General features: G+C 71.2%; 80 protein-coding genes (1 of these 80 only partly in view). 24 read left to right on the top strand and 56 right to left on the bottom strand.

Annotation, left to right across the window (positions count from 1 at the left end; translation table 11 throughout):
• From ACWGH0_RS08765 to ACWGH0_RS08775, 3 genes are all read right to left on the bottom strand, one after another.
• Positions 1–1,124: the 5' portion of a LolA family protein gene (locus ACWGH0_RS08765; protein ID WP_453403440.1), read on the bottom strand. Its footprint begins 133 nt before the window's first position; the window shows 1,124 of its 1,257 coding nt (coding positions 1–1,124); its start codon is at positions 1,122–1,124; the stop codon falls past the left edge of the window.
• A gap of 243 nt (positions 1,125–1,367) precedes the next feature.
• Positions 1,368–2,378 carry a CHRD domain-containing protein gene (locus tag ACWGH0_RS08770; RefSeq protein WP_453403441.1) on the bottom strand — a complete coding sequence of 337 codons (1,011 nt, stop codon included), beginning with the start codon at positions 2,376–2,378 and terminating at the stop codon, positions 1,368–1,370.
• A 116-nt stretch (positions 2,379–2,494) separates the two neighbouring features.
• A complete protein-coding gene (locus tag ACWGH0_RS08775; protein ID WP_453403442.1) occupies positions 2,495–3,505 on the bottom strand; it encodes a polyprenyl synthetase family protein in 1,011 nt (336 codons plus the stop codon).
• A gap of 856 nt (positions 3,506–4,361) precedes the next feature.
• On the opposite strand from ACWGH0_RS08775, the gene fahA reads away from it, so the two are divergent.
• Complete coding sequence (fahA, locus tag ACWGH0_RS08780) at positions 4,362–5,591, top strand: fumarylacetoacetase (RefSeq protein ID WP_453403443.1); 1,230 nt, start codon at positions 4,362–4,364, stop codon at positions 5,589–5,591.
• Between the two features lie 103 nt (positions 5,592–5,694).
• Positions 5,695–6,303 carry a Uma2 family endonuclease gene (locus ACWGH0_RS08785; protein WP_453403444.1) on the top strand — a complete coding sequence of 203 codons (609 nt, stop codon included), beginning with the start codon at positions 5,695–5,697 and terminating at the stop codon, positions 6,301–6,303.
• A gap of 51 nt (positions 6,304–6,354) precedes the next feature.
• On the opposite strand, the gene recQ is transcribed toward ACWGH0_RS08785, so the two are convergent.
• The 15 genes from recQ to ACWGH0_RS08860 form a co-directional block, all read right to left on the bottom strand.
• Positions 6,355–8,427 (bottom strand): DNA helicase RecQ, encoded by a 2,073-nt coding sequence (gene recQ / locus ACWGH0_RS08790; RefSeq protein WP_453403445.1) that lies wholly within the window; start codon positions 8,425–8,427, stop codon positions 6,355–6,357.
• 141 nt (positions 8,428–8,568) lie between these two features.
• Entirely contained in the window at positions 8,569–10,224 is a 1,656-nt protein-coding gene (nuoN, locus tag ACWGH0_RS08795; protein WP_453403446.1) for an NADH-quinone oxidoreductase subunit NuoN, read from the bottom strand.
• On the bottom strand, positions 10,221–11,798 hold the full coding sequence (locus ACWGH0_RS08800) for an NADH-quinone oxidoreductase subunit M (RefSeq protein WP_453403447.1): 1,578 nt from the start codon (positions 11,796–11,798) through the stop codon (positions 10,221–10,223). The genes nuoN and ACWGH0_RS08800 overlap by 4 nt, the downstream gene beginning before the upstream one ends.
• A 5-nt stretch (positions 11,799–11,803) precedes the next feature.
• Positions 11,804–13,744, bottom strand: coding sequence for an NADH-quinone oxidoreductase subunit L (gene nuoL / locus ACWGH0_RS08805; RefSeq protein ID WP_453403448.1), 1,941 nt, complete (start codon positions 13,742–13,744; stop codon positions 11,804–11,806).
• 15 nt (positions 13,745–13,759) lie between these two features.
• Positions 13,760–14,059: an NADH-quinone oxidoreductase subunit NuoK gene (nuoK, locus tag ACWGH0_RS08810; protein WP_069927518.1), complete on the bottom strand. Its 300-nt coding sequence runs from the start codon at positions 14,057–14,059 to the stop codon at positions 13,760–13,762.
• The gene (locus ACWGH0_RS08815; protein WP_453403449.1) at positions 14,056–14,937 is read right to left on the bottom strand and encodes an NADH-quinone oxidoreductase subunit J; all 882 of its coding nucleotides are present in this window, start codon (positions 14,935–14,937) and stop codon (positions 14,056–14,058) included. Before ACWGH0_RS08815 ends, nuoK begins: the two co-directional genes overlap by 4 nt.
• The gene (gene nuoI / locus ACWGH0_RS08820) at positions 14,934–15,584 is read right to left on the bottom strand and encodes an NADH-quinone oxidoreductase subunit NuoI (RefSeq protein ID WP_453403450.1); all 651 of its coding nucleotides are present in this window, start codon (positions 15,582–15,584) and stop codon (positions 14,934–14,936) included. The genes ACWGH0_RS08815 and nuoI overlap by 4 nt, the downstream gene beginning before the upstream one ends.
• The gene (gene nuoH / locus ACWGH0_RS08825) at positions 15,577–16,929 is read right to left on the bottom strand and encodes an NADH-quinone oxidoreductase subunit NuoH (protein WP_453403514.1); all 1,353 of its coding nucleotides are present in this window, start codon (positions 16,927–16,929) and stop codon (positions 15,577–15,579) included. Before nuoH ends, nuoI begins: the two co-directional genes overlap by 8 nt.
• Positions 16,930–16,934: 5 nt before the next feature.
• Positions 16,935–19,439: an NADH-quinone oxidoreductase subunit G gene (locus ACWGH0_RS08830; RefSeq protein ID WP_453403451.1), complete on the bottom strand. Its 2,505-nt coding sequence runs from the start codon at positions 19,437–19,439 to the stop codon at positions 16,935–16,937.
• The gene (gene nuoF / locus ACWGH0_RS08835; protein ID WP_453403452.1) at positions 19,436–20,797 is read right to left on the bottom strand and encodes an NADH-quinone oxidoreductase subunit NuoF; all 1,362 of its coding nucleotides are present in this window, start codon (positions 20,795–20,797) and stop codon (positions 19,436–19,438) included. Before nuoF ends, ACWGH0_RS08830 begins: the two co-directional genes overlap by 4 nt.
• Positions 20,794–21,615, bottom strand: a complete 822-nt coding sequence (gene nuoE / locus ACWGH0_RS08840) for an NADH-quinone oxidoreductase subunit NuoE (protein ID WP_453403453.1) — start codon at positions 21,613–21,615, stop codon at positions 20,794–20,796. The genes nuoF and nuoE overlap by 4 nt, the downstream gene beginning before the upstream one ends.
• 35 nt (positions 21,616–21,650) lie before the next feature.
• Entirely contained in the window at positions 21,651–22,976 is a 1,326-nt protein-coding gene (locus ACWGH0_RS08845) for an NADH-quinone oxidoreductase subunit D (protein WP_453403454.1), read from the bottom strand.
• Positions 22,973–23,707 carry an NADH-quinone oxidoreductase subunit C gene (locus ACWGH0_RS08850; RefSeq protein ID WP_453403455.1) on the bottom strand — a complete coding sequence of 245 codons (735 nt, stop codon included), beginning with the start codon at positions 23,705–23,707 and terminating at the stop codon, positions 22,973–22,975. Before ACWGH0_RS08850 ends, ACWGH0_RS08845 begins: the two co-directional genes overlap by 4 nt.
• Positions 23,704–24,258 carry a NuoB/complex I 20 kDa subunit family protein gene (locus ACWGH0_RS08855; RefSeq protein ID WP_069927526.1) on the bottom strand — a complete coding sequence of 185 codons (555 nt, stop codon included), beginning with the start codon at positions 24,256–24,258 and terminating at the stop codon, positions 23,704–23,706. The genes ACWGH0_RS08850 and ACWGH0_RS08855 overlap by 4 nt, the downstream gene beginning before the upstream one ends.
• An 18-nt stretch (positions 24,259–24,276) precedes the next feature.
• Positions 24,277–24,636 carry an NADH-quinone oxidoreductase subunit A gene (locus tag ACWGH0_RS08860; protein WP_003967084.1) on the bottom strand — a complete coding sequence of 120 codons (360 nt, stop codon included), beginning with the start codon at positions 24,634–24,636 and terminating at the stop codon, positions 24,277–24,279.
• A 712-nt stretch (positions 24,637–25,348) separates the two neighbouring features.
• Between ACWGH0_RS08860 and ACWGH0_RS08865 the strand changes: the two genes are divergently transcribed.
• On the top strand, positions 25,349–26,188 hold the full coding sequence (locus ACWGH0_RS08865) for a C40 family peptidase (RefSeq protein ID WP_453403456.1): 840 nt from the start codon (positions 25,349–25,351) through the stop codon (positions 26,186–26,188).
• Positions 26,189–26,423: 235 nt separating this feature from the next.
• Positions 26,424–27,800, top strand: coding sequence for a serine hydrolase domain-containing protein (locus ACWGH0_RS08870; protein WP_453403457.1), 1,377 nt, complete (start codon positions 26,424–26,426; stop codon positions 27,798–27,800).
• A 3-nt stretch (positions 27,801–27,803) separates the two neighbouring features.
• Here the strand turns inward: ACWGH0_RS08870 and ACWGH0_RS08875 are convergent, their stop codons facing one another.
• Positions 27,804–28,676, bottom strand: coding sequence for a hypothetical protein (locus ACWGH0_RS08875; RefSeq protein ID WP_453403458.1), 873 nt, complete (start codon positions 28,674–28,676; stop codon positions 27,804–27,806).
• A gap of 343 nt (positions 28,677–29,019) precedes the next feature.
• Between ACWGH0_RS08875 and ACWGH0_RS08880 the strand changes: the two genes are divergently transcribed.
• Complete coding sequence (locus ACWGH0_RS08880; protein ID WP_453403459.1) at positions 29,020–29,862, top strand: helix-turn-helix domain-containing protein; 843 nt, start codon at positions 29,020–29,022, stop codon at positions 29,860–29,862.
• Positions 29,859–30,074: a DUF397 domain-containing protein gene (locus tag ACWGH0_RS08885; protein WP_453403460.1), complete on the top strand. Its 216-nt coding sequence runs from the start codon at positions 29,859–29,861 to the stop codon at positions 30,072–30,074. Before ACWGH0_RS08880 ends, ACWGH0_RS08885 begins: the two co-directional genes overlap by 4 nt.
• Position 30,075: 1 nt before the next feature.
• Here the strand turns inward: ACWGH0_RS08885 and ACWGH0_RS08890 are convergent, their stop codons facing one another.
• The 9 genes from ACWGH0_RS08890 to ACWGH0_RS08930 all read right to left on the bottom strand — a co-directional run bounded on the left by ACWGH0_RS08890 (position 30,076) and on the right by ACWGH0_RS08930 (position 38,692).
• Positions 30,076–31,359, bottom strand: a complete 1,284-nt coding sequence (locus ACWGH0_RS08890) for a geranylgeranyl reductase family protein (protein ID WP_453403461.1) — start codon at positions 31,357–31,359, stop codon at positions 30,076–30,078.
• 145 nt (positions 31,360–31,504) lie between these two features.
• Positions 31,505–32,461, bottom strand: coding sequence for a zinc ribbon domain-containing protein (locus tag ACWGH0_RS08895; RefSeq protein ID WP_453403462.1), 957 nt, complete (start codon positions 32,459–32,461; stop codon positions 31,505–31,507).
• Between the two features lie 85 nt (positions 32,462–32,546).
• Positions 32,547–33,458 carry a glutaminase gene (locus tag ACWGH0_RS08900; protein WP_453403463.1) on the bottom strand — a complete coding sequence of 304 codons (912 nt, stop codon included), beginning with the start codon at positions 33,456–33,458 and terminating at the stop codon, positions 32,547–32,549.
• 4 nt (positions 33,459–33,462) lie between these two features.
• Positions 33,463–34,158, bottom strand: a complete 696-nt coding sequence (locus tag ACWGH0_RS08905; protein ID WP_453403464.1) for a demethylmenaquinone methyltransferase — start codon at positions 34,156–34,158, stop codon at positions 33,463–33,465.
• Between the two features lie 82 nt (positions 34,159–34,240).
• Positions 34,241–34,831 carry a hypothetical protein gene (locus ACWGH0_RS08910; protein ID WP_453403465.1) on the bottom strand — a complete coding sequence of 197 codons (591 nt, stop codon included), beginning with the start codon at positions 34,829–34,831 and terminating at the stop codon, positions 34,241–34,243.
• 7 nt (positions 34,832–34,838) lie between these two features.
• Positions 34,839–36,035, bottom strand: a complete 1,197-nt coding sequence (mqnC, locus tag ACWGH0_RS08915; protein WP_453403466.1) for a cyclic dehypoxanthinyl futalosine synthase — start codon at positions 36,033–36,035, stop codon at positions 34,839–34,841.
• 167 nt (positions 36,036–36,202) lie between these two features.
• Positions 36,203–36,520 carry a hypothetical protein gene (locus tag ACWGH0_RS08920; protein WP_453403467.1) on the bottom strand — a complete coding sequence of 106 codons (318 nt, stop codon included), beginning with the start codon at positions 36,518–36,520 and terminating at the stop codon, positions 36,203–36,205.
• Positions 36,521–36,641: 121 nt separating this feature from the next.
• Positions 36,642–37,631: a CDP-alcohol phosphatidyltransferase family protein gene (locus ACWGH0_RS08925; RefSeq protein WP_453403468.1), complete on the bottom strand. Its 990-nt coding sequence runs from the start codon at positions 37,629–37,631 to the stop codon at positions 36,642–36,644.
• A 197-nt stretch (positions 37,632–37,828) separates the two neighbouring features.
• Positions 37,829–38,692 (bottom strand): menaquinone biosynthetic enzyme MqnA/MqnD family protein, encoded by an 864-nt coding sequence (locus tag ACWGH0_RS08930; RefSeq protein WP_453403469.1) that lies wholly within the window; start codon positions 38,690–38,692, stop codon positions 37,829–37,831.
• A 296-nt stretch (positions 38,693–38,988) separates the two neighbouring features.
• On the opposite strand from ACWGH0_RS08930, the gene ACWGH0_RS08935 reads away from it, so the two are divergent.
• Positions 38,989–39,192, top strand: a complete 204-nt coding sequence (locus tag ACWGH0_RS08935; RefSeq protein WP_003984261.1) for a cold-shock protein — start codon at positions 38,989–38,991, stop codon at positions 39,190–39,192.
• Here the strand turns inward: ACWGH0_RS08935 and ACWGH0_RS08940 are convergent.
• Positions 39,189–41,060 carry an AMP-dependent synthetase/ligase gene (locus tag ACWGH0_RS08940; protein WP_453403470.1) on the bottom strand — a complete coding sequence of 624 codons (1,872 nt, stop codon included), beginning with the start codon at positions 41,058–41,060 and terminating at the stop codon, positions 39,189–39,191. The two genes, ACWGH0_RS08935 and ACWGH0_RS08940, sit on opposite strands and share 4 nt — an antisense overlap.
• Positions 41,061–41,155: 95 nt before the next feature.
• Here ACWGH0_RS08940 and ACWGH0_RS08945 point away from each other — a divergent pair, with 95 nt between their 5' ends.
• On the top strand, positions 41,156–42,202 hold the full coding sequence (locus tag ACWGH0_RS08945; RefSeq protein ID WP_453403471.1) for an AraC family transcriptional regulator: 1,047 nt from the start codon (positions 41,156–41,158) through the stop codon (positions 42,200–42,202).
• A gap of 201 nt (positions 42,203–42,403) precedes the next feature.
• A complete protein-coding gene (locus ACWGH0_RS08950; protein WP_453403472.1) occupies positions 42,404–43,576 on the top strand; it encodes a lipase family protein in 1,173 nt (390 codons plus the stop codon).
• 51 nt (positions 43,577–43,627) lie between these two features.
• Here the strand turns inward: ACWGH0_RS08950 and ACWGH0_RS08955 are convergent, their stop codons facing one another.
• Entirely contained in the window at positions 43,628–45,544 is a 1,917-nt protein-coding gene (locus ACWGH0_RS08955; protein WP_453403473.1) for an AMP-dependent synthetase/ligase, read from the bottom strand.
• A 71-nt stretch (positions 45,545–45,615) separates the two neighbouring features.
• On the opposite strand from ACWGH0_RS08955, the gene ACWGH0_RS08960 reads away from it, so the two are divergent.
• Positions 45,616–46,467 carry a MaoC family dehydratase gene (locus ACWGH0_RS08960; protein WP_453403474.1) on the top strand — a complete coding sequence of 284 codons (852 nt, stop codon included), beginning with the start codon at positions 45,616–45,618 and terminating at the stop codon, positions 46,465–46,467.
• Here the strand turns inward: ACWGH0_RS08960 and ACWGH0_RS08965 are convergent.
• The 8 genes from ACWGH0_RS08965 to ACWGH0_RS09000 all read right to left on the bottom strand — a co-directional run bounded on the left by ACWGH0_RS08965 (position 46,453) and on the right by ACWGH0_RS09000 (position 53,187).
• Positions 46,453–47,082 (bottom strand): TetR/AcrR family transcriptional regulator, encoded by a 630-nt coding sequence (locus tag ACWGH0_RS08965; RefSeq protein WP_453403515.1) that lies wholly within the window; start codon positions 47,080–47,082, stop codon positions 46,453–46,455. The genes ACWGH0_RS08960 and ACWGH0_RS08965 overlap by 15 nt on opposite strands.
• Positions 47,083–47,250: 168 nt before the next feature.
• On the bottom strand, positions 47,251–48,624 hold the full coding sequence (locus tag ACWGH0_RS08970) for a dicarboxylate/amino acid:cation symporter (RefSeq protein ID WP_453403475.1): 1,374 nt from the start codon (positions 48,622–48,624) through the stop codon (positions 47,251–47,253).
• A gap of 394 nt (positions 48,625–49,018) precedes the next feature.
• Positions 49,019–49,273 (bottom strand): DUF4229 domain-containing protein, encoded by a 255-nt coding sequence (locus ACWGH0_RS08975; RefSeq protein WP_453403516.1) that lies wholly within the window; start codon positions 49,271–49,273, stop codon positions 49,019–49,021.
• Between the two features lie 148 nt (positions 49,274–49,421).
• Positions 49,422–49,946, bottom strand: coding sequence for an N-acetyltransferase family protein (locus ACWGH0_RS08980; RefSeq protein WP_453403476.1), 525 nt, complete (start codon positions 49,944–49,946; stop codon positions 49,422–49,424).
• Between the two features lie 19 nt (positions 49,947–49,965).
• The gene (locus ACWGH0_RS08985; RefSeq protein ID WP_453403477.1) at positions 49,966–50,631 is read right to left on the bottom strand and encodes a UdgX family uracil-DNA binding protein; all 666 of its coding nucleotides are present in this window, start codon (positions 50,629–50,631) and stop codon (positions 49,966–49,968) included.
• A 75-nt stretch (positions 50,632–50,706) separates the two neighbouring features.
• Positions 50,707–51,870, bottom strand: a complete 1,164-nt coding sequence (mqnE, locus tag ACWGH0_RS08990; protein WP_214908279.1) for an aminofutalosine synthase MqnE — start codon at positions 51,868–51,870, stop codon at positions 50,707–50,709.
• A gap of 52 nt (positions 51,871–51,922) precedes the next feature.
• Complete coding sequence (locus ACWGH0_RS08995) at positions 51,923–52,378, bottom strand: Lrp/AsnC family transcriptional regulator (protein WP_453403478.1); 456 nt, start codon at positions 52,376–52,378, stop codon at positions 51,923–51,925.
• Between the two features lie 95 nt (positions 52,379–52,473).
• Positions 52,474–53,187, bottom strand: a complete 714-nt coding sequence (locus tag ACWGH0_RS09000) for a UbiX family flavin prenyltransferase (protein ID WP_453403479.1) — start codon at positions 53,185–53,187, stop codon at positions 52,474–52,476.
• Between the two features lie 101 nt (positions 53,188–53,288).
• Between ACWGH0_RS09000 and ACWGH0_RS09005 the strand changes: the two genes are divergently transcribed.
• Positions 53,289–53,879 carry a rhomboid family intramembrane serine protease gene (locus ACWGH0_RS09005; protein ID WP_453403480.1) on the top strand — a complete coding sequence of 197 codons (591 nt, stop codon included), beginning with the start codon at positions 53,289–53,291 and terminating at the stop codon, positions 53,877–53,879.
• Here ACWGH0_RS09005 and mqnP read toward each other — a convergent pair.
• Both mqnP and ACWGH0_RS09015 read right to left on the bottom strand, forming a co-directional pair.
• The gene (gene mqnP, locus ACWGH0_RS09010; RefSeq protein ID WP_453403481.1) at positions 53,869–54,771 is read right to left on the bottom strand and encodes a menaquinone biosynthesis prenyltransferase MqnP; all 903 of its coding nucleotides are present in this window, start codon (positions 54,769–54,771) and stop codon (positions 53,869–53,871) included. The two genes, ACWGH0_RS09005 and mqnP, sit on opposite strands and share 11 nt — an antisense overlap.
• Complete coding sequence (locus ACWGH0_RS09015) at positions 54,768–56,225, bottom strand: menaquinone biosynthesis decarboxylase (RefSeq protein ID WP_453403482.1); 1,458 nt, start codon at positions 56,223–56,225, stop codon at positions 54,768–54,770. The genes mqnP and ACWGH0_RS09015 overlap by 4 nt, the downstream gene beginning before the upstream one ends.
• Positions 56,226–56,314: 89 nt before the next feature.
• Between ACWGH0_RS09015 and ACWGH0_RS09020 the strand changes: the two genes are divergently transcribed.
• The 3 genes from ACWGH0_RS09020 to ACWGH0_RS09030 all read left to right on the top strand — a co-directional run bounded on the left by ACWGH0_RS09020 (position 56,315) and on the right by ACWGH0_RS09030 (position 60,390).
• Positions 56,315–56,737: a PLD nuclease N-terminal domain-containing protein gene (locus ACWGH0_RS09020; RefSeq protein WP_453403483.1), complete on the top strand. Its 423-nt coding sequence runs from the start codon at positions 56,315–56,317 to the stop codon at positions 56,735–56,737.
• 114 nt (positions 56,738–56,851) lie between these two features.
• The gene (locus ACWGH0_RS09025; protein WP_453403484.1) at positions 56,852–58,861 is read left to right on the top strand and encodes a hypothetical protein; all 2,010 of its coding nucleotides are present in this window, start codon (positions 56,852–56,854) and stop codon (positions 58,859–58,861) included.
• Positions 58,858–60,390 (top strand): ABC transporter substrate-binding protein, encoded by a 1,533-nt coding sequence (locus tag ACWGH0_RS09030; protein ID WP_453403485.1) that lies wholly within the window; start codon positions 58,858–58,860, stop codon positions 60,388–60,390. Before ACWGH0_RS09025 ends, ACWGH0_RS09030 begins: the two co-directional genes overlap by 4 nt.
• On the opposite strand, the gene ACWGH0_RS09035 is transcribed toward ACWGH0_RS09030, so the two are convergent.
• The 8 genes from ACWGH0_RS09035 to hemL form a co-directional block, all read right to left on the bottom strand.
• On the bottom strand, positions 60,360–60,887 hold the full coding sequence (locus ACWGH0_RS09035; RefSeq protein ID WP_453403486.1) for an SRPBCC domain-containing protein: 528 nt from the start codon (positions 60,885–60,887) through the stop codon (positions 60,360–60,362). The two genes, ACWGH0_RS09030 and ACWGH0_RS09035, sit on opposite strands and share 31 nt — an antisense overlap.
• A gap of 48 nt (positions 60,888–60,935) precedes the next feature.
• The gene (ccsB, locus tag ACWGH0_RS09040; protein ID WP_453403487.1) at positions 60,936–62,015 is read right to left on the bottom strand and encodes a c-type cytochrome biogenesis protein CcsB; all 1,080 of its coding nucleotides are present in this window, start codon (positions 62,013–62,015) and stop codon (positions 60,936–60,938) included.
• Positions 62,012–63,751 carry a cytochrome c biogenesis protein ResB gene (resB, locus tag ACWGH0_RS09045; RefSeq protein WP_453403488.1) on the bottom strand — a complete coding sequence of 580 codons (1,740 nt, stop codon included), beginning with the start codon at positions 63,749–63,751 and terminating at the stop codon, positions 62,012–62,014. Before resB ends, ccsB begins: the two co-directional genes overlap by 4 nt.
• A 5-nt stretch (positions 63,752–63,756) precedes the next feature.
• Positions 63,757–64,524: a cytochrome c biogenesis CcdA family protein gene (locus ACWGH0_RS09050; protein ID WP_453403489.1), complete on the bottom strand. Its 768-nt coding sequence runs from the start codon at positions 64,522–64,524 to the stop codon at positions 63,757–63,759.
• Between the two features lie 4 nt (positions 64,525–64,528).
• The gene (locus ACWGH0_RS09055) at positions 64,529–65,152 is read right to left on the bottom strand and encodes a TlpA family protein disulfide reductase (RefSeq protein WP_453403490.1); all 624 of its coding nucleotides are present in this window, start codon (positions 65,150–65,152) and stop codon (positions 64,529–64,531) included.
• A gap of 67 nt (positions 65,153–65,219) precedes the next feature.
• On the bottom strand, positions 65,220–66,449 hold the full coding sequence (locus ACWGH0_RS09060; RefSeq protein WP_453403491.1) for a hypothetical protein: 1,230 nt from the start codon (positions 66,447–66,449) through the stop codon (positions 65,220–65,222).
• Positions 66,450–66,589: 140 nt separating this feature from the next.
• Complete coding sequence (locus ACWGH0_RS09065; RefSeq protein WP_453403492.1) at positions 66,590–67,264, bottom strand: histidine phosphatase family protein; 675 nt, start codon at positions 67,262–67,264, stop codon at positions 66,590–66,592.
• Positions 67,261–68,577 carry a glutamate-1-semialdehyde 2,1-aminomutase gene (gene hemL / locus ACWGH0_RS09070; protein ID WP_453403493.1) on the bottom strand — a complete coding sequence of 439 codons (1,317 nt, stop codon included), beginning with the start codon at positions 68,575–68,577 and terminating at the stop codon, positions 67,261–67,263. Before hemL ends, ACWGH0_RS09065 begins: the two co-directional genes overlap by 4 nt.
• A gap of 116 nt (positions 68,578–68,693) precedes the next feature.
• Here hemL and ACWGH0_RS09075 point away from each other — a divergent pair, with 116 nt between their 5' ends.
• The 3 genes from ACWGH0_RS09075 (at position 68,694) to ACWGH0_RS09085 (ending at position 70,661) form a co-directional block, all read left to right on the top strand.
• Positions 68,694–69,299, top strand: a complete 606-nt coding sequence (locus ACWGH0_RS09075; protein WP_453403494.1) for a hypothetical protein — start codon at positions 68,694–68,696, stop codon at positions 69,297–69,299.
• Positions 69,300–69,505: 206 nt separating this feature from the next.
• A complete protein-coding gene (locus ACWGH0_RS09080; RefSeq protein ID WP_453403495.1) occupies positions 69,506–69,793 on the top strand; it encodes a hypothetical protein in 288 nt (95 codons plus the stop codon).
• A 118-nt stretch (positions 69,794–69,911) separates the two neighbouring features.
• A complete protein-coding gene (locus ACWGH0_RS09085) occupies positions 69,912–70,661 on the top strand; it encodes a Mut7-C RNAse domain-containing protein (protein ID WP_453403496.1) in 750 nt (249 codons plus the stop codon).
• Positions 70,662–70,676: 15 nt separating this feature from the next.
• On the opposite strand, the gene ACWGH0_RS09090 is transcribed toward ACWGH0_RS09085, so the two are convergent.
• The gene (locus ACWGH0_RS09090) at positions 70,677–71,279 is read right to left on the bottom strand and encodes a TetR/AcrR family transcriptional regulator (protein ID WP_453403497.1); all 603 of its coding nucleotides are present in this window, start codon (positions 71,277–71,279) and stop codon (positions 70,677–70,679) included.
• Between the two features lie 121 nt (positions 71,280–71,400).
• Between ACWGH0_RS09090 and ACWGH0_RS09095 the strand changes: the two genes are divergently transcribed.
• Positions 71,401–71,751 (top strand): YnfA family protein, encoded by a 351-nt coding sequence (locus ACWGH0_RS09095; protein ID WP_453403498.1) that lies wholly within the window; start codon positions 71,401–71,403, stop codon positions 71,749–71,751.
• 9 nt (positions 71,752–71,760) lie between these two features.
• A complete protein-coding gene (locus ACWGH0_RS09100) occupies positions 71,761–72,516 on the top strand; it encodes an SDR family NAD(P)-dependent oxidoreductase (protein WP_453403499.1) in 756 nt (251 codons plus the stop codon).
• Between the two features lie 88 nt (positions 72,517–72,604).
• Here the strand turns inward: ACWGH0_RS09100 and ACWGH0_RS09105 are convergent, their stop codons facing one another.
• The 4 genes from ACWGH0_RS09105 to ACWGH0_RS09120 form a co-directional block, all read right to left on the bottom strand.
• On the bottom strand, positions 72,605–73,279 hold the full coding sequence (locus ACWGH0_RS09105; protein ID WP_453403500.1) for a DUF3618 domain-containing protein: 675 nt from the start codon (positions 73,277–73,279) through the stop codon (positions 72,605–72,607).
• A complete protein-coding gene (locus ACWGH0_RS09110) occupies positions 73,255–73,668 on the bottom strand; it encodes a phage holin family protein (RefSeq protein WP_453403501.1) in 414 nt (137 codons plus the stop codon). The genes ACWGH0_RS09105 and ACWGH0_RS09110 overlap by 25 nt, the downstream gene beginning before the upstream one ends.
• Positions 73,669–73,671: 3 nt before the next feature.
• Positions 73,672–74,361 (bottom strand): hypothetical protein, encoded by a 690-nt coding sequence (locus ACWGH0_RS09115; protein ID WP_453403502.1) that lies wholly within the window; start codon positions 74,359–74,361, stop codon positions 73,672–73,674.
• 283 nt (positions 74,362–74,644) lie between these two features.
• Complete coding sequence (locus tag ACWGH0_RS09120; RefSeq protein WP_453403503.1) at positions 74,645–75,838, bottom strand: RtcB family protein; 1,194 nt, start codon at positions 75,836–75,838, stop codon at positions 74,645–74,647.
• A gap of 161 nt (positions 75,839–75,999) precedes the next feature.
• Here ACWGH0_RS09120 and ACWGH0_RS09125 point away from each other — a divergent pair, with 161 nt between their 5' ends.
• The 3 genes from ACWGH0_RS09125 to ACWGH0_RS09135 all read left to right on the top strand — a co-directional run bounded on the left by ACWGH0_RS09125 (position 76,000) and on the right by ACWGH0_RS09135 (position 79,150).
• Complete coding sequence (locus ACWGH0_RS09125; RefSeq protein ID WP_453403504.1) at positions 76,000–76,878, top strand: DUF3558 domain-containing protein; 879 nt, start codon at positions 76,000–76,002, stop codon at positions 76,876–76,878.
• Positions 76,879–76,948: 70 nt separating this feature from the next.
• Positions 76,949–77,659, top strand: a complete 711-nt coding sequence (locus ACWGH0_RS09130) for a DUF3558 family protein (RefSeq protein WP_453403505.1) — start codon at positions 76,949–76,951, stop codon at positions 77,657–77,659.
• 171 nt (positions 77,660–77,830) lie between these two features.
• A complete protein-coding gene (locus ACWGH0_RS09135; protein ID WP_453403506.1) occupies positions 77,831–79,150 on the top strand; it encodes a DUF2637 domain-containing protein in 1,320 nt (439 codons plus the stop codon).
• Positions 79,151–79,583: 433 nt separating this feature from the next.
• On the opposite strand, the gene lysS is transcribed toward ACWGH0_RS09135, so the two are convergent.
• The gene (gene lysS, locus ACWGH0_RS09140) at positions 79,584–81,350 is read right to left on the bottom strand and encodes a lysine--tRNA ligase (protein WP_453403507.1); all 1,767 of its coding nucleotides are present in this window, start codon (positions 81,348–81,350) and stop codon (positions 79,584–79,586) included.
• Between the two features lie 210 nt (positions 81,351–81,560).
• Between lysS and argS the strand changes: the two genes are divergently transcribed.
• A complete protein-coding gene (gene argS, locus ACWGH0_RS09145; RefSeq protein WP_453403508.1) occupies positions 81,561–83,330 on the top strand; it encodes an arginine--tRNA ligase in 1,770 nt (589 codons plus the stop codon).
• A gap of 85 nt (positions 83,331–83,415) precedes the next feature.
• Here the strand turns inward: argS and ACWGH0_RS09150 are convergent, their stop codons facing one another.
• Positions 83,416–83,688: a DUF1876 domain-containing protein gene (locus tag ACWGH0_RS09150; protein WP_138898600.1), complete on the bottom strand. Its 273-nt coding sequence runs from the start codon at positions 83,686–83,688 to the stop codon at positions 83,416–83,418.
• Positions 83,689–83,904: 216 nt separating this feature from the next.
• On the opposite strand from ACWGH0_RS09150, the gene ACWGH0_RS09155 reads away from it, so the two are divergent.
• Positions 83,905–84,582: an NAD(P)-dependent oxidoreductase gene (locus tag ACWGH0_RS09155; RefSeq protein ID WP_453403509.1), complete on the top strand. Its 678-nt coding sequence runs from the start codon at positions 83,905–83,907 to the stop codon at positions 84,580–84,582.
• Between the two features lie 712 nt (positions 84,583–85,294).
• Here the strand turns inward: ACWGH0_RS09155 and ACWGH0_RS09160 are convergent.
• Positions 85,295–85,948 (bottom strand): LysE family translocator, encoded by a 654-nt coding sequence (locus ACWGH0_RS09160; protein ID WP_453403510.1) that lies wholly within the window; start codon positions 85,946–85,948, stop codon positions 85,295–85,297.
• Positions 85,949–86,466 lie beyond the last annotated feature (518 nt).

Raw genomic sequence — 86,466 nt, forward strand, 5'->3', positions numbered from 1 at the left:
ACCTTGTCGCCGAGCGCGTCGAGGAACTCCTCGGCCTCCGGCGGCACCTCGCCCTTGCCGGGCGCCTTGAAGTCCTTCTCACCGCCGGGCGAGGAGATCTCGGCGACCGTGGTCCAGCCCTCGCCGATGACGTTGAGCCCCTCGAAGTCCTCCGGGCCCCCTTCGCCCTTGAGGTCCTTCTCGAAGTCCTTGCCGAAGTCCTTCTCGTGGCCCGCGGCCTCGTCGGCCTCGGTCACCTTCGCGCCCTTGGGCGGGCTGAAGTCGAAGGTGTCCGCGGCCGGCTTCGCGAAGTCGACCTTGGTGAAGCCCGCGTCGATCGCGGCCTTGCCGCCGCCGCTCGGCTGGAGCGTGAACTTGAGGGGCACTCCGTTCTCGGCGTCGACCGCGATCCGCACCGCCCCGATCGTCGAACCGGACTGCTTCGGCTTGATCAGGAGCTGGTACGCGTCCCGGCCGGCGACCTGCGCCGTGCCGTCGACCGTCACCGACGTGGTCTTGTCCGCGGCCTTCAGCGCCTCCTCGGCGAGCCCCTTGGGGGTCGTCGGAACGCCCTCGGGGAGCTTCTCGTGCCTGCCGGAGCCGTCCGACCCCTTGCCCGGGTCCTTGGCGCCGGCGGGCGCCTCGGCGTGGAACGCCTCGTTCGAGGCACTGTCGTACGCCCACACCTCACCGGCGTTGTGGATCAGGCTGTACTCCGCGGCCTCGTCCAGGACGGAAACCCGCTGCTTGTCGGGACCGTCGGCCGCCACCCTCAGGGTGTGCGTACCGGAGGCGAGTTCCATCAGCTTGGCCTGCGGGTCGGCCGACGAGCCCTCGCCGTCGCCCCCGCCCTTGGGCGCCAGGCTGTCCGCGAAGCCGCCGAGCGACGGGATGCCCAGGTCGGTGCTGATCTTCACGGTGCCGGAGAGCTGCTGTGTGTCCGAGGCCGCGATCTTCTCTATCAGCTGCTGTGCGGTGATCTCGGGCAGGTCCGGGTCGCCGGAATCGGCGAGCGCCGGGACGAGCCCGAAGGTCGCCGCCGCCACCCCCGCCACCGCGACCGGGACGATGTAGCGCGCGGCCTTGCGGCGTCCCGCGGTGAAGTCCCTGCCCTCGGTGGTCTGTGCGCTGTCGTTCGGTGCCATGTGTGCCCTACCTCCGTGGTCGGCGGCCGTCGTCCAGTTGCACTCGTCCACCCCGCGCCGCCATTCTCACCCGAATCGGTGGTGAGTGGTGCTTCTCATCTGACCAAAACAACGGCCCCGAAGCGTCAGACCCCGGGCTCGATCCATGTACTGCTCGGGGATGACATCGGGCGCCGGCGTCTCCCCCGCCAGAGAGCGATCACGACGGTTGCCCCTTGCATCCATTTCGCGCCGGGTCGGCGCTCAGCGCGGCAGGAACACGTAGTCCGCCTGATAGGGAACCGCCGCCCGCGCACCCGTCTCGCAGTCGCCGGCCGGCGCCGTGCCGCCGACCGTGTTCAGCCGCAGGATCTCGGCGGTCCGCGCCAGCAGCCCGTGCTTCGCACCGGCCTGCTCGGCCCGCAGGACGAGTTCCGGGATGTTGCCGTCGCCGTTCGGGGTCCTGCTGACGACCGAGCCGGTGACCGCGCTGCCGTCGGGCGCGATCCACTGCGGCGTACCGGAGTTCGGCCGTACGAAGGAGTGGGCGATGCCTCCGGCGAGTACGGCCCGTACGTCCCGCTGCCGGAACGCGCGCCGGCCGTCCGGCCCCTCCTCGCATCCGTAGATCTGCTCGCCCTTGAGCACCGGGGCCGAGAAGGCGCGGAGCGCGCGGCCGGTGTCGAAGCCGCCGGCGACCGCGTGGAACTGGCCGCGCACCGCGCCGCCGGGGAATTCGGCGGTGTGCAGGTTGGCGTAGAAACCCGTGGGGGCGGTCTCGAACGCGGTGAGCAGCGCGGCGTCCGCGACCTTGACGGCACCGGTCGCGGTCCGCCACTCACCGTGGCGGGCGGCTTCGGCCCGGCCCTGCCCCACGCCCCGGCCCTCGCGCACGCCGAGCTGCTCGGTGAGGTCGATCTTCATGCCGCCGTTGACGCCCCTGGCGCCCTGGTGGATGTGCAGCGCGGTGGGTCTGCCGGTGCCGCGCCACTTCACGGCGAACGACACCGTGCCGCCCTTGATCTTGACGAACTCCAGCGCGACGCCGTCCTTGTCACCGGCGGCGGGGCCACCGGTGACCGGCACCTCGTTGGCGCCGTTCAGGGCGGCCACGAAGTACGACGCTCCGCTCTCCGCGCCGCCCCGCGCGGACGGCCCCGCGCCGCCGGCGGCGGCGGGGCTCGCGGCGAGCGCGAGGCCCGCCACCGCGACCGCGACGGTGCTGATGAGGACGCCGCGACGACCGCCGGCCGTCGCCGTACCCGTTCCGTTCATGACCGGATCTCCCCGTGCCAGTGCCGCCGCCCGTGCGCCGGCTTCACTGCATGGATACGGAGAGAATCCGGTCGCGGACTCACAGCGACCGTGTGACGCGCGTCACACGGCGTGCGCTATCCGGCGCGGTGCACGACGGCGTCGCACAGCTCCTCGAGAGCCGCCTTCGCGTAGCACTCGGGAAGCGGCGCGAGCACGGCCCTGGCGTCCTCGGCGTACCGGATGGTGTCGCGCCGCGCCTGCTCGAGGGCCGGGTGGGCGCGCAGCCGCCGCAGCACCTCGGTGAGCCTGGCGTCGTCCGACAGGTCGCCGTCCAGCAGCTCGCACAGCTCCACGTCCTCGGGACGCCCGTGCTCGGCCGCCTGCGCGCGCAGCAGCAGGACCGGAAGCGTGGGGATGCCCTCGCGCAGGTCCGTGCCGGGCGTCTTGCCTGACTCGTGGCTGTCGCTGGCGATGTCGAGTACGTCGTCGGCCAGCTGGAAGGCGGTGCCGAGGCGCTCGCCGTACTGGGTGAGGATGTCGACGACGCGCTCGTCGGCGCCGGCCATTATGGCGCCGAAGCGCCCCGAGACGGCGATCAGCGAACCCGTCTTGCCCGCGATGACGTCCAGGTAGTGCCCGACGGGGTCCTGGCCCTCGCGCGGTCCGGCCGTCTCCAGGATCTGGCCGGTGACCAGGCGCTCGAACGCGTCGGCCTGGATCCGTACGGCCTCGGGACCGAGGTCCGCCAGGATGCGCGAAGCGCGGGCGAAGAGGAAGTCGCCGGTCAGGACCGCGACCGAGTTGCCCCAGCGGGCGTTGGCGCTGGGCACCCCGCGGCGTACGTCCGCCTCATCCATCACGTCGTCGTGGTACAGCGTCGCCAGATGCGTCAGCTCGACGACGACGGCGGAGGGCACGATGCCCGGCGCGTGGGGGTCACCGAACTGCGCGGCCAGCATGACCAGCAGCGGCCGGAACCGCTTGCCCCCGGCCCGTACCAGGTGCTGGGCGGCCTCCGTGATGAAGGAAACCTCGCTCTTGGTAGCGTCGAGCAGTCCTTCCTCGACAGCTGCCAATCCGGTCTGGACATCGGTCTCAAGAGCCTGGTCCCGCACGCTCAGTCCGAACGGCCCGACGACGGTCACGAGGGTCACTCCTGTCTGCTGACGATCACACGGATTGTCGATGTGTCGCTGTCTTCACTCAAGTCAGCCTATCCGGTCGCCTTTCGATCACAGTGAGCGCCTTCCCGTCGCCCGGAGCACAGTCCGATGGGCACCGGTATCTTCCGCTCTCACCTGATACGCACGGGAGTGGGCGCATTGCCGCGCGCCCGTGTCCGAGCCGCCTTCGCGCCCCCGGCGGAGCCGCCCGGCCGCGCGTCCGCCGCCCGCTCCGGACCTTCCCCCACCCCAACCCCGACCGAGCCCGTACGGACACGCCCTCGGGACGGGGGGGCTGCGCGGCGGGGGCGGGGGGGCGGCCGGGCGCGTACGGACATGCCCTCGGGACGCCTCGCCGCCTGGGGGGCTCGGTGTGCCGCACTGCGGCGCGTCGCGCGTGGCGCGCAGGCGCGCTTCGGCCGTGAGTGCCGCCACCTCGGCGGACGTGCCGGGCGGCCACCGGCGAGGGCACGCCGTACGTTCCGCACAGCTCGCACGGTCCTGCCGTGCCGCCGCGGCCGGGGGGCCGGGAGAGGACCGGCGCGCGCGTCCTGGCGCCGGCGACCGGCACCGCCGCCTCTTTGTCCGTGGGCACCGGAACGGCCGGCCGGCGGCTCCGGAGGCCGAGCCCGGAGCCGAGCCGGAGGCCGGTCCGGCAGCAGCTCCCGGCGATCCGCTCGGGCTCCTCCGCACCGATGGCCGACCGGACGACGCCGAGCCGGAATTCCCCACTCCAGCAAGGCCCTTTCGGACATTGCACACTCTTCAGGCACTGCCGTCCCAGGCGACTCCCACGTAACGTGTTGTCCTCCACGACCTGGAAAGCGAGGCAGCACCGATGCCCGAGCACAGCCCGCTCGACCTGGCCGAAGGCGACCTCTTCGGCCCGCACAACCTCCCCTACGGCGTCTTCTCCACCGCGGACGAGCCCGAGCGCCGCCGGGTCGGTGTGCGGATCGGCGGCCATGTGCTGGACGCGGGGGCGGCGGCGCTCACCCTGGGCTCCCCGTACGCCGCGCTGCTCGCCCAGCCGACGCTCAACCCGCTGCTCGCCGCGGGACGTACCGCCTGGCGGGACGTGCGCCGGGCCCTCACCGCGTGGGTCACGAGCCCCGCGCACCGGGCCGACATCGAGCCGCTGCTGCACCCGGTCGCCGAGGTCACGCTGCACCTGCCCTACGACGTCGCCGACTACGTCGACTTCTACGCGAGCGAGCACCACGCCACGAACGTCGGCAGGATCTTCCGCCCCGACGGTGACGCGCTGACCCCCAACTGGAAGCACCTGCCGATCGGTTACCACGGCCGGGCCGGCACGGTCGTCGTGTCCGGTACGGACGTGGTGCGCCCCAGCGGCCAGCGCAAGGCGCCGACGGACCCGGCGCCGGTCTTCGGCCCCTCGGTCAAGCTGGACATCGAGGCGGAGGTCGGCTTCGTGGTCGGCACCCCGTCCACGCACGGCACGCCGGTCCCCCTCGCGGACTTCCGGGAGCACGTCTTCGGCCTGTTCCTCCTCAACGACTGGTCGGCGCGGGACATCCAGGCATGGGAGTACGTGCCGCTCGGGCCCTTCCTCGGCAAGTCCTTCGCCACCTCCGTCTCGGCCTGGGTGACCCCGCTGGAAGCGCTGGAAGCGGCCCATACGGCTCCGCCGGCCCGCGACTTCCCCCTTCTCCCCTACCTCGACGACAGCGACGAGGAGGAGCCGGGCGGTTACGACGTCCGCATCGAGGTGAAGATCAACGGGGAGGTGGTCTCCGCTCCCCCGTTCTCCACGATGTACTGGACCGCCGCGCAGCAGCTCGCCCAGATGACGGTGAACGGTGCCTCGCTGCGGACGGGCGACCTCTACGGTTCGGGCACGGTCAGCGGCCCCGAGGTGAATCAGCGGGGTTCGCTCCTCGAACTCACCTGGAACGGGCGGGACCCCATCGAACTCGCCACGGGCAAGCGCACGTTCCTGGAGGACGGCGACGAGGTGACGATGACGGCGTGGGCGCCGGGCCCGCACGGGACGAGGGTCGGCCTGGGCGAGGTCACTGGGCGGATCGTTCCGGCATCGGAGTGACGGATTGAGCGAGCCTCCCCCGTACACACGAACGGGGGAGCCGCTCGCGAGCACCCGCCGTACGCTGGACGGACCCGCCAGACTCCGTCCCGTGGGAGCACTGATGAGCGTCGTACCCGAGGACCCGGAGCCCACGTGGCCGGTCCCGCCCCCGGGCGGCTGGACCGCCGACGACCCGGACCGGCTTCCGAATCTGCCTCCGCACACGGAGCTGATCGACGGGAGCCTCGTCTTCGGGAGTCCACAGACCCTCTTTCACTCGCGGGCGGTCGACTTCTTCAACTGGCAACTTCAGTCCGTCGCCCCGCCGGAGCTGGAGGTGGTGCGCGAGTTCACCATCGACATCGACCGCTACAACCGGCCCGAGCCCGACGTGATCGTCGTGAACGGGGACGTCGTCGAGGACCCGGAGCAGACCCGGTTCCCCGCCGGGTCGGTGCGGCTGGCGATCGAGGTCGTCTCCCCCGAGTCCAGGTCGCGGGACCGTGAGACCAAACCGGTGAAGTACGCGCGCGCCAGGATCCCGCACTTCTGGCGGGTCGAGAACAACGGCGGCCACGCCGTCGTCTACGTCTTCGAGCTGAAGCCGAGCACCGGGGCCTACACGAGCACCGGGATCTTCCACGACCGCATGAAGGTGTCGGTCCCGTTCGCCGTCGATCTCGACCTCAGCCGCATCACCCCTCGCCGGAAGGCCGGCGGCCGGCAGTAGGACGGGCTGGGCCCGCCGGGCCCAGCTCCTCCCCGCCACCGGCGCCCACCGCTACTCGGGGGGCTCCGTGTCCCACTCGGGCTCCGCGTCCCAGTCCCAGTCCGCCGCCCCGCCGTCCGCACCCGCCGGCGCCGAGGCCGCCGCTCCTGCCGGGGCCGCCGGCCCGGCCGGCCCTTCGGAAGCCGCCCCGGCCACGGGACCCGCCGGGGCCACCCGCGCCGCCCCGGCCTCCGCGTCCCCCGCCGCCGCTCCGCCCAGCGACGCCAGGACCCCCAGCACACCCTCGCCGTACGTGGCCAGCTTCTTCTCGCCGAGGCCCGCGACTCCTCCCAGCTCGGCCACCGAACCCGGCCGCACCGTCGCGATCTCCCGCAGCGTCGCGTCGTGGAAGATCACGTACGCCGGTACGCCCAGCTCCCGCGCCTGCTCCGCCCGCCACGCGCGCAGCGCCTCGAAGACCGGCAGCGCCTCCGCCGGCAGGTCCGCGTTGGCGGCGGCCGCCTTCGCCTTGCGCTCGCCCTTCGCGGCCCGGGCGGCCGGCACCGGCTTCGCCTCCTTGCGCAAGCGCACCTCCCGCTCCCGGCCGAGTACGGACGCGCTGGCGTCGGTCATGACCAGCGTGCCGTACTCCCCCTCGACCGCCAGCAGGCCCTGCGCCAGCAACTGTCGCACCACTCCCCGCCATTCGACCTCGGTCAGCTCCTCGCCGATGCCGAAGACCGACAGCTGGTCGTGGTCGAACTGGATCACCTTGGCGGTCCTGCGGCCAAGCAGGATGTCGATGATCTGGCCCGCCCCGAACTTCTGCCTCCGCTCCCGCTGCAACCGCACCACCGTCGAGAGCACCTTCTGCGCCGGCACCGTGCCGTCCCACGTCTCGGGCGGGGTCAGGCAGGTGTCGCAGTTGCCGCAGGACGGCGCGGCGGGGTCCTGCCCGAAGTAGGCCAGGAGCTGCGCCCGCCGGCACTGCGCGGTCTCGCAGAGCGCCAGCATCGCGTCCAGGTGCGACGCCGCGCGCCGCCGGAACGCCTCGTCGCCCTCCCCGCCCTGGATCATCTTGCGCTGCTGCACCACGTCCTGGAGGCCGTACGCCATCCACGCCGTCGACGGCAGCCCGTCACGGCCGGCGCGGCCCGTCTCCTGGTAGTAGCCCTCGACCGACTTCGGCAGGTCGAGGTGCGCGACGAACCGCACGTCCGGCTTGTCGATCCCCATGCCGAACGCGATGGTCGCGACGACGACCAGGCCCTCCTCGCGCAGGAACCGGGACTGGTGCGCCGCGCGCGTCCCCGCGTCGAGCCCCGCGTGGTACGGCACCGCGTCGATGCCGTTGCGGCACAGGAACTCCGCCGTCTTGTCGACCGAGTTGCGCGAAAGGCAGTAGACGATGCCCGCGTCCCCCGCGTGCTCCTCACGCAGGAACGACAGCAACTGCTTCTTCGGGTCCGACTTGCCGACGATGCGGTACTGGATGTTGGGGCGGTCGAAGCTGGCCACGAAGTGCCGTGCCTCGGGCATCCCCAGCCGCTGCGTGATCTCCCGGTGCGTGGCGTGGGTCGCCGTCGCCGTGAGCGCGATCCTCGGCACCTCGGGCCACCGCTCGCCCAGCACCGACAGGCTCAGGTAGTCCGGCCGGAAGTCGTGGCCCCACTGGGCCACGCAGTGCGCCTCGTCGATGGCGAAGACGGAGATCTTGGCCCGGGACAACAGGTCCAGCGTCGCGTCCAGCCGCAGTCGCTCGGGCGCCAGGTAGAGCAGGTCCAGCTCCCCGGCCAGGAACTCCGCCTCCATCGCGCGCCGCTCGCCGAAGTCCTGCGTGGAGTTGATGAACCCGGCCCGCACGCCGAGCGCCCGCAGCGCGTCGACCTGGTCCTGCATCAGCGCGATGAGGGGCGAGATCACGATGCCCGTACCGGGCCTGACCAGCGCCGGAATCTGGTAGCAGAGCGACTTTCCGCCGCCGGTCGGCATCAGCACGACGGCGTCCCCGCCGGCCACGACGTGCTCGATGACCGCGGCCTGCTCGCCGCGGAACGCGTCGTACCCGAAGACCCGGTGCAGCGTCTGAAGGGCGTCGCTCCGCGTCACCTCACCGGCCTCGACCATGCCACCTGTCCCGTCCATCGCTCTGTCCCCCGTACGTACCGTGCCCGGCTCCCCACGATAGGGGCACCCACTGACACCACCGCCCAAAAGCTGCCGCCCGGCACCCCTTCGAGGAGGGGCGCCGGGCGGCGATCATGCCCGTACGGGCCGTGGCGGGCCTCAGCGGACGAAGACTCCCGCCTGGCCGGCCAGGTCGAGGAAGTACTGGGGCGCGACACCGAGCACCAGCGTCACCGCGACGCCCACCCCGATCGCCGTCGTCGTCAGCGCCGAGGGCACGGCGACCGTCGGGCCGTCCGCCTTCGGCTCGCTGAAGAACATCAGGACGATCACCCGGATGTAGAAGAACGCGGCGATCGCGGAGGAGATCACACCGACCACGACCAGCGCCCCGGCGCCGCCCTCGGCCGCCGCCTTGAACACCGCGAACTTGCCGGCGAAGCCGGACGTCAGCGGAATCCCGGCGAAGGCCAGCAGGAACACCGCGAAGACCGCGGCCACCAGCGGCGAGCGCCGCCCCAGCCCCGCCCACTTCGACAGGTGCGTCGCCTCGCCGCCCGCGTCCCGCACCAGCGTGACCACCGCGAACGCGCCGATCGTCACGAAGGAGTACGCCAGCAGGTAGAAGAGGACGGAGGAGATGCCCTCGGGCCTGGTGGCGATCACACCGGCCAGGATGAACCCGGCGTGCGCGATCGACGAGTACGCCAGGAGCCGCTTGATGTCGGTCTGGGTGATCGCGACGATCGCGCCGCCCAGCATGGTGACGATCGCGACGGCCCACATCACCGGCCGCCAGTCCCAGCGCAGGCCCGGCAGCACGACGTAGAGCAGCCGCAGCATGGCGCCGAAGGCGGCGACCTTGGTCGCGGCGGCCATGAACCCGGTGACCGGTGTGGGAGCGCCCTGGTAGACGTCCGGGGTCCACATGTGGAAGGGGACCGCGCCGACCTTGAAGAGCAGCCCCGTCAGGATCATCGCCCCGCCGATCAGCAGCAGGGCGTCGTTGCCCATGGTGTCGGCGAGCGCCGGGTCGATCTGCTTGACCGTCCCGTCGACGACGCTCGCGATCCGGGCGTACGACACCGAGCCCGCGTACCCGTACATCAGCGCGATGCCGAAGAGCAGGAACGCCGACGAGAAGGCTCCCAGCAGGAAGTACTTCACCGCCGCCTCCTGCGACATCAGCCGCTTGCGGCGGGCGACGGCGCACAGCAGGTACAGCGGGAGGGAGAAGACCTCCAGCGCCACGAACAGCGTCAGCAGGTCGTTGGCCGCCGGGAACACGAGCATTCCGGCGACCGCGAACATCATGAGCGGGAACACCTCGGTGGTGGTGAACCCGGCCTTGACCGCCGCCTTCTCACTGTCGCTGCCCGGCACGGACGCGGCCTGCGCGGCGAACGAGTCGACGCGGCTGCCGTGCGCGTCCGGGTCGAGCCTGCGTTCGGCGAAGGTGAAGACGGCGACCAGCGACGCCAGCAGGATCGTGCCCTGGAGGAAGAGCGCCGGGCCGTCGACCGCGATGGCGCCCTCCGCCGCGATCTGGGCCTTCGTGGTGCCGTACCCGCCGGCCGCGAGCGCGACGACGGCCGCGAAGGCGGCGGCGACGGCCACGACCGACAGGAAGAGCTGTGCGTAGTACCGCGCCCTGCGCGGCACGAACGCCTCGACGAGTACGCCAAGAACGGCCGCGCCCACGACGATGAGCGTCGGCGACAGCTGCGCGTACTCGATGTGCGGGGCCGTGAAACCGCCCTCGGCGCCGGGCGCCGCGACCGTCGTCCACAGGCTGTGGACATCTGATGCGCTCACTTGGCCGCCTCCGCCTCAATCTCGGGGGTGGGGTCCGTCTTCCGGACGTCGTTCATGGTGTGCTGCACGGCCGGGTTCACGATGTCCGTCAACGGCTTGGGGAAGACGCCGAGGAGCAGCAGCAGCGCGATCAGCGGGGCGACGACCACCAGCTCACGGGCCTTGAGGTCGGGCATGGCCCGCACCTCGGCCCTGACCGGTCCGGTCATCGTCCGCTGGTACAGGACCAGCGTGTAGAGCGCGGCGAGGACGATGCCGAGGGTGGCGACGATCCCGGCCGCCGGGTACGCCGCGAACGCGCCGACCAGGACCAGGAACTCGCTGACGAACGGCGCCAGCCCCGGCAGCGACAGCGTCGCCAGGCTGCCGACCAGGAACGTCCCGGCCAGCACCGGGGCGACCTTCTGCACACCGCCGTAGTCCGCGATGAGCCGCGACCCGCGCCGGGTGATGAGGAAGCCGGCCACCAGCATGAGCGCGGCGGTCGAGATGCCGTGGTTGACCATGTAGAGCGTCGCGCCCGACTGGCCCTGGCTCGTCATCGCGAAGATGCCGAGGACGATGAAGCCGAAGTGCGAGATCGACGCGTACGCGATCAGGCGCTTGATGTCGCGCTGGCCGACCGCGAGCAGCGCGCCGTAGATGATGCTGACCAGCGCCAGCACGATGATCACGGGCGTGGCCCACTTGCTGGCCTCCGGGAAGAGCTGGAGGCAGAAGCGCAGCATCGCGAAGGTGCCGACCTTGTCGACGACCGCCGTGATCAGCACGGCGACCGGGGCGGTCGCCTCGCCCATGGCGTTGGGCAGCCAGGTGTGCAGCGGCCACAGCGGCGCCTTCACGGCGAAGGCGAAGAAGAAGCCCAGGAACAGCAGCCGCTCCGTGTTGGTCGCCATCTCCAGGTCGCCGCTCGCGCGCGCCTCGACGATCTCCTGGAGCGAGAAGCTGCCGGCGACGACGTAGAGGCCGACGACGGCGGCAAGCATGATCAGCCCGCCGGCCAGGTTGTAGAGGAGGAACTTGACGGCGGCGTACGAACGCTGGGTGGCCGCCGCCCCGTCGGTGCCCGCGTGCGCCCGGTCCCCGAAGCCGCCGATGAGGAAGTACATCGGGATGAGCATGGCTTCGAAGAAGATGTAGAAGAGGAAGACGTCGGTGGCCTCGAAGGAGAGGACCACCATCGCCTCGACCATCAGGATCAGCGCGAAGAAGCCCTGGGTGGGACGCCAGCGCGAGCTCTTGGTCTCCAGGGGGTCGGCGTCGTGCCAGCCCGCCAGGATGATGAAGGGAATGAGCAGCGCCGTTAGCGCGATCAGCGCGACGGCGATGCCGTCCACGCCCAGCTCGTACCTGACTCCGAAGTCGGGGATCCAGGCGTGCGATTCGGTGAGCTGGTAGCGGTCGCCGCCCGGCTCGAAGCGGACGACCACGAGGGCCGCCAGGACGAGCGTCGCCAGCGAGACGAGCAGCGCCAGCCACTTGGCGGCCGTGCGGCGTCCGGCGGGCACGGCGGCGGTCAGGACCGCGCCGACCGCCGGGAGTGCCGCCGTGACCGTCAGAAGGGGAAAGGACATCGTGATCAGACCGCCCTCATCAGCAGGGTCACGGCGATGAGGATCGCCGTACCGCCGAACATCGAGACCGCGTACGAGCGGGCGTAGCCGTTCTGGAGCTTGCGCAGCCGGCCGGAGAGCCCGCCGACCGAGGCCGCCGTTCCGTTGACCACTCCGTCGACCAGGGTGTGGTCGACGTACACCAGCGAGCGGGTGAGGTGCTCGCCGCCGCGGACCAGTACGACGTGGTTGAAGTCGTCCTGGAGCAGGTCGCGCCGGGCGGCGCGGGTCAGCAGGGAGCCGCGCGGGGCGACGACCGGCACGGGACCCCGGCCGTACTGGAGGTACGCGACGGCGACGCCGGCCAGCAGGACGGCGACCGTCAGGCCGGTGATGACCGGAACGCTGATCGGCGGGTGCGGGTGCTCGAACTTCGTCACCGGCTCCAGCCAGTTCACGAACCGGTCGCCGATGCTGAAGAACCCGCCCGCGAAGACCGACCCGAAGGCGAGCACGATCATGGGGATCGTCATCGACTTCGGAGACTCGTGCGGGTGCGGCATCTCACCGGGCGTCACGCCGGCGCCGGGCTCGACGTCGGCCGCCTTGTCCGGGTCGGGGGCGGGCTGCCACCGCTTCTCGCCGAAGAACGTCAGGATCATCACGCGCGTCATGTAGTACGCCGTGATGCCCGCGCCCAGGAGCGTGACCGTGCCGAGGATCCAGCCCTGCGCGCCGCCCGAGGCGAAGGCCGCCTCGATGATCTTGTCCTTGGAGAAGAAGCCGGACAGGCCCGGGAAGCCGATGATCGCGAGATAGCCGAGGCCGAACGTCACGAAGGTCACCGGCATGTACGTCCGCAGGCCGCCGTACTTCCTCATGTCGACCTCGTCGTTCATGCCGTGCATGACCGATCCGGCGCCGAGGAAGAGACCGGCCTTGAAGAAGCCGTGGGTCACCAGGTGCATGATCGCGAAGGCGTAGCCGACGGGGCCGAGCCCCGCCGCGAGGATCATGTAGCCGATCTGCGACATCGTGGAGCCGGCCAGCGCCTTCTTGATGTCGTCCTTCGCGCAACCGACGATCGCACCGAAGAGGAGCGTGACCGCGCCGACCGTCACGACGGCGGTCTGCGCGTCGGGGGCGGCGTCGAAGATCGCACCGGACCGGGTGATGAGGTAGACGCCGGCCGTCACCATGGTGGCAGCGTGGATGAGGGCCGAGACCGGGGTCGGGCCCTCCATCGCGTCGCCGAGCCAGGACTGGAGCGGCACCTGGGCCGACTTGCCGCAGGCGGCCAGCAGCAGCATCAGACCGATGGCCGTCGCCGTGCCCTCGGTCGCGTCCCCGGCCGCCCCGAGGACCGGCCCGAAGGCGAAGGTCCCGAAGGTCGTGAACATCAGCATGATGGCGATGGACAGCCCGATGTCACCGACGCGGTTGACGATGAACGCCTTCTTGGCCGCCGTCGCCGCGCTCGGCTTGTGCTGCCAGAAGCCGATGAGCAGGTACGACGCCAGGCCGACGCCCTCCCACCCGAAGTACAGCAGCAGGTAGTTGTCGGCGAGGACCAGCAGGAGCATCGCCGCGAGGAAGAGGTTCAGGTAGCCGAAGAAGCGGCGACGCCGTTCGTCGTGCTCCATGTAGCCGATCGAATAGAGATGGATCAGCGTGCCGACCCCGGTGATCAGCAGCACGAACGTCATCGACAACTGGTCGAGCTGGAACGCGATGTCCCCCTGGAAGCCCTCCACGGGGACCCAGCTGTAGAGGTGCTGGCGCATGGTCCGCGCATCCGCGTCGTACCCGAGCATCGCGCCGAACAGCACCAGGCCGAGTACGAACGAGGCCGCCGCGAGCAGCGTGCCGATCCAGTGGCCGGCACGGTCGAGCCGCCGCCCGCCGCACAGCAGGACCGCCGCTCCGAGCAAAGGCGCCGCTACGAGCAGCGCAATCAAGTTCTCCACGATTCTTGCGACCCCTTACAGCTTCATCAGGCTGGCGTCGTCGACCGAGGCCGAGTGGCGGGACCGGAACAGCGACACGATGATCGCGAGACCCACCACCACCTCGGCGGCGGCGACCACCATCGTGAAGAACGCGATGATCTGGCCGTCGAGATTGCCGTGCATGCGGGAGAAGGCGACGAACGCGAGGTTGCAGGCGTTGAGCATCAGCTCGACGCACATGAAGACGACGATCGCGTTCCGCCGGATCAGGACACCCGCCGCACCGATGGTGAACAACAGCGCGGCGAGGTAGAGGTAGTTGACCGGATTCACTGGGAGACCTCCGATTCGTCCTGGTCACGACCGGCCCCACGGCTCGCCTCGCGGTCGGCCCCGGGACTCGCCCCGGGGTCCGCCCCGCGGCCGAGCCGCTCCTCGGCGCGCTGCTCCAGCGCCTTGAGGTCCGCCATCGCCTCCCGCGACACGTCGCGGACCTGACCGCGCCCGCGCAGGGTCCTGTTGACCGTGAGCTCGGAGGGCGTGCCGTCCGGCAGCAGGCCGGCGATGTCCACCGCGTTGTGCCGGGCGTACACGCCGGGTGCGGGCAGGGGCGGCAGGTGCTTGCCGCGTACGCGTTCCTGGGACAGCTCCCGCTGCGTCTTCGCCCGCTCGGTGCGCTCCCGGTGCGTGAGCACCATCGCGCCGACGGTCGCCGTGATGAGCAGGGCGCCGGTGAGCTCGAAGGCGAAGACGTACTTGGTGAAGATGAGCTCGGCGAGGCCCTCGACGTTGCCCCCGGCGGCGGCGTTGGCCCGGCCGAGTCCGTTGAAGGTGCTCAGCGATGCCTGCCCGATGCCGGCGATCAGCAGGATGCCGAAGCCGAGACCGCAGCCGGCGGCGAGCCAGCGCTGGCCCTTGAGCGTCTCCTTCAGGGAGTCGGCGGCCGTGACGCCGACCAGCATGACGACGAAGAGGAACAGCATCATGATCGCGCCGGTGTAGACGACGATCTGGACGACGCCGAGGAAGTACGCGCCGTTGGCGAGGTAGAAGACGGCCAGGACGATCATGGTCCCGGCCAGGCACAGCGCGCTGTGCACCGCCTTCTTCATCAGGACGGTGCACAGGGCGCCGACGACGGCGACCGTGCCGAGCACCCAGAACTGCACGGCCTCGCCCGTCGAAGTGGCGGAGGCGGCGAAAGCGTTCATCCCCCGACCACCTTCTCCGTCGTGGGCTCGCCCTCGCCGAAGGTCGACGCGGCCTCCTGGGGCCGCTCGCCGTTGCTCAGCGCCACCTGCCGCTGCGTGCCCGGCGCGGCCTCGGTGACCAGGCCCCGGTAGTAGTCCTGCTCGTCCATGCCGGGGAAGACCGAGTGCGGCGCCTCGACCATGCCCTCCTCCAGGCCGGCGAGCAGTTGCTCCTTGGTGTAGATGAGCGACTCACGGCTGCTGTCGGCCAGTTCGAACTCGTTGGTCATCGTCAGCGCGCGGGTGGGGCACGCCTCGATGCACAGACCGCACAGGATGCAGCGGGCGTAGTTGATCTGGTAGACGCGGCCGTAGCGCTCGCCCGGGGAGTAACGCTCCTCCTCGGTGTTCTCCGCGCCCTCCACGTAGATCGCGTCGGCCGGACAGGCCCAGGCGCACAGCTCGCACCCGACGCACTTCTCCAGCCCGTCCGGGTGGCGGTTGAGCTGGTGCCGGCCGTGGAAGCGCGGCGCCGTCGTCTTCTGCTGCTCCGGGTACTGCTCGGTCAGCCGCTTCTTGAACATGGCCTTGAAGGTCACGCCGAAGCCGGCCACCGGATTCTGCCAGGGCGTCCGGGGGGCTTCCCCCGGATTCGAGGTGTCAGGCATCGTCGGCCTCCTTACCGTCACTCATAGTGTCCGGCCCACCACTGACAATGAGCTCGCGCTCGTGGCGCGGCCGCCTGCGGGGCACCGGTGGCAACTCCTGCCCGGGCAGCGGAGGCACCGGGAATCCGCCCGCCATCGGGTCGAACGCGGGGGGTTCCGCCCCGTCCTTCGCGGCCTGCTGCCGCTCCTTCTTGTCGCGGAAGACGTCCGCGACGAAGGACAGGAGCAGGACCGCGACGATCGCCCCGGCGACGTACAGCACGATGTTCTGGAATTCCATGTTCTCGTTGCGCATCGCGCGCACCGTGGCGACCAGCATCAGCCAGACCACCGAGACCGGGATCAGGACCTTCCAGCCCAGCTTCATCAGCTGGTCGTAGCGCACGCGGGGAAGCGTGCCGCGCAGCCAGATGAAGAAGAAGAGGAGCAGCTGGACCTTGACGACGAACCAGAGCATCGGCCACCAGCCGTGGTTCGCGCCCTCCCAGAACGTGCTGACCGGGTACGGGGCCCGCCAGCCGCCCAGGAAGAGGGTGACCGAGACCGCCGAGACGGTGACCATGTTGACGTACTCCGCCAGCATGAACAGCGCGAACTTGATCGACGAGTACTCGGTGTTGAAGCCGCCGACCAGGTCGCCCTCGGACTCCGGCATGTCGAACGGGGCGCGGTTCGTCTCGCCCACCATCGTGACGACGTAGATGATGAAGGACACCGGCAGCAGGACGATGAACCAGCGGTCGTGCTGCGCCTCCACGATCGCCGAGGTCGACATCGACCCGGAGTAGAGGAACACCGAGGCGAAGGCCGCGCCCATGGCGATCTCGTACGAGATCATCTGCGCGCAGGAGCGCAGACCGCCGAGCAGCGGGTACGTCGAGCCGGACGACCAGCCCGCGAGGACGATGCCGTAGATGCCGACGGAGGCGACCGCGAGGATGTAGAGCATCGCGATCGGCAGGTCCGTCAGCTGCATCGTGGTGCGCTGTCCGAAGATCGAGACCTCGTTGCCGGCCGGGCCGAACGGGATGACCGCGATCGCCATGAAGGCCGGGATCGCCGCGACGATCGGAGCGAGGACGTAGACCACCTTGTCCGCCCGCTTGACGTTCACGTCCTCCTTGAGCATCAGCTTGACGCCGTCCGCCAGGGACTGGAGGAGACCCCACGGACCGTGCCGGTTGGGGCCGATGCGCAGCTGCATCCAGGCGACGACCTTGCGCTCCCACACGATGGAGAACAGCACGGTGATCATCAGGAAGGCGAAGCAGAAGACGGCCTTGACCACGACGAGCCACCACGGGTCGCGCCCGAACATGGACAGGTCCTCGGCCGCGAGAAGCATCGTGTTCACGCGAGCACCTCCGGTACGTCGGTGGCGGAGGCGGCCGCCGGGCCGATGCGGACGACCTGTCCGGGGACCGCGCCGGTGTCGGTGGCGACGCCGCCGCCCGCCGAGTTCAGCGGCAGCCACACCACGCGGTCGGGCATCGCCGTGACCTGGAGCGGAAGTTCGACGGTTCCGGCGGGTCCGGTGACGGCGAGCAGGTCGCCGTCCTTGACGCCGGTGCCGGCCGCGGTGGTGGCGGAGAGCCGGGCGACGGCCGCGTGGCGGGTGCCCGCGAGCGCCTCGTCGCCGTCCTGGAGCCGGCCCTGGTCGAGCAGCAGCCGGTGCCCCGCGAGGACGGCCTCCCCGTCGGTGGGGCGGGGCAGCGCCTTGGCCGTCTCGGCGGGGTCGGTGGCGTGCGCCCCGCCCCAGGCGCCGAGCCGGTCCATCTCGCGGCGTACGGCCCGTACGTCCGGCAGCGCGAAGTGGACGTCGAGCGCGTCCGCGAGCATGTGCAGCACGCGCGCGTCGCCGGGGGCGAGCGTGCGCGTCATCTGGTCGGGCTTCAGCGCGGCCTCGAACATCCGGGCCCTGCCCTCCCAGTTGAGGAAGGTGCCGGACTTCTCCGCGACGGCGGCGACCGGAAGGACGACGTCCGCCCGGTCCGTCACCTCGCTCGGCCGCAGCTCCAGCGAGACGATGAATCCGGCCTGGTCGAGCGCTTCCCGCGCCCGCACCGGGTCGGGCAGGTCCGCGACCTCGACGCCCGCCACGAGCAGCGCGGCGATCTCACCGGTGGCCGCGGCCTCGATGATCTGACCGGTGTCGCGCCCGTAGCGGCTCGGCAGTTCGGCCACCCGCCAGACCGCCGCCACCTCGTCCCGCGCGCGCGGGTCGGTGGCCGGACGGCCGCCGGGCAGCAGGGCGGGCAGCGCGCCCGCCTCGACGGCGCCGCGCTCACCGGCCCGGCGCGGGATCCACACCAGAGCGGCGCCGGTCGCCGCGGCGGCCCGTACGGCCGCGGTGTACGCGCCCGGAACGGCGGCCAGCCGCTCGCCGACGACGATCACCGCGCCCTCGGCGCGCAGCGCCTCGGCGGCCGCGAGCCCTTCGGCGTCGAGCCCGGTGCTGCCCGCGAGCGCGTCCAGCCACTCCGGTTCGGTGCCCGGCGCGGCGGGCAGCAGCGTGCCGCCCGCCTTTGTCAGGCCCCGGGTGGCGTGCGTGGCGACGGCGAAGGTGCGCTGCCCGCTCTTGCGGTGGGCCTTGCGCAGCCGCAGGAAGACGCCGGGGGCCTCCTCCTCGGACTCGATGCCGACGAGCAGGACGGCGGGCGCCTTCTCCAGCGCCGTGTACGTCGTGCCCGTGCCGTCGAGGTCGATGCCGCGCCCGGCGACCCGGGAGGCCAGGAAGTCGGCCTCCTCGCCGCTGTGCACGCGCGCGCGGAAGTCGATGTCGTTGGTGTCGAGGGCGACGCGGGCGAACTTGGCGTACGCGTACGCGTCCTCGACGGTGAGCCGGCCGCCGGTCAGGACACCGGCCCGGCCGCGCGCCGCCGACAGTCCCCGGGCCGCCGCTTCGAGCGCCTCGGGCCAGCTGGCCTGCTCCAGTACGCCCGCCCCGTTGCGTACGAGCGGAGTGGTGAGCCGGTCGGGACGCTGCGCGTAGCGGAAGCCGAAGCGTCCCTTGTCGCAGATCCACTCCTCGTTGACCTCGGGGTCGTCGGCGGCCATGCGCCGCATGACCTTGCCGCGCCGGTGGTCGGTACGGGTCGCGCAGCCGCCGGCGCAGTGCTCGCAGACGGACGGCGACGACACGAGGTCGAAGGGCCGCGACCGGAAGCGGTACGCCGCCGAGGTCAGTGCGCCGACCGGGCAGATCTGGATCGTGTTGCCGGAGAAGTACGACTGGAAGGGGTCGCCCTCGCCGGTGCCGACCTGCTGGAGCGCGCCGCGCTCGATCAGCTCGATCATCGGGTCGCCGGCGACCTGGTTGGAGAAGCGGGTGCAGCGCGCGCACAGCACGCACCGCTCGCGGTCCAGCAGCACCTGTGTGGAGATCGGGACGGGCTTCTCGTACGTCCGCTTCTTCCCGTCGAAGCGGGACTCCGCGTCGCCGTGGGAGAGCGCCTGGTTCTGCAGCGGGCACTCGCCGCCCTTGTCGCAGACCGGGCAGTCCAGCGGGTGGTTGATCAGCAGCAGTTCCATCACGCCGCGCTGGGCCTTCTCGGCGACCGGCGAGGTGAGCTGGGACTTGACGACCATGCCGTCGGTGCAGGTGATGGTGCACGACGCCATGGGCTTGCGCTGGCCCTCCACTTCGACGATGCACTGGCGGCAGGCGCCGGCGGGGTCGAGGAGCGGGTGGTCGCAGAAGCGCGGGATCTCGATGCCGAGCAGCTCGGCGGCCCGGATGACCAGCGTCCCCTTGGGGACGGAGATCTCGATGCCGTCGATCGTGAGCGAGACCAGATCTTCGGGCGGGACCGCCGCCTCGCCGCCTCCGGAGGGAGCACTTGTCGTGACGGTCATGCGTTCACCTCCGTGGGGTGGGCGGGCTTGTCGGCCCAGACGGTCGACTTGGCCGGGTCGAAGGGGCAGCCCTTGCCGGTGATGTGCTGTTCGTACTCCGCCCGGAAGTACTTGAGCGAGGAGAAGATCGGGGACGCGGCGCCGTCGCCGAGCGCGCAGAACGACTTGCCGTTGATGTTGTCGGCGATGTCGTTGAGCTTGTCGAGGTCGCTGATGCGGCCCTTGCCGGCCTCGATGTCGCGCAGGAGCTGGACGAGCCAGTACGTCCCTTCGCGGCACGGCGTGCACTTGCCGCACGACTCGTGCGCGTAGAACTCGGTCCAGCGGGTTACGGCCCGCACCACGCACGTCGTCTCGTCGAAGCACTGGAGCGCCTTGGTGCCGAGCATCGAGCCCGCCGCGCCGACGCCCTCGTAGTCCAGCGGGACGTCGAGGTGCTCGTCGGTGAACATCGGGGTCGACGAGCCGCCGGGGGTCCAGAACTTCAGCCGGTGTCCGGCGCGGATGCCGCCGCTCATGTCGAGCAGCTGGCGCAGCGTGATGCCGAGCGGGGCCTCGTACTGGCCGGGGTTGGTGACATGGCCGCTCAGCGAGTACAGCGTGAAGCCCGGGGACTTCTCGCTGCCCATCGAGCGGAACCAGTCCTTGCCCTTGTTGAGGATCGCGGGAACGGACGCGATGGACTCGACGTTGTTCACCACGGTGGGACACGCGTAAAGACCCGCGACGGCGGGGAAGGGGGGACGGAGCCGGGGCTGGCCGCGCCGGCCTTCGAGCGAGTCGAGCAGCGCGGTCTCCTCACCGCAGATGTACGCGCCGGCGCCCGCGTGCACGGTGAGTTCGAGGTCGAGGCCGCTGCCGAGGATGTTCTCGCCGAGGAAGCCCGCCGCGTACGCCTCCCGCACGGCCTCGTGCAGCCGGCGCAGTACGGGGACGACTTCGCCGCGCAGGTAGATGAAGGCGTGGTTCGACCGGATCGCGTAGCAGGCGATCACGATGCCCTCGATGAGGGAGTGCGGGTTCGCGAAGAGGAGCGGGATGTCCTTGCAGGTGCCGGGCTCCGACTCGTCCGCGTTGACGACCAGGTAGTGCGGCTTGCCGTCGCCCTGCGGGATGAACTGCCACTTCATGCCGGTGGGGAAGCCCGCGCCGCCGCGGCCGCGCAGACCGGAGTCCTTGACGTACGCGATGAGGTCGTCCGGCGACATGGCGAGCGCCTTGCGCAGGCCCTCGTACCCCTCGTGCCGCCGGTAGGTGTCCAGGGTCCAGGACTCCGGCTCGTCCCAGAACGCCGACAGGACGGGTGAGAGCAGCTTTTCCGGGCTGGTCTCGTTGATCTCGGCTGCCAAGGTCATCACTCCCCCTCCTCGGTTTCCAGTCCGGCCGGGTGAGCGGGGTCGGACGCCGAGGTCTGCTGCGGAGCGTCGTGCGAGCTGAGGTGCTCGGACGGCGAAGGATCGTGCGGCGTCCCGTCCTGCCGGGCCTCCGCGCGCGGGTGGACCACACGGTGCTGCGGCGCCTCGCCCTTGGCGAGCTTGAGCCCGATGAGCGAGGCGGGTCCGGCGCCGCCGGTCGCCTCGACGGCGCCGGGGCGCTCGTCGGGGAAGCCGGCCAGGATGCGGGCGGTCTCCTTGTACGTGCACAGGGGCGCGCCGCGGGTGGGCCGCACGGGCCGTCCGGCCCGCAGGTCGTCGACGAGGCGCTTGGCGGACTCGGGCGTCTGGTCGTCGAAGAACTCCCAGTTGACCATCACCACGGGAGCGAAGTCGCAGGCCGCGTTGCACTCGATGTGTTCGAGGGTGACCTTGCCGTCCTCGGTCGTCTCGTTGTTGCCGACGCCGAGGTGCCGCTTCAGCTCGTCGAAGATCGCGTCGCCGCCCATCACCGCGCACAGCGTGTTGGTGCAGACGCCCACCTGGTAGTCGCCGCTCGGCTTGCGCCGGTACATCGAGTAGAAGGTCGAGACGGCGGTGACCTCGGCGGTGGTCAGGCCGAGCGTCTCGGCGCAGAACCGCACGCCGGTGCGGGTGACGTGCCCCTCCTCCGACTGCACGAGGTGCAGCAGCGGCAGCAGCGCGGAGCGGCTGTCGGGGTAGCGGGCGACCACCTGGGCGGCGTCCGCGTCGAGCCGGGCGCGTACGTCGGCCGGGTAGTCGGGAGCGGGGAGCTGCGGCATCCCCAGACTCACCTCTTGATTCGCTGGTGTGGCGGTCACCGGTCGACGCCTCCCATCACGGGGTCGATGGACGCGACGGCGACGATGACGTCGGCGACCTGGCCGCCCTCGCACATCGCCGCCATGGCCTGGAGGTTGGTGAAGGACGGGTCGCGGAAGTGGACCCGGTAGGGGCGGGTGCCGCCGTCGGAGACGACGTGCACGCCCAGTTCGCCCCTGGGCGACTCGACGGTGACGTACGCCTGTCCGGCGGGGACCCGGAAGCCCTCGGTCACCAGCTTGAAGTGGTGGATGAGGGCCTCCATGGAGGTGCCCATGATCTTCTTGATGTGGTCGAGCGAGTTGCCGAGGCCGTCGGGTCCGAGCGCGAGCTGGGCGGGCCAGGCGATCTTCTTGTCGGCGACCATCACTGGGCCCGGCCGCCTCAGCCGGTCCAGGCACTGCTCGACGATGCGCAGCGACTGCCGCATCTCTTCGAGCCTGATGAGGAAGCGGCCGTAGGAGTCGCAGGTGTCGGCGGTCGCGACGTCGAAGTCGTACGTGTCGTAACCGCAGTAGGGATCGCTCTTGCGCACGTCGTGCGGCAGGCCCGCCGAGCGCAGGACCGGTCCGGTCGCGCCGAGCGCCATGCAGCCGGTGAGGTCGAGGTAGCCGACGTCCTGCATGCGGGCCTTGAAGATGGGGTTGCCGGTGGCGAGCTTGTCGTACTCCGGCAGGTTCTTCTTCATGGTCTTCACGAGCTCGCGGAGCTGGTCCATCGCGCCGGGGGGCAGGTCCTGGGCGAGGCCGCCGGGGCGGATGAACGCGTGGTTCATGCGCAGGCCGGTGATGAGCTCGAAGGCGTCGAGAATCAGTTCACGATCGCGGAATCCGTAGATCATGATCGTGGTGGCGCCGAGTTCCATGCCGCCGGTGGCGATGCACACCAGGTGCGAGGAGAGCCGGTTGAGCTCCATGAGCATGACGCGGATGATGCTGGCCCGGTCCGGGATCTGCTCCTCGATGCCGAGCAGCTTCTCGACGCCCAGGCAGTACGCCGTCTCGTTGAAGAACGGCGTCAGGTAGTCCATGCGCGTGACGAAGGTGGTGCCCTGCGTCCAGTTCCGGAACTCGGTGTTCTTCTCGATGCCGGTGTGCAGGTAGCCGATGCCGCAGCGGGCCTCGGTGACCGTCTCGCCGTCGATTTCGAGGATGAGCCGGAGCACGCCGTGCGTCGAGGGGTGCTGGGGACCCATGTTGACGACGATGCGCTCGTCGTCGGCCTTGGTCGCCGCCTGGACGACCTCGTCCCAGTCGCCGCCGGTGACGGTGTAAACGGGACCTTCGGTGGTCTCGCGCGCTGATGCGGGTGGGGTGGTCACGAGTACGACCTCCGCTGGTCCGGAGCGGGAATCTGAGCGCCCTTGTACTCGACGGGGATGCCGCCGAGGGGGTAGTCCTTGCGCTGCGGGAAGCCCTGCCAGTCGTCCGGCATCATGATCCGGGTGAGGGCGGGGTGCCCGTCGAAGACGAGGCCGAAGAAGTCGTACGTCTCGCGCTCGTGCCAGTCGTTGGTCGGGTAGACCGCGACCAGCGACGGGACGTGCGGGTCGCTGTCCGGTGCGCTCACCTCCAGCCGGATCAGCCGGCCGTGGGTGAGCGAGCGCAGGTGGTAGACCGCGTGCAGCTCGCGGCCCGCGTCCTCGGGGTAGTGCACGCCGCTGACGCCCGTGCACAGCTCGAAGCGCAGGGCCGGGTCGTCGCGCAGGGTCCGCGCGACCCGCACCAGGTGCTCGCGCGCGATGTGGAACGTCAGCTCGCCGCGGTCGACGACGGTCTTCTCGATCGCGTTCTCCGGGAGGAGGTCCTGCTCCTCCAGGGCGCCTTCGAGCTCGTCGGCGACCTCGTCGAACCAGCCGCCGTAGGGGCGGGCGGCCGGTCCGGGCAGCCGTACGGAGCGGACGAGGCCGCCGTAGCCGGAGGTGTCGCCGCCGTTGCGGGCGCCGAACATGCCGCGCTGGACGCGGATCTCCTCCCCGTGATCACCGCGCTGGCCGGGGAGGTTCTGGGCGCCGATCTCCTTGTCGGGGTTCGGCTCGTTGGTGTCGCTCACCGGAGCAGCCCCTTCATCTCGATGGTGGGGAGCGCCTTGAGGGCCGCCTCCTCCGCCTCGCGGGCCGCCTCTTCCTGGTTCACGCCGAGCTTGGAGTTCTGAATCTTGTGGTGGAGCTTCAGAATCGCGTCGATCAGCATTTCGGGACGGGGCGGGCAACCCGGCAGATAGATGTCTACAGGGACAATATGATCAACACCCTGCACAATTGCGTAGTTATTGAACATTCCGCCTGAAGAGGCGCACACGCCCATGGAGATGACCCACTTGGGGTTCGGCATCTGGTCGTAGACCTGCCTCAGCACCGGCGCCATCTTCTGGCTGACCCGGCCCGCCACGATCATGAGATCGGCCTGCCGCGGGGAGCCGCGGAAGACCTCCATGCCGAAGCGGGCGAGGTCGTAGCGGCCGGCGCCCGTGGTCATCATCTCGATGGCGCAGCAGGCGAGGCCGAAGGTCGCGGGGAAGACGGAGGACTTCCGCACCCAGCCCGCGGCCTGTTCGACGGTGGTCAGCAGAAAGCCGCTGGGCAGCTTCTCTTCGAGTCCCATTGGTGACCCCTCAGCCCCTCAGTCCCATTCCAGGCCGCCGCGCCGCCACACGTACGCGTAGGCAACGAAGACGGTGAGCACGAAGAGCAGCATCTCGACGAGCCCGAAGATCCCCAGGGCGTCGAAGGAGACGGCCCAGGGATAGAGGAAGACGATCTCGATGTCGAAGACGATGAAGAGCATCGCCGTCAGGTAGTACTTGATGGGGAAGCGGCCGCCACCGGCGGGTGTGGGTGTCGGCTCGATGCCGCACTCGTACGCTTCAAGCTTTGCCCGGTTGTAGCGCTTTGGGCCGATAAGCGTGGCCATGACCACGGAGAAGATCGCAAACCCTGCCCCGAGGGCGCCGAGCACGAGGATGGGCGCGTAGGCATTCACGCTCCTCGCTCCTTCCAGTCGTCCTTGACCGTTGGACCGCACCCGGACCTGCGCTTCACACGGCCTCCACGGCCTTCGCCACGCGAAGATCACGTATATGTGAGGCAGTTCACAAGCCCGGCTGCTTCGCATCTTATGCCTGCCGGTCTGTGATCTGCGACACGGGTCACGACAACGTCTTTGTGATCTCCACCACCCGACGAACGATCATTAAGACGGGTGAGCGGTGATCTTCATACGCGAAGTGCACGAGTGGCTACCAGACGTGACAAGTCATGGTGTTACCGCTGGTCGCGCAGGGTGTGCGCTATCAAGCGATGGCCCGTACAGGCAAATTCGCACTGGACCGCCCGGCGGTGATAAGGGAAAGCCGCCTCATCACTCCGGGGGAGCCGCGCGGACGGATGTGGACGCGTGAGCGCGTTCACGAGCGCTCGGGGGTCGCGAAGGGTTGCCGATCTGTGACCTGCACCACTCGCACACCGGTCCCACACAAGCGGGCTTGGCCAACAGTGTGAACGGATGGTAGGCGGCGGGCAATTGGGGCGTAATGCCGAAAGCCCATGATCACAGGCATGATCGCGAGTGTCCGTATTGCCCGTTACGGCGTCAATAAAGCCCGGCGGGGGCCGGATTCGGGCCATCGCGGCGCAACTGTGGCGCAGCACACGTTTCTTGAAGGGAACCGCGAAGGCCTGATAGCGGTTGTCCCATGTCCCTCACCGCTCACATACCCAGCCACCGGAAACCCCGTCGCAGCGCCTCCAAGGTCGCGCTGCGCGCCGGAGTTGCCGGTGGCGTCCTCAGCACCATCGGTGTGGCCGGTGCTGCCGGGCCGGCGCATGCCGAGCCGGTGACCGCCACCATCGAAATGCCCACCATCACCGCGGACCTGGCGAACACCGTCGCGGTCTCCGCCGAGGCCACCCAGCAGGTCGCGCACGCCTACGACCTCCAGGCCCAGCAGGACGCCGCCGCCGCCAAGGCCGCGAAGACCGCCAAGAAGGAAAAGGCGGAGGCCGAGCGCAAGGCCGAGGCCGAGCGCAAGGCCGAAGCGGCCGCCAAGAAGAAGGCCGCTGAGGAAGCGGCCGAGAAGGCCGCCGCCGAAGAGCGCGCCTCCCGTTCCACGGAGCGCACGACGCTCAGCGCGTCCGCCTCCACCTCCACCTCCGCCGGCGCCTCGGTCTCCACCGGCACCGGCAACGCCGCGACCGTCGTCGCCTTCCTCAAGGCGCAGCTCGGCGACGCGTACGTCATGGGCGCCTCCGGCCCCAACGCCTGGGACTGCTCCAGCCTCGTCCAGGCCGCGTACCGCACGGTGGGCGTCGACCTGCCGCGCGTCTCGCAGGACCAGTCGGTGGCCGGTACCCAGGTCGGCACGTCCAACCTCCAGGTCGGCGACATCCTTTACTGGGGCAGCGCCGGATCGGCGTACCACGTCGGCGTCTACATCGGCGACGGCCAGTACCTCGACGCTGCCAACCCGAGCAAGGGCGTCGTCATCCAGGACCTCTCGGGCTACCCCGCGACCGGTGCGGTCCGGGTGCTCTGAGGCTTTTCCCGCTCGTACGACGGAGGGCCGTCGTTCCCACTCCCGGGAACGACGGCCCTCCGTCATGCGTTCGCCCGACGACCGCTCCCCTCGCCGCGTACTCGCCGCACGCCTGACACATGTCATGTGTTTTCGTGCACGAGATCGTCCTGCGGGCTGAGAGCTCGACTCCGTGGCGTGCCGAGGATGGTGACACCGCGTACGACCGGTGCGCGCCCCGACCACGGGAGTGACCATGAGCCCCGCCCGCCCGCATGCCCGCCGTCCGGAGCACCGCAGAGTCCGGCTGGCCGCCGCCGCCTCGGCGGCCGTGCTGTCGCTCGCGGCCGGCCTCGTGCCGACGCAGGCCGCCGCCGCATCAGTCGCGGCCGAACCCATATCCGTCATGTCCGGTTCGACCGCCGCGCCCCCGGGCGTCGCCGGCCACCGGCTCGACCGGGCGGCGCTCCGCGACTCCCTCGCGGCGATTCACCGGGCCGGCATGTACGGGGCGTTCTCCTCGGTCCGCGACGGTTCCGAGCAGTGGCGCGGGGCCACCGGGCTGGCCGACGTGGACACCGGCCGCCGGATGCGGCCCGACTTCGAGCACCGGGTCGGCAGCATCACCAAGACCTTCACCGCGGTGGCCGTCCTCCAGCAGGTCCGCGCGGGACGCGTAGAGCTGGACGCGCCCGTCGGCCGCTACCTGCCCGAGCTGGTCCCGGGCGAGCGCGGCCGGCAGGTGACCGTGCGCATGCTGCTCAACCACACCAGCGGAATGGCCGACCACATACTCCCGGCCTTCCCCGGCCTGGTCGAGAACCCCGGCAAGGTCCTGGAGGCCAACCGCTTCCGCCACCTGGACCCCGAGGACCTCGCCCGCCTCGGACTCGCCGCGCCACCGACCGCCGAGCGCGGCACGTACGCCTACTCGAACACCAACTACGTCCTCGCCGGGCTGCTGCTGGAGAAGGTCACCGGCCAGGACGCGGACACGTACATCACCCGCAACGTCATCCGTAAGGCCGGACTGCGGCACACCTACTTCCCCCGCACCGCCCACGTCACCGGGCCGCACGCCAGGATGTACGAGTCGATGTTCGGCCTCATCGAGCCCGCCCGCGACTTCAGCGTCTACGACATGTCCTGGGCCGGTACGGCGGGCGCGCTGGTGTCGACGACGCGGGACCTCAACGACTTCTACCGCGCGCTGCTGGCAGGCAAGCTGCTCGCCCCGGCCGAACTGCGCGCCATGAAGACCACCGTCCCGGCGTACGAGACCGAGCCGGGCGAGGAGGCCGCTATGCGGTACGGACTCGGCATCTACACCCTGCGCATGCCCGACGGCCGCTGGTACTGGGGCCACGACGGCGGTGTCTTCGGCGCCGGGACCTGGGCGCTGTCCACCGAGGACGGCCGCAGGCAGGTCGCCGTCGGCTACAACCTGATGAAGTACCAGCGGTTCGAGGACGACGGCCGGCCGAAGCCGGACCCGATAGGCGACGCGCTGTTCCAGTACGTCGGCGGAGCACTCGGCGGCGTCCCCGCCAAGCCTTCGGCCGCCCTGCGCCGGGCGGCGGCCGGTCCGCTGTCCCCGCTCGGCTCCCCGGCCCCGCACGGACCGCTGCGCTGAGGATCAGCGTCCCGGCCTGAGCTTGTGCGTACGGACGGTGTCCCGCAGGCGGGCCGCCTTCCCGTGCACGAGGTCGGCCGGGAGCCGGCCGTCGTCCGGGTGCGGGTACGGCTCGCCACGGCAGACGCGGCACAGGCCGCCCGGCAGCGAATCCGCCGTACCGGGGGCGTGGCATTCGGTGCACAGCATGGCGAACCTGCCCCGGACGGGCGCCGGAAGCTCCGGCGGCATGCGGCTGATCAGCCGGTTCTGCACGAAGCCGAACGGGTGGCGGACGGGGTCCGGCAGCATCGTCGCGACGGCCGCCACGAGCTGCGTCTCGGTCGCGCCCCGCCGGAACCAGTCCCCGGCCACACCGGCCAGCGCCTCGCACTCCAGCGCGGACAGGGCGAGCCGGGGGTGCTGGTGCACGAGCCGGGCGAGCGCGGCGTAACCACGCGCCTCCGGCTCCTGTGCGGGCGCGGGGGCGGCCAGTCCGGACTGCGGTACGTCGCCGCCCAGGAACGCGGCCCACCAGGCGTCGGGCCGGGCGGTGCGCGTGAAGAAGGTCCGGTAGACCCACCGCGCGCCCTCGGCGTCCTGCACGTCCCGGCGTACGCGCCGCAGATGCCCGGCTTCGGACAGCCGCCGCAGCGCCGTGCCGACGGCACACTGCCCGTAGCCCTCCAGCTCCCTGGCCAGCGCCTTGATGGAGATGTCCGCGCCGTCGGGCAGCCGGTCGATGTAACCGGCGATCGCCGCTTCCCTCTTGGGCAGATGTGCGAAGTCCCCGGCGCGGCGGGGCTCCTGGTCGGGCGCGGACCGTTTCCCGAACCCGGGCTTGGCCATCGGGTGGGCGGGCGCGTGCAGGGCGCGGCTAAGCTGCTGAACAGCCATGAGATCGGCTCCACGATCTTGTTGGTCAGACCCCTGTGCGGTGTTCCACCACCGCATGGGGGTCGTTTCGTCGTGCCGCACGCTACACGGCGGGAGCGGTGCGTGGCGACACGATCACAAGATGTCATCCCCGCTGGTGCGCGGCCGAGTTGGCGCACTGCGGGGAGGGTGGGTGGGAGCAATCCCCACCCCCCATTCCTAGCAAAAGCGTCTCGAACCTCGCCCCCCGAAGCTCAAGCGCCGCCCGACCCCCTTGTCACGTTCCGTGTCCACCCGTCGCGCTCCGCACATACGATGGCGGGGGTCAGCGGGCATCAACAGTGCGGCGACGCAGGGGAGTTCGATGGTGAACAAGCCCAACAAGGGACTGAGCTTCGCGCAGGGCAAGGTGGGGTGGCCGTTCTTCGGCTCCGAACTCAGGCGGCGGCGGGAAGCGGTACCGCTCACCCAGCAGCAGCTCGGGGACCGGGTCTACGTCTCGGGGACGTACATCGGCCTGATCGAGGCGGCCGTCCGCAAGCCGCAGCTCGACCTCGCACAGCGCATCGACAGCGAGCTGGGAACCGACGGCCTCCTGGCCCGCATGTGCAAGGAGCTGATCGACAACAGCCCGCACCCGGCCTACTTCGCCGACGCTGCCACCCTGGAAGCCGAGGCCATCACGATCAGCGAGTACGCGCCGACGCTCGTCCCGGGGCTGTTGCAGACCGAGGAGTACGTACGCGCACTCATGGCTCCCACGGCGGCGCTGGTCCTCGACCACGACATGGACACGTGGGCACGAGCCCGAGCGGCGCGGGCCGCCCTGCTCGACGGTCCAACGAAGCCGGTGTTGTGGGTCGTTCTCCACGAGACCGTGCTCCGCATCCCTGTGGGCGGCCGGGACGTCATGGCTCGCGAGCTCTCACACATCGCCGCGCTGGTCCGGCGCGGACGCATTCTGGTCCAGGTCCTGCCCTTCTCCGCCGGGGCACACGCGGCAAGCAGCGGAATGTTCGCGGTCATGACGTTCGACGACGCGCCACCCGTCGCGTACTCGGAGGGGCAGCACTCGGGCCAACTGGTCGACATGCCGCCGCTGGTGGCCAAGTACCAGCGGTCATACGATCTGATTCGGGCCGCCGCGCTGTCACCGGAAGCGTCCCTGGCCCTGATCGAATCGGCGGCGGAGGACTTCACACCATGAGCAACGCGCACGACCTGAGCACGGCCACGTGGCGCACGTCGTCCTACAGCAACGCCGAGGGCGGGAGCTGCGTGGAAGTGGCCGACCACATCCCCGGCGTCATGCCGGTGCGGGACAGCAAGACGCCCGGCGGCCCCGCGCTCGCGTTCGGCGCGCAGGCGTGGTCGTCCTTCGTCACCGCCGTGAAGGACGACCGACTGCCCCGCGACTGACTCAGGAGTTCGGCGCGACCTTCGCCAGGCCGTTGATGATGCGGTCCATCGCGTCGCCGCCCGTCGGGTCGGTCAGGTTGGCCAGCATCTTCAGCGTGAACTTCATCAGCACCGGGTGCGTGAGGCCGCGCTGGGTGGCCAGCTTCATGATCTTCGGGTTGCCGATGAGCTTCACGAAGGCGCGGCCCATCGTGTAGTAGCCGCCGTACGTCTCCTTGAGCACCTTCGGGTACGCCTGGAGCGCCAGCTCGCGCTGGGCGGGGGTCGAGCGGGCGTGGGCCTGCACGATCACGTCGGCGGCGATCTGGCCCGACTCCATGGCGTACGCGATGCCCTCGCCGTTGAACGGGTTGACCATGCCGCCCGCGTCACCGACCAGCAGCAGGCCCTTGGTGTAGTGCGGCTGGCGGTTGAAGGCCATGGGGAGCGCCGCGCCGCGGATCGGCATCGTCATGTTCTCCGGGGTGTAGCCCCAGTCCTCCGGCATCGAGGCGCACCACGCCTTCAGCACCTCGCGCCAGTCCAGCTCCTTGAACGCCTTGGAGGAGTTCAGGATGCCGAGGCCGACGTTGGACGTGCCGTCGCCCATGCCGAAGATCCAGCCGTAGCCGGGCAGGAGGCGGTCCTGCGGGCCGCGCCGGTCCCACAGCTCCAGCCAGGACTCCAGGTAGTCGTCGTCGTGGCGGGGGGAGGTGAAGTACGTACGGACCGCCACGCCCATCGGGCGGTCCTCGCGGCGGTGCAGGCCCATGGCCAGCGACAGGCGCGTGGAGTTGCCGTCGGCCGCGACGACCAGCGGGGCGTGGAAGGTGACCGGGGTCTTCTCCTCGCCCAGCTTGGCGTGCACGCCGGTGATCCGGCCCGTACGGGGGTCGACGACCGGCTCGCCCACGTTGCAGCGCTCGTACAGGCGGGCCCCGGCCTTCTGGGCCTGGCGGGCGAGCTGCTCGTCGAAGTCGTCGCGCTTGCGGACGAGTCCGTAGTCGGGGTACGACGCCAGCTCCGGCCAGTCGAGCTGGAGGCGGACGCCGCCGCCGATGATGCGCAGGCCCTTGTTGCGCAGCCAGCCCGCCTCTTCGGAGATGTCGATGCCCATGGAGACGAGCTGCTTGGTGGCGCGCGGCGTCAGGCCGTCGCCGCAGACCTTCTCGCGCGGGAACGCGGTCTTCTCCAGCAGCAGGACGTCGAGTCCGGCCTTCGCGAGGTAGTAGGCGGTGGTGGAGCCGGCGGGTCCGGCCCCGACGACGATCACATCTGCGGTGTGCTCGGAGAGGGGCTCGGTCACGGCGGGATCTCCCGTAAGACTCGACGTCGCGTGCCGGAGGGGCACAGGTCAGGGGCAGTCTATTGCGGGGCGGCGCGCGCGCTGTGGAAGGGTGCGCGCGCAGTGCGCGCGCGGACGCGCCGCCGGGGCGGCGGCAGGGCCGGGGTCAGCCGAGCGTCCAGGTGGACAGCGCGGTGTCGAAGATCTCCCGGGAGCGCTGCCAGTCCCGGTCCCGGCTCTTGACGTAGATCGAGTAGTCGGTGCCGTTCTCGGCGATGTAGCCCTGGTCGACGGCGTGCAGGGTCTCGCCCGTCTGCTTGTCCGTGAACGTGTACTCCCAGATCGCGCCCGGGCGGCCGTGGAAGGTGTTCCGTTCGAGACGCAGGCGGCGGAAGTCCCTCTGGTTGGCCCTGGCCTTGCGCTCGATGCCGAGGAAGTTGTCGTACGAGGAGGCGTACGGGGGGTTGTGGACGACGCCGACGAGGATGTGCTCCATGCCGGTCGAGCCGGCGTAGGTGATCTGGCCGGAGGCGGCGTTCGTACGGGACCAGACCTCGGGCACGGCGAAGGTGAAGCCGGCGGGGTCGGTCACGGTGCGGTAGCCGGTGGGGGCGTCGGGCGGCTGCGGGATCTCGCGGCTGCGCGGGCTCTGCGGGGCGTCCGGGATCTCCGGGCCCTCCTGCCCCCGCGTCGCGGAGCTGGTGGGGACGGCCTCCGGCGGGGTCGTGGGCGCGGTCGGTCCGGGCGCCGCCGAACCGGTCGGGCTCGTGACCACGACCGGCTTGTCGTCCCGCGCCAGGGACCCGCCGCCGTCGTCACCCGTGTCGCCGAGCAGCAGCACGCCGGCCGTCGCGCCGCCGCCGATCACGAGGGCGGCGGCGAGCGTCGCCGTCCAGACGAAGGCGGGCGAGCGGCGGCGCGGGGCGGGCGGCGCGGGCAGGAACACCGGCGGCGGCGTGTGGTGCGGCGGGGGCGGACCGGCGGGCGGGGCCGTCGCCGTCTCCATGGCCTCCAGGGGTACGGGTGGGCCGTACTGCGGCTGCGGTCGTTCGCGACCGCACCTCAGGCAGTAGCGGGCGTCGTCGGAGACCTCGGTCCCGCAATGCGGGCAGTGCAGCGGCATGGGCCCATCTTGCCCGGCGGGCAGCCCCCGTCAACCGGCTTCAGGGAAGCGGGGGTTGCGGAAAGCGAACGCCCGGACGATCCGGCTAGAACACCGAAAGGCCCGTCAGGGTCGTGAAGCGGTCGAGGGCCGCCACGCCCGCCACCGAGTTGCCGCGCGCGTCCAGGCCGGGGCTCCACACGCACAGCGTGCACCGCCCCGGCACCACCGCGACGATGCCGCCGCCGACGCCGCTCTTGCCGGGAAGTCCGACCCGGTGGGCGAACTCACCGGCCGCGTCGTACGTCCCGCAGGTCAGCATCACCGCGTTGATCTGCTTCGCCTCGCTGCGCGTCAGCAGCCGCGAGCCGTCCGCGCGCAGCCCGTGGCGGGCCAGGAAGCGGGCCGCGAGCGCCAGATCCGCGCAGCTCATCTCGATCGCGCACTGCCAGAAGTAGTGGTCGAGGAGGGTGGGGACGGGGTTGGTGATGTTGCCGTACGAGGCCATGAAGTGCGCCAGGGCCGCGTTGCGGTCGCCGTGCGCGGACTCCGACTCCGCCACCTCCGGGTCGAACGCCAGACCGGGGTTGCCGGACTCCTGACGGAGGAACTCCAGCAGCTCGGAACTGGCGTCGCCCGTCAGGGTCTGGAGGCGGTCCGTCACGACGAGCGCGCCCGCGTTGATGAACGGGTTGCGGGGGATGCCGTTCTCGTACTCCAGCTGCACGAGGGAGTTGAACGGGTTGCCGGACGGCTCGCGGCCCACGTGCTCCCACAGGTCGTCGCCGCCCGTGGCCAGGACGAGGGCCAGCGTGAAGACCTTGGTGATCGACTGGGCGGAGAAGGGGCGCTGCCAGTCCCCGACCCCGTACACCTTGCCGTCGACGTCGGCGAGGGCCATGCCGAACCGGCTCGGGTCGACGGAGGCGAGCGCCGGGATGTACTCGGCGGGCGTGCCGCCGCCGACCAGCGGCCGCACGTCGCGCGCGATGCTCTCCAGGACCGACTGGTAGTCCACGGGCTTACAGCGGCTTGGTGCCGCGGTGCAGGGCGACGACGCCGCCCGTCAGGTCGCGCCAGGCGACCTTGGACCAGCCCGCCTGCTGGAGGCGGGACGCCAGCGCCGGCTGGTCGGGCCAGGCGCGGATGGACTCGGCGAGGTAGACGTACGCGTCCGGGTTGCTGGAGACGGCCCGGGCGACCGGCGGCAGGGCGCGCATCAGGTACTCGGTGTAGACCGTGCGGAACGGGGCCCACGTCGGGTGCGAGAACTCGCAGATCACCACGCGCCCGCCGGGCTTGGTGACCCGGTACATCTCCCGCAGCGCCGCGTCCGTGTCCTGCACGTTGCGCAGACCGAACGAGATCGTCACCGCGTCGAACACGTCGTCCGCGAACGGCAGCCTCGTCGCGTCCCCGGCCGTCAGCGGCAGGTGCGGGTGGCGCTTCTTGCCCTCGCGGAGCATGCCGAGCGAGAAGTCGCACGGGACGACGTACGCGCCGGTGGCGGCGAACGGGAGGGAGGAGGTGGCCGTGCCCGCGGCGAGGTCGAGGATCTTCTGCGCGGGGCGGGCGTCCACGGCCCTGGCGACCTCCTTGCGCCAGACCCGGTCCTGCCCGAGGGACAGGATGTCGTTGGTGAGGTCGTAGTTCGCCGCCACGTCGTCGAACATCGACGCGACTTCGTGCGGCTGCTTGTTCAGGGATGCGCGGGTCATGCTCCGTATTCAAGCAGTACGTCCCGAAGCCTCCGTCAGCGGAATCGGCCTTCGACGCGGGCCGGCCGTGTGATGCGGACGGTCAGGCCCGGCCTCGGTACACGAGCCGCCCGTCGAGCACCGTGACCAGGCAGGGGCCGTCGCCCCGCTCCCCCGCGAACACGGCGAAGTCCGCCACGCCGGAGGGGACCAGCGACCGGGGACGCGGCGCGCCGGGGGCCTCGTCGTACCACCGGATGCCGGACCGCTCGACGGCGTTGCGCACCTCGGGCCTCGGGAACGGCCCGGCGAGCACGGTGGTGCCGCGCGCCAGCAGCCGCTGGACGCCGCGCCGGGCACTGGCCCCCCAGCGGGCGGCCGTCATGTCCAGCGCTTCGAGGTCCGCGCCGGTCAGCGGCTCGGTGCCGAGCGTGTCCGCCTCGCGCGGGTCGGGCCAGTACGCGGCTCCCAGGAGCGCGGCCGCGTCGGGCTCGTACCGGCCGGGGGTGAGCAGCCCGTCCCACTCGCGGACGCGGGCCCGGTCGCCGCAGGCGGCGTACAGCTGCTCGTAGGGCCCGACGGCGGCGAGGCGCCGCCCGTCCACGACGAGCGCGTGGCCGGCGTCCGTCCGCTCCTCGTCCGGGTGGTCCGCGAGGAGCCGGACGCCCGCGAGGGGGCGGTGAATCGTCAGCACGAGGCCCCTAGTTGGTGCTGAGGATCTTCAGCTCGGGGTGCGCGGTGCCACCCTCGATGGCCGTGGACGACAGGTGGGAGACGACGTGGTCGTCGACCGGGTCGTTCGCCGGGTCGTCGTGCACGACGATGTGCTCGTACGTCGTCGTGCGCTGCGCGGGCACGCGCCCCGACTTGCGGATGAGGTCGATGATCTCCATCCGGTTGGAGCGGTGCCTGGCCCCGGCGGACGAGACGACGTTCTCCTCCAGCATGATCGACCCGAGGTCGTCGGCGCCGTAGTGCAGGGAGAGCTGGCCGACCTCCTTGCCGACCGTCAGCCAGGAGCCCTGGATGTGCGCGACGTTGTCGAGGAAGAGGCGCGCGACGGCGATCAGGCGCAGGTACTCGAAGAGCGTGGCCTGCGTCCGGCCCTTCAGCGCGTTGTTCTGCGGCTGGTAGGTGTACGGGATGAAGGCGCGGAAGCCGCCCGTCCGGTCCTGTACGTCGCGGATCATCCGCAGGTGCTCGATGCGCTCGGCGTTGGTCTCGCCGGTGCCCATGAGCATCGTGGACGTCGACTCGACGCCGAGGCGGTGCGCGAGCTCCATGATCTCCAGCCAGCGCTCGCCGGACTCCTTGAGCGGCGCGATGGCCTTGCGCGGACGCTCGGGCAGCAGCTCCGCGCCGGCTCCGGCGAACGAGTCGAGGCCGGCGGCGTGGATGCGGCGGATCGCGTCCTCGGCGCTCACGCCGGAGATGCGGGCCATGTGCTCGACCTCGGACGCGCCGAGGGAGTGGATGACGAGCTGCGGGTACGCCGCCTTGATCGCGGCGAAGTGCTCCTCGTAGTACTCGACGCCGTAGTCCGGGTGGTGGCCGCCCTGGAACATGATCTGCGTGCCGCCGAGCTCGACGGTCTCGGCGCAGCGGCGCAGGATGTCGTCGAGGTCGCGGGTCCACACCTTGTCGCTCTTGGGGGCGGCGTAGAAGGCGCAGAACTTGCACGCGGTGACGCACGAGTTCGTGTAGTTGATGTTGCGCTCGATGATGTACGTCGCGATGTGCTCGGTGCCGGCGTAGCGGCGCCGGCGCACGGCGTCGGCGGCCTGGCCCAGCGCGTGCAGCGGCGCGTGGCGGTACAGGTCGAGCGCTTCCTCCGGGGTGATCCGCCCACCCTCAGCGGCGCGGTCGAGGACGGCTGTGAGGTCGGCCTTCTCAGTCACCGGAGTGTCCCTTTCGGCAGGGTGTGGACGGACCGGTCCAGCCTACGCCAGCCCTCCGCACGGCCTGCGGGCGGTGGGGCGCCCCGCCGCCCGCCCGAACAGGTCGGGGCGGGCGGCGGGGCGTCACCGGTGTGCCGTGGCGCCGACGCGCCGCCGTCCTGCCGGGGTCAGCGGCCGAACGGGCGCGAGACACCGTTCTCGGCGTCCTGGAGCTGCTTGATCCTCTTGTCGATCGCCGCGGCCTGTGCGCGGCAGCGCTTGGCCTCGGCGTGGGCGCCGAGGCGGTCGAGCTGATTGGCCTTGTCCTTCAGGTCCCGGGACTGCTGCTGCAGTTCCCGGATGTTGACCGTGATGGAGCCGCGCGCGGCCTTGGCGGTCACGCTCTGCGAGCCGGCGGCCGGAGCGGCGTGGGCGGGCAGAGCGGTGAAGAGAACGCCTCCGGCCATCGCTGCGGTCACAGCGAGCGTGGAAATGCGTCGAAGCATGAGCTTCCCCCTGGTCTGGTGAGAAATGCGGTCATTACCAGCTGGTAACCACATCCTACGCGATCTTGGGAAGCGTTCCCGTCAGCCGGATCCGCCCGCCGGCCCGCCGGTACGAGCCGGATCAGGCCGTCTGCTCGAAGGACTTCAGGGTGCGGGTGAAGTCCCGGGTCGACAGCAGCAGCTTGTAGATGATGGCCAGTTCGAAGACCAGCAGCAGCACGCCCGCGCCGATCGTCACGGGCGCCACCGCGTCGACCGCCGGGGCGACGATGAACACGGCCATCTGGAACTCGATGCCGCTGACCAGGTGCGTACGGATGCGGCGTCGCAGCAGGAAGGTACGGAACCGGGCGTACCAGGGGAAGCGGTGACGGAACTCCTGGTGCAGGTCGACGACCGTCGGCTTCCGCGGCTTCACCGGGGCCGCGAATCCCTGCGCGGAGGCGTCCGCGGCAGCCTCGGCGTCGGCGGCCTCGGCGGAGGCTTCCTCCTCCGCCATGGTCTGCTCGTGCTCAGTGTCCGCCTCGGGGTTGTCGCGCAGCATGTCCTCCATGAAGGCGAGTTCCCGCTGGTTCTCGGCCTTGCGGGCCGCGCGCACCCGGGTCTTGATCTGCTTGCGCATCCCGTGACGGATCTTGAAGATCTGCAGCGCGTCGACGTAGCGCAGCATGTCGAGGAAGACGACGGCGAGCGCCAGCCACAGGAAGACGATCTCGCCGGTCCGGGTGAACTGACCGCCCATCAACGCCACGGCACAGGCCAGGACCCGTATCCGGTCGAAGACGTAGTCCAGCCAGGCGCCGAACACCGAGCCGGTACCGGTGAGCCGGGCGAGCTTGCCGTCCATGCAGTCGAGGATGAAGCTCACGTGGTACAGCGCGGCGCCGACCAGCAGCCAGCCCCAGCTTCCCGCCGCGAAGCAGCCCGCCGCGCCGAGGCCGAGGAAGAGCGCGACCCAGGTGATCTGATTCGGGGTGATCCGGGTCCACATCGCGGTCCAGCGGACCAGCGGGGTGGCGACCGGGTCCACGAGCAACACGGTCCACCAGGCGTCGCGCTTCTTCTCAGTGGTACGGCGCACCTCGGCGAGGGCCGGTATGTCTCGGAGCATGATCAACTTTCCTGGCGTCTGAGTGTTCGCCCCGACGCTAAGAGGCTTGTTCACCAAGAAGCCAGATGCACGCCATACAACCTTTACTCCGGGGTAAGGGTCTACCTGATCACCCGAGTCGACGGCATTTCCAGACCTCGGACCGCAGGCGGGGCAAGCCGCGCCGCGGGGCGGCGCGGATCACGCCGCCCACCTGGTCAGCCGAGCAGTTCCACGGCGACATCGGCCGGGTAGCCGGTCGTCGGACCGGTCCGGCGCGCGAACTCCCGTACGCCGGCCAGCTGCTCCGGACCGAAGCGGAAGTCGAGCGTCGTGAAATAGCGCTCCAGCAGCTCCGCGTCGAAGACCTCCCAGCGCGCGGCCTGCTCGGCGACCTTGGACACCTCTTCCAGCGACAGGTCGCGGGAGGTCAGGAACGCCTCGTGCACCTTCTTCACGACGCCGGGCTCCCGCGCGAGGTAGTCCTTGCGCGCCGCCCACACCGCGAAGACGAACGGCAGCCCGGTCCACTCCTTCCACATCTGCCCCAGGTCGTGGACCTGGAGACCGAGTCGCGGAGCGTCGTGCAGCGCGGCCCGCAGCGCCGCGTCGCCGATCAGCACGGCCGCGTCCGCCTCCTGCATCATCACGCCCAGGTCGGGCGGGCAGGTGTAGTAGTCGGGCCGTACGCCGTACTGCTCGGCGAGCAGCAGCTGCGCCAGGCGCACCGACGTGCGCGAGGTCGAACCGAGGGCGACGCGCGCCCGGTCGAGCTGCTCCAACGGAACCTGGGACACGATGACGCACGACATGACGGGCCCGTCGCAGCCGACCGCGAGATCGGGAAAAGCGACGAGATCGTCGGCGTTGCGCAGGAATTCGACGAGGGTGACCGGGGCGATGTCGAGATCACCCCGTACGAGTTGCTCGCTCAGCCGCTCAGGGGTGTCCTTCGACAGCTCGAAGTCGAGAAGCGCTCCGGTACGGGCCAGCCCCCAGTAAAGGGGCAGGCAGTTCAGGAACTGGATGTGGCCGACACGTGGCCGGCTGCGACGGTGGTCGACAGCAGTTGAATTGTCCACATCGTGAGGCTAGACCCGCCGCCGCCCGGATCCGACGGCGGGGCCGCCGAAGGGGCTCCGGTGACCGGCGAAAGACCTGCTGGAAGGCGTTCTGGTGGACGCCGTCAAACTTCTGGGTGACGTGATCTTTCCCTCTTCCACTCTCCAGGAAGTGCGTGCTACGCTCGCCGCAAGTTGCAGTTTGGTTTCCCTTGCAGTACAGAGCCTGCGGAGCATGTGACCCGCAGGCTTTTGTAGTTTTCAGACTTCTTTGCAGGTTCTGGAGCAGGGCAACCCTTTGGCCCATAGGAGGGCTTATGGCTACCGGAACCGTCAAGTGGTTCAACGCTGAAAAGGGCTTCGGCTTCATCGCCCAGGACGGCGGCGGCCCGGATGTCTTCGTCCACTACTCCGCGATCAACGCGTCTGGTTTCCGCTCCCTGGAGGAGAACCAGCAGGTGAACTTCGACGTCACGCAGGGCCCCAAGGGCCCGCAGGCGGAGAACGTCACCCCGGTCTAGTTGCCCGGGCCGACCTGATCGCGGTCGGAGTAAGCAGTACCCAAGGAGCCCCGTTCCGCGAGGAACGGGGCTCCTGCCTTGGTGCCTCGGCCCGCGCCGGGCCCGGCGTCGTCGTAGAGGGCCGCGATCTCGGCGGCGTACCGCTCGACGACCGCCCGCCGGCGGACCTTCAGCGTCGGTGTGAGCAGACCGGCGTCCACCGTGAAGTCGTCGTCGAGCAGGGCGAAGGCGCGGATGCGCGCCGGCCGCGAGAGCCGGGTGTTCGCCGCGTCGACCGCCTCCCCCACCACCGCCCGCAGCGCCTCGCGGTCGCCCGGGTCGCGGCCCTCCCGCGCCGCCCAGTCCGCGACCTCCCGCGCGTCGAGGGTGACGAGCGCGACGGGGTACGGCCTGCGGTCGCCCACCATCACCACGTGCGACACGAGCGGCGACTGCTGCCGGACGGCCTGCTCGGCCGGCGCCGGGGCGAGGTTCTTGCCCGCGGACGTGATGATCAGGTCCTTCTTGCGGCCGGTGATGGTGAGGTAGCCGTCGCCGTCCAGCTCGCCGAGGTCCCCGGTGTGCAGCCAGCCGTCCGCGTCGACGGTCTCGCGCGTCGCCGCCTCGTTCCCGTGGTAGCCGGGGAAGACCATGGGGCCGCGCGCCAGCACCTCGCCGTCGTCCGCGATCCGCACCTCGCAGCCCGCCACCGGGCGGCCGACCGTCCCGTACCTGACCGCGCCCGGGTGGTTGAGCGAGATGACGCCGCCCGACTCGGTCATCCCGTACCCCTCGAAGACCTGGATGCCGCAGGCGCGCAGGAAGTCCATGGTCTGCGGGGCGATCGGGGCGGCGCCGGTCAGCGCCCAGCGCAGGCTGCCCCCGAACGCGGCCCTGACCGGGCCGTAGAGCCGCTGGTCGGCCTCCTCGTACGCCGCCGTCAGCTCGTCCGGAAGCCGCCCCTGTGCCGCCAGCAGCCCGATCCGCACCGCTTCCTCGAACCGCTCGCCGCCGCCCTCCTGCGACGCGGCGAGCGACCGCACGACCGCGTGCACCTTCTCGAAGAGCCGGGGCACGGACGGCAGGTGGGTGGGCCGTACCTCGGTCAGCTCGCCGAGCACGTCCTCGACCCGGCCGCCGAAGTAGCACAGCTCGCCGCCGTGCAGGAGGGTCGTGAACTGGATGAGCTGGGCGAGGAGGTGGGCGAGCGGGAGGTAGAGGTACGTACGGTCGCCCGGCCCGCCGCCGATCAGAGCGAGGTTCGCTTCGAGCACGGCCCCGAGGTTGCCGTGGGTGAGCCGGCAGCCCTTGGGGAGCCCCGTGGTGCCCGACGTGTAGACGATCGCCGCGAGATCGGCGTCCACGACGCCGGCGGCCCGCGCGGCCCGCTCCCGCGCGGTCGCGGGCGGACCGGGCAGCGCGCGCAGCCCGTCCGCCGGCAGTACGTGCCGCACCCCGGGGACCTTGGCGCGCATCCCCTCCACGCGCGCCACCCGCTCCGCGTTCTCGCAGACGACGACCGTGGCGCCGGAGTCACCGAGCACCCACGCCAGCTCCTCGTCGCCCGCCGTCGGATAGACCGGGACGACGACCGCGCCGGCCGCGAGCACGGCGAAGTGCGCGTACGTCCACTCGACGCGGGTCTCCGAGAGGATCGCCACGCGGTCCCCCGCCCGGACGCCGGTGCCCGGCCCCATCAGCCCGCCCGTGATCGCGCGCACGGTGTCGCGCAGTGCGGTGTACGAGACGGACGGCATCCCCCTGGCCCGCAGCGCCGGGTGGTCCCCGTACCGGTCCGCCGCCCACTCGGTGAACAGCGCGAGGGTGCCCGGCCGACCGCTCGCGGGCCCTGCTCCACCGGTTCCACCGGTACCACCTGTCCGAGTCATGCATCCGACGGTAGGCACGCCGGGGGGCCGGCGGGGATGACGGGAAACGTCACCACCACTGACCGCGCCGCTCATCCCCGCTACCGTCGTGGACCATGGCGACCACGGCCAAGAGGACGATCACCGTGCACCACGTACGGGCCGTGCTGCGCGGCGCCGAGCGCCGGGGCATCGACACCGTGCCGCTGCTCCAGGCGGGCGGCATACCGCCGCTCCTGCTGGGCGACGACCGGGCGCGGGTCACCGCCGCGCAGTTCGCGGCCCTCTTCCGGGCGCTGTACCGGACGACGCGCGACGAGTTCCTCGGCCTGGCGTCCGTGCCGAGCAGGCCGGGCACCTTCGCGATGATGTGCCACGCCGCGCTGGGCTGCCGGGACCTGGGCGCGGCGGTCGAGCGGGGAGCCGCCTTCTACGGGCTGTTCCCCGGCGGCCCGGACCTCGTGCTCGAACGCGGCGGCGGCGAAGCGGCGTTCACGGTCCGCAGCGCGCCGGACCGCGACGAGGACCGGTTCCTCCGGGAGTGCCTGCTGATCATCTGGCACCGGCTCTGCAGCTGGCTGATCGGGCGGCGCATCCCGCTGCGGTGGGCCGCGTTCGACTACCCGCCGCCGCCCCACGAGGACGAGTACGACCCGCTCTTCGGCTGCCCCGTCCGCTTCGGCGCCGCGCACACCGCCGCCGGCTTCGACGCGCGCTGGCTCACCGCCCCGCTCGTGCGGAACGAGGCGGAACTGCGGGTCATGCTCGGCCGCGCCCCGTTCGAACTCCTGCGCCGCCACACGTACGGCACCACCGTCTCCGAACAGGTCCGCCACGCCCTGGCGCAGTCCCTGCGCGCGTCGCCCCGGCTCCCCACCCTCGGCGAGACGGCGGCCAGGCTCGCGGTGAGCCCGGCGACGCTGCGCCGCCGCCTCCAGCAGGAGGCGACCTCCTTCCAGCAGCTCAAGGACGCGGTACGCCGCGACGCGGCCATCGCGGGCCTGACGGAGGGCCACGAGCCGATCGCGGAACTGGCGGCGCGTCTCGGCTTCTCCGAGGACACCTCCTTCCACCGCGCGTTCCGCCGCTGGACGGGCACCACGCCGGGGGCGTACCGGGTGGGGGGCACGGGGCCGGGCGCGGGGGCGGCCGGTCCGGTCTGAGCCGCACGCGGCCGGGCGCCGGCCCGTGGCAGTCGGCGCGTTGCCCGGGGTTCGCGGGGACGCCGGTCCCTGATGCGGCTCTGCGTCGTTGACATGCGGGGTCAGCAAAGCTGAGCTTCCCGGTCAGCTCCGTACCTACCGGTCAGTCTCTACCGTCTCGGCAACGACCCCAGCCCCCCGTAAGAACGTTGGGAGAGCCGTATGAGTCACACGAGTCGCACACGAAGCAGAGTGGCAGCCGTCCTCACCGCGCTGGCCGCGCTCGCCTTCACCCCCGCCCCCGCCACCGCCGGCGCCGCTCCCGGCTCCCCCGGCGACATCGTCACGTCCGCCCCCACGTCGTTCCACCCGCTGCCCAACCAGCCGACCCGCACCGACGCCTGGCACATCACCTACCGCTCCACCACCGCCAAGGGCGAGCCCAACGTCGTCTCCGGGACCGTCATCGTCCCCAAGGACGGCAGGAGCGGCCCCCGCCCGCTCGTCACGTACGCCGTCGGGACCGTCGGGCTCGCCGACCAGTGCGCGCCGAGCGCCGGTTTCCCCAAGGGCACCGCCGTCGAGGCGAGCCTCATCAACCTGGCCGTGCAGCGCGGCTGGGCCGTCGCCGTCACCGACTACGAGGGGCTCGGCACCCCGGGCGACCACACCTACACGGTCGGCCGCGCGGAGGGGCACGCCGTCCTGGACGCCGCGCGCGCCGCCCTGCGCCATCCGGAAGCCGGGCGCAGCGGTCTGAACGACGACTCGCCCATCGGCATCATGGGGTACTCGCAGGGCGGCCAGGCGTCGAGCTGGGCCGCCGAACTGCACGACTCGTACGCCCCCGAACTCAACGTCAGGGGGACGGCGACCGGCGGTGTCCCGGCCGATCTGCTCGACGTGGCCGACTTCAACGACGGCAACATCGGCGCGGGCCTGATCCTGATGGCCGCCACCGGCCAGCAGGCGGCGTTCCCCGAGCTGGAGCTCGACAAGTACCTCAACGCCAAGGGCCGGGTCTACGTCGACTTCATGAAGAAGAACTGCGTCGCCGTCGACACGGTCGCGGGCCTCTTCCAGCGCATCTCGGACGTCACCGTCACCAACCCGCTCGAACAGCCGGACTGGCAGCGGCGGCTCAACGAGTCGAACGTCGGCACGCGCGCCCCGGACCATCCCGTGTACCTCTACCACGGCGGGCTGGACGAGCTGATCCCGTACGCGGTGGGGAAGCGGCTGCGCGCCGAGTGGTGCGGCAGGGGCGCGAACGTCCACTGGCGCTCCCATCCCCTCCTCGGGCACATCGGCGCGGTGACCGCGGGCGCCCTGCCGGCGATGGACTGGCTGGGTGAGCGCTTCGCGGGCGAGCCGGCCCGGAGCAACTGCCCGTAGCGGGGAGCGGCAGGGGGCGCGCCGGCCGCAGGTGGGGCGCCCCCTCCGTCGTCACCGCCGGTACAGCGCCGATATCTCCGCCCCGAAGTCGCGCGTGATCGCCGTCCGGCGGAGCTTGAGCGACGGGGTCAGGTAGCCGTTCCGCTCGGTGAACTCGACCGGCAGGACCTTGAAGGCGCGGATCGACTCCGCGCGGGACACCAGCCGGTTCGCCTCGTCGACCGCGCGTTGCAGCGTTGCCCGCAGCTCCTCGTCCTCCACCAGGCGGGACAGCGGGACGTCGTGTTTCTTCGTCATCCGGCGCCAGTGGAGCAGACCGTCCGGATCCAGCGTCAGCAGCGCGGTGATGTACGGGCGGTTGTCCCCCAGCACCACGCACTGGCCCACCAGCGGATGGGCCCGCAGCCAGTCCTCCAGGGGCGCAGGGGCCACGTTCTTGCCGCCCGAGGTGATGATGACGTCCTTCTTGCGCCCGGTGATGGTCAGGTACCCGTCGTCGTCGAGCGCCCCCAGGTCGCCGGTCGCGAACCAGCCCCCGTCGCCGGTCACGTCCACGGGCGCCTGCCGCTCCCGGTCCCAGTAGCCGCCGAAGACCTGGCCGCCGCGCAGCAGCACCTCACCGTCCCCGGCGATGCGCACCCCCGTGCCCGGCAGCGGCCAGCCGACCGTGCCCAGGCGGGGCCTGAGCGGCGGGGTCACCGTCGCGGCCGCCGTCGTCTCGGTCAGCCCGTACCCCTCGAACACCTCGATCCCGGCGCCGGCGTAGAACGAGGCCAGGCGCCGCCCGAGGGGCGAGCCTCCGCAGATCGCGTACTTCACCCGCCCGCCGAGGGCCGCCCTGATCCGCCGGTAGACCAGCGGGTCGTAGAGCGCGCGGGCCGCGCGCAGCCCCAGTCCGGGCCCCTCCCCCGTGCCGTGCTCCCGTGCCTCCAGCGCCTGTCCGTACCGCTGCGCGATCCGGGAGGCGCGGTCGAACGACGAGGCGCGGCCCATCTTCTCGGCGGTCGCGCGCCCGGTGTTGTAGACCTTCTCCAGGACGTACGGGATGGCCAGCAGGAACGTCGGACGGAAGCCGGCGAGAGCGGGCAGCAGGTCCTCGGTCGCGATGCTGGGCGCGTGGCCGAGCCGTACGCGGGCCCGCAGGCAGCCGACCGCGACCATCCGCCCGAAGATGTGCGACAGGGGCAGGAAGAGCAGGGTGGACGCCGGTTCCTCGCTGACGGACTTGAAGACCGGGTGCAGCAGCTCGATCGCGTTGTCGACCTCGGCGAAGAAGTTGGCGTGGGTGAGGACGCAGCCCTTGGGGCGGCCGGTCGTGCCCGAGGTGTAGACGAGCGTGGCGACCGTGTCCGGCGCCAGGCCGGCGCGGCGCGCCGTGACGACGGCGTCGGGTACGTCCCGGCCGGCCGTCCGCAGCCGGTCCACCGCGCCGGTGTCGAACTCCCACAGGTGCGCCAGGTCGTGGAGGTGCTGGCGCTCGGGACTGATGACCCTGGCCTGCTCGGCGCTCTCGATGGCGCAGGCGACGGCGCCGGAGTCCTGGAGGATCCAGCGGGCCTGGAAGGCCGAGGAGGTGGGGTAGATGGGCACGGTGACCAGGCCCGCCGCCCAGGCCGCGAAGTCGAGGAGCGTCCATTCGTACGTCGTGCGGGACATGATCGCGATCCGGTCGCCGGGCCGCAGCCCTTCGGCGATCAGGCCCTTGGCCACCGCGAGCACGTCGGCGGCGAACTCGGCGGCCGTCATGTCGCGCCAGGAGCCGTCCGGTTGGAGGCGGCCGAGCACCGGGTCGGCCGGGGCCTCGCGGGCGTTGTCGAACGGGATGTCGGCGAGCGATCCGCGCTGTACGGGCGGCACGAGCGCCGGCACGGACGCCTCCCGCACCGCACCGTCCACGCGGATCGTCACGGGAGGGCGCGGCCGGAGCCCCGGGTTCGGGCGCGGTGGTACGGGCGCGGGGTGCATCATCTCGACCTACTCCTGACCCTTGAGTAACCTTACTCCGGAGTAAATCTACGACCGAGCAGGGAGTACGGACAATGACCTCGCTCGTACCACTCCTGGCCCTCGGGGCACTCACCTCCCCCTTCAAGCGCCCGGTCTCCGCCACGGCCGCCCTTCCCGTCTCCCGACTGGCCGCCGTGAGCACCCATGTCACCGTGGACCACGGCCAGTTGGCCGCGTACGCCCGGATCTGCGGATCCCCCTGCACGGACCCGCTGCCGCTCACCTATCCGCACGTCCTCGGCTTCCCCCTCGCCCTGCGCGTGATGACGCGGAACGCCTTCCCGCTGCCGCTGACCGGGCTGGTGCACACCGGGATCACCCTGACCCGGCACCGGGCGCTGCGACCGGACGACCGACTCCGACTGACCGTGTACGCGGACGGGTTGCGCGCCCACCGGCGCGGCACGGAGGTCGCCATGGTGACGGAGGCGCGCCTCGGCGGGGGCCTGGTGTGGGAGTCGCGCAGCACGTACCTGGCCCGCCACCGGTCGACCGGCACGGCCGGCGCCTCCCGCCGTACGGACACGGTGGGCCCGGCCGCGTTGCCGGCCGTCGCCTCCTGGGAGCTGCCGGCGAACCTGGGGCGGCGCTACGGCGTCGCCTCCGGCGACCTCAACCCCATCCACCTGCACCCGGCGGCGGCCCGGCTGTTCGGCTTCCCGCGTACCGTCGCCCACGGCATGTGGACGTTCGCCCGGTGCGTGGCGCGGCTCGACGCCGCCGACGCCGTACGGGTACGGGCGGACTTCAGGGCGCCGGTCCTGCTGCCGGCGACCGTCACCTTCGCGGCGGCCGGCGACGCCTTCGAGGTGCGCGGCCGGGACGGCCGGCTCCACCTCACGGGGACGCGCTCGGCCGTCCCGCCGGACTCACGCGCGTGCTGAACCCGGCGGCGGCCAGCGCCGCCCGTCCATGAGGTTGCCCAGACCCGCCCAGGCGAAGTTCATCAACGTCGCGGCGGTCTCCTTCGCGGAGACCCCCGGCGTCTCGTTCCCCCACCCGGCGAGCGACTCGGCGGCCCCCACCAGCGCGTGGGCGAGCCCGGCCACTTCGCGCTCGGCCAGGTCGGGATCGCAGTCCGCCTCGCGGGCCGCCGCCCCTATGAGGTGGGTCACGAAGGTGACGATCTCCGCGCGCATGGCCGCGACCTCGGCGGCGAACGGCTCGCCGTGCGTACGGGCGTGGTGGTGCAGGACCGCCCAGCCGTCCGGGTTCTCCGCCGCGTGGGTGAAGAACGCCCGCAGCCCGTCCCACAACTGACGGTCGGCCGGCGCACCGGGCTCGACCCCGGCCCTTACCGCCGCCAGCAGCGCGCTCGCCTCGCGCCGGATGCACGCCGTGAACAGCTCTTCCTTGGAGTTGAGATAGAGGTAGACGAGCGGTTTGGAGACCCCGGCCAGCTCGGCGATCTCGTCCATCGACGCGGCCCGGTAGCCCCGCTGTCCGAAGGTCTGCACGGCGGCGTCCATCATCTGCCGCTCCCGCACGGCACGCGGCATCCGCTTGCCCTTCACAGCCCCACCCACGTCCGCATCCTCCACCCGGCAGCCCGCATCACCGCACAGCGCGGCCCCCTCACCGGTAAGCGTACGGCGCTGCCGCCACCGGAACCCCAAGTGCCCCTGAACGCCGGGCGTCCAGGGGCACTTCGGCGGTGCGGCGCCCGCTCACGCGGTGACGGGCACCGCCACCTTCTCGTCGGCGTCGCGCACGCCGGCGCGCACGTCCTCGCGGTCGTCGACCGGCGACGACGAGGCCGAGTTGTACGCGTCGTGGTCGAGGATCTTCTCCCGGGCCGCGACGACGACCGGTACGAGCGCCTGGCCCGCGACGTTCGTGGCGGTCCGCATCATGTCGAGGATCGGGTCGATCGCCATCAGCAGGCCCACACCCTCCAGCGGCAGCCCGAGCGTGGACAGGGTGAGGGTCAGCATGACCGTGGCGCCCGTCAGGCCGGCCGTGGCGGCCGAGCCGATGACCGAGACGAAGGCGATCAGCAGGTAGTCCTGGATGCCGAGCTGCACGTCGAAGATCTGCGCGATGAAGATCGCGGCCAGCGCCGGGTAGATCGCGGCGCAGCCGTCCATCTTGGTCGTCGCGCCGAACGGCACGGCGAAGGACGCGTACTCCTTCGGCACACCGAGGCGCTCGGTGACGCGCTGGGTGACCGGCATGGTGCCGACGGAGGAGCGGGAGACGAACGCCAGCTGGATGGCCGGCCAGGCGCCCTTGAAGAACTGGAGCGGGTTGACCTTGGCGACCGTGGCGAGGAGCAGCGGGTAGACGCCGAACAGCACGATGGCGCAGCCGATGTAGACGTCGGCGGTGAAGGTCGCGTACTTGCTGATCAGCTCCCAGCCGTAGTCGGCGATGGCGAAGCCGATGAGGCCGACCGTACCGACGGGCGCGAGGCGGATGACCCACCACAGGGCCTTCTGGAGCAGCTCCAGGACCGCGTTGCTGAGCTTGAGGATCGGCTCGGCCCGGTCACCGAGCTGGAGGGCTGCGATGCCCGCGACGGCGGCCATGAAGACGATCTGGAGCACGTTCAGCTCGGTGAACGGCGTGATGACGTCGGTCGGCACGATGCCGGTCAGGAAGTCGATCCAGGAGCCGGAGCCCTCGGGCTCCTTGCCGTCCTTCGGCGTCAGGCCCGTACCGGCGCCCGGGTTGGTGACCAGGCCGATGGCGATGCCGATGGCGACCGCGATCAGCGAGGTGATCATGAACCAGAGGAGCGTACGGGTCGCCAGCCGGGCGGCGTTGTTGACCTTGCGCAGGTTGGTGATCGACACCAGGATCGCGAAGAAGACGAGCGGCGCGACGGCCAGCTTCAGGAGCTGGACGAAGATGCCGCCGACCTGCTCCAGCGTGGCCTTCAGCCAGCTGACGTCCTGGCTGCGGGCGAGCCAGCCGAGGAGGACGCCGAGGACCAGACCGGCGATGATCTGGGCCCAGAAGGGAAACCTGTCGGATATCCGGAAGCGGGTCTTCTGCTTCTCGGGCGCGCTGTCGGGCGCGGTCGCGGAGTTCGCGGACACGGACACACTCCGTTGATGACGTACGGCGATACGGGGACGGGGGTGCGGCGGCCGTGAGCTGCACGGGCACGAGACGTGCTGGAGCCTGGAGCGGTCGCCGCTGCGTGATGTCGCTTCTGATGTCAGATGTGGCGGCGACAGGCCGCGGACATGCAGCGGCAGAGATCGACATGCAGGCGGGCCACCAGCACGAGCGGGACGCTCGTGTCGGGGGAGTGCGCGGCTGCTGTCGTCATGCCGAGAACGTTAACACTTGTACTTTGAGAACATCAAAGCCGTTCTTTGGGTACGCGCCCGTGTTCCCGCCCCGCAACGCCAACGCCCCGGCCCCGGACGGGTGTCCGGGACCGGGGCGCCGGTCGGGCTTTCGCGTGTGACGTGCCTTACGCGGCGGCTACCGCGCCAGGCCGTCCTCCTGCCTGCGGTTGGACTCCAGCCTGGCCTTGGCGCTGTCCACGCGCTCGACGATCCGCTCGGACATCGCGTCCCGCTGCTTGCGCAGCAGCACGAAGCTGAGCGGCGCGGAGACCACGATGGCGAGCATCAGGACCCACAGCAGGTTGGAGTCGCCGAGTCCGGCCGGCACCACACCGAAGTGGACCAGGCCCCAGATGACGAAGAAGCAGCCGACGAAGACGCCCAGGCGCATGGCGGTGTAGCGGATCGTTGCGTGCTTGGTGCTCACGGGGGACCTTCTTCTCAACGGCACCTAAAGGGTCCCCACCAGTACAGCACAGCCCGCCCGCGAGCCGTCCGGGCCCCCGGCGGCCGACCGCACGCACCGGCGAAGGCGCCGGTCAGTGCAGTTCCAGCAGCATGACGATGTCGTCGCGGTCGTCCCCCGGGGCGACCCGGATGGCGCCGGGCACCCGCCCGACCTCCTTGTAGCCGCAGGAGGCGTAGAAGCGGTCGACGCCGGTGCCCCCGCGGCAGGTCAGCCGTATCGCGTCGATGCCCTCGAAGCCGCGGACGGCCGACTCGGCGGCGGCCATCAGGTCGCGCCCGTACCCCTTGCCCTGGTGGGCGGGGTGGACCATGACGGTGTAGAGCCACACCCAGTGCCGCATCAGCCGGTGCGTGTTGTGCGTGATGAAGGCGGTCGCGCCGACCGCGCCCTCCTCGTCGTACCCGACGAGCAGCCGCGTACGGCCGTCCTCCATCGCGGCGAGGTGCCTCAGCCACTCGGGCCGGACGTCCTCGTGGGTGACGGGAGGCACGAAGCCGACGGCCCCGCCCGCGTTGGAGACGTCCGCCCACAGGCCGAGGACGCCGTCGCGCAGGCCGGGGCCGATCCGGGGATCGAGTTCGAAGGTCAGCGCCATGCGTTCGACGATAAACGGATCAGCCGAGCGCCTGCGCCGCTATCCGCAGATCGGACACCAGGCCCCCGTAGGCCGCCTCGCGGTCGTCCGCGCGCAGGACGGCCGAGGGGTGGATGGTGGCGACCACGCTCTCCCCGCGCCCTTCGAACGGCAGCAGCATCCCGCGCTGCTTCGTCACCCGGAACGAGGAGCCGAGCAGCGCCTTCCCCGCGGTCGCGCCCAGTACGACGATGATCTCGGGGTCGACGACCCGCAGTTCGGCTTCGAGCCACGGCTTGCACGCGGTCATCTCGCGCAGGTTCGGCGCCTTGTGGATGCGGCGCTTGCCGCGCTCCGGGACGACCTCGAACTTGAAGTGCTTGACGGCGTTGGTGACGTACGTCTCGTCCGGGTCGATCCCGGCCTCGTCGAGGGCCCGGGTCAGGACCTTGCCCGCCGGGCCGACGAACGGCCGGCCCTGGCGGTCCTCCTGGTCGCCGGGCTGCTCACCGAGCAGCAGGACGCGGGCGTCCGTGCTGCCGGCGCCGAAGACGGTCTGGGTGGCGTCGCGGTGCAGCGGGCAGCCGCGGCAGCCGGCCGCCGCCTCGCGCAGGCCGGGAAGCCCGGCGCGGCCGCCGGGGAGGAAGGGCTCGGCGGTGTACGCGTCCTCGGGGGACGCGCCGGGAGGCCCGGTGTGGCTCGCCATGCGACCCGGGTACCCCCCGGGCCGCCGCCCGACACCACGAACCGGCGGTCGACCCCGCCGAACCACTCGTACGGGTCAGACGCGCATGGCCTGCGGCGACTCGCGGCGGTCGGCCTCCGGGCCCGGGTACTCGCGGATGATCTCGTACCGGGTGTTGCGCTCGACCGGGCGGAAACCGGCGTCCCGGATCAGCTCCAGCAGATCCTCGCGGCCCAGCTTGTTCGGCGTGCCGTAGTTGTCCGCGTCGTGCGTGATCTTGTACTCGACGACCGAGCCGTCCATGTCGTCCGCGCCGTGCTGGAGCGCGAGCTGCGAGGTCTGCACGCCGTGCATGACCCAGAAGACCTTGACGTGCGGCACGTTGTCGAAGAGCAGCCGCGACACCGCGAACGTCTTCAGCACGTCGACGCCGCTCGCCATCGTCGTACGGGCCTGAAGACGGTTGCGGATCTTGCCGTCCTTCATGTCCTCGAAGTCGTGCTGGTAGCGCAGCGGGATGAAGACCTGGAAGCCGCCGGTCTCGTCCTGGAGCTCGCGCAGCCGCAGCACGTGGTCCACCCGGTGGCGCGGCTCCTCGATGTGCCCGTACAGCATGGTCGAGGGGGTCTTGAGGCCCTTCTCGTGCGCCAGGCGGTGGATCCGCGACCAGTCCTCCCAGTGGGTGCGGTGGTCCACGATGTGCTGGCGGACCTCCCAGTCGAAGATCTCCGCGCCGCCGCCGGTCAGCGATTCGAGACCGGCCTCGATGAGCTCGTCGAGGATCTCGGACGCCGACATGCCGGAAACCGTCTCGAAGTGGTGGATCTCGGTGGCCGTGAACGCCTTCAGCGAGACGTTGGGCAGCGCCTTCTTCAGCTCGCTCAGGGAGCGCGGGTAGTAGCGCCAGGGAAGGCTGGGGTGCAGTCCGTTGACGATGTGCAGCTCGGTGAGGTTCTCGTTCTCCATCGCCTTGGCGAGCTTGACGGCTTCCTCGATGCGCATCGTGTACGCGTCCTTCTCGCCCGGCTTGCGCTGGAACGAGCAGTACGCGCACGACGCGGTGCACACGTTCGTCATGTTGAGGTGGCGGTTGACGTTGAAGTGGACGACGTCGCCGTTCTTGCGCGTGCGCACCTCGTGGGCGAGGCCGCCCAGCCAGGCCAGGTCGTCGGACTCGTAGAGGGCGATGCCGTCCTCGCGGGTCAGCCGCTCCCCGGCCCGGACCTTCTGCTCCAGCTCGCGCTTCAGCCCCGCGTCCATGTACGGCCGCCTCCCATATGTCTACGTAAAACAGGCTCCACCCACGGTACGCCTAGCCCTCTTCCGGCAGTTCCCCGACCCGGTTCTCCCACTTGGTGGAGAGCACGATGGTGGTGCGGGTGCGCGAGACGCCCCGCGTTCCGGAGAGCCGGCGGATCGTCCGCTCCAGGCCGTCGACGTCGCCCGCCCGGATCTTGAGCATGTACGAGTCGTCGCCCGCGATGAACCAGCAGTCCTCGATCTCCTCCAGATCGCGCAGCCGGCGCGCCACGTCCTCGTGGTCGGCGGCGTCGGAGAGCGAGATGCCGATCAGCGCGGTGACGCCGAGACCGAGCGACTTGGCGTCGACCGTGGCGCGGTAGCCGGTGATGACGCCCGCCGCCTCAAGACGGTTGATGCGGTCGGTGACGCTGGGGCCCGAGAGGCCGACGAGCCGGCCGAGCTCGGCGTACGAGGCCCTGCCGTTCTCCCTGAGGGCCTGGATGAGCTGCCTGTCCACGGCGTCCATATGCCTGAAGCCTTCCATTGTTCAGCGATACCGCGAGTTTACGTTCGCCATCTAAGGCGCGCAGGGGCCAACGCCCGGCGAAGTCTCTCAGACGATCAAGGGCGGGGGTCCGGCCGGTCCGGCCTGGAGCCGCCCAGCTCGCCCTCCCAGCGGCGGTACAGGCCGTGCGGCACGCCCGCCGCGTCCAGCACCCGCCCCGCGACGAAGTCCACCAGGTCCTGGATGTGCGTGGCCCCCGCGTAGAAGGCCGGGGAGGCCGGCAGCACCACGGCGCCCGCCTCGTCGAGTGCGACCATGTGCTTCAGGGTCTGGCCGCTCAGCGGCGTCTCGCGCACCGCGACCACGAGCGGGCGGCGCTCCTTGAGCGTCACGCTCGCCACCCGTTGCAGCAGGTCCTTGGACAGCCCGAGCACCACACCGGCCACACTGGCGGTCGACGCGGGGACGATCAGCATCCCCTTGGCCGGGTACGAGCCCGACGAGGGCCCGGCGGCGAGGTCACCGGCGGCCCAGTACCGCACGTCGCCGACGTCGGCCGTGAAGGTGCCGGGCTTCCCGTCGGCGCCGCGCGCCAGCCAGGTGCGCAGGTCCTCCTGCCAGTGGGCGTCGCGGAACGCGATCCCCGTCTCGTCCAGCAGCGTCAGCCGCGAGGCCCGGCTCACCACCAGGTCCACGCTCTCGCCCGCGTCCAGCAGGCCGCGCAGGACGGCGGCGGCGTACGGCGTGCCGGAGGCGCCGGACACGCCGACGACCCACGGGCGGCGCGGCGGCCGGCCCGGCTGCTGACTGCGTGCTCGTCCTGACTCCACGTGCCCGACCTTATCCAAGCGGGCCGGAGCGGAACCGAGTCAGGTACCCGGGACGTTCACCCGACAGGCCGCACACGCCGCACGCACCGCAGGGGGATGCCATGCCACCGACCGCCGCCGACCGGAGCCGGAGCCGCCCGGCGCGGACCGCCGCCCTGCTCATGCTCGGCTGGGTCGCGCTGCTGTGGATCCTGGAGGTGCTGGACACCGCGACCGGCGCGCTGAACACGTACGGGCTGAGCCCGCGCGACACGGGCGAGCTGCGCGACGTACTGCCGATGTCGTTCCTGCACCACGGCTTCGACCACGTCGCCTCGAACACGGTGCCGCTGCTGATCCTCGGCTTCCTGGCCGCCCTCGGCGGCACGGGCCGCTTCGTCGCCGTGGTCCTCACGATCATGGTCGTCGGCGGGCTCGGGGTGTGGCTCACCGCGCCCGCGTACTCGAACACGGCGGGCGCGTCGGTGGTCGTGTTCGGTCTCCTCGGCTACCTGCTGGTGCGGGGCTTCGTGGACCGCAGCGCCCGGGACATCCTGATCGGGCTGCTGGTCGGGGCGTTCTACGGCTCGCTGCTGTGGGGCGTGCTCCCGACGGACACCGCCGTCAGCTGGCAGGGCCACCTGTTCGGGCTGGCCGGCGGGGTGCTCGCCGCCTTCGTGTTCCGGCGGCGCTCGCCCGTCGTCACACCGTGAGGCCGCGCACCAGCAGGTCCAGCAGCGCGCACACGAACAGCGCGATGCCGATGAAGCCGTTGGTGGAGAAGAACGCCCGGTTCAGCCGGGACAGGTCGTGCGGCTTCACGATCGTGTGCTCGTAGAGGAAGGCGGCGGTCACGACGACGAGACCGGCCCAGAAGAACACCCCGGCGCCGGTGGCCAGCGCGTACCAGACGAGCAGCGCCGTCGTGACGGCGTGGCAGGCCCGCGCGCCGTACAGCGCGGCCGGGACGCCGAAGCGCGCCGGCACGGACTTCACGCCGTGGGCGCGGTCCGCGTCGACGTCCTGGCTGCCGAAGATCAGGTCGAAGCCGCCGATCCAGATCCCGACCGCCAGCCCCAGGATCACCGCGTCCCAGGACCACGTGCCGGTGATCGCGAGCCACGCCCCGACGGGGCCCATCGCCTGGGCCAGGCCGAGGATCGCGTGCGGGAAGTTGGTGAAGCGCTTCCCGTACGGGTAGACCACCATCGGCACCACGGCGATCGGCGCCAGCGCGAGGCACAGCGGGTTGAGCGCGGCCGCCGCGCCGAGGAAGACGACGACGGCGATCAGCGCGCCGGTCCACGCCGAGCGCACCGAGACGGCGCCGGTGACGAGCTCCCGGTTGGCGGTGCGCGGGTTACGGGCGTCGAGCTCGCGGTCGATGATCCGGTTGCACGCCATCGCGAACGTACGCAGCCCGACCATGGCGACGGTGACGAGCAGGAGCTTGCCCCAGTGGATGTTCCGGTCCAGCTGGAACATCGCGGTGAGGGCGGCGATGTACGCGAAGGGCAGCGCGAAGACCGAGTGCTCGATCATCACGAGCCGCAGGAACGCCTTGGTCCTGCCGCCCTGCGGGACAGCGGCGGCGGCGCTGCTCACAGTCCGTACTCCTTCCACCGGCGGTCGACCTTCGACGCCGTCTCCGGGTCGGACTCGACCATGTTCGGCCAGCCCCCGTCCCGGGTGTAGCCCTCCTCGGGCAGCTTCTTCGTGGCGTCGATGCCCGCCTTGCCGCCCCAGAACTGCTGGTACGAGGCGTGGTCGAGATGGTCCACCGGGCCCTCGACCACCGTGAGGTCGCGCGAGTAGTCGACGTTCCCGAGGGCCCGCCAGGCCACCTCGTGGTAGTTGTGCACGTCGCAGTCCTTGTCGACCACGATGATCAGCTTCTCCAGGGAGAGCATGTGCGCGCCCCAGATGGCGTGCATGACCTTCTGCGCGTGCTTCGGGTACTTCTTGTCGATCGCCACGATGACGCAGTTGTGGAAGCCGCCCGCCTCCGGCAGGTGGTAGTCCACGATGTCCGGGACGATGATCTTGAGCAGCGGCAGGAAGAAGCTCTCCGTCGCCCGGCCCAGCGGCCCGTCCTCCGTGGGCGGCCGGCCGACCACGATCGACTGGAGCAGCGGACGCCGCCGCATGGTGATCGTGTCGATCGTCAGCGCGGGGAAGTCCTCCTGCGGCGTGTAGAACCCGGTGTGATCGCCGAAGGGGCCCTCCGGCAGCATCTTCCCGGGCTCCAGCCACCCCTCCAGCACGACCTCGGCCTGCGCCGGGACCTGGAGCGGGACCGTCTTGCAGTCGACCATCTCGATCCGCCGGCCCGACAGGAATCCGGCGAAGAGGTACTCGTCGATGTCCCCCGGCAGCGGAGCCGTGGAGGCGTACGTCACGGCGGGCGGGGCGCCGAAGGCGATCGCCACCGGCAGCCGCTCCCCGCGCCGGGCCGCCACCTGGTAGTGGTTGCGGCTGTCCTTGTGGATCTGCCAGTGCATGCCGATGGTGCGCTTGTCGTGGCGCTGGAGCCGGTACAGACCGAGGTTGCGGATCCCCGACTCCGGGTCCTTGGTGTGCGTGAGCCCGAGGTTGAAGAAGGAACCGCCGTCCTCGGGCCAGGTGAAGAGCGCGGGCAGCATGTCCAGGTCCACGTCGTCGCCGGTCAGCACGACCTCGTGCACCGGGGCCGCGTCCGACTTGACCTTCTTCGGCGGCACGTGGGCCATCGCGCCGAGCTTGCCGAACGCCTCCCGCACGCCGACGAAACCGTGCGGCAGCTCCGGCTTCAGCAGGCCGCCGATCTTGTCCCGGATGTCGTCGTACGACTTCAGGCCGAGCGCCTTGAGCAGCCGGCGGTCCGTACCGAAGACGTTCATCGCCAGGGGCATCGCGGAGCCCTTGACGTTCTCGAAGAGAAGCGCCGGGCCGCCCGCCTTGTTCACCCGGTCGACGATCTCCCCGACCTCCAGGTAGGGATCGACTTCGGCCTTGATGCGCTTGAGGTCGCCCTCGCGCTCCAGCGCCCGGAGCAGCGAGCGAAGATCGTCGTAAGCCATGTGGTCCAGTATCCGGTACGCACTACGCTTGGGCCGTCACCGGGGCCGACCACCGCGCCCCGCGGTCCGCGCTCTGGGAGCTTGCACTCATGCTCAGGTATCTGCCGTTCCTTCTGGTCCTGGCGCTGTGGATCTACGCCTTCATCGACTGCCTGAACACCCCCGAGGACGAGGTCCGCCACCTGCCCAAGGTGGTCTGGGTGATCATCGTGCTGCTCTTCGGCGAGGTCCTGATCGGCCCGGTCGCCTGGCTGGCGGTGGGCAAGGTCCGCAAGGGCGCGCGGGGCGGGAGCACGCCCTCCGAGTGGCACCGCAGGCAGCGCCGGCAGTGGGTCGCCCCCGACGACAACCCGGACTTCCTCAAGTCGCTCAAGGACGAGGCCGCGCCGTCCGGGACGAATGGCGAGGACGAGTCCCCGACGAAGGACCGGGAGGCGGACCCGCGCCGCGCACAGGAGCCCGAGCGCCGCGAGGACGGCGGCCCGGAGGACCCGGCGCCCCCGAAGGCCTGACCCGGCGGCCGGAAACAAGCCGGCCCGTGACGTCGAAAACCTGTGCCCCGTCAGCTCACTTTCAGTAAGCTGGAGTTAACGTAGCGACACCTGTTGCTGGTGCGGGGGGGCACTGTGGACAGAGAGCTGTTCGGTCGTGAGGCAGTCCTCGACGGCCTCGCGCCACGGCTCATAGGTCTGCCGCCGCGCGGGTTCCAGAAAGTGCCGTTCGAGCACCGCGACGACGTCCCGGCCGTCGTCCTGACCGGCGGTCGCGGCATGGGCAAGACCGCCGTCCTGAAGCGGCTGCACAGCGGCTACAAGCAGCGCACGCCGGTGGGTCTGATCGACTGCGAGCGACCGCAGTTCGCGGACCGGCCCGCCGCGCTGTCGTCGTCCTGGTCCCCCGTCACCGAAGCGCTCGCCGAGCTCGGCGAGCAGCTCGCGCCGGCCGTGCACGGCGCCGGCGCCGTCGAGTTCCCGAGGCTGGCGGCCGGACTGCTGGCCGTGGCGAGCCTCGGCTGGCGGCCGCACGACGACGAGAACATCCTGGCCGAGGGACTGAGGCTCGGCCTGCTCGTCGAGCCGGGTTCGCGGTGGCGCAACCAGACCCGCACCTGGCTCACCAAGGTCGTGGCGAAGTTCGCCGCCATGGCCTCCGGAGTGGGGCCCGGCCTCGACGTGATGGTGGAGGCCACCGTCGAGTCGCTGCTGGACGACCTGTTCAACCGGGGCCAGCGCGCCTCCGCCGAGTGGTACGGCGACTACCCCGGCGCCGGCGGCAGGGCCAAGCGCGGACTGACCCTGCTGGCGCTGCACTTCCGGCGCGGCGACGAGCACCGCGTACGGGCCGAGCGGCACCTGGTCGGCGCCCTGCGGGCCGATCTGGACGCGGCGTACCACGGGCTGGGACGGCTGCGCCGGGTCGGGCGGCCGGTGGTGCTGATCGACAACGCGCAGGCCCCGCTGGGCCGCCGGCTCGTCGAGCCGGTGCTGCGCGACCGCGCCGAGGGCAGGCGCGACCCCGTGGTCCTCTTCGCGGCCCTGCGCGGGCACGACCACCCCGCCCTGCGCCACGCCGTGCGCCGCACCCTGCCGGAGGTCCGCCACGAACTGCGGTGGCAGCGCGGGCGGGAGATCGCCTCGGGTGCGGTGGCCGTCGAGCTGACCCCGCTCGAACCGGAGCACGTACGGCAGTTCCTCGACCTGACCGACGTACGGCAGAGGGCGCATCCCAAGCTCGCGCGCGCCGTGCACCGGCTGACCGGCGGCCGGCCGGTGGGCGTCGACCTGCTGGCGCGGGCCGCCGGGCAGGACCCGCAGCCGGAGCGGTTCACGCCCGCCTCGCTGCTCGCCGCGCCCGTCACCCTGCGCGAGGACAGCGACGGGCGGGCCGTGGCCGCCGAGCTGCTGGCGCGGCTGGTGCCACCGTCGCGGCTGGACTGGCTCACCGTGCTCGCCCCCGCGCACGACGTCCCCTCGGCCGAGGCGCTGGCCGCCTCCCGGCTGCCGGGCGAGGAGGGGCGTGCGGGACTGGCCGCCGTACGGGACGTGCGGACCCTGCTCCTCGACGAGCACTGGACGCAGAGCCCCGAGCACTTCGTGGGCGACGCGTTCCTGCGGACGCTGCTCCTGCACCGGCTGCGGTACGGCGACCCGGACTTCGCCCGGTGGCGGGCGGTGCACGAGACCCTGCGCGGCCACTACGGCGACGGCCCCCGGCGGTACCACCACGAACTGGCGCTGGGGACGACGGAGGGCGCGGTGACGTACCTGCGGGAGACGTTCGCCCGCTCCGACGCCCGCGTCTGGCTGGACGAGCTGCGCTTCATCGCGTCGGCGCCGTGCTTCGACGAGCCGGACGAACGGCGTTCCGTGGCGCTCGGCCGCTCCGGCGCAGGCGCGCCGGCCGGCGTCGACGCCACGCTCCATGCGCGCATCCGCCGCCTGCTGTTCGCGGTGTGGCAGCTGACCGATCCGCTGGCCCTTCCGGACGACGAGGTGACCGAGAAGATGGGATACGAGCTGGGGCTCCTCTCGGAGCTGCACAGTTCCGGCAACGAGATCCTCTGGCAGGCGTCCCGCTCGTGGCCGCAGGCCGTGCGCGAGTGGCGGTCGCCCAGCGGCGTGGGAGGTGCGGCATGACGGACTGGCTGCGTCGCGTCTTCTGGTTCACACCACTGCGCAAGGGATTGACGGTGCTGCTGGTGCTGGCGGTGGCCGGTGTCGCCGCGTACGGCGGTTACCGCGTCCTCAACCCCGACCTGTCCTGCGCCGACGGCGTGGCCCGCCCCGAGGCGGGCGCGGAGTGCGTCGGCGTTTCGGGCGACGGGTACGCGTTCGGGGTGGACGCGCTGAAGCAGGTCGCCGCCGCGGTCGCGCGGGAGAACGACCGGGTGAAGGGCGACTACGCGACGGTGGCGCTCATGCTGCCGCTCACCTCCACCGACAGCGGCATGCGCACCAAGATCGTGCAGGAGGTCCAGGGCGCGTACCTGCGCCAGTACGCCGCCAACCACGACTCCAACGACGAGCTGCCGAAGATCCGGCTGGTCCTGGCCAACACCGGCATGGGCAACGCCCACTGGCGCACGACGGTCGAGGCGCTCAAGGGCATGGTGGACGCGCCGCACCACCTGCGGGCGGTGTCCGGCGTCGCCACCAGCAGCGCCGAGACCAAGGCCGCGGTGAAGGAACTGACCGGCGCGGGCATTCCGGTGGTGGGCACCACCATCACCGCCGACGACATCGCCAACGGGCCCGGCGGCGACCCGTATCCGGGGCTCGCCCGGGTGTCGCCCACCAACCGGGACGAGGCCCGCGCCATCGCGCGGTTCGGCAAGGTCGACGCCGAGAAGGCCGTACTGGTCCAGGACACCCGCGGCGGCGACCACTACACGGCCACCCTCAAGAAGGCGTTCGCGGACCTGCTGAAGGACGCGCCGTACGAGCCGCAGCTCTTCACCTCGCCGCCCGACCCCACCGACGAGGGCTCCACCCCCAACACCTTCCGGCAGATCACCCTGCTGCTGTGCGACACCCGCGCGGACACGGTGTACTTCGCCGGGCGCCACACCCAGCTGCGGCAGTTCGTGAACGCGCTGGGCAAGCGCGGCTGCCAGGACCGGAAGTTCACCGTCCTGACCGGTGACGAGGGTTCGTACCTGGGAGCGGACGACAAGCTGGACGACAGCGCGCTCTCACGGAAGGTCAGCGTCCGGTACGCCGCGCTGGCGCACCCGGACGCCTGGACGAAGCCCGGCGCCCCCAGGACCGGCGGGTCGAAGACGGACTACGCGACCTTCACCGGTCTGCTCGCGCGGGCGGCGGGGCCCGACATGGGGCCGATCGGCCCCACCTCGCTCACCGACGGGCAGGCGATCATCGCCTACGACGCCATGTCGACCGCCGTGCAGGGCATACGGGAGGCGACCCCGGCGGGCGAGAAGCTGCCGCGGATCGGTGACGTCGTCACCCAGTGGCCGCAGACGAAGGCGTCGCTGAAGGTACAGGGCGCCAGCGGCTGGATCTGCCTGGACAACCACGGGAACCCGTACAACAAGGCGGTCCCCATCGTGGAGCTGGCCCGCGACGGCACGCCCCGGTTCGTCGAGATCGCCTGGCCCGAGGGCAGGCCCCCGGCTCAGGACTGCGTCCCGCCGGCCGCCTCGTAACCGGCGTACAGCTCACGGTGGGCGGCCGGGGCCCACGCCGACCAGTCGCGCGGGCGGCCGGCGAGCGCCTCGACGAGGTAGTCGAAGTGCTGGTGCCACCGGGCGAGGCGGCTCGCCGGGGCCTCCCCGGCGGAGGGAGACGCCTCGTGGGTGAACCGCAGCACCGTGCTCGCGTGCCCCAGGGCGGGCTCCAGGTGGAAGCGGACCCGCCCGAGCACGTCGAGGGTGTACTCGGCGACGTGCTCAACGTCCCAGGCGGTGACCGTGCCCCGCTCGGCGCGGCCGCCCCCGGGGCCCGGGTCCGGCCACCGCAGGACGACGGCCCCGCCCAGCCGGGGCTCCAGCACGTCCGCCGCCGCCAGCCACTCCCGCAGGCCGCCGGGGGTGGCGACGGCGGGCCAGACCTCGTGCGCGGGATACGGCAGGCGCAGCGAGAACCGCACCGCGTCCGTACCGTCGTGGGGCTCGACGCCGCCGCGCCCGATCACCTCGGTCATGCTTCCAGCGTCCCCCCGCGCGGCCGCCCGCGCACCCGCCGGCGCGGGTCAGACGCCCGCGTAGGAGTGCTTGCCGGAGAGGAAGATGTTGACGCCGTAGTAGTTCCACAGCCAGCAGCCGAACGCGAAGAGCGCCAGGTAGGCGGCCTTGCGGCCCTTCCAGCCGGCCGTCGCGCGGGCGTGCAGGTAGCAGGCGTACGCGACCCACGTGATGAAGGACCAGACCTCCTTGGGGTCCCAGCCCCAGTAGCGGCCCCAGGCGTCGCCCGCCCAGATCGCGCCCGCGATGATCGTGAACGTCCACAGCGGGAAGACGGCGGCGTTCACGCGGTAGCTGAACTTGTCGAGCGTGGCGGCCGACGGGAGGCGCTCCAGGACCGAGGACGCGAAGGCACCCGGCTCGCCGCCGGCGTCGAGCTTCGCCTCGTACGCGTCGCGGAAGAGGTAGAGCAGCGTGCCGACCGCGCCGAGGTAGAACACCGCGCCGCAGAAGATCGCGGTGGAGACGTGGATCCACAGCCAGTACGAGTCGAGCGCCGGAACGAGCTGGTCGCTGTCGGTGTAGAGCCACTTCGTGGCGATGCCGAGGTCCAGCAGGACCGTGGTGACCAGCGGCAGGCCGGCCCAGCGGACGTTCTTCCCGGCGGCCAGGAGCGCGAGGAACACGCCGACGACCACCGTGGAGAAGGTGATCGAGAACTCGTACATGTTGCCCCACGGCGCGCGCTGCACCGACAGGGCGCGGGCGACGACACCGCCCGCCTCGACGAGGAAGGCGAGCGTCGTGAGGGAGACGGCGACGCGTCCGTAGAGGTCGCCCTTCTCGGTGCCGCCCGCGGCGCCGGGGCCGTCGGGGACGTCACGGGCGCCGGCCGCCGAGCGGGTGACGACCTTCGGCCTGTCCAGGACGGTGGTGGAGCCGCCGGCCCGCACCGTCACCGCGGGGGCCGCCGTGTTCGCGCCCCGCGCGGTCAGCGCGGCGGCGGTGCGGCCCACCTTGCTGCGGCTGCCGAAGACCCATTCGGCGATGAACGCGAGGAAGGCCAGCGTGTAGACGGCCATCGACGAATAGATCAGCACATTGCTGATGTGGGCGAGGTTCTCGTTGGTCTCGGCCGCGAGATTCACGCGCGGACTCCTTCGACAGGTTCAGCGGGATCAGGTGCCGTCGGCACCTGTGAATTGAGCGTTGCGGCCAGGTCGGCCAGTTCCTCGGGAAGCTTCGAGGACTCACTGCGGCCGAGTCCGGCCATCTCGACGACGGTGACGCCGTCCTCCCCCCGTACGGCCCGGACCCAGATCCGGCGGCGCTGGATGAACAGCGAACCGGCGAGCCCGGCGATCGCGGCGACCGCTCCCCCGAGGGCCGTCACGTTGCCGGGCTGCTGGGAGATCTGGAAGGTCGCCCACTCCTGCACGCCCTCCTCGAACGTGATGGAGCCCGCGCCGCCCGGCAGCTTCATCGTCTCGCCCGGCAGCAGCCGCTGCTTGAGGTCTTCGCCCCGCTCGTCCTTGAACGCCTTCATCTTGCGCTTGTCGAGCTGGTACACGTTCTGCGGCAGGCCGGCGTCGACGCCGAGGCTGCCGTGGAACGCGTTGAGCGCGAGGACGGGGAAGTCGAGACCCGGGTACTGAGAGAGCATCGTGCCCTTGCCCGCGCCCGCGAACGTCGGCACGAAGAACGCCTGGAAGCCGAGCTGGTCCTTCTTGCCGTTCTTGCCGCGGTAGCCGTCCATGACCTTGATCGCGCCGGACGAGGTGACGTTGGAGTCCATGGGCAGCAGCGGCACCGCGCCCTTGAAGACCTCCTTGCCCCGCCCGTCCCTGACGGTGACGACGGGGGCGTACCCGTGACCGATGAGGTGGACCTTGGAGCCGTCGACCTCCAGCGGCTTGTTGACCTCGATCACGGTCTTCTTCTCGGGGCCGTCCGCGCCCTCGGAGTACGTGACGTGCGCCTCGTACGTCCGGGGCGTGCCGCGCTGGGGGCCGGAGCGCTCGTACGTCCCGACGAACTTGTCCAGCCGGAAGCTGAACGGCGCCAGGTCGTGCTCCTTGTCGAACAGCGACCCGGACTTGAAGTCGTCGTACTGCGTGAGCGTGTTGGCGAAGCCGCCGCCCTGCACTATCAGCTTGCCGCCCTCGGACTTGAAGAGCTGCCCGGCGGCGAACGACACCAGCATCACGATGAGGGCGATGTGGAAGACGAGGTTCCCGGCCTCGCGCAGGTAGCCCTTCTCGGCGGCGACCGCGTCCCCGACGGCGTGGGACCGGAAGCGGCGCCGCTTCAGCATCGCCAGCGCGGCCTCGCGGACCTGCTCGGGCTCGGTCTCCGTACGCCAGGTCGTGTACGCGGGAAGCCGCGTCAGGCGGCCGGGCGCGCCCGGCGGGCGGCCGCGGAGCTGACCGACGAACTGCCAGGTGCGGGGGACGATGCAGCCGATGAGGGAGACGAACAGCAGGATGTAGATCGCGGAGAACCACACCGAGCTGTAGACGTCAAAGAGGCCGAGGTCGTCGTAGAGCGGCGCGAGCGTCTCGTGCGCCGCTCTGAACTCCTCGACCTTGGTCTCGTCCACGGCGGTCTGCGGGACGAGGGAGCCCGGGATCGCGCCCAGGGAGAGCAGGAAGAGGAGGATCAGCGCGACCCGCATCGAGGTCAGCTGCCGCCAGAACCAGCGCGCCCAGCCCGTCGTCTCGCGCCAGACCCAGGCGGCGCGGCCGGCCGCGCCGGGCTCCATCACACCGCCGAAGGAGCCGGGGACGGCCCGTTCCTGGGGGGCGGTGGAGAGCTGGGCGCCGGCTTCCCCGAGTTCGCGCTCGTCGGCGGCGGTCGTCTCGTCCGTCGTCTCGGTCTTGCTCATGGAACTCAGATCCCCACCGTGAAGCTGTTCGTCCAGCCCTGCATGTCCTGAATGATGCCGTCCCAGATCCCCGTGACGAGCAGGACGCCGGTGGCGATCATCATCAGTCCGCCGATGCGCATCACCCACGCGTAGTGCTTCTTGACCCAGGAGAACGCGCCGAGCGCCCGCCGGAACGCCATCGCGGCGAGCACGAAGGGCACCCCGAGGCCGACGCAGTACGCGACGGTCAGTACGGCTCCGCGTCCCGCGCTCGCCTCGGTGAACGAGAGCGTCGTGACGGCGCCGAGCGTCGGGCCGGTGCACGGCGCCCAGCCGATGCCGAAGAGGGCGCCCAGTACGGGCGCTCCGGCGAGTCCGGCCGCCGGCCGCTTGTGGAAGCGGAACTCGCGCTGGGTGATCCAGGGCATCAGCCCCATGAAGAAGAGACCCATGAGGATCATCAGCCCGCCGAGCACCCGGGACAGCGTCTCCTGGTGCTCCTGGAGCGTCTGGCCGAAGTAGCCGAAGAGCGCCCCGGTCGACACGAAGACGGCGGTGAAGCCGAGCACGAACAGCGAGGCGCCGGCGACCATCCGCCCGCGCCTGGCCTCCGCCAAGTCGGTGCCGCTGATCCCGGTGACGTACGACAGGTATCCCGGTACGAGCGGCAGCACGCACGGCGAGAAGAACGAGACGAGACCGGCGGCGACGGCGATCGGCAGGGCGAGGATCAGGGCACCGCTCAGAACCGTCGGGTTCGGGTCGGTGATCGCGGCGGCGAGAAAGCTCACGTGGTCACTTCTCCGCGATCAACGGGTCGATCATCTCGCGCAGCTTCTTCTCGTTGAGCGCGGTCAGCGAGCGGGCCGCGATCCTGCCCTCCCGGTCGATCACGATGGTCGACGGAATGGCCTGCGGATGCAGACTTCCCTTGGGGAATCGCAGGAGGAGCTTGCCGATCGGGTCGTAGAGGCTGGGGTACTCGACGCCGTAATCCTCTTCGAACTTGATCGCGGGCTGCGTGGAGTGGTCGCGCGTGTTGATGCCGACGAACTCGACGCCCTCGTCCTTGGTCTCCTTGGCGACCTTCGCGAAATGCGGGGCCTCCGCGCGGCAGGGCGGGCACCAGGAGCCCCAGACGTTCATGACGACGACCTTGCCCTTGAAGTCGTCGACGTCGAGCTTCTCGCCCTGGAGGTTCTCGCCGTCGAGCTTGGGGGCGTCCTGCCGCTGCCCGGCGGCGACGGTGGAGATGCCGCCGCTGCCGGTCACGAAGTTCGTGCCGCCGGACTTCGACGAGTCGGCGCCGCCGCCCGAGCACGCGGAGAGCGCGAGTGCGCCCGCGATCACGACGGCGCCCGCCGACGTGGCGCGGCGGGTGCGGGGCGAGCGGCGGCGGAGGGCGCGGCTGAGGCTCATGTGAAAAGTTTCGCATGGGCGTTCCAGCGATCTTCCGCGCCCCCCATGGTGCCCGTAAAGCCCCTTGTCAAGACGCCTTAAGGAATGACTTCCAGCCACCCGCCGGGGACTGTCCGACTTCGAGGGTACGGAGCTTTTCGAGCACCTTCGGGTCCTGCACGTCGAGCCAGTCGCAGAACTGCCGGAACGAGACCAGGCGCACGTCCTTCTTGCCGGCCATTTCCTTGATCGCCTCTTCGACGGCGTCCATGTAGATTCCGCCGTTCCACTGCTCGAAGTGGTTGCCTATGAAGAAGGGCGCGCGATTGCTTTCGTACGCCCGCTGGAATCCGGCGAGATAGGCGTCGGTCGCCTGCTTCTTCCAGGCGGGGTAGCGCGACGGCATGCCCTGGGTGGAATTCTTCGACTGGTTGGCGAGGATGTTGTAGTCCATCGACAGGACCTCGAAGGAGTGGCCGGGAAACGGCATGGCCTGGAGCGGCAGGTCCCACAGGCCGCCCCGCTTGCCGGGCCACATCTGGCGGCCGCCGGGCGAGCTGGCGTCGTAGCGCCAGCCGAGCTTCTTCGCCGTCGGCAGCAGGTTGTCCTGGCCGAGGAGGCAGGGGGTGCGGCCGCCGACGAGTTCCTTCTCGTAGTCGAAGGGCAGCGGGTCGAGGTCGGTCCAGCCGCTGTGGGTCTTCCACTGGGTGACGAACGACTTCGCCTGGGCGGTCTCGTTCTCCCACTGGGCGGGGGTCCAGTTGCCGACGGTGCCGGAGCCGGCGCAGAAGTGGCCGTTGAAGTGGGTGCCGATCTCGTGGCCCTCCAGCCAGGCCCGGCGGACGTACTTCAGCGTGTCCTTGATGTGGTCGTCGGTCAGGTAGCCGATGTCGGACGCGCCGACGGGGTTGTTCGGCGGCTTGTAGAGGCTCTTCTTCGACTCGGGCAGCAGGTAGAGCCCGGAGAGGAAGAAGGTCATCGCCGCGTCGTGGTCCTCGGCGAGCTTGAGGAAGCGGGGGAACAGGCCGTTGCCGACCTCGCCCGCCCCGTCCCACGAGAAGATCACGAACTGCGGCGGGGTCTCGCCGGGCTGGAGCGGGACCGGCTTCTCCGGCTGGTTCGGCTGCTTGCCGGTGTCGGCCGTCGAACCGTCGCCTATCAGGCGTATCTCCTCCGGGGCCCCGCCGGGCGACGCCTTGCCGCCGCCCTTGGCGGAGCCGGCCCCCGTCCAACCCGGGGCGCCGCAGCCGGCCATGCCGACCGCGGCCGCCGCCCCGAGTCCCAGTCCGAGCAGACCCCTTCGACTCATGTCCCGCATAACGTCGCCCCATCCGCGCTCGTCGTCCCCGTTGACGCCCGTCGGTCGTACAAACGGACAATGGGTAAGAGGCGGTGGTGCCGAAACGGGTTCCGGCGAAACGGCAAATTCTCGCCGCGGCGGCCGGAAAGCGCGGGATATTACGCGCCGAATGCCTTCGCTTTACCCTTTACCGGCTTGGCGCCGGCCAGCAGGTGCGGCGGTACGAGATCGCGGGCCGGCTCGCTGTAGGCGACGGACACGATCTTGTCGCCCTCGAAGGTGAACGACGTGAGCGAGGCGAGCGTGCACTGCCGCTTGCGCGGGTCGTGCCACAGCCGCCGCCGCTCGACGAAGCTGCGCAGCGTCCAGATCGGCAGCTGATGGCTCACGGCGACGGCCTCCCGCCCGCGCGCCGCGTCACGCGCGGCGGTGAGCGCGCCCATCATCCGTACGACCTGCTCGATGTACGGCTCACCCCACGAGGGCTGGAACGGGTTCGTCAGGTGCTTCCAGTTCGCGGGGCGGCGCAGCGCCCCGTCGCCGACTCCGAACGCCTTGCCCTCGAAGACGTTGGCCGCCTCGATCAGCCGCTCGTCGGTGGCCAGGTCGAGACCGTGCGCCTTGGCGACGGGCGTGGCCGTCTCCTGAGCGCGCTCCAGCGGCGAGGCGACGACATGGGCGATGTCGCGGGCCGCGAGGTGCTCGGCGACGCGGTCGGCCATCTGCCGGCCGAGGTCCGAGAGGTGGTATCCGGCGCGGCGCCCGTACAGCACGCCGTCCGGATTGTGCACCTCGCCGTGGCGCACGACGTGGACGACGGTGGTCTCGCTCATGCCGTGGCCTCCGCTGCGGCGCGGGCGGCGGCGGGCAGCGCGTCGGCGATGCGCTCGACGGCCCGCGCGTCGTGGGCGGTCGACACGAACCAGGACTCGAAGGCGGACGGCGGCAGGTACACGCCGTCGGCCAGCATCGAGTGGAAGAAGGCGTTGAAGCGGAAAGCTTCCTGCTTGCGCGCGTCGTCGTAGTCGCGCACCTCGTCCGCCGTGAAGAACACGGAGAACATGTTGCTCGCCGTCTGGAGCCGGTGCGCCACGCCCTCCTTGGAGAGCGCCGCGGTGACCAGCTCCTGGATCTCCCGCGACACCGCGTCGACCCTCGCGTACGCCGCGTCGTCCAGCAGCCGCAGCTGCGCGAGACCGGCGGCGGTCGCGACCGGGTTCCCGGAGAGCGTGCCCGCCTGGTAGACGGGGCCCGCCGGCGCGAGGTGCGCCATGACGTCGGCGCGTCCGCCGAAGGCCGCGGCCGGGAAGCCGCCGCCCATGACCTTGCCGAAGGTCATGAGGTCGGGCGCGACGCCGTCGACGCCGTACCAGCCGGCCTTCGACGTACGGAAGCCGGTCATGACCTCGTCGGAGATGTACAGCGCGCCGTCGGCCCTGCACAGGTCCCGGAGCCCGGCGTTGAAGCCCTCGCCCGGCGGGACGACGCCCATGTTGCCGGGCGACGCCTCGGTGATGACGCAGGCGATCTCGCCCGGGTGGGCGGCGAAGGCGGCCCGTACGGCGTCGAGGTCGTTGTACGGCAGGACGATCGTGTCGCCCGCCTGAGCGCCCGTCACGCCGGGCGTGTCCGGCAGCGCGAAGGTCGCGAGGCCCGAGCCGGCGGCGGCGAGGAGCGCGTCCACGTGGCCGTGGTAGCAGCCGGCGAACTTCACGACCTTCGCGCGGCCGGTGAAGCCGCGGGCGAGGCGGATGGCCGACATGGTCGCCTCGGTACCGCTGGAAACGAGCCGTACCTGCTCGACCGGCGCGACCCTGGCGACGATCTCCTCGGCGAGCGCGACCTCGCCCTCGCCGGGCGTGCCGAAGGACGTGCCGCGGGCCACGGCCTCCTGAACAGCCGCGATCACCTTCGGGTGGGAGTGGCCGAGGATCATCGGTCCCCACGAGCACACGAGGTCGACGTACTCGCGACCGTCGGCATCGGTGAGGTACGGACCGGAACCGGACACCATGAACCGGGGCGTACCGCCCACGGCTCGGAATGCGCGGACCGGAGAGTTCACGCCGCCGGGCGTCACGAGGGACGCGCGGTCGAAAAGCGTCTGCGAAACTGGGGCGTCATAGGGGAAGCTCACACAAGCCATGGTGTCAGAGGCTCCGACGGTCTTGCGGACTGGTGTTTCACCGCACGGCCGTGGGGGAGGTCACTGACACGATGATCGGGTTGCGCGGCCGTGGCCGCGAGTGGTCGGGTGGAGATATGCATCGCGGTGGCGGAGTGGGCGAGGGGACCGACGACCTGGGTCCCGAGCGGGCCCAGGGGGGCCGGCATCGGCGTGAGCGGGAACGCGGAGCGAGGGCGGCGGACAGGCGCGAGGCGAACGCGAACGCGAGCGCGAAGGCGGACACGGGAAACAGGAGTGGCCGGGTGGGGGTGACCTACAAGTACTTCGGCGCTCCGAACGGAGCCACCGCGGCCCGTGTGCCCATCTCGATGCGCCCGGAGGAACTGGGCGGCGACGAGCTCGGCATGGGCGGCATGTTCACGAAGATCAAGCCGGAGACGGTGGCCGCGATGGTCCTGACCGGCATTGAAGGCATACCGCTGCACAAGGTCCCGCCGCTCGAACTGGTCGTGCTGCACCCCGACTACGCGGTGGTCAAGCTCCCCATGACGGTCGTCGATCCGCTGCGCGGCATCGGCGAGGAGTCGGTGGGCGCGGCGGCCTTCATCTGGTCGACGGTCCCGGACCGCGGCGGGCCGCGCGACGCGTTCAACGTCTACCAGCTGCTGCACGAGTGGCAGGACTTCAGCCACCGGCTGCACGAGGCGGGGCACCAGCCGTACTGCCTGGTCTGGCCCTGACCGGGCCTTCTGCCTCTCCCGCACGGCTCGTCCGGCAGGCGCCGGACGATCTGCGGGGCAGCCGCGGGGTCCGTGCGGGGCCACTGGTCAGACCGGCGGGAGTGACCTCTCGATCAAAGGTAGGGCCGTCCGTACCCCACATATGATCTTCAGAAACCTCCTCGGCGTGCCGATGCATCGGGCATCGACACCGAAGGAGGCCCGTCATGGGCGACATTCTGACGGCCCTCGCCATACCGGCCCTGTTGTGCGCGAGTGGTCTCTACGCTGCGGGTTCCTGCTGGTGGCGGAGGCGGCACCCGGCCCCGCCGCCCTACTCGCAGAGCGCCGCCCGGCTGGCGGAGCTCGACCTGCTGGCGGTCGCCGAGGGGATCATCCGGGAATCGTGGGCGGAGCTGGACGAGCTCTACCGCGCCGCCCCGGCGTCGGATTCCGCTCCCGGCTCACCCCGCCCGCGACACGGGACGCGGAGGCTGAGATCGCCCGGCCCGTGACAGGAGCGCCCGGGGCCGGGCCCGTGGCGCCGGAGACCGGGCGGCGTCCGGACGGCACGCCGCGTCCACCACCGAAAAGCCCTGGATGCGGCGTACGCCCCGATGGCATGCTGGCGGCGTGAACGGACCGCAGATCCACCTCAGCGTCGCCCCCGAGCTGCACCTCTTCGTCGCGGCGGACCGGCGCGGCGGGCCGACGGCCGTGACCACCGACGGAGCCTCGTCGCTCGGCCACGTCGTCGAGTCGCTCGGCATCCCGCTCACCGAGGCGGGACGCCTGCTCGTCGACGGCCGGGAAGTGGCGGCGTCGCACGTCCCGGCGGCGGGCGAGAGCGTCGAGGTGCACGCGGTCCGGCGCCCCCAGCAGGTGCCCGGGGCACCGCTGCGCTTCCTCCTCGACGTACACCTGGGCACGCTGGCGCGGCGGCTGCGGCTGCTGGGCGTCGACGCGGCGTACTTCAGCGAGGACGTCGGCGACCCGGCGCTCGCCGCCTACTCGGCGCGCGACCGGCGCGTACTGCTGTCGCGGGACCGGGGGCTGCTGCGGCGCCGCGAGCTCTGGGCCGGCGCCTACGTCTACAGCGACCGGCCCAAGGAGCAGCTCGACGACGTGCTCAGCCGGTTCGCGCCCGCACTCTCCCCCTGGACGCGGTGCGTGGCCTGCAACGGCGACCTCAAGGACGCCACCAAGGAGTCCGTGAGCGGCTACCTGGAGGACGGCACGGAGCGCTCGTACGACGTCTTCGCCCAGTGCACGGCGTGCGAGCGGGTGTACTGGAACGGCGCGCACCACTCCAGCCTCCAGACGATCGTCGACGAAGCCCTGCGCACGTACGACGCCGCCCGTGACCAGCGGCAAGCTTCCTGAAGAACCCGGCCGTCGCTACGGCCGCTCCGCCGTCAGATACCGCTGCACGGTGGGCCCCAGCCAGTCGACGATCTCCTGGCGGGTCATCTCCACGGCGGGCGGCAGCCGCAGCACGTACCGGGCCATCGCCATGCCGAGGATCTGGGAGGACACCAGGGCGGCCCGAGTCGGCGCCTCTTCGGGGACCGGGCTCAACCCGGCGGCGACCGGTCCGAGCTGCTCGCGGAAGACCGCCCGCATCCGCTCGGCCCCAGCGGCGTTGGTGACGCCGACCCGCAGCAGGGCCGTCAGCACCTCGTCGGCCTCCCAGCGGTCGAGAAAGTGCTCGACCAGCACGGCCCCGACATACCGGCCCGGCAGCGCGCCCAGCTCGGTCAGCCGTTCCAGGTCGGGCATGCGCAGGTCGAACTCCGAGGCGGCCGCGAACAGCCCCTCCTTGTTGCCGTAGTACCGCATCACCATCGAGGGGTCGATGTCGGCGTCGCGCGCGATGGCGCGGATGGTGGCGCGCTCGTACCCGTCGGCCGCGAACCGCTCGCGGGCGGCGTCGAGGATCGCCGCCCTCGTGGCGTCGGACCGGCGGCGCGGCGGGGCGTGGGGGTCAGGCGGTTCACTCACGCCAACAACTGTAGGCCCACATACGTTGGCGCGCCAACCCCTCCGCGCCGAGCCCCCTCCGCGCCGGGCTGCCGCACCTGCGCCCCGCCTTCCCGCCGCACCCCCGTGGCACGCTGAGCGCATGACCGTCGCCCGCTCCGCAGCCCTCTTCGTCGTCGCCGCCCTGTTCGAGATCGGCGGAGCCTGGCTCGTCTGGCAAGGCGTACGCGGCGGACCCCACGGCCACGGCCGGGGCCTGCTGTGGACCGGCGCCGGCGTCGTCGCCCTCGGCGCGTACGGATTCGTCGCCACCCTCCAGCCCGACGGCGAGTTCGGCCGCATCCTGGCGGCGTACGGCGGGGTGTTCGTCGCCGGGTCCCTCGCCTGGGGCATGGTCGCCGACGGCTACCGACCCGACCGCTGGGACGTCGCCGGCGCGCTCGTCTGCCTCGCCGGGATGGCCCTCATCATGTACGCACCACGGTCTCGCTAGCCTGTCCCCATGTCTACGCCTATCGCCGTCATCACCGGAGCGAGCAGCGGAATCGGCGCCGCCACCGCGCGCCGACTGGCCGCCGCGGGCTACCGCGTCGTGCTCACCGCCCGCCGCAAGGACCGCATCGAGGCCCTGGAGGCGGAGCTCACCGCCGCCGGCCACCAGGCGACGGCGTACGCGCTGGACGTCACCGACCGCGCGGCGGTCGACGAGTTCGCCACCGCCTTCCGCACCCTGGCCCTCCTGGTCAACAACGCCGGCGGCGCGCTCGGCGCCGACCCCGTCGCCACCAGCGACCCCGCCGACTGGCGCCAGATGTACGAGACCAACGTCATCGGCACCCTCAACCTCACCCAGGCCCTGCTCCCCGCTCTCACGGCGAGCGGCGACGGCACGGTGGTCGTCCTCTCCTCCACCGCCGGCCACGGCACGTACGAGAACGGCGGCGGCTACGTGGCGGCCAAGCACGGCGCGCACGTCCTCGCCGAGACGCTCCGGCTGGAGATCGTCGGCACCCCCGTCCGCGTCATCGAGATCGCGCCCGGCATGGTCAAGACCGAGGAGTTCGCCACCACCCGCTTCCGCGGCGACGCCGACAAGGCCGCCAAGGTGTACGCGGGCGTCGCGGAGCCCCTCACCGCCGACGACGTGGCCGAGACCATCACCTGGGCCGTCACCCGCCCCAGCCACGTCAACATCGACCTCCTGGTCGTCCGCCCCCGCGCCCAGGCGTCGAACACCAAGGTCCACCGCGAGCTGTGAGCCGGCGGGGGCCGGGCGTCGTACGCACCGCGAGCGGCCCGCGACTGAAACCCGTCGCGGGCCGCCCCGCACGAGGCGCCGGTGACCGCTACGTCCCGCCGCTCTGGTCGCGGGCCTCGCCGGCCACCGTCCGGCCGGACTCACGAGCCCGTTCCGTGACCTGACCCGCCTGGTCGCGGGCCTGCTCCTGCGTCGTACGGGCGGCCTCGGCGGCGGTCTCCTTGACGCCCTGCACCGCCTGCTGCGCCGCCTGCGTGGCGTCCTCCTTCAGGTGCTGCGCCGACTCGGCCGCCGCCTGCTTGACCGGCTCGATCGCGCCGCCGGCCCGGTCCGCCAGCTGGGCGGCCGCCTGCTGCTCGGCCTGCGAACTCGGCAGCATGGAACCGGCCAGCAGTCCCGCGCCGAAGGCGACGAGACCGGCGGCCAGCGGGTTGCCCTCGGCCTGCCGCATCGCCTGCTCGGGCGCCTTCCTGACCGCTTCGCCCGCCTGCCCCGCCGTCTGGCGCACGGTGTCGGCCGCCTGCCCGGCACCTTCCTGCACCGACTGCGCCGCCTGCTGCGCACGGTCCTGGGCCATGCCCGTGCTGTGCGAGCTGCCCATGACCCGCCGCCGCACGCCCGACACCGCGCCGCGCACCCGGCGGGTGCGCCGCCGCGCCATCCGGCGCGGGCTCGTACGGTCGGCCAGCCGGTCCACGTCGGCGGAAAGCCGCTCCCGCGTCGTCTCGATGTCGGCCCTTACTTGGTCGGGTGACGTGCCCATTGCGCGTCCTCCTTCAGTGTCTGCACGGTCCGTTCCGGCTTCGGGGAAACGCTGCGCATCCGCGAGCGGCCCATCGCGAACAGGACGGCTCCGACCACGGCCCACACCCCGGTGACGATCAGCGCGGCCCACCCGGCGTCCATCAGGTTCGCCAGGCCGAACACGGCTGCGAGCGAGGCGAAGAGCGCCACCATGTACCCGGCGAAGCCCGCCCCGCCGAACATCCCCGCGGCCTTGCCCGCCTTGCCGGCCTCCTCGCGTATCTCGAGCTTGGCCAGCTCCATCTCCTGCCGGAAGAGGAGCTGCACGTCCGAGGTGACCTCCGACAGCAGCTCACCCACCGAACTGTCCTGCCCCCGCTTGTGGGGAGCCGGTGTGTACGTCGCCATCCCTCACACCTCCGGTGTTCCCGGCAGCCCCGCCCAGCCGGGCGCCTGAGCCGTTCGGCCGTCGGTCTCGGGCGGCGGGACCTGCACCGGGGGATCCTGCGGGAACCCGGCGGCGTCGCCGCCCACCCGGCTGCCGCCGTCACCACTCGCCCGTATGCCGCCGTCGCCCTGCGCCCGGCCACCGCCGTTGCCGGCGGTCTGCGCCTTGCCGGCCTTCGCCAGCCGTCCGACGGCCAGGCCTGCCAGCGCCGCACCGCCCAGGAACGCCCCGGGCCGACGCCGCGCGAACCCGCGCACGTCCTCCACGACGCCGCCCAGACCATGGCTGTCCAGGTAGTCGGCCGCGCGGTGGCCCCCGTCGGCCGCCTGCGTCACGAGGCCGCGCACCGGCGAGTCGCCGGGCGCGTTCCGGGCCATCCCGTCGAGGTCGTCCGCCCACTTCCGCAGCGTGCCCACGGCCCGCTCGGCCTGGCCCTGCACCTCTTCGTCGACGCGCCCGCGCAGGTCACGCGCCGCCGTACCGGCCTGGTGCCTGGCCTCCCCGGTGACGGCCTTGGCCTGCTCGGCAACCGAGCCGGCGACCTCACTCGCGGCCTGCTTGGCCTGGCCTGCTGTGACCGACGCCTCCTCTTTCGCTGTCTGCCCGGCCTGCTGGACACGCCCGGCACCGCCATTCGCGGACACACCACTCATGGATTCCACCTTCTCCGGGGACGCGCGGGACCGGCCGGTACGTCCGGGGCCCTCGCGCCGCGCCCCATGTCTCTCGTGCTGGCTGGGACACCCTCCGAGTAACCCCGGACACACGCCACAAACAACCCAAAAGCCACATTTCGAGACCCATTGGACCCACCCGGCACCCACTTCCGCCCCACACCCGCACCCGGCCCCGGCCCCGCCCCTGCCTCCGCACCCGGGCACGCGAAAGGCCCCGGCAACCACAACCGGGGCCTTCCACTCTCCGCGCCGGGGCCTCTCAGCCCTTGACGCAGATGACCTGCTTCAGCTTCGCGACGACCTCTACCAGGTCCCGCTGCTGATCGATGACCTGCTCGATCGGCTTGTACGCCGCCGGGATCTCGTCCACGACGCCCGAGTCCTTGCGGCACTCCACGCCCCGCGTCTGCTCCTCCAGGTCCCGCGCCGAGAAACGCCGCTTGGCCGCGCTGCGGCTCATCCGGCGTCCCGCGCCGTGCGAGGCCGAGTTGAACGACTTCTCGTTCCCGAGCCCCTTGACGATGTACGAGCCGGTGCCCATCGAGCCCGGGATGATCCCGAAGTCCCCGGACCCCGCCCGGATCGCCCCCTTGCGAGTGACCAGCAGGTCCATGCCGTCGTAGCGCTCTTCGCTGACGTAGTTGTGGTGGCAGGAGATGACCGGGTCGAACGTCACCCGGGCCTTCTTGAACTCCCGCCGGACCACGTCCTGGAAGATGCCCATCATGATCGCGCGGTTGTACTTCGCGTACTCCTGCGCCCAGAAGAGGTCGTTGCGGTACGCCGCCATCTGCGGGGTGTCCGCGATGAACACCGCGAGGTCCCGGTCGACCAGCCCCTGGTTGTGCGGCAGCTTCTGGGCCTGCCCGATGTGGTGTTCGGCCAGCTCCTTGCCGATGTTCCGCGAGCCGGAGTGCAGCATCAGCCAGACGGAGTCGTCCGTGTCCAGACAGAACTCGACGAAGTGATTTCCGCTGCCCAGCGTGCCCATCTGCTTCGTGGCGCGCTCCTGACGGAACTTGACCGCGTCGGCCACCCCGTCGAACCGGCCCCAGAAGTCGTCCCACCCCGACGTCGGGAAGCCGTGCAGCCGCCCCGGGTCGACCGGGCTCTCGTGCATCCCGCGGCCCACCGGAATCGCCTGCTCGATCTTCGACCGGAGCCGCGAGAGATCACCCGGAAGGTCGTTCGCCGTGAGTGACGTTTTCACCGCCGACATGCCGCAGCCGATGTCCACCCCCACCGCCGCCGGGCACACCGCGCCGTGCATGGCGATCACCGAGCCGACCGTGGCGCCCTTGCCGTAGTGGACGTCCGGCATCACGGCGAGGCCCTTGATCCAGGGCAGCGTGGCCACGTTCTGGAGCTGCTGCATCGCGCCACCCTCGACCGTCGCCGGGTCGGCCCACATCCGGATCGGTACCTTCGCCCCCGGCACCTCTACATACGACATAACCCCTCTATTCCCCCGTATTACCCATACCGCAAATGTGCCACCAAGCACCGCGAACGAGACAGCGGACCGGCATGGTGGCCAGTGCGTGCGATACACATTGTGTCCACCGGCCGCCATCGCGCGGCAACCGTATTTCTGATCGAAGGGAGCCTGGGACCGTGCAGCGAAAGGTGTACGTGACCGGCGTCGCGCTCCTCGCGGCGCTCACCGCCGGCTGCACCGGCGGCTCCGGTACCGACGACCCCGCCACCGACGACAAGGCGGGTGAGGCGAACACCTCCGTCGCCGCCCCGGGCAAGTACCGCACGCTCCGCGAGCCCTGCGGCGCCGTCGACCGCGGGCTCCTGCGCGACCTCCTGCCGGGCGCCACGACGCTCCCCGAGAGGCAGCAGCGGAAGGCGTACGACGGCACCGCCGCCGTCACGTACGACACCGACCGGCGCGTCGGCTGTCGCTGGAAGGTGGACTCCCCCGGCGCCACCCACCACCTCAAGGTCGACTTCGAGCGCGTGGTCTCGTACGACGCGGACGTCAGCGACGACGACCGCGCCGAGGAGGTCTACGCGAAGCAGGAGTCCGCCGCCGACCTCCCGGCCCCCACCGAGAGCCCGGAAGAGGACGGGGAAACGGAGGACGGCGAGAACGGGGAGAGCGCTTCCCCGGACGCCGGCGACTCCCCCACGGCCTCCGCCTCCAAGGCCGGCGCGAACCCCGACGCCACCTCCGGTCCCGACGAGGACCCGAGCGACCCGAGCGGCGCCGGTGGCGGCCCCGGCGCCCAGACGCCCCCCGAGGGCCTCGAACCCCGCATCCTCGCCGACCTCGGCGACACCGCCTTCCTCGACGACGCCCTCGTCCGCTCCGGGTCGACCGCGCAGCGTCGTACCGTGAGCGTGGTGTTCCGTACGTCGAACGTCATCGTGACCGTCCAGTACAGCGAGCAGCCCGCCCTGACCACCGATGTCCCCGACAGCAAGGAACTGCAGGAGAAGACGCAGGCCGTGGCCCGCAGGCTCGCCGAGCAGTTCAACGACTAGCCGTCCGGCCGCCGGCCCGTCGCCCACCGGCCGGCGCCCCGGTCGACCAGCCTCCATGAGTGAAGGAACCATGCACCGATCAGCCCCGCGACTCTCTCGCATACTCGCCTGCGCAGCCGTCCCGGTGATGCTCGTCGCCGCCGGCTGCTCGTCGGACTCCGAAGGCGGCAAGGACACGTCACCCTCGGCCAGCGCCTCGCCTTCGGTGTCGGCCGAGCCGACCGTGAAGCCGGCCGCGTTCTCGGAGCTCCCCGAGCCGTGCGACGCGATCAAGAAGAAGACGGTGTCCTCGCTGGTACCGGAGGCGAAGGACAAGTCGGGCACGGCAGACAAGTCGAACGACGTGTCCACGCGCGGCGGCTGCTCCTGGAACGGCCTGGACAGCAAGGGCGTCGACGGGTCGCAGTACCGCTGGCTGTCCGTCTCCTTCATGCGGTACGACTCGGACCAGTCCCGCGGCCCCGGCGACAAGCTCGCCGAGGAGTACTACACGAAGCAGGTCGACGCCGCGAAAGCGACCGACGGCGCGAAGAAGACCGAGACCAAGCCCGCCCCCGGTATCGGCGACCAGGCGACGGTGGTCACGTACGACCTGCGCAAGACGGACGCGGACTTCAAGTACGCAACGGTCGTGACACGTACCGAGAACGTCGTCGTGACCGTCGTCTACAACGGCGCCGGCTACCAGGGAGCCAAGTCGCCCAAGGCCGCCGACCTGCTGAAGGACGCTCAGAAGGCGGCCAAGGAGTCGGCGGACGCGGTCGCCGCGGCCAACAAGTAGCACCGGAGCGACGCCCGGCAGGAAGCGGTACGAACCACCTGATCCGCGACATTTACCGGAGCCCGGCCCTCCCCTTGGAGGCCGGGCTTCGCCCCTACCCGCGCAACGCGGCCCGCACACATGTGCCAGGCTGACCCCCGCCAAGTCCGACGTAACGGGAGGGGATCGCGGGTGGCCGCGATGCAGTTGACACGCACGCACCGCATATTGATCGGTGTCGTCGTCGCGGGAGCGGTGGTCATCGCCGCGATCGGTTTCGCGGGATCGTACGCCGCCGTGCGCGAGCTCGCGGAGGAGAAGGGCTTCGGCGACTTCTCCCTCGTCTTCCCCATCGGCATCGACGCGGGCATCTGCGTCCTGCTGGCCCTTGACCTCCTGCTGACCTGGATGCGGATCCCCTTCCCCCTCCTGCGCCAGACGGCGTGGCTGCTGACGGCCGCGACGATCGCCTTCAACGGCGCCGCGTCCTGGCCCGATCCGCTGGGCGTCGGCATGCACGCCGTCATCCCGGTGCTGTTCGTCGTCTCCGTGGAGGCGGCCCGGCACGCGGTCGGCCGGATCGCCGACATCACGGCCGACAAGCACATGGAAGGCGTACGCCTCACCCGCTGGCTGCTCTCGCCCCTGCCGACGTTCAAGCTGTGGCGCCGCATGAAGCTCTGGGAGCTGCGCTCCTACGAGCAGGTCATCAAGCTGGAGCAGGACCGCCTCATCTACCAGGCGCGGCTCCAGGCCCGGTACGGGCGGGCCTGGCGGCGCAAGGCGCCCGTCGAGTCGCTGATGCCGCTGCGGCTGGCGAAGTACGGCGTCCCGCTCGCGGACACCGCCCCGGCGGGCCTGGCCGCGGCCGGCATCGAACCGGCGCTGCTGCCCCCGGCCCCGGAGACGGAAGCGCAGCCGCAGCGGCTCCAGCAGCTCCAGGACGCGCGCGAGCCCCACGAGCCGCAGCAGCTCCGCGCGCTGCCCGCCCGGGAGCAGACGGCGCAGCCGTACCCGGACGAGGAGTGGCCGCAGGAGGAGGCGCCCGACGCGGACGACCACCAAGCCCAGTACGGCGAGGACGCCCCCGAGGAGCCGGAGCAGGGCCCCGGCTCACACTCCAGCCCCTGGTTCGCCGCGCCGCTGGCGCCGCAGGCCGCGCAGGAGGCGGCGTACGCCAACGGGTACGACCCGGAGTACGCCGAGGCCCCCGAGCCGGCCCCCGTGATGGTCCCGTCGGGCCCCGGCCGCACCCGCCCCCTCGGCGGCATCCCGGGCCCGCGCCACGAGCAGGCCCCGGAGTACGAGGAGCCGTACGACCCCGAGGAGTGGTACTACGGCGCGTTCCGCAAGTACGTCAACGAGAACAACTCCGTACCCACGCCCCGCGAGTTCGGCTCCTACCTCCAGGACCTGGGAGCCGAGTCCCCGACCCCGCCCCAGCTGACCGACTACACGAAGCGCTTCGAGATCCGCTACCAACAAGACCTGGACGCCGAACACATCGCCTGACCCCCGGCCCTACCCCCGGGCCGAGCCCCGCACACGCCCGTGCCCACCCCGTCCGGCGCGAGGACACGACGCAGGGCGTCCGGGGGGCTCAAGACGTGCCCCCACCCCACGCACCCGCTCAGCCGTCCGGCGCTTGAGGACACGGCCACAGGGCATCCGGGGCCCCAGGGGCCTGCCCCCACCCCACTGACTCCCTCCAGCCCGTCCGGCGCTTGAGGACACGCCCGCAGGGCGTCCGGGGGCCCGGGGGGCTGCCCCCGGTTTCGGGAAGGGGCGGGTAGGGGAACAGCGCCGCAGGCCCCCAACCGAACCACCGCCACGCGAAAGGGCCCGCCCCCACCCACGCCCCGCCACGCGAAAGGGCCGCCACCCCCGGAAACCCAGGAGCGGCGGCCCTGACGCGGCAGCCCTGACGCGCCGCCAGGAGCCCGTACTACGAGCCCAGAAGCTTCCGCACCCGCTCCGCGCCCACCGCGAGCAGCAGCGTAGGCAGTCGCGGACCGGTGTCGCGCCCGACCAGCAGCTGGTAGAGCAGCGCGAAGAACGACCGCTGCGCGACCTTCAGCTCCGGCGTCGGCTTCGCGTCCGGCTCCAGCCCCGCCATCACCTTCGGCACGCCGTAGACGAGCGTCGTCAGCCCGTCGAGCGACCAGTGCGAGTCGAGCCCGTCGAGCAGCAGCCGCAGCGACTCCCGCCCGGCCTCGTCCAGCGAGCCCAGGATCTCCGTGTCCGGCTCCGCGCGCACGACCGTGCGCTGCTCGGCCGGCACCTGCGTGGTGATCCAGTTCTCGGCACGGTCGAACCGCGGCCGCACCTCGTCCAGCGACGTCACCGGATTCTGCGGGTCCAGCTCGCTCAGGATGCGCAGCGCCTGGTCCTCGTGCCCGGCCGTGATGTCCGCCACCGAGGCGAGCGTCCGGTACGGCAGCGGACGCGGCGTACGCGGCAGCTCACCGGCGGCCGTCCTGATCGCCCGCGAGTGCGCCGCGGCGTCGGCCGGCAGCACCGTTCCGTCGGCGACCTTCTTCTCCAGCGAGTCCCACTCGTCGTAGAGCCGCTGGATCTCCTGGTCGAACGCGATCTTGAACGACTGGTTGGGCCGCCGGCGCGCGTACAGCCACCGCAGCAGCGGCGCCTCCATGATCTTCAGCGCGTCGCCGGGCGTGGGAACCCCGCCCTTGCTGCTGGACATCTTCGCCATGCCGCTGATGCCGACGAAGGCGTACATCGGCCCGATCGGCTGCACCCCGCCGAACACCTCGCGCACGATCTGCCCGCCGACCACGAACGACGACCCCGGCGACGAGTGGTCGACACCGCTCGGCTCGAAGACCACGCCCTCGTACGCCCAGCGCATCGGCCAGTCGACCTTCCAGACCAGCTTGCCGCCGTTGAACTCGCTCAGCAGCACGGTCTCGGAGTGCCCGCAGGTGCACACGTACGACAGCGCGGTGCTGTCGTCGTCGTACGCCGTCACCGTCGTGAAGTCCTTGCCGCAGACGGTGCAGTACGGCTTGTACGGGAAGTACCCCGCGCCGCCGCCGCTGCCGTCGTCCTCGGACGCCGCCCCGGACCCCTCGGCGGCTTCGAGCTCCGCCTCGTCGACCGGCTTCTGCCCCTGCTTCTTGACCTGCTGCCCGGGGTCCTTCTTCGTGCGGTACCGGTCGAGCACCGCGTCGATGTCGGCCCGGTGCCGCATCGCGTGCAGGATCTGCTCGCGGTAGACACCGGCCGTGTACTGCTCGGTCTGGCTGATGCCGTCGTACTCGACACCGAGCTCGTCGAGCGCCCGCGTCATGGCGGCCTTGAAGTGCTCGGCCCAGTTCGGGTACGCCGACCCGGCCGGCGCGGGCACCGACGTCAGCGGCTTGCCGATGTGCTCGGCCCACGACTCGTCGACCCCGGGGACACCCGCCGGCACCTTCCGGTACCGGTCGTAGTCGTCCCACGAGATCAGGTGCCGGACCTCGTGCCCGCGCCGCCGGATCTCGTCCGCGACCAGGTGCGGGGTCATGACCTCGCGCAGGTTGCCCAGGTGGATCGGGCCGGACGGCGACAGGCCGGACGCGACGACGACCACCGGGGAGGCAGCACCATCGTGTTTCGCCCCAGGGGCACGTCGCTCCGACTCGGCGATGACCTCGTCCGCGAACCGGGAGACCCAGTCGGTCTCTGTGCTGCTCTGAGCCACGATCGGCACGTCCTCTTTCCCTCAATAGCTCTCGATGGCTGACCTCAGCCATTCTCCCAGACGAACCACCGGCGTCCGGGGGCCGCCGCCCGCGTCCCCGCCCGGCTGCCGCCACGCGGTGCCCGGGCGCTGCTGCCTTTATACGAGACGACGGCCGCACACCCCCCATGAAATACTCGTCTGCACCTTCAACTTTCCTCTCGACAGGAACGGCAGCTCATGGCCTCGGTCCATTCCCTCGCTTCGACCGTCAACCAGCGCGTCGCGGACGCCCTCTCGGCCGCCCTGCCGGAGGCCGGCGCCGCCGACCCGCTGCTGCGACGAAGCGACCGGGCCGACTTCCAGGCGAACGGCATCCTGGCCCTCGCGAAGAAGGCCAAGGCCAACCCGCGCGAGCTGGCCACGACCGTCGTCGCCGGGCTTCCCGCAGGTGACGTGATCAAGGAGATCGAGGTCTCCGGCCCCGGCTTCCTGAACATCACCGTCACCGACCGGGCGATCATCGACACCCTCGCCGCCCGCGCCGCCGACGCCCGTCTCGGCGTACCGGCGGCCGAACGCCCGGGTACCACGGTCATCGACTACGCACAGCCGAACGTGGCCAAGGAGATGCACGTCGGCCACCTCCGGTCCGCCGTGATCGGCGCGGCGATGGTCGAGATCCTGGAGTTCACGGGCGAGAAGGTCGTACGCCGCCACCACATCGGCGACTGGGGCACCCAGTTCGGCATGCTCATCCAGTACCTCACCGAGCACCCGCACGAGCTCGACCACAAGCACGGCGGCCCCGAGGAGGGCGAGGCGGCGATGTCGTCCCTCAACCGCCTCTACAAGGCTTCGCGGGTCCTCTTCGACTCCGACGAGGACTTCAAGGCGCGCTCGCGGGACCGTGTCGTCGCCCTCCAGGCCGGCGACCCGGAGACCCTCGCGCTGTGGCAGCGGTTCGTCGACGAGTCGAAGATCTACTTCTACTCGGTCTTCGACAAGCTCGACATGGAGATCCACGACGAGGACGTCGTCGGCGAGTCCGGCTACAACGCCATGCTCGAAGAGACGTGCCAGATCCTGGAGGACACGGGCGTGGCCGTCCGTTCCGACGGCGCGCTCTGCGTCTTCTTCGACGACGTGAAGGGCCCGGACGGCAAGCCGTCCCCGCTGATCGTCAAGAAGTCCAACGGCGGCTACGGCTACGCCGCCACCGACCTCTCCGCGATCCGCGACCGCGTCACGAACCTGGGCGCGAGCACGCTCGTGTACGTCGTGGACGCCCGCCAGTCCCTGCACTTCAAGATGGTCTTCGAAACCGCCCGCCGGGCCGGCTGGCTGAACGAGGACGTCAAGGCGGTCCAGCTCGCGTTCGGCACCGTACTCGGCAAGGACGGCAAGCCGTTCAAGACGCGTGAGGGCGAGACGGTCCGGCTGGTCGACCTGCTGGACGAGGCGGTCGACCGCGCCACGGCCGTCGTGCGCTCCAAGGCCGACAAGGTGGGCCTGACGGAGCAGGAGATCACCGAGAACGGCCGGTACGTCGGCATCGGCGCGGTGAAGTACGCCGACCTCTCCACCTCCGCCTCCCGCGACTACAAGTTCGACCTGGACCAGATGGTCTCGCTGAACGGCGACACGTCCGTCTACCTCCAGTACGCGTACGCCCGTATCCAGTCCATCCTCCGCAACGCGGGCGACCGCAGGCTGGCCGCCCACCCGGAGCTCGAACTGGCCCCGGCGGAACGCGCCCTGGGCCTGCACCTCGACCAGTTCGCGGAGACGCTGGCCGAGGTCGCCGCGGCGTACGAGCCGCACAAGCTGACGGCGTACCTCTACCAGCTCGCGTCGCTCTACACGACGTTCTACGACCAGTGCCCGGTCATCAAGCCCGAGCCCGCGCCCGACGTCGCCGAGAACCGCCTCTTCCTCTGCGACCTGACCGCCCGCACCCTCCACCAGGGGATGGCCCTCCTCGGCATCCGCACCCCTGAGCGGCTCTGATCACCCCCGACGCGTTACGGCGCTGCCCCCCACCGGAGTCCGGTGGGGGGCAGCGCCGTTCGCGGCCCCACGGCGTTTCCCTCCGTCACGACGACAGCGGATACGAAGGACGCCCCGCGGCCTCGTCGATCTCGCCGTGCGCCTTTCCCAGGAGCTGCGACGCGAGGTCCATGAGCGCACGCGCACCCGCGATCTCCTCGCCGACCCGCAGCTGCTCGGCATCCGTCGGGTGCCGTTTGGCGTACCCGTGGGCCCGCAGCTCCACGCCGTCACCGAGCCGCACCATCGCGGCCGCCCGGGTCCTCCCGTCCTCCTCCTGAAACTCCATCTCGACGTGCCATCCGACGAGTGTGTGCATGGCGCTCACCTCCAGCTGTGCCCCTTCCCCCTTCCAGGGTGCGCCGCCACGCGACTGATCACCACTCCCCACTTACCTGCCGGTGAGTACCCCACCAATTAGTCGGTACTTGTCGCCGGCTCAGCACGGCACAAGGATCAAAGGGCACGGAATCCACGCCTTGCCGCCGCACCCGACCACTCGACCACTCGACCACTTGCCGAATTGGGGACCCCGATGCCCGAGCACTTCACCCAGCCCTCCACACCGGTCACCGCAGCCGGAGCCGGAGCTGAAGCTGGAACCGCATCCGCAGCCGGAGCCGGAGTCGCATTAGGAGCCGCATTAGGAGCCGCACCCGTACCCACACCCGCACCCCTCGCCGTACCGGCATCCGTCCCTGCACCGGCGTCCGTCTCCGTACTCGGCCTGGGCCTCATGGGCAGCGCGCTCGCCGCCGCTCTCCTGAAGCCCGGCCACTCGGTCACCGTCTGGAACCCGACGCCCGCCAAGACCGCCCCCCTGGCGGCGCTGGGCGCGAGCGCGGCCGAGACGATCACGGACGCAGTGGCCGCGAGCCCGCTGCTGATCGTCTGCTTCACGACGAACGAAGGCGTGACCGAGGCCCTCGCCCCCGTCGACCTCACCGGCAAGACCCTCGTCAACCTCACCAACGGCACCCCCGCCCAGGCCCGCGACCTCGCCACCTGGGCGGAGAAGCGGGGTGCGGCGTACGTCGACGGCGGGATCATGGCGGTGCCGCAGATGATCGCGACCCCGGCCGCGTACATTCTCTACAGCGGGAACGAGCGGGCGTACGAGACCCACCGCCCCACCCTCGCCGCCCTCGCCGGCACCCGGTGGGTCGGCACCGACCCGGGCCGCGCGGCGCTGCACGACCTGGCGCTGCAGTAAAGGGCGCTCCTACGTCGCGTCGCCTACGGCGATTCCGCTCCGCTCCACCCTTGACCGCCGAACCTCCGACGCAAGGCTTAAGGGGGGCGGCCCCCGGGGGGGAGCCCACGGAACAGCCCCGGTAAGTGGCCCTACACCGTTGCCGGGCGACGGGCCGGTGGGTGGGGCGCAGCCGGTTCTCGGGTGGTGCGGCCCCTGGCTAAGCGGCTGACGGGAACGGCCGTTGGTGCGACACCACCATCGCGACCCGCGTCGGCACTCCGGCCGGTGGGAGGAAGGTGTCGGGTCGACCTGCGGGAAACATCCGTGCCCGCGTGGGGGGTGCGGGGTCGCTCGGGGGCTGTGGTGGGCCAAACCCCACACATGACGCGGGCCGACAACCCCGTAGTGGCACATGGGACTTAAGAGGCGTACATCCTCACCATTTGCGGGCTACGTTCCAGGCCGAGACCCACATCCCGACATCGCCCTCGGGCAGGGCGCCACTCCTCTCACCCGTACTGGCGGGCGGCCTGCTGGATGCTCTGGACGGCGCTCGGCTGCTCCAACAACATCACTCCGGCCTCGCGCGCAAAAGGCGCCGCGCCCGCCCCTGGTCCACACCCATGCCTTCCGCCTCAGTCCATCACGTGAATGCGGAAACGATACGTGCAGCCCTGCTGCGGTGCAGGTCACAGGCCGTCCGGCGGCTCGGCCTCGATCCGCACGACGATCAACTGGCCGCAACTCCCGCTCCCGTACCGACGAACAGCACACCCGTCGTCCGCTCCCACCGGCGGCGGAACACCGGCCGGGCCAGCAGGCCGCGCAGCTTGGCCGCGACCACGACCACCAAAGGCCAGTACAGAACGCCGATGAACACATCGAGCACACCGAGCAACAGAATCTGAGCCGTCATCGAGCTGCCGCCGTCGTCGACGAACTGCGGCAGGACGCTGAGGAAGAACAGCGCGGCTTTCGGATTGAGCACGTTGGTCAGGAAGCCCTCGACGAAGCTACCGGCCTTCGTCCCGAAGCTTGCGTTCCGCGCACCTTGCTGCCCGCTCGCTTCAAGCCCACTGGCTCGCCCGCTGCCTCGGGCCACCCTGCCTGCGGCACGGAACGCCCGTACGCCGAGGAAGACGAGGTAGGCCGCACCGGCCAGTTTGATCACGGTGAACGCCACCGCCGACTGCGCGGCCAATACCGAAAGCCCCAACGCCGCTGCGGCCATGTGGACACACAACCCGGCCTGCGCCCCCGAAGCAGCCGCCCACCCCAGCGAACGCCGCCTGGCGGCAGCCCTCACGATGACGAGAAAATCCGGCCCGGGAACGACATACGCGAGCAGTACGACTCCCAGAAACCCCACTAAGTTGACTGACATCGGCTGTGCGCTCCCCATCGGCCGGCGTACCGCGCGAGGGATCCCGTGCGGCTCTCCGTACGCCGACTTCCACGCTCTGCCCCGTCTCACGCGTCAGACGACCAGCCGCCGACCGCCGGCCGCCACCCTCAGCCGTCACCCCCGACCGCCACCCTCAGCCGTCACCCCCGACCGCCACCCTCAGCCGTCACCCCGGGCCGTCACCCACACCCCAAAGCAACCAACTCCACACATGACGAACCCCTACCGCCTTTCCATGCCCCCATATCGGACACAACGGGCATGCGCGTTCATCATCTGTGGAGTTCATCCCACGCAACGCCATGTGAGTGGCGAGCCATGTCGGTGTCGCACCAACAGCCGTCGCCGCACCCGCCGAGACAGGGGCCGAGCCGCCCCAGAACCGACCGCGCACCCCACCAGACACCCGCAAGCCACCAAGCAAACGCCCGCCCCCATCCCGCTCCCGTGCAGGGCGTTTTTCCTAGCGTCGTCCCCCCATAAGCGTTCGCGGTGGG

The organism is Streptomyces sp. NPDC054887, assembly GCF_053610585.1.

Coding starts and splice junctions, on each gene's coding strand:
- ACWGH0_RS08830 (WP_453403451.1), bottom strand. CDS start 19,439: ATGACCGTCACGACAAGTGCTCCCTCCGGAGGCGGCGAGGCGGCGGTC.
- ACWGH0_RS08920 (WP_453403467.1), bottom strand. CDS start 36,520: ATGCTTCGACGCATTTCCACGCTCGCTGTGACCGCAGCGATGGCCGGA.
- ACWGH0_RS09075 (WP_453403494.1), top strand. CDS start 68,694: ATGCATCGCGGTGGCGGAGTGGGCGAGGGGACCGACGACCTGGGTCCC.
- ACWGH0_RS08905 (WP_453403464.1), bottom strand. CDS start 34,158: ATGACCCGCGCATCCCTGAACAAGCAGCCGCACGAAGTCGCGTCGATG.
- ACWGH0_RS09100 (WP_453403499.1), top strand. CDS start 71,761: ATGTCTACGCCTATCGCCGTCATCACCGGAGCGAGCAGCGGAATCGGC.
- ACWGH0_RS09120 (WP_453403503.1), bottom strand. CDS start 75,838: ATGTCGTATGTAGAGGTGCCGGGGGCGAAGGTACCGATCCGGATGTGG.
- ACWGH0_RS08975 (WP_453403516.1), bottom strand. CDS start 49,273: ATGCGCCTGGGCGTCTTCGTCGGCTGCTTCTTCGTCATCTGGGGCCTG.
- ACWGH0_RS08945 (WP_453403471.1), top strand. CDS start 41,156: ATGGCGACCACGGCCAAGAGGACGATCACCGTGCACCACGTACGGGCC.
- ACWGH0_RS09055 (WP_453403490.1), bottom strand. CDS start 65,152: ATGAGCCTCAGCCGCGCCCTCCGCCGCCGCTCGCCCCGCACCCGCCGC.
- ACWGH0_RS08770 (WP_453403441.1), bottom strand. CDS start 2,378: ATGAACGGAACGGGTACGGCGACGGCCGGCGGTCGTCGCGGCGTCCTC.
- nuoH (WP_453403514.1), bottom strand. CDS start 16,929: ATGCTTCTCGCGGCCGAGGACCTGTCCATGTTCGGGCGCGACCCGTGG.
- ACWGH0_RS09065 (WP_453403492.1), bottom strand. CDS start 67,264: ATGAGCGAGACCACCGTCGTCCACGTCGTGCGCCACGGCGAGGTGCAC.
- ACWGH0_RS08925 (WP_453403468.1), bottom strand. CDS start 37,631: ATGCTCCGAGACATACCGGCCCTCGCCGAGGTGCGCCGTACCACTGAG.
- ACWGH0_RS09110 (WP_453403501.1), bottom strand. CDS start 73,668: ATGGCGACGTACACACCGGCTCCCCACAAGCGGGGGCAGGACAGTTCG.
- ACWGH0_RS09080 (WP_453403495.1), top strand. CDS start 69,506: ATGGGCGACATTCTGACGGCCCTCGCCATACCGGCCCTGTTGTGCGCG.
- ACWGH0_RS09130 (WP_453403505.1), top strand. CDS start 76,949: ATGCACCGATCAGCCCCGCGACTCTCTCGCATACTCGCCTGCGCAGCC.
- ACWGH0_RS08980 (WP_453403476.1), bottom strand. CDS start 49,946: ATGGCGCTGACCTTCGAACTCGATCCCCGGATCGGCCCCGGCCTGCGC.
- ACWGH0_RS08895 (WP_453403462.1), bottom strand. CDS start 32,461: ATGCCGCTGCACTGCCCGCATTGCGGGACCGAGGTCTCCGACGACGCC.
- ACWGH0_RS09015 (WP_453403482.1), bottom strand. CDS start 56,225: ATGGCTTACGACGATCTTCGCTCGCTGCTCCGGGCGCTGGAGCGCGAG.
- nuoE (WP_453403453.1), bottom strand. CDS start 21,615: ATGCCGCAGCTCCCCGCTCCCGACTACCCGGCCGACGTACGCGCCCGG.
- ACWGH0_RS09115 (WP_453403502.1), bottom strand. CDS start 74,361: ATGAGTGGTGTGTCCGCGAATGGCGGTGCCGGGCGTGTCCAGCAGGCC.
- ACWGH0_RS09035 (WP_453403486.1), bottom strand. CDS start 60,887: ATGACCGAGGTGATCGGGCGCGGCGGCGTCGAGCCCCACGACGGTACG.
- ACWGH0_RS09155 (WP_453403509.1), top strand. CDS start 83,905: ATGCCCGAGCACTTCACCCAGCCCTCCACACCGGTCACCGCAGCCGGA.
- ACWGH0_RS08870 (WP_453403457.1), top strand. CDS start 26,424: ATGAGCCCCGCCCGCCCGCATGCCCGCCGTCCGGAGCACCGCAGAGTC.
- ACWGH0_RS09150 (WP_138898600.1), bottom strand. CDS start 83,688: ATGCACACACTCGTCGGATGGCACGTCGAGATGGAGTTTCAGGAGGAG.
- ACWGH0_RS09030 (WP_453403485.1), top strand. CDS start 58,858: ATGACGGACTGGCTGCGTCGCGTCTTCTGGTTCACACCACTGCGCAAG.
- ACWGH0_RS09020 (WP_453403483.1), top strand. CDS start 56,315: ATGCTCAGGTATCTGCCGTTCCTTCTGGTCCTGGCGCTGTGGATCTAC.
- ACWGH0_RS08885 (WP_453403460.1), top strand. CDS start 29,859: ATGAGCAACGCGCACGACCTGAGCACGGCCACGTGGCGCACGTCGTCC.
- ACWGH0_RS08935 (WP_003984261.1), top strand. CDS start 38,989: ATGGCTACCGGAACCGTCAAGTGGTTCAACGCTGAAAAGGGCTTCGGC.
- resB (WP_453403488.1), bottom strand. CDS start 63,751: ATGAGCAAGACCGAGACGACGGACGAGACGACCGCCGCCGACGAGCGC.
- ACWGH0_RS08855 (WP_069927526.1), bottom strand. CDS start 24,258: ATGGGACTCGAAGAGAAGCTGCCCAGCGGCTTTCTGCTGACCACCGTC.
- ACWGH0_RS08960 (WP_453403474.1), top strand. CDS start 45,616: ATGACCTCGCTCGTACCACTCCTGGCCCTCGGGGCACTCACCTCCCCC.
- recQ (WP_453403445.1), bottom strand. CDS start 8,427: ATGGACGGGACAGGTGGCATGGTCGAGGCCGGTGAGGTGACGCGGAGC.
- ACWGH0_RS09060 (WP_453403491.1), bottom strand. CDS start 66,449: ATGCGGGACATGAGTCGAAGGGGTCTGCTCGGACTGGGACTCGGGGCG.
- ACWGH0_RS08880 (WP_453403459.1), top strand. CDS start 29,020: ATGGTGAACAAGCCCAACAAGGGACTGAGCTTCGCGCAGGGCAAGGTG.
- ACWGH0_RS08815 (WP_453403449.1), bottom strand. CDS start 14,937: ATGAACGCTTTCGCCGCCTCCGCCACTTCGACGGGCGAGGCCGTGCAG.
- argS (WP_453403508.1), top strand. CDS start 81,561: ATGGCCTCGGTCCATTCCCTCGCTTCGACCGTCAACCAGCGCGTCGCG.
- ACWGH0_RS09005 (WP_453403480.1), top strand. CDS start 53,289: ATGCCACCGACCGCCGCCGACCGGAGCCGGAGCCGCCCGGCGCGGACC.
- ACWGH0_RS08995 (WP_453403478.1), bottom strand. CDS start 52,378: ATGGACGCCGTGGACAGGCAGCTCATCCAGGCCCTCAGGGAGAACGGC.
- ACWGH0_RS08955 (WP_453403473.1), bottom strand. CDS start 45,544: ATGATGCACCCCGCGCCCGTACCACCGCGCCCGAACCCGGGGCTCCGG.
- fahA (WP_453403443.1), top strand. CDS start 4,362: ATGCCCGAGCACAGCCCGCTCGACCTGGCCGAAGGCGACCTCTTCGGC.
- ACWGH0_RS08785 (WP_453403444.1), top strand. CDS start 5,695: ATGAGCGTCGTACCCGAGGACCCGGAGCCCACGTGGCCGGTCCCGCCC.
- ACWGH0_RS08800 (WP_453403447.1), bottom strand. CDS start 11,798: ATGTCCTTTCCCCTTCTGACGGTCACGGCGGCACTCCCGGCGGTCGGC.
- ACWGH0_RS08985 (WP_453403477.1), bottom strand. CDS start 50,631: ATGGCGAGCCACACCGGGCCTCCCGGCGCGTCCCCCGAGGACGCGTAC.
- ACWGH0_RS08950 (WP_453403472.1), top strand. CDS start 42,404: ATGAGTCACACGAGTCGCACACGAAGCAGAGTGGCAGCCGTCCTCACC.
- mqnE (WP_214908279.1), bottom strand. CDS start 51,870: ATGGACGCGGGGCTGAAGCGCGAGCTGGAGCAGAAGGTCCGGGCCGGG.
- ACWGH0_RS08940 (WP_453403470.1), bottom strand. CDS start 41,060: ATGACTCGGACAGGTGGTACCGGTGGAACCGGTGGAGCAGGGCCCGCG.
- hemL (WP_453403493.1), bottom strand. CDS start 68,577: ATGGCTTGTGTGAGCTTCCCCTATGACGCCCCAGTTTCGCAGACGCTT.
- ACWGH0_RS09160 (WP_453403510.1), bottom strand. CDS start 85,948: ATGTCAGTCAACTTAGTGGGGTTTCTGGGAGTCGTACTGCTCGCGTAT.
- ACWGH0_RS09105 (WP_453403500.1), bottom strand. CDS start 73,279: ATGGGCACGTCACCCGACCAAGTAAGGGCCGACATCGAGACGACGCGG.
- ACWGH0_RS08875 (WP_453403458.1), bottom strand. CDS start 28,676: ATGGCTGTTCAGCAGCTTAGCCGCGCCCTGCACGCGCCCGCCCACCCG.
- ACWGH0_RS08865 (WP_453403456.1), top strand. CDS start 25,349: ATGTCCCTCACCGCTCACATACCCAGCCACCGGAAACCCCGTCGCAGC.
- ACWGH0_RS09095 (WP_453403498.1), top strand. CDS start 71,401: ATGACCGTCGCCCGCTCCGCAGCCCTCTTCGTCGTCGCCGCCCTGTTC.
- nuoI (WP_453403450.1), bottom strand. CDS start 15,584: ATGCCTGACACCTCGAATCCGGGGGAAGCCCCCCGGACGCCCTGGCAG.
- ACWGH0_RS08965 (WP_453403515.1), bottom strand. CDS start 47,082: ATGCCGCGTGCCGTGCGGGAGCGGCAGATGATGGACGCCGCCGTGCAG.